This is a genomic window from Roseibium sp. (assembly GCF_965232425.1).
In the GTDB taxonomy this organism is placed as follows: Bacteria; Pseudomonadota; Alphaproteobacteria; order Rhizobiales; family Stappiaceae; genus Roseibium.
Window position 1 is genome coordinate 4,834,729 of the sequence record NZ_OZ246971.1, and the last position, 111,365, is coordinate 4,946,093.

Here is a 111,365-nt window from a genome sequence, read left to right on the forward strand (position 1 = left end):
CCGGGGTGGCGAAAGAGGGGGGGATTGCTTCAGGCCTCGGATTTTCACCTTTTCGTTCGTCGTCATCCCGGCCAAGCGCAGCGCAGAGCCGGGATCGGGGAGGCACTGACCCGTCTGGGTTTCGGTTGCCCATCGGCAAGCCGAGGCTCACCGGCCCCGGGTCTCACGGTGTTCGCCCGGGGTGACGAAGGAGGGGGTGATGTGTCCTCAATTCCCTTGAGACGGTCACTCACTCAGCGTGACAGATATCGGCGCGCAGCTGTCGCTGCGCTGGTCCGGAATGACGGGTTCTCCCTGCCAGTCGTCATCCCGGCCAAGCGCAGCGCAGAGCCGGGATCGGGGAGGCACAGGCGCCGGGCCTGCCGAATGCTTTCAAGGTACACTTCGGCTCACCGGCCCCGGGTCTCACGTCGTTCGCCCGGGGCGACGAAGGAGGGGGTGATTGTTGCGGGCTTCGGGTTTCGTCTTTTTTGTTCAGCGTCATCCCGGTCAAGCGGAGCGCAGAGCCGGGATCGGGGAGGCACAGGCGCCGGGGCTGCCGATTGCTTTTTAGGTACACTTCGGCTCGCCAGCCCCGGATCTCTCGGTGTTCGTCCGGGGTGACGAAGGGACGTTGTCGGGCAGGTGTTCAAACGCAAAAAGGGGCGGAAAAACCGCCCCTTGACGTCGTCAGTTCAGAGATTGAATCCGGATCAGGCAGGCTGCTGCGTCGTTTCGATGCCCTTGTCGGAGAGCATGCCCTGCAGTTCCTGGTTCTGGAACATTTCACGGATGATGTCGCAGCCGCCGATGAATTCGCCCTTGATGTAGAGCTGCGGGATCGTCGGCCAGTTGGTGAATTCCTTGATCCCGTGACGCAGTTCATCGTCTTCCAGAACGTTGATGCCCTTGTAGGGCGCGCCGACATAATCGAGGATCTGAACGACCTGGCCGGAGAACCCGCATTGCGGGAAGTTCGGCGTGCCCTTCATGAACAGCACCACGTCGTTGGTGTCGACTTCGTTCTTGATCCAGTCCTGGATGCTCATGGATGTCAGTCCTTTTGATTGGCGGGCGTGAGGCGGTCACGGCCGGTCCGATAGATCAGTTTTGCCACCGCTCTCCAGATGCGCAGTTCCATCAGAACCATGACGAGCAACACCGCGAGAAGAAGCCAAACCATTCGAGTTCCCTTACTTTGTCCGCATATGTGTTTCGAAATGCCGGAAATTCAAGGGGAAGGGCAGGAAATGCCCCGAATTGACGAATCCCTCTCAGTTCAATCGGGTGCCTTGGTCTGCAGCGCAAGCGCATGCAGCGCGCCGCCCATATTGCCCTTCAGGGCCTCGTAAACCATCTGATGCTGCTGAACGCGGCTCTTGCCGCGAAAATGCTCCGACACGACATTTGCCGCGTAGTGATCTCCGTCGCCGGCCAAATCCCGGATCTCCACCTGAGCGTCGGGCAGCGCCTCCTTGATCAGGGTTTCGATCTCGTTCGCGTTCATCGGCATCGTGCATCAGTCCTCATGTCAAGCTCCTGAAAGGCAAACGGCTTAAGCGCCTGCCATATAGTTCGGGAACCAATCTTCGTGTGCTTTTTTCAAGTTTGCAACGGATATGGTGAGAATGCCCTCAACAGTCAAATCCCGACCACCCGTTTTGCCGATCTGCTGCGCGTCGATTCCGGCGTCCAGCAGGTCTTCGAGAACCGCATCGACCCGGTCCCGGGAAACCGTCAGCACATAACGTCCCTGGTCTTCTCCGAAAAGCGCCGCATGCGCGGGACCGTCGACCTTGACCGTCGCCCCGATGCCGCCTGCAATCGCCATTTCCGCAAGCGCAACGGCGAGCCCGCCGGAGGAAACATCGTGAACGCCCGTCAGCCGTGCCGCCCCGATGAGCTGGCGCACGATCGTTCCGCGGCGCTTTTCGGCGGCAAGATCCACGGGTGGCGGCGCGCCTTCTTCGCGGCCCAGCACCTCGGCAAGATACTGCGTGGCTCCAAGATGCGTGCCGAAACCGCCGACAAGCAGCACGGCGTCACCTTCATTTGCGAAGGATGCTCCGGCCCGGACAGTCACGTCCGGAAGAAGCCCCACGCCGCCGATCGCCGGCGTCGGCAGGATCGCTTCGCCGTGGGTTTCGTTGTAGAGAGAGACATTTCCGGAGACGATCGGGAAATCCAGAGCGCGGCAGGCTTCTCCAATACCTTTGATACAGCCGACAAACTGGCCCATGATCTCCGGCTTTTCCGGGTTGCCGAAATTCAGGTTGTCCGTTGCTGCCAGCGGCTCCGAGCCGACGGCGGTCAGATTGCGCCAGACCTCGGCAACTGCCTGCTTGCCGCCTTCGAACGGGTCCGCCTCGCAATAGCGGGGTGTGACGTCAACGGAAAAAGCGAGACCCTTGCGAGTTCCCTCGACACGGATCACGCCGGCATCGCCGCCAGGGGACGCTGCCGTGTTGCCCTGGATCAGCGTGTCATACTGCTCATAGACCCAGCGCCGCGAGGACCCGTTGGCGCCGCCCAACAAAGTGGTCAGCGCTTCGGCGTAGTCGCCCGGTTCTTCAACATCGGCGGCCGATAGCAGCGGCAGTTTCACCGGTTCGGCCCAGGGACGGTCGTATTCGGGAGCTTCGTCACCCAGATCCTTGATCGGCAGGTCGGCAACGACGTCGCCCTGATGCTTGACGACAAAGCGCAGCGTGTCCGTGGTGACGCCGACAATCGCGAAATCGAGGCCCCATTTGCGGAAGATCGCTTCGGCTTCCTGCTCCATGGCCGGCCGCAGGACCATCAGCATGCGCTCCTGGCTTTCCGAAAGCATCATTTCGTAGGCGCTCATGCGTTCTTCGCGAACAGGCACCTTGTCGAGGTCAAGCTCAATGCCCAGATCACCCTTTGCGCCCATCTCGACCGCGGAGCAGGTGAGGCCGGCAGCGCCCATGTCCTGAATGGCGATGACGGCGCCGGTATCCATGAGTTCAAGGCAGGCCTCGAGCAGGCATTTTTCGGTGAAAGGGTCGCCGACCTGAACCGTCGGGCGCTTCTCCTCGATCGTGTCGTCGAATTCGGCAGACGCCATCGTTGCGCCGCCGACACCGTCCCGGCCGGTTTTCGCCCCGAGATAGACGACGGGAAGACCCACGCCTTCCGCCTTGGACAGGAAGATCGCATCCGAATTTGCAAGACCGGCCGCGAAGGCATTGACGAGGCAGTTGCCATTGTAACGGGCGTGGAACTCAACCTCTCCGCCGACGGTCGGAACGCCGAAGGAGTTTCCGTAGCCGCCGACACCGGAAACGACACCGGATACGAGATGGCGCGTGCGCGGATGGTCAGGGGCGCCGAATCGCAGCGCATTCATGGCGGCAACGGGACGCGCGCCCATCGTGAACACGTCGCGCAGGATGCCGCCAACACCCGTCGCAGCTCCCTGGTAGGGTTCGATGTAGGAGGGGTGATTGTGGCTTTCCATCTTGAAGACGACGGTCTGGCCGTCACCGATGTCGACGACACCGGCGTTTTCACCGGGTCCCTGCAGGACGCGGGGGCCTTCGGTCGGCAAGGTTTTCAGCCATTTCTTGGAAGACTTGTAGGAGCAGTGCTCGTTCCACATGGCCGAAAAGATACCGAGTTCGGTAAAGGTCGGCTCGCGCCCGATCAGTTCAAGGATACGCTCGTATTCATCCGGCTTCAGCCCGTGAGAGGCAATCAGGTCGGGCGTGATCTTAATGTCGTTCGGGATCATGTCGTTCCAGTTTCTTTGGGCCGCCCTGGTTGGACCGGGCAGCCGCGGTCGCGCAATGTTGCCGCCGTGTAGCAGATTGCGTCCGGAAAGGGGAGGGGAACGACGAACTTTGTTTGCGGGAAACGCGCCACATCCAGGTGCCGGGAAAGACAGGCACCGCCGGGGAGAAAAAGACCGGCGACCGGATAAGGTATCAGACGCGCTTGGCGACCCTGGACTGAAGCTTCAGGGTGACTTGCTGCCAGTCACGCATCTGGCCTTCGAGTCGCTTGATTTCCTTGTCCTTGAAGGTGTTTTCTTGCCTGAGCTCCTGGACCGTGTGCTCAAGTTTCATGATGCGCAGAAGTAAACGTTCAGCCGTCAACTCTTTACTCGTATCAATGTGGCTTTCGGTCTGCATAATATATTCGTGCTTTCTGGTATTAATTCCTTGAGATTCAAGAATTTTTTTAAAAACAACAATCACTTCATCGTTTAGTTCCATCGGAATCACGCATTTTTACTGAGATTTGTCGGCATAAAAGGAAATCAGAAACAACTTCGCGTAGAGTAATGGGTTGTGATTGGGTTGTAAAGATAAACAGTGACAATATAACTAAAAGTTTAACTGAAACCGGACGTAAATGCGCTCACGGTTAATTCCGCTCGATGCAGGGCCGCTTTTTTGACCGTGTTCAGCCGCGTTTCGTGCCGATGAACACGATGTGTTCGCTTCCGTAAAGTGCGGCGGGTGTTTCGGCCACGGATACCGCGAAATCGAGCCATTGCCGACGCTCCGCAACCGGCAGATCGGCGAGCCGCCACTCGCTTTGCGCCATCATGCTCTCGGCGCCGAAGAGTGCACGTTGTTCCAGCCCCGTGCCGTGGAAGACCGACGGGACTTCCGAAGGATCGACGAAATGCGCGTCGACGAAAAAATCGGTTTCGGACGCCAGCCTGTGCCGGCGCTCGTTGAGAAACTCGTCGATCACGGCGCGGCGCTGGCCGATGGCCGCGGGATCGGTCTTCAGCTGGTAGTGGGCGGCGGCGAACCGAGAAATGAAGGCGAAGGCGGCGATACCCCCGGGTTTCAGGACCCTGACCGTCTCGGAGATGACTCGGTTGCGGTCGTCCTCCGAGGTGAGATGGTAGAGGGGGCCGAGCACCAGAACGGCGTCATAGTCGGCATCGGGCAAGTCCGACAGGTCGCGGGCATCGCCGGCTTGTGCCGCGTTGAACGTCAGGCCCCGCTTGTGGGCCTCCTCCCGGGCGCGGGCAATGTTTTCCGGTGAAAGATCGCGTAGATCGACACTGTGGCCGGCGGCTGTCAGGTCGAGCGCATACCGGCCCGGACCGCACCCGCAGTCGAGAATGCGCGCCGTCGCCGGCAGAAAGCGATTCAGAAAGGCGCTGGTGACGCCGTATTCGAGCCAGTTCTTTTCGAGCCGAAGCCATTCGTCTTCGACGGTGCGATCGTAAAAGTCACGGACTCGGTCGACCTCGCTCATGCGCGGGGCGTCTCGATCAGAGGGCAGGGGACTGAAGGGAGGAGATGGGCGTTCCGCATTTCTGTCTCCATGCACCGGGAACGAGGACGCAGGGAGTATAATCGCGTACGGCCGTCAGCCGCAAAGGGGATCGCCCCAGGCCGGGAGTGGGATCCCGGCCCGGAAGCACGACCCTCAGACCGCGCCGGTATATTCGCCGCGGGCCGGGTAGTCGTTCTTCTGCACGAAATCGAGCGCACCGATCATTTCCTGGAAATGCGGGCGCACGAACGGCATCGTCTGGACGGAAGCAAAATAGAGGCTGCCATCACCTTTCACGAGAAAGACGCCGGGTTCGGAGAACAGGGCCGGCTCTTCGATCCCGATGGAGGTGGTGCCGCGGCTGGTGGAGACGTAAAGGCCCCATTCCTTCGCCACAGTGAGCGGCAGGCCATAACCGAAACGAAGGGCTTCGTGTCCGACCTTGTCGGCCATCTGCTGTGCCCTGTCCTTGTCGTCGGACGAAATCGCGATGGTTTTGACGCCCTTTTCCGCGAAGTCCGGAGTCAGGCGGCCCAGTTCTTTCAGGTATGTTGCGCAGATCGGGCAGTGGAGACCGCGGTAAAACACGACGAGAGTCGCAAAATCGGCTCCGTCGGCTGCAAGGTCGAAGGTGCCCGAGCCAAGCGTGTCTACCGTCAGGGCGGGTACCTGTTGACGTGGAATTAGCATTTTTTCCTCATGACTTTGGTGGCAAGGCTTCACTTTTGCCTTTTGATGAGCTTAAAATAGCGAACGCAACGAGAATAAACATCCCAAAAAGATGATCAGGAGTACGAATTTGCCGGTTGCCTATCGAACTTCGTTCAGCGGAAAGCTCGACCGGCTGTCCTCGCTGATAGATCGTCTGAGGGTTCATGTGGAAAATGCGCTGGCGGATCAACCCGCCAACGGGTTCGCCAATCTCGTGATCTACGCCGATCCCAGCGGTGCCAACCGGCTGATCTTCTGTCCGTCGATGTCCGAAGAAGACCAGGCTTACCCGGAGATCGCACCTTTGAGCGGTGAAACGCCGCTTGTCGCAGCCCATATCTCCATCTCGGGGATCGGCAAACAGCTGATCAATGCCTTGCCTGCCTGCATTTCCGTGCCGCTTTCGGAAGAACCGTACCTCACCGCGGTGGTGACCCCGCTGATCGAAGAGGCAACCACGCCCAGATGCGGAGGTCAGGCGGCCTTCCAGCGCCTGTGCGAGGTCGTTGTGATCCGTTTGTTGCGTCACGCCATGGAGGAGGGCAAAGCGGATACCGGGCTCCTGAACGGTCTTGCGCATCCGCGTATCGCGGCCGCTCTGGTCGCGATCCACGAGGCACCGGAAGAAAGCTGGACGCTCGAACGGCTTGCCGAAACGGCCGGCATGTCCCGAACGCAGTTTGCCGTGACGTTCAAGGAACTCGTCGGTGCAACACCGATGGGCTACCTCTCCAACTGGCGTCTCGACATCGCACGGGCGGAGCTTGAATCCGGCCGGCAGGTCAAGTCGGTTGCGACGCTGTGCGGGTTTTCCAGTCCAGCCGCGTTCTCCAGGGCGTTTTCACGGCGTTTCGGCTATCCTCCGAAACAGAAGCGCAACCAGGCGGCATGACATGCTCAAAGATGCGACAGCCGGGGGGCAATAGACGCGCATCTTCGTTGACAGTTTTCAATTGACATTTATCTTTGCGGACATGTCAAAGGAATCATCGAAAAACTCGACGCTTGAACAAATCAGCCAGCGCCGGTCCAAAACCCTCAGCACCATTGTTTGTGAAGCGATCGAGGAGATGATCATCTCCGGTGAGTTGGAAGCAGGTGACAGGATCAACGAGAGCGCGCTTGCCGGCAGGCTCGGCGTCAGCCGGGGCCCGATCCGCGAGGCCTGCAGAAGTCTTGAACAGGCGGGGCTTCTGGTAAGCGCCACCAATCATGGCATGTATGTGCGGGAGATGACCCTTGATGAAGCACGCGATCTCTATGAGGTGCGCGGTGCACTCGCCGGTCTGACCGGCCGGCTTATTGTCGAACGGGCAAGCGACGCCACGCTGGAAAAACTCCAGAAACTCGTTGAGAAAATGGATGCCGCCGCTCATGATGGCGACCTGTCCCGCTATTATTCGCTCAACCTCGAATTCCACGATCTCCTTGTCGGGGCTTCGAAAAACCCCGCGCTTGGACAGAGCTACCGCTGGATCGTGAACCAGCTTCATCTCTTCCGGCGCCGCGGCCTTGTCCAGAAAGGCAATCTGCTCGTTTCGAACCAGGAGCACCGCGCCATCATAGATGCTCTTCTGGCCCGCGACGCGGCCGCGGCCGATGGTGCCATGCGCCGGCACGTGGCCGGCGGCTGGGCCCGCATGTCTGCTCCTTCCTGACCTGAGCCTTTGACCAATCTGATCTGAAGCCGCCCCACAGCGGTCACGTTGTTCGTATATTGAAAACTGTTGACAGTTTACAGTTTGCAATTTAGGTTGGCGCATCCTTGGCGCTCGACCCAGTTGTCGCGCCGGAACTTACGGGAGGACGCAATGACATTTCTGAAAACGGCGGCCCTTGCAGCCGCGACACTCGCCTTGACCGTCGGCAGTGCCACGGCGAACGAGTTTCCCTCGCAGCCGGTTGAGGTTGTGACGCATGCGTCTGCGGGCGGTGGCACTGACACCACGGCGCGCACCATGCTGATTCGTGCGCGACGCGAACTGGGAACCGACGCCTTCGTCCAGATCAAGAAGGGCGGGGGCGGAACCGTGGCCATGTCCTATGTGTCCGGCAAACCTGCCGACGGCCATACGCTGATGGCGATCACACCTACGCACCTGATCACGATGGCGCGTGGCCGTGCTCCGATCAAGCTTGAGGACATCAAGGGCGTTGTCCGGTCGACGGACGACCCGATCATTCTCGTCGTCAACAAGAGCTCGGGCATCACCTCCTTCGACGATCTGAAAGAAGTCTCCAAGCAAGCGCCCATCAAGTGGGGCGGTACGCAAGCAGGTGGGATCGACCACATCGCCGCGATCACGTTTTCAAACAAATCGGGCGTGAAAATCGCTTATGTGCCGTTTGATGGCGGCGGCGCCATGATCACCAACCTGATGGGCGGCAATATCCAGGCTGCCGGTCTGAACTACGGTGAAGCCGTGGACGGCATTGAATCGGGAGACTTCATTCCGCTTGGCGTGATGGCCACGAAGCGCCTGTCTGCCCTGCCGGACACGCCGACGCTTGCCGAACTGGGGGTGGAGGATGTCAATTTCTCGACCGTGCGCGGCATCGTCGTGATGGCGGAAACGCCGGAGGAGCGGGTTGCCGCGCTTGAGGAAAAACTCCTCAAGGCGATGAACCACGGCACCTATCAGGCCTATCTGGAAGGTATCGGCCTCGACCCAAGCTCAATCGGTGGGTCAGACGAGTGGGACGCCCAGATCCGCTCGATGTACGACAACATCTACCAGACGCTCGGCGATCTCGGTCTCAGAAAATAATCACCCGGAAATCCGTGGCGCGTGCCTGTCAGGTTCGCGCCACCCCGGCAGGGAGGAAATGACATGAGTCTGCCGAAAGACCTGGTGCCCGGATGCCTGATCCTGCTTCTGTGCGCCGCCCTCTACTACGTGACGACGACATTTGACAGTGACCCGCTCGGCGCAGCCCAGGGCATGCCGGCAACCCATATGCCGCGCCTTGTGCTCGGCGTTATCTCCGCTCTGGCGGTGCTGATGATCCTGCAGGGTCTGCGCAGCGGAGAGAAGGGCACGATCACAGTGCCTCCCTGGCAGATGTGGGCAACCGTCGGGCTTCTCGGCCTTGCCGCGATCGCAGCCCCGTTCCTGGGTGTGCCGATTGCCTTCTTTTTCGTCTGCGCCGTGCTGCCGCTTCTGTGGGGTGCGCGCGATGTCAGGATAATCGCCGCGTTTGCGGTTGCGGTTCCGGCCGCGATCTACGTCGTTTTCCAAATCCTGCTCGGTCTGCGCCTGCCGCTCGGACCACTGACATTCCTCAGCTAAGGGAGGCCATCATGGAAATGCTTCTCGGCGGTTTGACGGAAATCCTTCAGCCGCAAACACTTCTCTTGATCTGCGCCGGCACCCTTGTCGGGGTTCTGGTCGGCGCCTTGCCCGGGTTGTCGAGCTCCATGGCGGTGGCACTGCTTTTGCCGTTCACGATCTATCTCGAGCCTATTCCGGCGATCGCGATGCTGGCGGCGCTCTACTGTGCCGGAACCTTCGGCGGATCGATCACCGCGATACTGATCAACGCGCCCGGGGCACCGCCGGCTGCCGCGACCGCATTCGACGGCTACCCGCTGGCCAAGAACGGTCAGACGGGCAGGGCGCTCGGCATGGCCGCAGCCTCAAGTGTTGCCGGCGGGATCTTCTCTCTTTTCGTGCTGATCTTTGCCGCGCCCTTTCTGGCAACGATCGCCTACAGGTTCGGGCCTCCGGAATATTTTGCCCTGACTGTCTTCGGGCTCTCCATGCTCGCCTCCATCAGCGGCAAATCCGCCGTCAAGAACCTGATTGGCGGAGCTTTTGGCGTGCTGATCGCCACCGTGGGTGTTGACCTGACGACCGGTGTCGAGCGTTTCACATTCGGCGTCCCGGAACTTTATGAAGGCATCAGCTTCATTCCGGTCCTGATCGGCCTGTTTGCCATGGCGGAACTTCTTGACCAGGCAACACAGAAGGACCGTCCGCTGGAACGGTTCGCCATGTCGGCGCTCAAACTGCCGACGGTGGATGACTTCAAGCGGGTCTGGAAGACGATCCTGCGATCTTCCGGGATCGGGACCTTTGTCGGTATTCTGCCCGCCGAGGGCAGCACGGTCGCCGCGATGATCGGTTACAACGAGGCGAAACGCTGGTCTCCCAACAAGGACAATTTCGGCAAGGGCGAGATCGAAGGCGTCGCGGGTCCGGAAGCGGCCAACAATGCGGCAACGGGCGGGGCCATGGTGCCGACGCTTGCGCTCGGCATCCCGGGATCGGCAACCGCTGCGGTGATTCTGGGCGGGCTCCAGATCCACGGCCTGCGCCCGGGGCCCTACCTCTTCGAAAACCAGCCGAACCTGCTCTACGCGATCTTCTTCGCGATGCTGCTGGCGAATTTCGTCTTTCTTGCATTCGGCCTTGTCGGGGCGCGTTACTTCTCGCGCATCTCGCTGATCCCGCGTCAGTTCCTGTGGCCGGCCGTTTTCTGCCTGTGTGTCGTCGGTGCCTTCGGTGTCGGACAATCACTCAATGATGTCTACATCATGCTGATTGCAGGCTTCCTTGGGTACTTCCTGAACCGGGCCGGCTTCTCGCCTGCACCGATCATCATGGGACTGGTGCTCGGTCACCTGGTCGAAAACTCGCTGGCGCAGTCAATGATCCTCTTCGACCAGGACGCCTGGAAATTCCTGACGCGCCCGATCGCCGTCTTCTTCTTCGTGCTTGCCATCGTCAGTGTGTTTTCAACGCCGATCGGCCGTTTGATCAAGACGCGCAAACGCGAGGACGCGGACAGGCTCGCTCACGGAAACGAATGATCAGGGTCGTCGCAAGACCTGAAACACTTCGAAATTATTGAACAGAAGGAATTAATCCATGTCCGTTGCAAGGAACATTTATGCGGATATACCGGAGGACACGGCCGTCACGGCGGCAGCGGCGGAATTTGTCGAAAGCGTCCGTTTCGAGGATCTGCCGGAAGAAGCCCTGAGGATCGGTACGCGGTGCGTTCTCGACGGGCTGGGTCTGTTTGTGGCCGGATCCGATCACGAGATGGTCGAGATCCTGCGCGCCGAGGCTGCCGAGACAGGTGGACGGCCGGATGCGCAACTGCTTGGGCACACGGACCTCGTGCCGGCCGCCATGGCGGCGCGGGTCCTTGGCACCTCGGGACATGCGCATGACTGGGACGACAGCCAGGTCAGCACCGATCCGGCACATATCTATGGCCTGCTGACGCATCCGACGATCCCGCCGCTGACCGCGTCACTGGTCATGGCCCAGAAGCTCGGCAACATCGACGGCAAGGCGTTCATGCTCGCCTTTCTCACCGGCTTCGAGGTCGAGTGCAAGATTTCCGAATGGATGCTGCCGCAACACTATATGCGCGGCATGCATTCAAGCGGTACAGTCGGCACCTTCGGCGCTTATGCCGCTGCAGCGAAGCTCCTTGGCCTGACCGGAGACCGGCTGAGGTCCGGTTTCGGAATTGCGGCGTCTCTCGCCGCCGGCATTCGCTGCAATTTCGGAACGATGACCAAGCCGTTGCATGTCGGGCGGGCCTGCGAGAACGGCATCACGGCCGCTCTTCTGGCACAGCGCGGCTACACCGCCGACCCGCAGGCGCTGGATGGTCCCTGGGGCTTCTTCGCCGTGCAGGGCGGCGGTGTGAGCGCGGAAAAGGTCGGTCAGGGGTTCGGGAGGACCTGGACAATCGTCGAGCCGGGGGTTTCCATCAAGCCCTATCCCTGCGGGGTCCTGACCCATCCGACCATCGACCTGATGCTTCGGCTGGTCACGGATGCGGACATCAAGCCGGATGCAATCGGTAGCGTCACGGTTCATGCAGGCACAAACATCCTGAAACCCATCCGGTATCCGATCGCCGTCAATCACCTTCAGGCGAAGTTCTCCCTGCCTGCCGCGCTTGCCATGATTGCGCTCGCCCGCCAGGCCGGCAAGCACGAATTCTCCGACGCGTTCGTCCGCAGCGAACCAATGCAGGCAATGCAGCGGCGCATCCGCACGGAGCTCGACAGTGATATCGAGGCCCAGGGCTTTGACGTGATGCGCTCGCGGATCACGATCCAGTTGACCGATGGCAGCGAAGTCGCTGGCTGGGCGGATGAAAAATACCGGGGCGGCCCGGAAAACCCGTTGAGCGATCGGGAGCTCGAAGCGAAAGTCCGGTCCTGCTGCGCCGGTCTGCTGGATGCTGCCCAGCAGGACCGCCTGATCGCGACGGCCTGGAAAGCCGGGGACCTTGCCGATGCCGTCGACCTGGCACGGGTTCTTAACCCGGAGCGCTGAGGACAGCTTCGCTCTTGAAAAAAACACCCCGGCGCAGCGCCGGGGTGTTTTCACTTGCAGAATTTCTTCTGCGACGTCATGCAATCAATTCGTCGGGCGTTGCGGTTAGCTTCGGTCCTCGACCTTGCGCTCCATCGCGTAGATCTCGTCGGTGACATCATCGGCCTTGCGCGCAAAGAGCGCCTGGGCGTCCTTCAGTCCGAGATTGTAGAAATGGGCGCCGAGCGAGCCGCTCAGGAAATCGATCAGGAATTCCGCATCCATGTTGCCGATTTCAAGGTCCAGTTCGTCATCGAGATATCGCTGGATCTGCGCCGTCAGGCGCGCCCTGACGTCCTTGTCGAGCTTGAGTTCCTTCACGGCGTCCTCCCCGGAGTTGCAAGCGCCCGAAGTGCCTCAAGCAGCCCGGTCGAGCAGGCTCTCGAACAGAAGCCGGCCGTCGAGACCGCCGTTCAGCGGCTCCACGAGGTTTTCCGGGTGCGGCATCATTCCAAGCACGTTGCCCTTGTCGTTGGTGATGCCGGCAATGTCGTTGATGGAACCATTGGGGTTGGTGCCGTCGGCATAGCGGAACACGACTTGGCCATTGTCCTCGACCGCGGCGAGCGTGCTTTCATCCGCAAAATAGTTGCCGTCGTGATGGGCGACCGGGCAGCGCCAGACCTGGCCTTCGGTGAATTTCGATGAAAACCTTGTGGCATTGTTGACCGTCGCCATCTTCACTTCCTTGCAGACGAAGGTCAGACCGGCATTGCGCATGAGCGCACCGGGCAGGAGGCCCGCCTCGGTCAGGATCTGAAAGCCGTTGCATACACCCAGAACGGAGACGCCGCTGTCGGCCTTCGCGACAAGATCCTTCAGGATCGGCGAACGGGCGGCAATCGCGCCGGAACGAAGATAGTCGCCATAGGAGAAGCCGCCCGGAACGACGACGAGATCCACGTCGGGCAGGGTGCTCTCCGTGTGCCACACGCTCTGCGGCCGCGAACCCGTGATCAGCTCGAGCGCGTGGAACATGTCGCGGTCGCGATTGGAGCCGGGGAAGACGATGACGGCGGTTCTCATTTGGCAATCCCGTGGTTCTAGAGCAGGACAACAGCGGCAACGAGCGCCGCTATTGCTGGCAGCAGGATGAACACCGCCGCCTTGAGCGCCATGAACGTCACGGCTTTGCGGGTGTCTTCATCCATGGTCTGTGACCGGCCTCAGGCGATCTCGATCGCGTAGTTTTCAATGACCGTGTTGGCGAGCAGCTTTTCACACATCTGCTCCAATTCCGCCCTGGCGGCGTCCTTGTCGGCACCTGTCAGTTCGACATCGAACACCTTGCCCTGGCGGACCGATCCGACATCGCCGAAACCAAGACCACCCAGCGCGCCCTCAATGGCTTTCCCCTGAGGATCGAGAACGCCGTTTTTCAGGGTGACGATCACGCGTGCTTTCATGTGTCCTGGTCTCCGTAAAGTCTGGCAGCCTGCCTGCGAGGCTCCTTACACCAGCTTGTCCGGTTCTGGAAGAGAAGAAGGGAGGGGAAACGAAAAACCCCCGCGAATCTTGCGGATTGCGGGGGGCTTAACGGTTATTGCACCAGCGTCGGACCGGAGTTGGCGGGCCGCTCCACTGCGATCATGATGCCGAGGCGCTTGGCGACTTCCTGGTAGGCCTCCAGCATGCCGCCGAGGTCACGGCGGAAACGGTCCTTGTCCATCTTGTCGTTGGTCTCGATGTCCCACAGACGGCAACTGTCAGGCGAAATCTCGTCGGCAACGACGATGCGCATCATGTCGCCTTCGAACAGGCGGCCGCATTCGATCTTGAAGTCAACAAGGCGAATGCCGACACCCAGGAACAGGCCGGACAGGAAGTCGTTGACGCGGATGGCGAGCGCCATCATGTCGTCCAGTTCCTGAGGGGTTGCCCAGCCGAAAGCCGTGATGTGTTCCTCGGCGACCATCGGATCGTCGAGTTCGTCGTTCTTGTAGTAGAACTCGATGATGGAGCGCGGCAGCTGCGTGCCTTCTTCCAGGCCGAGGCGCTTGGCGATTGACCCGGCGGCGACATTGCGCACGACCACTTCCAGCGGAATGATCTCGACTTCGCGGATCAGCTGTTCGCGCATGTTCATGCGCCGGATGAAGTGAGTCGGAATGCCGATGGCGTTCAGATGATTAAAGATGAACTCGGAAATGCGGTTGTTGAGAACACCCTTGCCGTCAACAATCTCGTGTTTCTTGTTATTGAAGGCGGTCGCATCGTCCTTGAAGTGCTGGACCAGTGTTCCCGGTTCCGGACCTTCGTAGAGAATCTTGCCTTTACCTTCGTATATGCGCCGACGGCGGTTCATGGGCTATACCGTTTTTTGTGAAGCCTGAGGATGGGTCTTGCTCACCTGGCGACGGGTCCTGCAGGACCTGTTCCGGTCGACCGGCGTCTGCCAACAAGGCGGCAATCCCTCATTTGCGGCGCGGAACTTACCCGAAGCGCGACGAAAGTACAATCTTATGTTTTTCCGGCGAGCCGATGCACAGGGGAAATCGCGGCTTTATTCCGCTTTTGGCGCATGTGCGTATCTATCGCGTTGATTTGATGGCCCCGCGGGGATATGCAAGAGGCCAGTCAAACCCCATATGGGGTGCAGTGCATGAACGCAGTTCAGGAGACGAAGAGTATGAGCACTTTCGACAAGCGCGAACAGGGATTTGAAAACAAATTCGCGCATGACGAGGAGCTGCGGTTCAAAGCAACCGCGCGCCGCAACAAGCTTTTGGGCATCTGGGCCGCCGGACTGCTGGGCTATGAAGGCGAAAAGGCCGAGGAATATGCCAAGGAAGTCGTTCGCGCGGACTTCGAGGAGCCGGGCGACGAGGACGTGTTCCGCAAAATCCGCGCGGACTTCGATGCCAACAACATCGACCAGTCCGACCATCAGATCCGCCGCAACATGGACGAGCTGATGTCCACGGCCATCGAACAGCTGCAAAACGAAGGCTGATCCGGGACTGAGTATCCCGTATACGATTGCGAAGTGCCCGCCGGAAACGGCGGGCGTTTTTGTTTCAGTGCTTGTTGCAGCAACCGTTCGTCCCGCAGCGATGCCAAAATAAATGCGCGGCGTCTCAGACGGATGCGCGGGCACATCATTCCCATGCGGTGCCACCCTCGTCGGGTGCTCCGATAAAAAAGGCTTCGGGCGTATCTGGTCGCGGAACCGAAAATCAGGTCCAGGCGATGGCCGTTCCCACGAGGACAAGTCCCATGCCGGTCAGTTCACGAACCGAGTAGTTTTCACCGAAGTACAAATGGGTCATCGCACCGATGAAAATCACTTCGGCCCCGAGAATACCGACATAGATCAGGCCCAGTCGTTCCTGCCTCAGGGCAAACACTTCAAAAGCGCCTGCCGTCAGGAGTGCGGCTCCAATGATCAGCACCAGACCGATGCTTGGAAATTCCGCCAGGGACTTCATTGCGACCATTGCCACGCTGTAAAAAAACGCCGAAATCAGCGCGAGCATTGCAACAGAATTGAACATTTTTTCTAAACAAATAATTTTTGAAATTACGTTAGGTAAGGTAGGGAGCCTGCCGGGTTCGGTCAAGGGATAAAGGCGCACGGATCCGTTTTTCATGGCCCGGCCCGTGGACAACAAGCCCTTCCGGAAGCCACGACATTTTCCGCATTTCGATATGAGCGCAGGGCAAGGACGGTGTGAAGGGCAGGCCTTAGAGACGATTTTGTTCCGGACTGGGCTTGCGGCCCGGGTCCGTGCGCGTTTTGATCGCGGCAAAGAATGGGAGTTGAGCCGTGACTGAAAAAACGTTTCTTGCCGACAAACTGCGTTCCGGAAAACCGGTCGTGACCAGCTGGTGTTTCCTGCGTTCCGCGATGATCCCGGAAATTCTGGCGCGGGCAGGCTACGACGCCGTGACGATCGACATGCAGCACGGCATGTACGACTTCGATGCCACCGTGGACGCCTTCACGCATATCGCACTGGGCGGCGCCCACCGGATCGCGCGCATTCCTGTCGGCGATAACGCGCTTGCCGGACGGCTGATCGACATGGGCGCGGAATGCATCATCGCACCGATGATCAATTCCAGGGCGGATGCGGAGAACTTCGCGCGTTCGCTGAAATACCCGCCGCTCGGTGACCGAAGCTGGTCGCCGCGGCGTGCGGTCATGCTCTCGGGCCAGTCGAACGATGAGTATCTGAAGGCGTCCAATTCCCAGACGATCGGACTTGCGATGGTCGAGACGCAGGAGGCCATCGATGCCCTGGACGACATCCTGTCGGTGCCGGAGCTGGACGGCATCTTTGTCGGTCCCAGCGATCTTTCCCTGTCGCTTTCGAACGGGGCCGCGCTTGATCCCAACGGGGCGGCGACGGCGGAGGCGTGCGCGAAAATCGCCGAAAAAGCACTGGCGGCGGGCAAGCTTGCCGGGATCTTCTGCCTGAGCGGTGAAAAGGTGGAAGAGGCCGTATCCATGGGCTACCAGCTGATCTCCCACGGCATCGACACGCTCTTCGTCGACGGCGCGGCACGCGGAGCCCTGGGTGAGGTCAGCTGGCTGAAAGACAGGGTGGCCGGGAAACCGGGGGCCGGCTACTGACCGGACCGCGTCTGTTTCGCTCCGGCCGGAATGGCCCGGTTCAGCCGAGCCGCTTCATGAAGTGGGCGAAGGACATCATGCCTTCCGGCCAGGGGCCGTGGCCGCTTTCCACGTTGATGTGTCCGGCTTCGCCGGCATCCTGGAACGTCGCGCCCCAGGCCCCGGCGAGGTCCTCGGCGCGCTGATAGTCGCAATAAGGATCGTTCCGGCTCGCGACGAGATGCGCGGGAAAGGGCAGGGGATCGCGGGGGATCGGCGTGAAGTCGCCGCCGTCGAACTCCTCGACAAGGCCGTCCCTGTCCCAGTCGGACGGGGCGACGAGATAGGCACCCCTGACCTTGTCCTTCAGGACATGGGCGCCGTGAGCGACCAGAATGCAGCCCAGCGAATGGGCGACCAGAACAACCGGCCGTTCGGCGGCGTCGACCTCACGCACCAGCGTGTCGAGCCAGTCCTTCTTCGTCGGGGCGTGAAGTTCGGCCTGTTTGACGACTCGGGCCGTCGCCATCTTGTCGCGCCAGCGCAGGATCCAGTGACCGGGCAGGGTCTTGCCGTAACCCGGTATGAGCAGGATGTCCGTCTCTGATATTTTCATCGCCAAGTTCCGGTGTTCGTTCCTGTCAGGAAAGCGGGCCGTAAAAGCCGTGTTTCAGCGCGCGAGCCCAGCCCGGCCGGCCGTTCCGGTCCGCCTCCAGGCTGGCCGCGTCCCAGTCATAGCTGAGGATTCGTTCCTGAAAATTCCAGTCCTTGCCCGACCTTGTCATCACGGCGTAGCGCGCATGCGGACTGCCGACCTCCATCTTGTGCCGGTGTGGATGATCATCCTCATAGGAGGGAAGACCGACGCTGCCGGGGTTCAGGATCGTCTGGCCCGTCGCGCTCAGATGAATCACGCGGGGGATGTGGGTATGACCGCAGCAGATGACGGGCGCCGATTCGGACCTGATGTCCGCAAGCAGCGTTTCTTCGTCCGGGAGATGGCCCTTGGGACCGTCAACTTTCTCGGTCAGGTACCTGTTGTCATCGTCCGGTGTGCCGTGACACAGGAACACATCGTCGCTCACGCGGATCGTCGCCCTGGTGGTTCTCAGCCAGTCCATGCTCTCATCGCTCAGGCGTTCGGCAGAAAATGCGTCCGTCGGTCCCATTTTCTCGATCGGGTCTTCGATCAGAAACCGGTCGTGATTGCCGCGCACCGTGGGCCAGTCCGTCTCGCGCAGGATCGCCGCCGTTTCTTCGGGCCACAGCGGTCCGGAGACGCAGTCACCGAGGTTGACGATCAGGTCCGGGCTTGCGTTCTTCAGGTCTTCAAGGACAGCTTCCAGGGCAAGGAGATTGCCGTGAATGTCGGAAATTACCGCGATCTTCATGAACAGCTCCGGCGCAGGGACATCAGTATTCAGGCCATTTTCACAATGCCGCCCCGGTCCTGAGCCGGGGTCTCCTTTCAAGCACCGTTAGAGGTCCCGGATCAAGTCCGGGAGGGCAACAGTAACGCAGCCGGTCAAAATGGCGGCTCAGTCTTCCCCGAAAACACGCTTGAAGATCACGTCGACATTCTTGGTGTGGTAGCCGAGGTCGAAGCGGTCGCGAATTTCGTCTTCGGACAGGTAGTTGCGCACGTCGGCATCGTTCAGCAACTCGGTCAGAAAATCGACTGATGCCGCGCCCGCGACCTGGTAGCTATCCCACACCTTCATCGCATTGCGCTGAACAAGGCGGTAGGCGTCCTCGCGCGAGGAGCCGGCCTGCGTCAGGGCCAGCAGGATGCGCTGGGAATGCACCAGTCCGCCCAGGCGGTCCATGTTGCCGATCATGCGCTCCGGATAGACCATCAGCTTGTCGATGACGCCGGTCAGCCGGGCGAGGGCGAAGTCGAGCGTTACCGTCGCGTCGGGGCCGATCATGCGTTCCACGGACGAATGCGAGATATCGCGTTCGTGCCAGAGCGCGACGTTTTCCATGGCCGGAATGGCATAACCGCGCACCAGCCGGGCAAGACCGGTCAGGTTTTCCGTCAGCACCGGATTGCGCTTGTGCGGCATGGCCGAGGAGCCTTTCTGTCCCTTGGAGAAAAACTCTTCCGCCTCGAGCACTTCCGTGCGCTGAAGGTGTCTGACTTCCGTCGCGACGCGCTCGATGGAAGAGGCGATGACGCCGAGCGTCGCAAAGTACATGGCATGCCGGTCGCGCGGGATCACCTGGGTCGAGACCGGCTCGGCCGTGAGGCCCATCGCCTTAGCGACGTGTTCCTCGACACGCGGGTCGATGTTGGCGAAAGTGCCGACGGCGCCGGAAATCGCGCAGGTCGCCACTTCCTCGCGGGCTGCGAGCAGCCGGGTCTTGCAACGGTCGAATTCCGCGTAGGCCTCGGCCATTTTCAGGCCGAATGTGACCGGCTCGGCGTGAATTCCGTGGGAGCGGCCGATACAGACCGTGTCCTTGTGCTCCATTGCCCGGCGCTTGAGCGCGTCGAGCAGGGCGTCGAGGTCGGCAAGCAAAAGGTCGGTGGCCTTGACCAGCTGGACGTTGAAACAGGTGTCCAGAACATCGGAAGACGTCATGCCCTGGTGAACGAAGCGGGCGTCCGGACCGACGATTTCCGCCAGATGCGTCAGAAACGCGATGACATCGTGCTTGGTTTCGCGTTCGATCTCGTCGATGCGATCGATGTCGAACGTCGCCTTGCCGCCTTTTTCCCAAATTGTCGCTGCGGCTTCCTTCGGGATGACACCGAGTTCGGCCAGCGCATCGCAGGCATGGGCTTCAATCTCGAACCAGATGCGAAATTTCGATTCCGGAGACCAGATGGACACCATGTCGGGACGGGAGTAGCGCGGGATCATCGCGGACAGAACCTCTTCATGCGGGGAAAACCTGGCTGCGGCATAGCAGAGGGCGGCGCGCCCTTCAATGCGCTGATACGGATTTTGCTTGCGGGCGGCATCAAGGCGGTGAACTTTACGGGCGTCGCCTCGCGATTCGTCTTAGCCGAAGGACCAAGGAGAACCGCATGCCGATCTGGCGTCCCGCAAACACAATCACGGTCAAGGCGCTTGCCCTGATCTGGCAGGATGACGCGCTGCTCCTGTCCGACGTCTACGATGACAGCGGCCGCGCAACGGGAATGCGGCCGCTCGGGGGAACCGTTGAATTCGGCGAGCCCTGGCGCGATGCCCTGCAACGGGGGTTCCTGGAAGAGCTGGGCGCACAGATCACGCTGCTCGACTCCCATTTCGTGATCGAGAACCTGTTCGAGCATCATGGTGTGCCCGGACACGAGATCGTTTTTCTGTGCCATGCCCATTTCACTGACAGCCGGTTCTACCGGCAGGACAGCCTGGTCTTTGAAGAGAGCGACGAAACCGACGGCATGGCGAAGTGGGTTTCTCTCGCCGAAATGGACGCCAAGGGGCTTGAGCTTTACCCGACGGGTCTCCGGGAACGGATTTCGGGTTCGGACATGAAAACCGGGCGAATGTCCCGGCTAAGCTGAAACACGGTCTGCCGCCGCGGCCGGTCAGCTCCGTTCGATGGTTCGCAGCGCGACGGGAACTGCGAGCAGCATCGTCACGCCGATGACGGCAAACAGCACGGCATAGCTTTGTGTTTCCGCGTGAAGCGCGCTCATGGCGGCGAGCCCCATGCTTCCGCCCAGCATCTGCAGGGTCAGATTGATGCCGCTTGCCTGCCCGTGCTTTTCCTGGGGAACGGAGTTCATCTGCACGCGGCGAACCGGAATGGCGATGCTCGGCATCGATGCGCCCCACAGTAGCAGGGGGATGAGCGTCAGCAGATAGTTTTCCCGGATCGATGCAAGTGCCAGGAGGAGGATGGCCATGCCGTGCACGACGGCACCCATGAGGAAGACGCGGCGCGATCCCAGCTTGTCCGTCAGTTTTCCGATCACGATAGACGTGCCGAGCGTGGGCAGAATAGCCAGGGAAACGGCGGCGCCCGACAGGATCGGTGATGTGCCGACCGTCGACTGCAGGAACTGTGCGACAAACACGAAGAGGGCGATTTTCTCGAACTGAAAGATCGCGAAAATGATGACGCCGCCCCTGAATTCGGGGATCTTGAGCAGGTCCAGATCCAGGATCGGCGCCGGATGCGTGCCCTCCCAGTAGCGGAACACGGTCACCAGAGCGCATCCGAACAGAAACAGGCTGATCGTCAACGGGGAGAACCAGCCCCAGTCGGGTCCCTGCATGACGCTTATGACCAGCGCAAGCAGCGCCAGGATCAGGAAGACGGGTCCGGATCTGTCGACGCCGGCGGCAGTGAGGGTCGGGCCGGTCTTTTTTGCCTCGTAGTCCGCAGACCAGACGAGCCACAGCAGTACCCCGATTGCAAAGACAAACGGAATGCCGATCCAGAAGATCATGCGCCAGGAAACGACCTCCGTCAGAAAGCCGCCGATCAGGGGACCGGACGCCATGAAAATGGCACCGACCGTTGTCTGATAGCCGAACGCGACACCGCGCTCTTCCGGCTTGAACGCAGTGGTGAGAATTGCGATCGAGGTGGGGAAGATGATTGCGGCCGCAATGCCCTGCAATGCACGCGCGGCAATGAGCATCGTGCCGTCGACCGCCACCGCTGCCAAAAGGGACGCGAGCGAAAACAGGGCGGCCCCCACGGTGAAGTAGCTGCGCCTGCTGAAATGGTCTCCGAGACGGCCTGCCAGGGCCACGGCGCAGGTGAAGCTCAACAGGTAGGCATTGACCACCCAATGGGTGGCGGAGACCGACAGGCCGAGTTCATCGGCTATGGAGGGCAGGGAGACAGTGACAACGGTTTCGTCCAGAACGATCAGTCCGAGCACGCCGCTCATCGCCGCGAGCAACCACCACTTTCTGTGTTCTGCAAACATGCTGCTCAAGGCCGGATCCTAGAACCTGAAGTCGGGTTTTTCCGCCGGAGCGTCTTCCGGCACATCATATTCTTCGATTTCATCCAGGAATTCCTCCGCCAGGTATCGCTTGAATTTCGTCCTGTCGAGGCTGAGGCGGATGGCGAAGACATAGACGAACGCGGCCAGCAGAGCGATGGCGAGCATGTCCGGACCGAGCGGGATCACATTCGCGCCGTTGCCGAACGAGCCGAGATAGGAAAGCAGCATGATGCCGGCGAGATAGGGTGCCAGCCACGACGCCTCGCGCCAGTCGAGACTGTCAAATCCCCCTTGCGAATTGCGCACCAGCAGGAGCACAAATCCGATTGCCAGACAGATGCCGAGGTGGCTCAGCGTGTCCCAGCCGCTCCAGTAGATGATCAGGCTGGCAACGATAAAGGCAAGGCAGCCGGTAAAAGGGGCCGCGGGCAGTTGAAAGGCTCTCGGCGTGTCGGGGAGAAGCCGGCGGAATGCCAGAACGGCGATCGGGCCGACGACGAAGGACAGCACGATCGAAGATGTGTTGAGCGCAATCACTTCCTTGAAGGGGAGCAGAAAGAAGAAAATCGCCGAAACCAGGAAATTCACCAGCAAGGCGAACAACGGCACGCCGCGACGCGACAATTGCTCCATGAATTTCGGAAACAGGCCGTTTTGGGCCATAGCTAGGCCCAGGCGCGCGTTCGATCCGACCGAGACCAGACCGGACGCAAAGCTGGAAATGCGCGCGCTGGTGTCCAGAAGACTGACGATCCACAGCGCACCGACCGCCGTTGCAAGTGCGGCCATCGGTCCGAGCTGGCCGGAAAAGTGAAGCGCGTGCCAGCCGTTTTCCAGGTCCTTGCCGCTCAGCGCGCCCAGGAAGGCAATCTGCAGAGCGCCGAGGATAAACAGGCAGATCACCAGGCTCAGCACGAGTGCGAGTGGGACATTGACCTTCGGGTTGCGCGCTTCCCCCGCCATTTCGATGACATGCCGGAAGCCGAGGAGAGCGAAGATCACGCCGCCGCTCGAGATGGCCGAGAGGATCCCCTTCAGGCCTTCGGGCGCGAACCCACCATAGCTGCTGAAGTTCTCCAGGCGAAATGCCGACGCGATGACGACGGCGGCAAGAAGCGACGGGACAATGATCTTGATCCACGTGAGAGCCGTGTTGATGCGCGCGAAGAACTTGACGCCAAAGGCATTCAGCACCGTGAAGACCATCAGCAGCACGCAGGCGACGCCGAGACCGGCCGGCGTGAGCTGCCCGTCCGGCGCATAGAGCCAGGGTGCGTTGCTTGCCGAGTAGCGCAGCACCGCTTCGACTTCGATTGTCGCTGCGGTGTTGTATCCGACCCAGGCCGTCCAGCCCATCGCCATGGATACGACGGACCCGTGCGAAAAATGCGGAACGCGGCCGATGCCACCGGGAACGGGCAGGATCGCCGAAATTTCGGCAAAGGTCGCGGCCAGCAACAGCATGGCAACGCCGCCGATCAGCCAGGCAAGCAGCGCCGAGGGACCGGCCGCCTGTGCGGCGAGGAGCGGCGCGAACAGCCAGCCGGAGCCGAGAATGCCGCTGATTGCGACAAAGGTCAGGCCCAAGAGCCCGATGCTGCGTTGCATGTGCGCCAAGATGTTCCCCCGCAAACGTCGGCATGTGCCGGGAGCTTAGCCGAGGGAAGGTCAAAACGGGAAGCCGGGATTTGGTTTTCCCGTGTTGGAAGATCGCCGAAACGGATGCGACTGCGGCGTGAACCGGCAGGCAGTCTTCAAGGTGCCGGGGGCGGGCCTGCTTCAGGTCGCAAGAACGAGCGCCGCTTTTCCGGTGCTGGACAGATCCACCTGTTCGCGCCGGACCGTCGTGGAGAAGACATTTCTGATATCGCGCCTGAAAACCTCGAAACGCGTGTAACCGAGCTCCTGCAGATAAGACAGCAGGTCAGTGCCGTTGCGGTCGCTCAGCACCTCGCACAAGAGCGGCGGCCTGTGTTCGCTGAGCGTTTTTTCACCGCCCCTGATGACGCTGGTCTCGTGACCTTCGACGTCGATCTTGATGAGCCGGATCTTGCCGGCGTCGATGCCGTTGGACGCAACGAATGCGTCCATCGTCGTGCATGCGATATCGGTCCGGTCCACGGGGATCTCGTGATGTGTCTCGTCAAGGGTCGCCCATCCGAGGTTGCCGTTCCGGGGCACGAAAATCGGAACCTCTCCCTCCGTGTCCGATAGCGCCTCGTTGATCGCCGTGGCATTGCCGGCACCGGCAAGCGCCAGATTGGCCTTGAGCACCTCGAAAGTCACCGGATTGGGTTCGAAGGCAAAGACCTTGCCGAAATAGTCGCGCAGCAGAATCGAATAGACGCCAATGTTGCCGCCGACATCGAGAAAGACGCCGTCTTCGTCAATGGGCGTCTCGTCAAGATAATCCTGGACACCATCAAGCTGGGTCTGTTCGAAACTTCCGGTGCTGAACAGGCGCATGCCGATGACATCGTTCATGGGGACGCAAATATGGGTGAACCCCTTCCGGCGGTTCGCCCTGTTGCGCATCGCCTCTGCCACTGCGTAAAGACCACGGTCAATCAGAAGGCTGGATAAACTTCTAGTACGCAACATCTTGTCTTACACCCTGACGGAGCTTTAGTTCCTCTAGGGTAGCAAAGCTGTCGTATCGGCATTTCCAAACCCTTAAGGCGCTCTGCGTGACGGCAGGAGCGGTCATTCAGGGTGAAGAAAAGTCTAAGCGTTGCAGTCCGCGTCGGCGCAGCCTCAGGCTGCAGCAGCGGTGCGGATGGCAGCGATGTTCTGCGTGTAGGTGTCGATGGTCCCACCCTTGAAAACGGCGGAGCCGGCAACCAGCACGTTCGCACCCGCATCGGCAACAAGAGGGGCCGTCTCAGGGGTCACGCCGCCGTCGATTTCAAGATCGATCGGGCGGTCACCGATCATGGCCTTGATACGGCGGGTCTTTTCCACCTGGGAATGAATGAACTTCTGTCCACCGAAACCCGGGTTGACGGTCATGACCAGGATCAGGTCGAGACGGTCCAGCACATATTCCAGCACGCTTTCCGGTGTCGACGGATTGAGGGAAACGCCCGCCTTCTTGCCGAGATCGCGGATCGCCTGAAGCGTCCGATCCAGATGCCTGGTCGCCTCTGCGTGGACGGTGATGATGTCGGACCCGGCCTTTGCGAAGGCCTCAAGGTAAGGGTCGACCGGTTCGATCATCAGATGCGTGTCGAAGACCTTGTCCGAATGGGGGCGCAGTTTCGCGATGACATCGGGGCCGAAGGTGATATTCGGCACGAAATGCCCGTCCATGACATCCAGATGGATCCAGTCTGCGCCTGCCGTAACGACATCACGGACCTCCTGGCCGAGCCTGGAAAAATCGGAGGCAAGGATCGAAGGTGCAATTTTGATGTCACGTGGCATGGCAAGGCTCCCGCTGTGTCCGAAGGTCCGTCCCCTGGAGGCTGGACCGACAGATGTGAGTGGGCGGCTATCACGGCGGGTTGTCCGTTTCAATTTCTTTTTCGCCCGGACACGGCCGGCGGGGCGATAGCGGGCAGACGCGAGAGCCCCGGTAACACGTCACGTTTCTTCAACGTTTTCCGGTGCATCCCCTGAACGACCGCCAGATTGGCGCCGCGTTCAGAACCGTCCGGTTATCGCCAGATATCTTCGGTCAGGCCCTTCGAAGCCGAGGTTTTCCATCTGAACGAAGATTGCGAAAACCGCCGGTCCCTTTTCCGGGTAGAAGGTGAAAACTCGCTCGATTCGATAGGCAAAAGGGCAGCGGCGGCTCTTGGGCACACTGGTGTCGTTGTTCAGGGTCCGGGTCACGCCGTTTGCAACCATCGTCAACTGAAACCCCTTCGTTTCAACACCGTACCCGGCGCACTCCGCGTTCTGCAGAGGGTATTCGTTCAAGGTCAGGTCGATCGAGGTCTCTCCCGACAAAAGCGGCAGCCGCGGCGCAACGCGCATGTGATAGGGGTTCGAGTCGAGTTCCGTCACCGGGTTGAAGGCAACCGTCTTTCCCATCCCGAAGATGGATGTCTTGTCGAGAAGCGCATGCGCGGCTTTCTGGTTCAAGGTTCGGGTTTCGGCCAGCGCGTCTTCCGGTTCATAGCCGTTTTCCTCGTCGACCTCATCCACGCGGCGGAAGGGGGAGGGCTTCACCCAGCTGTCGGTCCGAACATCGAGAACGAAGATTTCCGAATAGGGAAAGCCGGAGCCATCCTGCCAGCCGTATTGTTCGAAGGCGAAAAAATCACCATGGCTGGAAAAGCCGTAGATCTCCAGTTCTGCCGTGTCGCCGGCACTGGCGGATGACGTCGCCGGCCCGATGAGTGCGAGCACCGGCAGCAGGCAGAGGGCCGCCCGATAGAGAGGCCTCGGGAGGCGGAATCCGTTTGGCATGGGTGTGTCCTTCGAAATGCGCATGTCTCGGACCATCCTAACCATGTCCGAGAGCCGATTCAGGTCCGCTGCGTCACAGAATCCACGTTTAGCCGGCAGAAAACCCGGACGAAGGGCTTGAGGAACATCGGCAGCAGATAGATCGGGAACTGGCCGACCGCGAACCAGAGCCAGGTGAATTCCGGCAGGGTTCCGCCGAAAGCGGCGACCATCAGCCCCATGTTGCGGGTCCCGCAGGTATGCGCGATGGCATAGGCATCTTCCCGCGTCGCAGGCGCGAACAGGACAAGCGACAGGCAGATCTGCGTGAGCGCCAGGCCGAAGGTGAAGGCGGTGATGGCAAGCGTGAAGAGCGGACGCGACAGGAAACTTGCGGCCACCCCGTCCATGGCCGCGATCGCGAAGATGAGCAGCACGATCACGTTCAGTCCGCTGATGTGATCGCCGCTGCGGGCAAGGCGTTCCTTGCCAAGAACCCGCCGCAGGATCATGGCGATCACAAATGCCCCGGCAAGCAGGATCGACAGCTTCATTGCCAGGCCGCCGACGCTGAGGGGCAGGGCATCGCCAAGCATGAGGCCACCGACGAAGGGAACCGTCAGCGGCGTGACGATCATGGCGGCGACCGAAAGGGCAAGGCTGAGCGTCCCGTCGAGACCGAGCAGGTAGATGAACGCGGGTGCCGCCAGGACCGGCGGGGCTGCCGTGGAAATGAACAGTGCGAGCGCGACGTCCGGACCCAATTGTGAAAGTCCTGTGTGGGTCAGCAGCAGATAGGTGAGGAGCGGAGCCCCCAGCATCATCCAGACGAGGGCGGCAATCAGGAGAGCGGGCCGCTTCAGGCGCGTCCTGATGGCGGTCTGGTCAACCCGCAGGAATGCCAGCGTCAGCAGACCGAAAACTGCAAACTCGAGATAGGGCCGCAGATACGCCGACAAGGCAGGCAGGGCCAGTCCGATGAAGATGCTCACCGCAAGTGCGGTCGTTCCATGACGGCCGGTAAAGGCCAATCCTGCCCCGAGCATTCGAATCATCTAAAGTCGTCTCCTGAAACCGCGAGGTGAGGCGGTCACCTTGCGCTACTTAACCGAACGGGGGCGCCGACACCAGTCGGAACGGCGTGCCTGTCATGCTTCAGGTAGGTGTATGACAAACAGGGCAGGTCAGCCACATGTCTGTGATGTCGTGGTGCTCGGCGCGGGTATTGTCGGCGTCTGCACCGCCATCCACTTGAGGCGTCAGGGACTGGACGTCGCTCTGGTCGACCGGGCGCATCCGGGCGAGGAAGCGTCGTTCGGCAATGCGGGCATTGTTCAGTGCAACGGCTTTACGCCGCACGCCATTCCGACCAATCCCGTCCAGCTGCTGAAAATCGCCTTCGGCATGTCCAGCGCCGTCTCGCTCAATCTGAAAAAGACCGTCGAGCTGTTGCCCTGGCTGCGTCAGTATCATGCGTCCTGCAGCCCGCGCGGCATCGAAGCCTATTCCAGGGCGATCGCGCCCCTGAGAGCGCTTGCCGCGGAGGATCATCTCGATCTCGCCCGTTCAACCATCGCCGACCGGTTCTACAGAAAGGGCGGCTGGCTCTATCTTTATCGCAGCGATGCTTCGTACCGTCACGGCGAGGTTGAACGCCGGTACGCCAGAGTGTTCGGCGTTGCCTACGACGAACTGCAATCAGAAGAAACGCGTGTGCTCGAGCCCGGTCTGAAATCCACGCATGTCAGGGCCGTTCACTGGCTTGAAAGTTGCTCCGTGTCCAATCCGGGTGCGGTCGTCGATACATTCTGGCGTGCCTACATCCAGGAAGGCGGCGCCTATTTTCGCGGCAATGCCATGAAACTTGAGCGCCGGCATGGCGACTGGGTTCTTGAGAGCGAGCGGGGAACCATTCTTGCCGGCAACGCGGTGATTGCCCTGGGGGCCTGGTCCAATGATCTCCTGACGAAATTCGGTGAACCGTTTCCGCTGGTTGCCAAACGCGGATACCACATGCATTTCCAGCCGCAGACCGGTGCGTCGCTGTCGCGGCCCGTGGTGGACGTGGACAATGGCTTCGCGCTCACACCGACGGACAAGGGCATCCGTCTGACAACGGGCGTGGAACTTACCGACCGGGATGCGCCTCCCAACCCGAACATCATCAAGCTGGCGAAACGGCGTGCCTCGGAGCTTCTGCCGCTCGGGCGCGCGCTCCAGGAGGAGCCCTGGCTGGGGTCAAGGCCTTGCCTGCCGGATTCCCTGCCCGTGTGTGGCCCGTCGCGCCGGACACCCGGGCTCTGGCTGAATTTCGGTCATGGCCATGACGGCTTCACGCTGGGGCCGGTCACCGGCCGGCTCTTGGCCGAGCAGATTGCGGGACGGCAGACGGGCTTCGACCTCAGCGCCTTTTCGGCGGCAAGATTCGCTGACAAAGCCGGATGAGGATCACTGCTGTCCGGTTTAATTCGGTCATGATCTGTTGAGGCGATCCCCGGTCAATGGACTTGTCATTCCGGCTGAAGCGTAGCGGAATGCCGGAACCCAGTAACCACCTGTTTCTCCATCTTTTTTCAACCTTTGACCACATGGAGTGCTGGTTCCCGGTCTTGCCGCACGTGCGGCAATCCGGGACGACAAATCGAAGAGACAATTCCGTATCGCGATTTGGCGGCGCATGGAATTAGTTCTCTTTCTCAGAGACATAAGTTCGAATGTATCTTTAGACCGGAGAGCAGTGGATCAGGATGCGGCTTCAAACGTGGTGATGCTGTCCCAAGTGTCCGGCCTTCATGGACTATCTTTAATTAGGCTGTGCGCGGGAGGCCCCCATCTTGAGGCTGTAGGCCGGCACGGTGCCGGTCCCAGTGAGGAGATCAGCCATGATCCATCTGAAAACACCCGGCGCGGCGAAAACCGGGCTGCTCGCCGCTGCGATGGCCATTGGGGCCTGCTTGCCCGCCTTCGCCCAGTTCGAGGTGGGTGACACTCTTGGGCACTCCGTTTCCGAGATTGCCGGTTCCCTGGAAGCAGGCGGCTACGAAATCTCGGAAATCGACGTTGAGCGGAACCGGATCGAGGTCGAGGCGACCCTTAAAGGAACCAAGTACGAGATCAAGGTGGACCCGCAATCCGGTCAGGTGATCAAGGTCGAACTGGACTGAAGCCGCCCTGACGGCAGCCGTTGCCTTGACGGCGGGACTCCGGTCGATGAGCCTTCAAAAGCGTCAGTTTTCCCTGAGCGGCAGCGCGACCGTGTCCTTGACCGTGTTCACCACAATGCGCGACTGCACGTCCGAAACCAGCGTGTTGTCGAGCAGTTTCAGGCGCAGGAAATTGTCATAGGTCTTGATGTCGTCCGTGACCACCTTGATGAGGTAGTCGACAGCGCCGGTGATGCGCTCGCAGGTCACGACTTCGGGCCAGTGATGCACGAGCTTGTCGAACGTGTCCATGTTGTCTCTGCTGGGCACTGCGAGCTTGACGAACGAATACGCCACGAATCCCAGCCCGACCGATTCCCGGTCCACGATCGCGGTGATCTGCCGGATGATTCCCTGTTCCTTGAGGCGCTTGATCCGCCGCCAGCAGGGCGTCTGGCTCATGCCTGCTTCCTTGGCAACCTCGGCTATCGAAAGGGATGCATCCCGTTGCAGGACTCGCAGGACGCGGATGTCGGAAGGGTCGAGAAGATTTTTATCGGTCATTGCTGTTTAGAGGAAATTTTGTGCGCTTTGAAGGATTGGAAGCGTAACGATAGCACAGAAATCACCCGAGAAAAGGATGATATTTATCTATAGATGGCGCGCGGACAGGCGCTGCCGCCCGAATTGACGTTTCAGGAGGACGCTGGATGAACGTTCATATGCCCACCGTGTCGCTGGAGGACAAGTATGTCGCAACGGATGGACAGGTCTACCTGACCGGCATTCAGGCGCTCGTGCGGCTTGCACTCGAACGCGCCGAACTGGATCGTCAGGCCGGTCTGAAGTCGGGTGGGTTCATCTCGGGCTACCGCGGTTCTCCCCTTGCCGGATACGACACGGAACTGATGCGCGCGCGCCGTCATCTCGACAGGTGCAACGTGGTGTTCAAACCCGGCGTCAACGAGGAACTCGGTGCGACGGCCGTCTGGGGCAGCCAGAAACTGCGCGGTGAGGGCGGTGTCGGCCGCCCGACCGACTATGACGGTGTGTTCGGCATCTGGTATGGAAAGGCGCCGGGCGTCGACCGCGCCGGGGACGCATTGCGCCAGGCAAATGCTTCCGGTACCGACCGCAATGGCGGCGTTCTTGCGCTTGCCGGTGACGACCATCTTGCCAAGTCGTCCATTCTTCCCGCACAAAGCGAGTTTTTCTTCGAGCACGCGGAGATCCCGGTGCTTAACCCGTCGGACATTCAGGATGTCCTGGATTATGGTCTTCACGGGATAGAAATGTCCCGTTTCACCAGCCTCTGGACCGCACTGATCTGCGTTGCGGATACAATGGACGCATCCGCCACCATCAATGTCGCACCCGACAGGCTGAGGCTTGTCCGTCCGCTGGAAGGCGATCCGCGCAAGGACTACCGCCAGAACCGGGACCTGCTTCTCGGCAACCGGCTGGAGACCGAGCGCCTGGTGCGCGACTTGAGGATTCCCGCGGCGCAGAATTATGTGCGCACCAATGGCCTCGATCGGGTGACATTCGGCACAAGGGGACAGGCAAAACTGGGTATCGTCGCTTCCGGCAAGGCCTACAGGGATCTGCTGCAGGCGCTCAATCTCATGGGCGTCAGCGAAGAGTTTGCAAAATCGATCGGGCTTGCAGTCTACAAGGTCGCGATGACCTGGCCGCTGGAGCCGCTGGGGTTGCGCGACTTCGCGCGCGGCACGGAGCGTCTCCTTGTCGTCGAGCACAAGCGTGCCTTCATGGAAACCCAGATCAAGGCAATCTCGTATCACTGGCCGGAAATGAGCCGCCCCGAAATCTGGGGCAAGCGCCGCCCGGACGGCGCGCCGTTCCTCTCCGACGTTCTGGAGCTGTCCGTCGCCGAACTGATCAAGGGGCTGATGGCCTGGCTGCCGCAGGAGGTCGTTTCCGAGGAAATGGGAGCGGTCGCCAACCGCATGACCAAACAGGTCATGTGGGCGCAGGGCCACGCGGAGCGCGCCGCGCGCATCCCGTATTTCTGCTCGGGCTGCCCCCACTCCACTTCGACAATGACACCCGAAGGGTCCCGCTCGATGCCGGGGATCGGCTGTCATGCCATGACCGAAATGGCCGGGCGTACCACCGAAGGCCAGATCGCCATGGGCGGCGAGGGCGTTCTGTGGGTCGGACAGCAGCCATTTTCCGGTGACAGCCACGTCTTTGCCAATGTCGGCGACGGAACCTATTTCCACTCCGGCATCCTGGCGATCCGCCAGGCGCTCGCCTCGAACGTGCCGATCACCTACAAGATCCTCTACAACGACGCGGTCGCCATGACCGGCGGCCAGCAGGTCGACGGTCAGCTCACCGTTCCGCAGATCACGCGGCAGCTCGAGGCGGAAGGCGTTGAGCGGATCGCCGTCGTCTCCGAGAATCCGGAGGCCTACGGCTCATGGACACCGGTTGCCGCCGGGACAAAAATTCACCATCGCGACGAACTCATGGACGTGCAGAAGGATCTTCAGTCCTTCAAGGGTGTTTCCGTCATCGTCTATGACCAGACCTGTGCCGCGGAAAAGCGGCGTCGGCGCAAGCGCGGCCTTTACCCGGACCCGGACAAGCGCCTTTTCATCAACGACCGCGTTTGCGAAGGCTGCGGCGACTGCTCGGTTCAGTCGAACTGCCTGTCCGTCGAACCGCTGCAGACACCTTTCGGCGAAAAGCGCGTAATCAACCAGTCGAGCTGCAACAAGGACTTTTCCTGCATCAAGGGTTTCTGTCCGTCTTTCGTGGAGATCGACGGTGCGGCGCTTCGCAAGCCGAAAAAGGCGGACGTGGACATCGAGGCAATGGTCGACGCCTTGCCCGAACCGGCCTTGCCGACGCTTGAGCGGACCCGGAATGCGCTGGTCGCCGGCATCGGCGGCATGGGTGTCACAACGATCAGCGCCGTCCTTGCCATGGCGGCCCATGTGGATGGCAAGCAGGCATCGACGCTCGACATGACCGGGCTTGCCCAGAAGGGCGGGCCCGTGACCTCGCATGTGCGCTTTGCCGCAAGCGACCGGTCGATCGAAGGTCCGCGCGTTCCAACCGCGAGCCTCGATCTTCTGATCGCGAGCGATCTGGTGGTCGCAACCAACGCGGACCAGCTCTCACTGGCTCAGCGAGGACACACGCTGACGGTCGCCAACACCAAGGTAGCGCCCACGGCGGAATTCGTGCTCAAGCAGACGCTGTCCTTCGATGAGCAACGCATGGACAAGGCGCTCCGGGAGGCTTCCGGCACGTATTTGGCAATGAATGCCGCGGAGATTGCCGAGAAGCTTCTTGGCGATGCGATCTTCGCCAACATGCTTTTGGTCGGCATGGCCTATCAGAGCGGTGCATTGCCGATATCGGGATATGCGATCGAAACCGCGCTCGAGCTGAACGGGGCCGCGGTTGCCAACAACGTTAAGGCCTTCCGCGCGGGGCGGGTGCTGGCGGCGGATCCGGAAAAGCTGCTGGGCGCGCTGCCGTCGCAGGAAATCCCCAGGACACTCAGCCTTGACGAAAAGATCGCGCTTCACGAGAACGAACTCACGCTTTACCAGGATGCGGCCTATGCCGCGACCTATCGGGACCTCGTTCAGGCTGTCAGGAACGCCGACGAGCAGAATGGTCCGGGCACCATGCGGCTGACACAGACGGTCGCCGACATGCTGTACAAGGTCATGGCCTACAAGGACGAATATGAGGTCGCGCGCCTTTATTCGGATGCGGATTTCCGGAAGAAGGTTCTCCAGCGCTTCGAAGATCCGAAGGCGATCAAGGTCCACCTGGCACCGCCGCTTCTGGCGAACCGGATCGACCCGAAAACGGGACGCCCTGAGAAGATTGCGTTCGGCCCGTGGATCTTCAAGGCGTTCAGGCTCCTGGCCAGGTTCAAGGGCCTGCGGGGCAGGTGGTACGATCCGTTCGGCAGAACGGCAGAAAGGCGCGCGGAGCGGGCGCTGATCGCGCAGTACCGGTCCGACATTGCTGAAATCCTGAACCGGCTGCCGTTCGTGAACTACGGATTGCTGGTGGAGCTTGCGCGTGTCCCGGAACTTGTCAAAGGGTTCGGTCCGGTCAAGGAAGCCAACCTGAACAAGGCGATGGACAAGCGGCGCGTCCTCATGGAGCAGTTGAACAAGACCGGCGACGGTGACGATCATCGCGACACGGCAGGCGAATTCCTGGAAGCTGCGGAGTAAGCGCGAATTTCACTCCGTTTCCCGGCGGGGGCGTTCCGCACCCGCTGGAGCGGCCCCGAAGACCGGGGTGCGCTGGGGGCGACAAGCCCGCCCTGGGTGCAGCGCAGGCCCGTCAGTACCACAGACCGGTATCGACGCGTTTCCGTTCGCGGCGCAATTGCTCGCGGGTGCTCGTTTCTCCGTCAGGGAGCACATCCTTCAGGAGTTCCGTCGGAATTTTCTTGAGAGACCGCCGCTGCCGCCGCCTTTCCAGCCAGTTCCTTAAAAGCCGCAGGATCAGAGGAAGGTTCGCGCTTATCGCGGCGTTTCGGGCCCTTTGCGGTTCCGGAACGGGGTTCACCTTGGGCATCGAGTCCTCCTATATTAAGAAAGAAATTTCTTTTTTAATCTAGGAGAGCGTCTTGATCCGATCAATAAAAAAAGATAAATTTTTTAAATTCATTTTGTGCCGAAATCACCTGATTGCTTAAGGCCTGACGGTGGCGGGTCGATCGACTGCTTCGCCGGTAAATGGCAGCCATTGCCAAAACTGCGGAGATGACCGGCTTTCGTTAATTTTCCGCGCGTTGGGCCTTTCTCAAACGGTCTCATATTCGCAGGTGCAGCATCTTTTTTTCGATCGAATTTACAATTTTTTTCCTCTTTCATATGAGGTGAAATTTGATCGAAAAGAATCCGATGATCTATACCTTTCAATAATTTATGGGGGGTTTGGGCAATGAAAATCGAATTTTCGGTAAATTTGTCAAAAAGACAGTTACATTCTGTTCAAACCTGTTGGTTTCTTCTTTAATTCTCCAAATCATCTTCGATATCAGAGCCCTGACAGGCGTTTGTGCAAGAATTGGTATCGAAGCATGAGTGAAGCGTTGAAAACAGAACTGGTGAACTTTTCGGAGCTTACTGGCGAAGCAGGAAACGCCCGCAAGGCGGAACTGGCCAAACATGTCGCCGCGCTGTTCGCGTTGACATCGGAACGCTGCTCCGACGAACAGGTCGGAATATATGACAGCGTGCTGCTGCGTCTGGTGGATATGGTGGAAGGTGAGGTCCGCCGCTATGTAGCCGAGCAGATGTCGGGCCTGAAACGGGGACCGCGCGACACGATCCGCCGCCTGGCGGACGACGAGATCTCGATCGCCGAACCGATCCTTGTCCGCTCAACCGTTCTCGACGACGAAGACCTGATCAAGATTGCGGAGAAGCGCGGCAACTCGCATTGTCTCGCGATCGCGCAACGCGAGGTGCTTTCGGTCGGCGTCACCGACATACTGGTTCAGCAGGGCGATCTGAAGGTGAAGCGCAAGGTTGCCGGCAACGATGGCGCCAGCCTGTCGGATGCGTCCATGAAGTCTCTCATCAATGATGCCGCATCGGACGCAACCCTTCAGAATTTCCTCAGTGAACGCGGCGATCTAGCCGAAGCGCATATCGCCGATCTGGTTGCGATAGCAAGCGAAGAGGTCCGTAAAAAGCTTCACGACGCCGGACGTAGCGCCGAGGCCGAACGGGTGGGCGAGGCCGCCGACATTGCCGCACAGCACATGTCGAACCAGTATTGGCTCGGAAAATACGACTTCAAGACAGCCAGGGCGCGGGTGTTGCTGCTTGCGAAGCGCGGGATGGTGAACGAAGCGGCGTTGCGCCGGTTCTGCTCCGAGGACCGGTTCGCGGAAGCGGTGGCGACGCTTGCGTTCATGATGCGTGTCGAAGTCGAGGAACTCAGCCACTGCATGGTGAGCCCCAATCCGGAACCGTTCATCGTCCTGGCGAAGAGCTTCGGGTTTTCGTCCATTTCCGTCAGCGGGCTGTTATCCATCGGTCCGTGGCGGCACCGGCTCACGCCGGAAGTGCGTGTGGCCGCGATGTCGCTGTTCAGCCGCATGACGGTTTCCGAAGCCAAGCGGAAAATGGCGCATTGGGACAAGAAGGTCGTCGCCTGAGACCAGCTCCCGACCGCATCACGAAAAGCCCGGCAGAACGGCCGGGCTTTTTTTGCGCGAATTCCCCTGCGCGTTTTGACGATTCTTTAAAATCAGCCGGAACCGTGCTTAACAGGGGCGGGGGACTAAACGCGACTCGCATGGGGCTCAAATGCAAAAGAACAAAATCCCACTTCATCAGAGTGTTTTTCGGCTGATCATGATGCGCGCGGCGATTTGCCTTGCAGCGGCTTTGATGGTCCTTTCCACCGGCTTGCACCAAGGTGCGACATCAGCGCAGGCTCAGGGAATAACCGGTGTTGTCACGGGTATTGCATCGGGCAGCGACGACACCAAAGACGGGACGGATACGGCAGACACCGCCGAAGCCGGCGCACAGAAGACCTCCGAGGAGCCGCCGGTCGAGGCACAGGAGGCCGGCCTGGTGGAGAACGTCGACGAGTTCGTCGATCACGCGGTGTCCGCGCGGGACGTGTTCCGGACAATCCTGGGAGAGATACCCGACATTCACGAGACGATGCTCTCCACCTTGCGCGCCGAAGGCGAAGGTCTGGGGTTGAGCTGGATACCGACGGCCCTTGTCGATATCGCCGCCGGCGTCATTTTCGGCGTGCTTGCCATGACGCTTCTGGCCCGCTGGGGCCGGCGCCAGTTCATGGGCATGTACCGGGAGGATGTCTACAGCCGGTCGGACAAGATCATTTATCTGTACTTGCGTGCCTTGCTGATGCTCGTCGGTGTCGCGTTGTTCTTCGGTGTGGCAGTCGTTGTCTACCTGATGGTCGGATCGGGGCTTCAGGCGGCCAACCAGACGGCGCTGGTGGTGTTCAGCGTCATCTCGGCCTTCGCGGTTCTGCGCATCATCTTCCTCAACGTGCTTGTGCCGGACGCCGACAGCCACCGGCTTTTGCACCTGACGAGCGCGGAGGCCGGCAGTCTCTACAGGTCCCTGGTCGTCGGTGGTGCCGTCTCCCTGTTCGCGGTCGGCTTCTGCCTCTGGATGGAGCGACTCGGGCTTTCGCGGGACGCCCACAAAATCGCGCTGATCGCAGCGTCGGCGCTTTCGATGATTATCCTGATCGGTATTTCCGTCGCCTATCGGAAGGTGATTGCCCGGCTGATCCGGGGCGAGGCGGAAAACGAGGCCCCGATGTGGCGGAAAGTGCTGGCGAATGTCTGGCATTTCGTCGCCGTGATCTATTTCCTCATCGCGTGGGGCATTTCCGCGGTCCGCATCCTTCTCGACCTTCCCGACGCGACCGGCCTGGTCGGCGCACCGCTGCAGGTGATGCTCCTGGCGGCAATCGTCTACGGTCTCCTGGTTCTGGTCATCGACAAGCTGCTGCTGCCGCGCCTCGACACCGCCGATGCACAGGCGAAAATCGCCGAGGACATTCAGCGGGCGGACGAAAGCGAAGGCCATCAGGAAGACGCGGAAAGCGCTTTGGCGCAGGCACGGGCCGAAGCCGCGGAGCGTGAGGCGCAGCGGTCTCCTTTCCGCGATCTCTTCGACAAGGGCGCGGTGATCATCGTTCTCTTCGGATCCGTCGATCTGCTTGCATCCTGGTGGGGCCTTCCGCTTGCGGGAAGCAGTTCGCTGATCGGGTCCTTCGTGGAAGTGCTGCTGGTCACCTTCCTCGGTTACATGGCCTACGAGTCGGTCAAGATCGTCATCGACCGCCAGATCGCCAAGGAAGCGCCGGCGGAAGAAGACGAGGAGGTCGAAGTCGGCGGAGCGGGCGAAAGCCGGATCGCAACGCTGCTGCCGATCTTCCGGAACTTCCTGCTCATCACAATCGTCGTCATCGGCGCGATGGTGGTGCTGTCGGAACTCGGGGTGAACATTGCGCCCCTGTTCGCCGGTGCAGGTGTGGTCGGTCTTGCGATCGGCTTCGGTGCGCAAACCCTGATCAGGGATATTTTCTCCGGTGCCTTCTACCTGCTCGACGATGCGTTCCGGAAAGGGGAGTACATCGATATCGGCAGTGCGAAGGGCGTGGTCGAGAAGATCTCCATCCGCTCGATGCAGTTGCGGCATCACCGCGGTGCCCTGACAACGATACCCTTTGGCGAGATCCAGCAGGTGGAGAACTTCTCGAGAGACTGGGCGGTGATGAAACTAGCCTTCCGGGTCACCTACGACACCGATGTCGAAAAGATGCGCAAGCTGATCAAGAATTTCGGCAAGGAGCTGTTGCAGGACGAATACTACGGACCGATGTTCCTGGCGCCGCTGAAGTCCCAGGGCATCATGTCGATGGAAGACAGCGCGATGATCGCGCGCGTGAAGTTCACGACAAAACCAGGCAAGCAGTTCGAGTTGCGCAAGATCGTTTACGCCGGCCTACGTGACATGTTCGAGCAGAACGGCATCAAGTTCGCGCATCGCCAGGTCACCGTGAGGGTTGCGGGCGAGAAAGGCGCGGATGGAGAAGAGGGCGCAGTGACGCCGGACGGAGCGAAGGCCGCCGTGCAGGCCGCCATCCAGGCGGCGGCGGCCGGCGGCGCTGCGGGTATCTTCGACCCGGACGAGGGCGGCAGCGACGGCAGCGCGGATCAGCTCTAGCCGGCACTGATCCGGCCGATATCAGGGGGCTGGGCAGAATGTTCGGCAAATTCATGGACCTTGCCTGTTAAATCCGATATCGGTCCCGCAACTTGAGAAGCGGGACCGGAATGCGGATTGGATTTCATGCGGGCGCCATAAACGAGCGCGGGATGAGCGTGGCGCTCTATGACTATGCCCGAGGCTGTCAGGACATTCTGGGCCATGAAGCCTTGGTGTATTTCAGCGAACCGCACAGCGATGCAGCGGTCGTCGACAAATACCGGGAAACGCTGCAGCTGATCCCGCTTCCGCGCGGCCGGGACCAGCGCCGGTTCAGCGAGCCGCACAAACTCGACTTCTGCTATTTCATCCGTGACGGGCGCAAACAGCTGTTGGGCTTGAGTGCGGAGCGGACCGGCGTGCATTCGGTCTTCAGGCATTTCGAGCCGCACGGGGATGTCTATGCGTATGTTTCCGACTGGCTTTCCGACTGGATGACAGGCGGGCAGGCGCCGGCCGTGCCACACCTTGTCAGCCTGCCGGAGGTCCAGGGAAATCTACGCCCGGACCTTGGCATCCCAAGGGACGCGTTCGTTGTCGGACGCTACGGCGGGTTCGACCAGTTCAACATTCCCTTTGCGCTGACTGCCGTTGCCGAGGCGCTCGAACGGCGTTCGAACCTGCACTTTCTGTTCGTCAACACGGAAAAGTTCCTGGACCATCCCAGGGCACATTTCCTGCCGCCCGTCATAAGCCCTGCCGAGAAAGCACGCTTCATCAACAGTTGTGACGCCGGCCTCAACGCCAAGAAGATCGGCGAAAGCTTCGGGCTCGCCATCGTCGAGTTCCTGCATTTCGGAAAGCCCGTATTCAGCTGGGCCGGAGGCATGGACCAGAACCATGTTCACCTGACGCCGGAGCGGACCTGGAACTACCGCACGAAGCGGGATCTGCTGCGGCTTCTCACCGAGTATGTTCCCGATCCGGCTGACAGTGACCTCGCCAGAAACTCGGTCGAGTGCTACAGGCCGGAACCCGTGATGAAGCGCTTTGAAAACGCATTTCTGTCGGGAACGTATTCAGCGCGGGACCTGCACCTGTCGGAGGCCTTCAAGGCAAAGCGGCTGGTGCAGGAAAAGCTCTTGAGGGCGAAATTCAGGCTCTGGAAAAGCCTCTAGGTAAAGACCGGACGACTTGGTGATGATGCTCTACGACTGTTTTGTCTTTCACAATGAATTCGATCTCCTGGAGATCCGGCTGCGGGAAATGGGCGATCGGGTCGACCGGTTCGTTCTGGTTGAAGCGGACCAGACCCAGCGCGGATCTCCCAAGCCCTTTTACTTTGACGAAAACAGGGACCGGTTTTCCGCATGGAAAGACAAGATCATTGATCTTCAGGTCCGCTTTCCGGATGAATTGCCGCCTGCACTCGGGGTCTACAAGAACAGACGCAAGAAGGACTGGGAGCGCGAAAACTATCAGCGCAACTGCATCGCCGAGGCGCTGGAAAGCTGCAGCCCGGAGGATCTGATCCTGCTGTCGGATGTCGACGAGATCATTCGCGCATCGGTGCTTGAAAGGGTCCTGTCGCAGCGTCTTTACCGGGGCCGGCTACTGGTGTTCGAACAGGGTCTTTACAAGCACCATCTGAACCGGATCATGCCGGGCAGGACATGGTTGCTCGGTTCGCGCATGATCGAAAGGAAATACCTGACAACGCCGCAGCAGCTTCGCCGGACCAAGGCGCGCATGACCAAGAAGTCCTACGTTCCGGATTTCCTGGCGCAGCCTCTCCTGAGGGTACGTAACAACAATCTCAGCGGCATCAGCCGGCCGGTGAAGATCATACCGGACGCGGGGTGGCACTTCTCATCGATGGGCGGCCTTGAGGCTTTTCGTACCAAGCTGGAGTCCGTCGTTCACGGCCAGACGGTCGACACGAGCGACATCCAGAAGCTCTATGACCGCGAACTTGTCGGCACGGAGCTCATTCCGCCGGAAGATCTTCCCATTTGTGTGCGCGACGGCAGGTTCGATCACATGCTAGCGCAGACCTGACCTGAATGTTGCCCGTCCTCGACCGGGCGGATCACGTCAGCTGCCTCAGGCCGGATGGTGTTGCGATTTCGGCTCTTACCTTCAACCCGGGTTCTTGGACGACATACAGCAGGCGATCGATCGATAGCCGTTCTCGGAGCGCGGTCGCCTTCTCCGGTTCAGGATACTCAAGCGTGATGGACAAGAGGTCCGCGCTGAGAACGGGGATGTGGTCAAGCTTGAACGTGCGCGAATATCTTCGTTGAGAGCCGGGCACGCAGAGCGGATGGAGGTCTTGCCGCAATCGTCCGACGTTGACGGACGGGAGCGGCCGGGCGCGACGTTTGCCGAAACTGACCGGGCATGCAATCCGCATTGCGCTTCTCAGAGCCGGTCCAAAAACAAGGAAAACGGCGCATCTCGTCGAAAACCGACAAAACCATGTCGCATTTGGTTCTCTGACTTGCATCCCGGTTCAGAATGATATAAAGATATCTTTATATCGACATTGATGCCTGCAAGGTACGAAGCAACCGAATGACAGACGATGCAACCCTTTCCGTGGAAGACACACTCGCAGCCGTGCGTGCTGTGGGGGAGGCGACCCGGCTGCGCCTGATCGCGTTGCTCGCGGAGAGCGAGCTGACCGTGAAAGACGCAACGGCGATCCTCGGTCAGAGCCAGCCGCGTATTTCCAGGCACCTGAAACTTCTTGCCGAAGCCGATCTCATTCAAAGGTTCCCGGAAGGGGCGTGGGTCTATTACCGCCTCGCGGACGGTCCGGAGGGGCAACTTGCCCGGGGCCTGGTCGAACGCATTTCGAAGGAAGATCCGGTGCTGGCCGCTGATCAGGAGCGCTTCAAGGCAATCCGCAAGGCGAAGGCCGAAGAAGCCGCGTCCTACTTTGCCGCACGCGCGCTCACCTGGGACCGGGAACGGTCGCTCCACGTGTCCGAGGATGATGTCGAGGCGGCGATGCGCTCGGCGCTCGGCGACACACCGTTTCAATCCTTTCTCGACCTTGGAACCGGCACGGGCCGCCTGCTGGAGGTTTTTTCGGACCAGTACAGCTCGGCGCTGGGGATCGATGCCTCCCATGACATGCTTGCCGTGGCACGCGCCAATCTCGCGCGGGCAAATCTGACAAACGCGCAAGTGCGCCATGGCGATGTCTACGCGCTGAACGTTCCGCCCCGATCCTTTGACGTTGTCGCGATCCACCAGGTCCTTCATTTCCTTGATGAGCCCGCGCGCGCGCTCACCGAAGCGACCCGGGCGCTGCGTCCTGGGGGGCGCCTGCTGATCGTGGACTTTGCACCCCATGCGCTTGAATTCCTGCGCGAAAACCACGCACATCGCCGGCTGGGCTTCGCCCACGACCAGATGGAGCGCTGGCTGGAAGAACTTGAACTTGATCTGGAGCAGGTCACCGACCTCGTTCCGGGAGACGATACCGAAAACAACCTTACCGTTACGCTTTGGCTTGCCCGTGATCGCCGCGTCGTCACCGATTGGCCCGCGCGCGATACGTCCCGAGAGGTCGCCTGACATGACTGATTTTTCCGCCCGACGTTCCCACCAGGCTGCCCCGACGCCGATCACGGCGTCTTTCGAGTTCTTTCCGCCCAAGTCCGACAAGATGGCCGAAACGCTATGGAGCACGGTCAAGCGCCTGGAAACGCTCAACCCGTCCTTTGTCTCGGTGACCTATGGTGCCGGTGGTTCCACGCGTGAGCGGACACACAAGACGGTTGAGCGGATCCTGACCGAAACCGACCTGCTGCCGGCGGCGCACCTGACCTGTGTCGGGGCCTCCCGGACGGAAGTCGACGAGATTGTCCGGGACTACTGGAACCTCGGCGTACGTCACCTGGTTGCGTTGCGCGGCGACCCGCTGGAGGGGATCGGAACGCGCTATTCGCCGCACAACAACGGCTACGCTTATGCGTCGGACCTGGTTGCCGGCATCAAGAAAATCGCCGATTTCGACATTTCGGTCTCCGGCTATCCGGAAAAGCACCCGGAAAGCGGCAGCTGGCAGAGCGAGATCGACAATCTGAAACGCAAGGTGGATGCCGGTGCGGACCGGATCATCACGCAGTATTTCTTCGACAACGACCTGTTCGACGATTACCTCGACCGGATCGCGGCCGCCGGGATCAACATTCCGGTCGTGCCGGGCATTCTGCCGATCCACAATTTCGAACAGACCATGGTCTTCTCCGCCAAGTGCGGCACCAGCATTCCGCAATGGCTCGCGCGCCGCTTCGCCGGACTGCACAACGACCCGGAAACGCGCAAACTGGTCGGGGTGTCCATCGCCTGCGAACAGGTCATGGACCTTGTCGACCGCGGCATCAACGACTTCCATTTCTACACCATGAACCGGGCCGACTTGACTTACGCGATCTGCCACATGCTCGGCATGGGACAGGACGCGCCGGAAAACATGGCAGCCTGATTGGTGACAGCCCTTCGATCCCGGCCCGGTTTCCGGGAAGGGACGAGGGCCGGGAACCCCCGTGCAACCCCGGCCGCATCCGGGCGCTGGTCCTGACAAGCACCGGCTGACCGCTGCAAACAACGTGAATTTTGAAGCGCTTTTGAAGAAAAGCCGCTGACCGGTCCAATCCGGACCTTTTGGAAGGAAGAACCCGTGATCAAGTCCGACGCCTTCGAGCGCCTTCGTGACCTCGCCAAGACCCGTATTCTCGTGCTTGACGGCGCAATGGGGACCGAAATCCAGGACCTGAAACTCGACGAGGCAGGCTATCGCGGAGAGCGGTTCGCTGATTGGCCGAGCGACGTGAAGGGCAACAACGATCTTCTGAGCCTGACCCAGCCGGACGCGATCCGCAAAATTCATGTCGACTATCTGAGTGCCGGGGCGGACATCATCGAGACCAACACGTTTTCCTCGACGACGATCGCGCAGGCCGACTACGGCATGGAAGAGCTTGCCTACGAGCTCAACCTCGAAAGTGCGCGGCTTGCGCGGGAAGCCTGCGATCAGGTCATGAAGTCCGATACGGATCGCCAGTGTTTCGTCGCCGGTGCGCTTGGCCCGACCAACCGGACGGCGTCGATTTCCCCGGATGTCAACAATCCCGGCTACCGCGCGGTGTCGTTCGACGACCTCAGGATCTCTTATGCAGACGCGGTGCGCGGTCTTATCAAAGGCGGCGCGGACATCCTTCTGGTGGAGACCATCTTCGATACGCTCAACGCGAAGGCGGCGCTGTTTGCCATTGACGAAGTGTTCGAGGAAACCGGCACGATCCTGCCGGTGATGATTTCCGGAACGATTACCGACCTATCGGGCCGAACGCTCTCGGGACAGACGCCTGAGGCCTTCTGGAATTCGGTTCGTCACACCGCACCGCTTACCGTCGGTCTCAACTGTGCGCTGGGCGCGAAGGAGATGCGGGCGCATGTGGACGAGCTCGGCCGTGTTGCCGATACGCTCGTGTGCGCCTATCCGAATGCGGGCCTTCCCAACGAATTCGGTGAATATGACGAGAGCCCGGAGCACATGGCAGGCCTGATCGAGGAGTTTGCCGCCGCCGGTCTCGTCAATGTGGTTGGCGGCTGCTGCGGCACCACACCCGCCCATATCAAGGCCATTGCGGATGCGGTTGCGGACAAGAAACCCCGTCTGATCCCGGAGATCGACCGGCACATGCGGCTGTCTGGCCTGGAGCCGTTCGTGCTCACCAAGGAAACCAATTTCGTCAACATCGGCGAGCGGACCAATGTCACCGGTTCCGCCCGGTTCCGCCGCCTGATCAAGGAAGGCGACTACGCAACCGCGCTGGATGTTGCGCGGCAACAGGTCGAAAACGGCGCCCAGATCATCGATGTGAACATGGATGAGGGCCTGCTCGACTCCGAGGAGGCCATGGTGACCTTCCTCAACCTGGTTGCCGCCGAGCCGGACATCGCCCGCGTTCCCGTCATGATCGACAGCTCCAAATGGAGCGTCATCGAGGCTGGCCTCAAGTGCATCCAGGGCAAGGGCGTGGTCAACTCCATTTCGCTGAAAGAGGGGGAGGACGCCTTCATCGAGCAGGCGCGCCTGATCCGCCGCTATGGCGCAGCCGTCGTGGTGATGGCGTTCGACGAGACGGGGCAGGCGGACACGCAGGCGCGCAAGACGGAAATCTGCGCCCGGTCCTACAAGGTGCTGACAGAACAGGTCGGCTTTCCGCCGGAAGACATCATCTTCGATCCGAACATTTTTGCGGTGGCAACCGGCATCGAAGAGCACAACAACTATGGCGTCGACTTCATCGAGGCGACGGGATGGATCCGCGAGAACCTGCCGCATGCGCATGTATCGGGCGGTGTCTCGAACCTCTCCTTCTCGTTCCGCGGCAACGAGGCGGTGCGCGAGGCGATGCACTCCGTGTTCCTCTACCATGCCATTCAGCGCGGCATGGACATGGCCATCGTCAATGCCGGTCAGCTCGCGGTCTACAACGACCTTGACGCCGATCTGCGCGAGCATTGCGAAGACGTGGTGCTGAACCGGCGCGACGACGCGACCGACAGGATGCTGGATGCCGCCGAGCGCTGGAAAGGCGAGGGTGGCAAGAGGAAGGAAGCCGACCTGACCTGGCGCGGCTGGGGCGTTGTCAAGCGTCTCGAGCATGCACTTGTCCACGGGATCGACGATTTCGTCGTTGAAGACACGGAAGAGGCCCGTCAGGCGTTCGACCGGCCGCTCCACGTGATCGAAGGGCCGCTGATGGATGGCATGAACGTGGTGGGAGACCTGTTCGGGTCCGGCCAGATGTTCCTGCCGCAGGTGGTCAAGTCGGCGCGTGTCATGAAGAAGGCGGTCGCCTATCTGATGCCCTTCATGGAAAAGGAAAAGCAGGAGCTCGGGCTGACAGGCCAGTCGTCGGCCGGCAAGATCCTGATGGCGACAGTCAAAGGCGATGTGCATGACATCGGCAAGAACATTGTCGGCGTCGTGCTCCAGTGCAACAACTTCGAGGTGATCGATCTCGGAGTTATGGTTCCGGCCGCGAAAATCCTGGAAACCGCGAAGGCGGAAAAGGTCGACATGATCGGACTGAGCGGGCTGATCACGCCGTCTCTCGACGAGATGTGTCATGTTGCGGCGGAACTTGAGCGGGAGAACCTGGACCTGCCGCTGCTTATCGGCGGGGCGACGACCTCCAAGATCCACACGGCGGTGAAGATCCACCCGAATTATGAGCGCGGTCAGGCCATCTATGTCACCGATGCAGGCCGCGCCGTCGGTGTTGCCACCAAGCTGATGAGCGAGGGCGGACGGGAACCCTATTTTGCCGATGTGCGCGCCGAATATGTCGACATCGCGGAAAAGCACGCCGCAAGCCGTGGAAACCAGCAACGGACCTCAATCGTGAAAGCGCGTGAAAACGCGTTCCAATGTGATTTTGCCGGCAAGCCGCCTGTTGCCCCGAAAAAGCCCGGTCAGACGGTCTTTGATGATTTTCCGCTCGAGGACCTGGTGCCGGTGATCGACTGGACACCGTTCTTCGCGACATGGGAAATCAAGGGACGGTTCCCGGGTGTTCTGACGGACAACAGATACGGTCCGGCCGCGAAGGCACTCTATGACGATGCCCGCCGCATGCTGGATGAGATTGTCGAGAAGAAGCTGCTGACCGCGCGCGGTGTTGCCGCTCTCTGGCCGGCCAACGCGGTGGGGGACGACATTCGTCTTTTCGCCGACGAGAGCCGCACCGGGGAACTTGCCACGTTCCATACGCTGCGCCAGCAGATGGCGCGCAGTGCCGGCGGGCGCGCGAACGTTGCGCTCAGCGATTTCGTCGCGCCGCTGGACAGCGGTGTTCAGGACTGGGTCGGCGGGTTTGCAGTCACCTCGGGCCATGGCGAAGATGAACTCGCAGCCCGTTACGCACGGGAAAGCGACGACTACAACAAGATCCTGTCCCAGGCGCTTGCAGACCGGCTCGCCGAAGCGTTTGCCGAGAAGCTGCACGAGATCGTTCGCAAGGACCTTTGGGGGTACGCCGCCGATGAAACCCTCAGCACCGATGACATCATCGCGGAGAAGTATCACGGCATCCGTCCCGCCCCCGGGTATCCGGCGCAGCCGGACCATACGGAAAAGGACACCCTGTTCCGTCTTCTCGATGCCGAGCGCCTCACCGGCATCCAGCTGACCGAAAGCAGGGCGATGCTGCCGGGCTCGTCCGTATCCGGTCTTTATTTCGCGCATGCCGACAGTCACTATTTCGGTGTCGGCAAGATCGAGAGGGACCAGGTCGAAGACTACGCGGCCCGCAAGGGTTGGGACGTTGCGCTTGCTGAACGCTGGCTCGCGCCGATTCTCAACTACGAACCGGCGCGCATGGTCGCCGCAGAGTAGAAGACCGCCGAAAACGGCCAGGAACTTTGCAACCTCCTGTGGTTCATCCACAGGAGGTGAACTTTTTTGTCGAACGAATTGAGCGTTTTAGGAACCTTATTTGCAGTTTCTTGAATAATGCACACAGTGCGCTCTTGCTATGTGCACGCAGTGCGCTACCATTGAGTGTATCCACGGGTTTCGAACATGGAAGAATCCTGAAAACGAGAACAAATGACTGTGCACGTAGCCAGGGCGATCCTGGTCAGGCACCGCCGGGACGACAACCGGAACCGCCTTGCTTGTTCTGCAAGAGGCCGTTCCGGATCCGACGGAAAGCGTAACCCAAGTTTCAGGAGCCGGTGCGCGTCTCCTGAAGCCGGGCCAATCCCGAAATGGCCCCAATAAAGAAGACAAAATCGGAACCCGGGCGCTGCTTTGCCCCTGGCGCCCGCCCACCTTATAAAAAACCCGGCGAATGCCGGGTTTTTTGTCATCCGGCCAGAAGGTTCAGGTGCGGCTGAAGATCAGTTTCGCTCCGGCGAAGGCAAAGAAGCAGCCGAGTCCCGTCTGGATGGATCGCCTGGCCTTTGAGTAGGTCCTGATCGCGGCGGGACTGGAAAAGAGGATGGCATACAAGACGTGGATGAGCAGCGACAATGCGAAGGTTCCAGCGATGATGACGGCGCCGACCCAAAGGGGTGCCTGCTGTTGCATGCCGAGCGAGACAATCGCGATCCAGGCAAGGGCCGCCTTCGGATTGGTCATCTGTATGACGTATCCCCGCAGAGCATAGCCTGACCGGCTGATCCGCTCTCCTTCCATTTGATCCGCGGCAATGACGCCGTCGGTGCCTGCGGCCTTGAACGACTTGTAGGCAAGCCAGAGCAGATAGCATCCGCCGGCGATCTTGATGGCGGTGAGCGCCGACGCGTAAGTGGCGAGCACTGCCGACAGTCCGAGAACCGTGAGCGTTGCCCAGGTCAACGATCCGAATGCGACACCGGAGGCGAGGGCAACGCCTTCCCTGCGTCCGGCACTCAAGGATGTGCCCATGACCGCAAGAATGTTCGGCCCCGGACTGATGATCCCGAGAAGGAACGCCGAATAGGCGAGCAAAATTCCCGGCAAATATGTTGAAACCTGTTCCATTCAGAGCCCCCTTGGTGTTGCGACAGCGCAGCATAAAGGGAACTTCGGGGCCTATGCTTCGGCCGTGGTCGAACAATGGCCGATGCCGGCAGACTGATGCTGTTCCTAACTCTGCAGGGGGCCTTCAACGGGAAACAGGTGGCGCAACTCCGCGTCGCCCTTCGGGGAGATGTGGACGGTGCGTCCTGATTTCGCCCGGCGCACCCAGCCATTCTGCTGAAAGCGATCCAGCAACGCGGCACCGAGTGATCCGGCCAGGTGGTTCCGCCTTTCGCTCCAGTCAAGACACGCCCGGCAAAGCGGCCGGCGCGCGGATTTCAACGCGGTCAGGTCGATCCCGGCGTCGCAGATGAATGTCTCACCGCTCTCTGTCAGGCCAAGTCCACCCTTGTCGGCGGTGACCTCCAGAAAACCGCGGGCCTGCATGCTGTCGAATATGCGCACGGCCATGTCCCCGGCAAGGTGATCGTAGCAGACGCGCGCCGCGCGCATTTCAGGGTCCCTAGGCCCCGTGCGTACGCGCAGGTGTCCCTTGCGGGCCGCCAGACCCATGACCGCTTCCAGGACCGAGGCCACCTCGGGTCCCGCGAGCTTGTAGTACCGGTGCCGGCCCTGCTTCGCCTGTGCCAGAAGGCCGCCTTCGACCAGCTTCTTCAAATGAGAACTTGCGGTCTGCCCGGTTATTCCGGCCTCGCCCGCCAGTTCGGTGGCGGTGAGTGCCTTGCCGCTCAGGAGTGCGCCAAGGATGTTGGCCCGCGCCGGGTCTCCGATGAGGGAGCCTATGCGGGCGATGTCCGGTCCGTCTTTCATGGTTCGATCTCCGTCGAAGCATTGATGTCACGAAAGATGGCACAAAGTGCCTGACAGGCCAACCGGAAAGGACAATAGAATGATCACATGCTTCATCCGCTATCACATCGACCCGACGAAGAGATCGGCGTTCGAGGAATATGCGCGCAACTGGGGGCAGGCGATTCCCCGCTGCGGTGCCAATCTCGTCGGATATTTTGCGCCTCACGAAGGATCGACGACCCTGGCTTACGGCGTTTATTCGATTGACAGTCTTGCGGCCTACGAGGCCTACCGGGAACGGCTTGCGGCAGACCCTCTCGGACAAATGAACTATGCGTTTGCGCAAAAGGAAAAATTCATCTTGCGGGAAGACCGCACCTTTCTGAAACTGGCGTCCGCCCCGCATGGAACAGGAGTGAGGTCCGAATGATTGCCGTCATTTTCGAAGTGATTCCGCATGCCGACAATAAACAGAACTATCTGGACATGGCCGCCAAGATGCGGCCTCTCGTGGAACAGATCGACGGTTTTCTGTCGGTGGAACGCTTCCAGAGCCTGACCGATCCGGACAAACTTCTTTCCATCTCCTTTTTCCGCGACGAGGAGGCGCTCAACGCGTGGCGCCGGCTGACAGGGCACAGGCAGGCCCAGCAGGCCGGCCGAACGAGCTACTTCCGCGATTATCGTCTGCGTGTCGCCCATGTTCTGCGGGACTACGGCATGGAGGATCGTGATGAAGCCCCGGAAGACAGCCGCGCGTTGCACGGCTGACGCTTTCTTCATGGCGAACCGCACTTTCGACTACGCGCTGCTCGGGCTTCTCGCGCTCTTGTGGGGATCCTCCTACATGTGGATCGGCCTGGCGCTGGACACGATCCCGCCGGCGACGCTGATGGCGCTGCGCGTCACGCTGGCCTCCGCGATCCTTTTGTTGGTCATGGCCCTTCGAGGCATTCGGCTGCCCGTTGACGGCAGAAGCTGGCGGCTGTTCTTCGTCCAGTCCCTGCTGAATGGCACCGGGCCATGGCTGCTGCTTGCCTGGGGTCAGCAATATGCCGGAACCGCCGTTTCCAGCGTGCTCAATTCCACGTCGCCGCTCTGGGTTTTCGCGATCTCCTTCTTCCTTCTGAAACGGTCCCAACCCGTCGGCGGGCGTCAGCTTGCCGGTGCGCTGCTCGGGTTTTGCGGCGTTGTCCTGATCATTGGCGTCGGTGCGCTACGGGATCTCGGACAGAACCTGTTACCCCAGCTTGCCGTTTTCCTGAGCGCTGCGCTCTACGGCGTCGCCGCGCTGCGCGGCCAGCTTTTCAAGGGGATACCGCCGATCGTTCCGGCCACGGGAATGCTGATCTGCTCCTCGATTGTCCTCGTGCCGCTGAGCCTTGTCACCGAGGCGCCATGGACGTTGCAGCCGGGCGTCACCGGCTGGACGTCCGCCATCACTCTCGGAACAGTCTGCACGGCCCTGGCGTTCCTGATCTATTTCCGCCTACTGGTGACGCTGGGCGCGATGGGGACGGCAAGCCAGGCCTATCTCCGCGCCGGGGTCGGCGTTCTTCTGGGCGTGGTGTTCCTGTCGGAAAGACTGGATGCGGAAACGCTGGCCGGGATATGCCTTGCCATCTCAGGTGTTGTTCTGATCAACTGGCCCGGAAGCGGGCGGGCTTCAAAACCCTTGAAGAAGACGACCTAACGGGCGAGGTGGATTGATGAGTTTTCTGACCGTCTACAAGGCCGGTTCCCGGCCGAGCAAGCGCGCGAGTTCCGATTATTTCACCGGCACGGTCTGGCAGGAGCCGGTCATCGAAGCGCCTGCTCCGGCGCGGGTGAGGGCGCTGAAGGTCACATTCGAACCGGGCGCGCGCACCAACTGGCACACGCACCCGCTCGGGCAGACGCTTCAGGTTCTGGACGGGGCCGGCTTCGTCCAGCTGTGGGGCCAGGACAAGCTGCCGATCCTTCCGGGCGACGTTGTCTGGATCCCGCCGGATGTGAAGCACTGGCACGGCGCGGGCCCGCAAACCGCGCTGGTCCATCTGGCCATCCAGGAAGGCCTTGATGGCGCGGTGGCGGACTGGCTCGAGCCGGTGGACGAGGCGACGTATGCCAAGTCCTAGCGCCACGACGTTCAAACAGCCGGGAGAGCGGCAGGTTCGCCTTTGCGCTCTTCAATCGGAGATCCGCTGCGGAGAGCCGATCCAAAGATGAGGGTCAGCTTGCGCAGTGCGGCGCGCAGCAATTCACCGAGCAAGCCGCACACGCTGAACGCATCCGCACTGCGGATCTGTCTGGCGCGCCTGTCGTAATAGGCAAGGTCTATCGCTCCGTTTTCCAAGGTCCGGTACTGGCTTGTCTGTTCGCTCATGGTCTTGCTCCTTGATCAGATGAAGAGAGCATGCGTGAGCGGGACGATGGCTGCTTGAAGAGAACCTTTAGAACACCTTGTGTTTTCCTTGATTTTCGACCCGGCAAATTGCACCGGATATGCACTTCCAGTACTGTTCCATGGCTTGAACACCGCCGCTGGGGGGACTGCGTGCGCTACGAATTTGCAGATTGCGTCCTGGACACGGAAAGCTATCAGCTTCAGAGACTTGGAACGGAAGTTCCGGTCGAGCCGCAGGTGTTCGAACTCTTGTGTCTGCTTGCCGAAAATGCCGGAAAACTTGTTTCGAAAGACGCGCTCATTGAGCGCGTGTGGAACGGCAGGATCGTTTCGGAGGCCACGATCAGCGCCCGGATCAACGCGGCGAGAACCGCCGTCGGAGACAACGGCAAGACACAGGCGGTCATTCGCACCGTGCAGCGCCGGGGGCTGGAACTGGTTGCCCCGGTCAGCACAAATACGTCAATCCAGACGCCCTCCGGCAACCCGACTGCAAAACGCGTGCAGACCATTCATTTCGCGCAGTCGGAGGACGGCACCTCGATTGCCTATGCGCGATCGGGTGCAGGACCTGCCGTCGTCAGGGCCGGGCACTTTCTGACCCATCTGGAGAAGGACTGGTGCAGCCCGGTCTGGGGCCCCTATCTCCAGGAACTCAGCGCCCGCTATCGCCTCGTGCGCTACGATCAAAGGGGCACCGGACTGTCGGATGCCGTGCTGAAGGGAACGGAGATCCATAACTATGTGGCCGATCTCAAGGCGGTCGTTGACGCTGCGGGCCTGGAAACTTTCCCTCTCATCGCTGCGTCGCAGGGTGTGCCCATTTCAATCGTCTTTGCTGCCACTTATCCCGAGCGGGTCAGCCGGCTCATTCTGTATGGTGGTTTCGTACAGGGGCGTTCGCGGCGCGATCATCAATATGCAAGCGAGGAAGCCAATGCGCTGATGGCGCTGATCCGTTCCGGGTGGGGAAAACCCGACAGCCCCTTCATGGTTGCCTTCACATCCGTCTTTTGTCCGGGGGCCTCCAAGGAGGAGATGGACAACATGGTCGAGATCCAGCTTGCTTCCACGTCAGCAGAAAATGCAGCCGCAATCAGGACCGCCTTCGACCAGTTCGACGTTTCCGATTACCTGCCGCAGGTAAAGGTGCCGACCCTGATCATTCACGCAAGTGCCGATGCCGTTCATCCGGTCTCTCAGGGCCGGTTGCTTGCCTCCGGGATCGCCGGGGCGGAATTTCTTCAGGTCGAGAGCAACAATCATGTTTATCTGCCCTCGGATCCGGCCTGGCGGCAGATCGTCGATGCGCAGGTGGAATTTCTGGAACGGGACAAACCCAAGACATAGATCGCTACCGTGTCGGCAGCCTTACCTCGGCGACGAGACCCGCGTCCCGGCCGTTCTGCAGGGTGACCGTGCCGCCGTGCGCATGAATGATGGAGCGTGATATGGCGAGGCCGAGGCCGATGCCGCCGGTTTCCTCGCTCCGGGATTCCTCCAGCCGTACAAACGGTTCGAACACGTCCTTCAGCCGGTCCTCGGGGATGCCGGGGCCGCTATCGGAAACCCGGATGATGACTTCGCCGTCCCGTATCCGTGCAGCGATGGAGACCCCGCCGCCGTAGCGGATGCCGTTCTCGATCAGGTTGCGCAGGGCCCGCTTGAGGGCGACAGGCCGGCAACTGAGCTTGATCGGCTGATCGAGCGTCACGCTGCAAACATGGCCGAGATCCTGCTGGTCGCCGGCAAGGCTCTCCAGCATCGCGCCGAGATCCGTTTCCTCCGCGCCTTCGGCATGGGCTTCATCCCTTGCAAAGCGAAGCGTCGCCTCGGTCATCGCAGCCATTTCGTCGAGGGTCTCGATCATCTTCTCACGGTTTTCGTCGTCGTCGATGAACTCGGCCCTGATCCGGAGCGAGGTGATCGGCGTCCTGAGGTCATGGCTGATCGCGGCCAGCATGCGCGTGCGGTCCTTGACGAACCGGGTCAGCCTGTCCTGCATGTCATTGAAGGAAGACGTCAGCGCCCGGACTTCACGCGGGCCGCTTGGATCGAGCGGTTCCAGTTCCTCGCCACGGCCGAATTTCTCGGCGGATGCGGACAGGGTCTTGAGCGGCTTCGTGACCCTGCGCACCGCGAAGCCGATGATCAGCACGGTCAGGACGGAAGTGATCCCGAGCTGGACCAGCAGGGGGATGTAGGCGCCCGGGGGCGGGCGGTAACTCGTTGCGACATTCAGCCAGCGCCCATCGGTCATCTGGATGGACAGCGACAGGTCTTCCGGCTTGTTCATGATCTTGCGGAGGTTGTGGGGACGCTCCCGCTTGGGAACGGACCGCCAGCTTGCCGCGTCCTGATCGCCGTCCCGGTCCCGCCGGGCCTTGGGGCCCCGCTTTTCGTCGGCGAGAATGTTGAGATGAACCGTCTGACCATGATGCAGGCGGCTGGACAGGTATCCCTGCAGGCGCTTTTCGAAACCGGAGGTGCCGGGGGCAGGTGCAAGCGGGGTATCGCCGAGCCAGAAGACCGCAAAGCGGCTGCTGCTGGCTTCCAGAATGCGATCCTGCAGGCCGGGCGGGGTATCTTCCAGCAATTCGGCGACCGATACGGACCGGGCCAGCAGGTTGTCTCTCGCAGCCGCGACCAGGGCAATGCGGCGCTCGTCATGGAAGATCAGGATGCTCAGCGCCTGCGCCGCAAAGATTGCGGCGAGGAGCAGCAGAATCAGCTGCGAGGCCAGGGACTTCGGCCACATCGCTTGCATTATCCTGGTGACGGAGGCTGGCAAGTTCATTCCACCTGGTCTCTGACCTCGGCGGTAAACATGTAGCCGCCGCCCCAGACGGTCTTGATCATCCTGGGGTCTTTCGGGTCCGCCTCGATCTTGCGCCGCAGCCGCGACACCTGATTGTCGATGGACCGGTCGAACACACCGGGTGTCCTGCCGGTCGTCAGATCAAGCAGCTGGTCGCGATTGAGAACCATCTTGGGACGCTTCAGAAACGCGCATAGCAGCTGGAACTCACCGCTGGAAAGCGGCACTGCATTTCCCTCCGGGTCCGCGAGTTCGCGCCGCGAGATGTTCAGAGCCCAGCCGTCGAAATGAAGCATCTCCTGTTCGATCGGATCACGCTCCTTGGGAACGAGGGACGTGCGTCTGAGGACGGCCCGGATCCTGGCCAGCAGTTCGCGCGGATTGAAGGGCTTGGTCACGTAGTCGTCTGCGCCGATTTCCAGGCCGATGACACGGTCGGTGTCGTCGGCCATTGCCGTCAGCAGAATGACCGGCATCGAACCGGTTTCGACCAGGTGCCGGCAGAGCGACAGGCCGTCCTCGCCCGGCATCATGATGTCGAGCACGACAAGGTCGATCGACGCGGCCTTGAGGGCCTTGCGGGCGTGGGCGGCGCTTTCGGCGGCTGTCGCCCGCAGCCCGTTCTTGACCAGATAGCGGGCCAGCGTCTCTCTGATGTCGCGGTGATCGTCCACCACGAGGATATGCGGACTGGGATCGCTCACGCGTCTCTCCTGTCTTGCGATTGCCATGTGCACTGCGCCGGAATTGCGAAAACAGCTGCGTTCCGGCCGGCAAGGTGTCTGTTTCTACTGCAAAAATAATAACAGGCAGCGCAACTTTCGAGCGGAACTTGTAACAAAGTGTGTCGCCGGGCCGAATGGGGACAGATGGCGACACTTAAGCGCCTTGCGGCGGGTATTTCTGCGACAAACGCCTCCTACCTTGTGTTCATCGACGAACCAAGGAGTTGTTTAATGAAACCGTTCAAGAAAATTGCAATCACCGCTTTGGCTGCGAGTGTCGCGGGAACCGCGCTGACGGCCGGCCTGCCTGCATTCGCACAAAGCGGCGATGCGGCTGGGAACGGGGGGCAACAGATCAAGCAGGTGCAGAGCGAGCAGGTCGCGCACAAGGGTGAACGCGGCAAATGGGGACGCGGCCACGGCCGTAGCGGCCACAAGCAGCGCGCCGAACGCATGTTCGAACGTTTTGACGTGAACAAGGACGGTGTGATCACCGAAGCCGAAATCGCGGAAGTCAGAACGACAGATTTCACCACGGCGGATGCCGACGGAAACGGCGAAATCAGTCTTGAGGAATTCAAGGCCCAGTTCCTGGATCGCTCCGGTGACCGGATGGTCCGCGCATTCCAGTTCCTTGACACTGACGGTGACGGCACCGTGACCCAGAAAGAGGTCGACGTGGTCGCAAACCGCATGTTCAACCGGCTCGACCGCGATGGCAACGGAACCGTTGAGCGTGTTCGCGGCCAGCGCAATCAGGCAGCTGCAGAAAACGGCGAACGCCAGCAGCGTGCCGAACGCGGCGAGCGCCGTGAGCGCGGTGAACGGCGCGGCCGTGGCGGCCATGGCCGCATGTTCATGGCGCTGTTCGACACCGATGGCAGCGGTTCCGTGACCCGGGAAGACTTCGACGCGCGGCGGGCCGAACTGTTCGCTCTGGCCGACACGAATTCCAGCGGTTCCTTCACGCTTGAGGATTTCGGTCCGCTGTGGCTGGCCGTCAACGAGAACCGGATTGTCGACATGTTCCAGCGTGCCGATGCAGACGGCAGCCTCGGCATCACCCAGGAAGAGGCCGGAAAACGCCTCGACAACCTGATGAAGCGTGCGGACCGGAACAAGGACGGCGTGATCACCAAGGCCGATTTCAAGGGTGGCAAGAAAGGCGGCAAGGGCAAGAAGCACCGCGGCTGATTTGCCCCTAACGTGAAACCGATCAGTCTTCCCGCGTTTCAATGCCCCCAAGTGCGGGAAGACGATAAGGGAGCCACTTTGGTGGCTCCCTTTTTTGTTACCGGAATATCAAGGTTTTCGGGCGAAAGTCCCTGTCAAAGTCTCCAAGGGGGAAACCATGGCCAAGCCCGATTTGAATGAATTTGTCACCCTAAAGATCGCCTCCGGGCACGTGGATGCCGATGATGTCATCACGCTCCGGCGTTTCATCTACGGCGACATGGCCGTCTCCCTTGAAGAAGGTGCCGCGCTGTTCCGGCTGAATGATGCCGAGCTGACCTATGCGGATACCTGGTACGAACTCTTTCCCGAGGCCATCGCCGACATTCTGGTCAATCAGGCGCGGCCGGAAGGCTATGTTTCGGATGAAAACGCGGCCTGGCTGATCGGCCAGATCGAGGCAGACGGCCACATCTGCAGCCGCACGGAACTCGACGCGGTGCTGCATGTGCTGGAGAAGGCCCGCGAGGCCCCGGAGAGCCTGGAGCAGTTCGCCTTGAAGACAGTGAGCCAATCCGTCATCTCCGGAAACGGTGCGACGCGGGCAGGCAATGATCTGAAACCGGGTGTCATTTCGGACGCAGAAGTGGAGATCCTGCGGCGGGTTCTCTATGCCGGAGCGGGCTGCGGCGGCGTCGCGATCTCGAAGGCCGAGGCGGAGATCCTGTTCGATCTGAACGATGCCACGGTCGAAGCCGAAAACGCGCCTTCATGGTCGGAGCTGTTCTCGAAGGCGGTGGCCAATCACCTGATGGCCATGTCCGGGTTCACGCCGCCGTCGCGCGATGTCGCGCTTGCCCGCGAGGACTGGTTGAACCAGCCCGGTGGCTATGAGCGCGGACTTGGCGGTTTCTTCCGCAAGATGATCAGCGGCGGTGTCAGCGGCATTCGCGATTCCTATGCTGTCAACGATCCGTTCGCGGCACGGGGCGCATCCATGGAGGCCGAAATCGCCGCGAATGAAACCGTGAGCGAGGACGAGGCGTCCTGGCTGGTCGAGCGCATCGGACGCGACGGCGTTCTTCATGAAAACGAGAAGGCGCTGCTGCGGTTCATTCGCGAGGAAAGCCCAAACATTCATCCGGCCCTGCAGCCGCTCATGGTCAAGGCCGTCTGACGCCGGCTATCCGTCGACGCGCATGGCTTCCGTCTCGATGATCAGCTGAACGTCGTCACCCACAAATCCGTTGTCGACGGCATAGGTCATGCCGTAGGCGCTGCGCTGGACCGTGCCCTTTGCGCTGATCCCGAGCGTGAAGCGCTTGTGGCCGAAGGGGTAATCGGCAGCCTTTTTCAGCGTGACATCGAGCGTCAGGGGCTGCGTCTTGCCCAGAAGCGTCAGGTTGCCCGTCACGGTGCCGGTCGTGTCGCTCGCAGGCGTTCCGCTGTCGGCGGTGAACGTCATTACGGGGAACTGTTCAACGTCCAGAAAATCCTTGTTGCGGACGTGATTGTCCCTGGCTTCGTTGAAGGACTGGACGCTGGCGGTCTTTACCGTGATCTCGACGTCGGTAAGTTCCTGCGTGTCCATGTCATAGGTGAAGCCGCCCTCGAAATCGAGGAACACACCGAGCGTGTCCGCATAGCCTATGTGATCGACCATGAACGCAATCGTCGTGTGGGTCGGGTCGAGTTCATACCGGTGCGGCTCGGCCAGTGCGGGTGTGGCGGCAAGGGCAATGGCAGCAGTGCCTGCAAGGGTTCGGATCATGTCTGAGCTCCGTCCAACTGGTTCAAACGACCGGGTGTTAGCTAGAGCGGACTTTGCAGGAAGCAACCGTTTCCCGGCGCTGATCAGGCGCCGGTGCGAAAATCAACGTGAATGTGATTGCCGTCCGGATCCCAGACATTGATCGCAACAAGCTTGAGTTCCGCCAGTTCGGACTTGCGGTAGGTCTCGCCGCGTTGGCGCAGCCGTTCTTCGAATTCCTCCGCTCCGGTCGCGGAAAAGGCGAAGTGTTCCAGTTTCAGCTCCACTTCCGATCCGGTCCCGGCGTCTCCGTCAATCCCGACGAGATGCACAAAAGCCGTGTCTCCGGCATAGAGCCAGGCCCCCGGAAAGGGAAAGTCCGGCCTTGGGCCGGATGTGAGGCCAAGGACGTCCTGATACCAGGAAATCATGGTGTCCAATTGCGTCGTGCGCAGGTTGACGTGATTGAGTTGGTGGATCTGCATGTTTCCGCCCGGGGTTACTTCCATTTGATTGAGCAGCCGATCGAGGGGATCTGGTCTTCAGGACCCCGACCGGTTTCAGCTATCTGTTTCATGGCCTCAAAGAGGTCGCGGCGCAAGTCCGCGGGCGAAGCTCCCATGCGTGTGGCGTCAAGCCTGCCGCGATACTGCAGGCCGAGATCCTTGTTGAAACCGAAGAAGTCGGGGGTGCAGACCGCATCGTAGGTTTTTGCGACGGTCTGGTCCGCATCGTGCAGGTAGCGGAACGGAAAGTCGTGTCTTTCGGCCATCAGCTGCATGTTCTCGTAGCTGTCCGCCGGGTAGGAGACAGGATCGTTCGAGCAGATGGCGGCAATGCCGATGCCGTGTTCCTTCAGTTCGTGCGCGTCACGGACGATCTTGTCGAGTATCGCCAGCACGAAGGGACAATGATTGCAGATGAACATGACCAGCGTGCCGTTTTCACCGGCCACATCGCTCAGGCCGTGATGCCTGCCATCGGTGCCCAGGAGCATGAAATCGGGAGCTTGCCAGTCGAAGTCGCAGACGGGCGGTTGCAGTGCGGCCATCTGATTGCCTTTCGTTTCGTGGACGACCCAAACGGGCCGGCGCAGCCGGTCACCCGGCTGCGCCGGCCTGCTGTCAGTAACCTTCAAGCACTATTTTGCCCTTTGCAGTGCCCGTTTCAACAAGCGCATGTGCCTTGCGCATGTTTTCCGCATTGATCGGGGAGAGAACCGTGTCCAGCGTCGTGCGGATCCGGCCCGCGTCGATCTCGCCGGCGACATAGGTCAGCAACTTGTGCTGTTCGATCATGTCGGCTGTCTGGAACATGGCACGCGCGAACATGAATTCCCAATGCAGGCTGGCGGCCTTCATTTTCATCTTGTCCATCGGCATCGGCAGGTTGGTGTCGTCGATGGTGACGATGCCGCCTTGCGGCCGGATCAGTTCCACGGCCGTTTCCCAATGACGCATGTCGTTGAAGATGGCGATGTGGTCAACGGTCTCGAAGCCGAGGGCTCGGACCTGTGCGACCATGTCCTGTCTGTGATTGACGACGTGGTCCGCGCCCAGTTCCGTCACCCAGGCGGAGGTTTCGGGGCGTGATGCGGTAGCGATGATCTTCAGCCCGGCAGCCTTGGCGAGCTGAATACCGATCGATCCGACACCGCCGCCCGCGCCAATGATCAGCAGGCTTTCACCTGAGTTGCCACCATCGCGGTCGATCCCGAGCCGGTCGAAAAAGGATTCGTAGGCCGTCAGGGTGGTCAGCGGCAGAGCGGCCGCTTCGGCAAAGCCGAGCGTCTTGGGTTTCGCGCCGACGATCCGCTCGTCGATCAGCTGGTACTCCGAGTTGGAGCCCGCCCGGGTGATGTCTCCCGCGTAGTAGACTTCATCGCCGGGCTTGAACAGCGTCACGTCCGGGCCGACCGCCTCGACAATCCCGGCTGCGTCCCACCCAAGAACGCGTGGTGTTTCTTCTACCGTGTCCTTGGGGGCACGCACTTTCGTGTCGACCGGGTTGACGGAAACGGCCTTCACCGCCACCAGCAGGTCGCGCCCGTCCGGCACCGGTTTCGGGAGATCGACATCCAGGAAACTTTCCGGGTCGTCGATCGGCAAATAGCGAGTCAGTGCAACGGCTTTCATTGTCTTGTTCTCAAAGTGATTCAAGGGAGGTTTCGAAGGTCCGCTGGCCGGATTTCACGGGAGACCGCATTCAGCCAATCACGGTCATCTCGTTCAGCGTGAACTCTGCCACGGCGCCTTCGGTGGCGGCCATGTAGGCGGCCAGATGCGGTGCGTTCATGTGGATCTGCCAGAGTTCCCGGCTTTCCCAGTTTTCATAGAACATGAAGTGGGCCGGGTTCTCGTTGTCCTGGTGAAGGTCATAGTTGATGCAGCCGTTTTCGCTGCGGGTTGTCTCGATCAGCTTGAGCAGTTCGGTTTTCACGAGGTCGATCTTGTCCGGGTTGGCCTTGATGTTGGCGACGATGGTGAGTTGGGTCATGTCGGTGTCTCCATTTCGGTGTGTGGTTAGGTATTTAATTCCTTGACGCTCTCGGATAAACGGTCAGTATACGCAGAGACAATCCGGAATTTCCGTATAATGCTTATCGACAACATTTCCCTGTTCGTGCTGATCGTCGAGAAGGGCAGCCTCGCCGCGGCAGCTCGCGAGGCAGGGCTGTCGCCGACGACCGTGTCGGAAAGGCTGGCGGCGCTTGAAGCGCATTACGGCGTCGTGCTGCTCAACCGGACGACACGCTCCATCAGCCTGACGGAAGAGGGGCGGGCGCTCTTTGAAGGTGCGCGCACCGTGCTCAGCGAAGTCGACGAACTCGATACCCGGATCCGGACGGGTGCGACCACGCTGTCCGGGCTCATCCGGGTGAGTGCTCCGGAAGATCTGGGACGCCATGTCATTTCAAGGGCGATTGCGGGATTTCAGGCCGAACACCCCCTGATCTCGATCGATCTCCATCTGTCCGACGGCTATGTCGATATCGTCGGCCTGGGCATTGATCTTGCGGTTCGCTTCGGGGCGATCAGCGACAGCTCCTTGCGGGTCAAACACGTGGCATCGCGCAAGCGCCTCCTGTGTGCGTCTCCCGGCTATCTCGAAAAGCATGCGGCGCCAAGGGGGCCCGCCGATCTGAAAGACCACGATTGCCTGTTGATGCGGTTCGGACAGAATATCGACAACACATGGGAGTTCGTTCAAGGCGGCGTGACGCACATGGTGACCGTTTCCGGCAAGCTGATTGCCAATGACGGGGCTCTGGTCCGTGAATGGGCGCTGGAAGGACGCGGCATTGCGCTGAAGTCGGAATTCGATTGCGCCGATGACATCCGGGCAGGGCGTCTGGTCGCCCTGTTGCCGGAGTTCGAACCGCCGAATTCACCCCTGCATGTCCTGTTCCCGCCAAGCCGGGCGCAGCCCCGCCGGGTCCGCGCTTTCGCCGATCATCTCATCAGGACGATCAGGGCCGTCTATTGAGCGCGTGCGCTGCGCGCCGTGGCAGTGGGGCATCGCCTGTCGTCCTTTTCCAAAGCAATCTCAAAAAAATCGGCATTCCCCTCAGATTTCACTTGCGCCAGACGCCAAAGAAGCGCATACACCGCTCGCCCAAATTCGCACGTGCCCGTGGTCGTTCATGGGATGGTTGAAACATCTCTTAAGGGGCTGCTGCCACAAAAACCGCCAAGGGGCGGGCAGCAGATCCGTACGGCTTAAAGCAACGACGTAAGAGGGCTTTTTTGGTCTCTGCCGGGGTTTCCAACCTCCGGCGTCACTGAAGAGGCACTTGTTACATCCTTGCCCGACGTGCGGTTCGGTATCTCCGATCCAATCAACGGCATTCCCGACGCGGGAAAGCGCTTGCGTGCATTCATGATGCCGCTTTCGCCCGACCGTCGCTGCAGTCAACCCGGCCTCCGGTTCCATCCCGGGGGAGGCCCGGTGCGTATTGCGGCACCCTGCGACGAGAACTGCAGCGCGCCAACCGGATTTCGCGCGCCTGCGGCCAGATTTGAAAGGGGTGATCCCCATGAGCGAGCGCATCCGCGACTTCCTGCGACGACGCAACGACGACGGACCCTGCGTTGTTGTCGATCTCGACATCGTCCGCGACAATTTTCACGCTTTCGCCAGATCCCTGCCGGACACGTCCGTCTACTACGCCGTGAAGGCCAACCCCGCGCCGGAAATCCTCTCGCTGCTGGAGAGCCTCGGCTCGTGCTTCGACTGCGCCTCGGTCGGTGAAATCGAAATGGTGCTGGCAACGGGCGCTGCGCCTGAGCGGATTTCCTACGGCAACACCATCAAGAAGGAGAAGGACATTGCGCGTGCCTTTGACCTCGGCGTCCGGCTGTTTGCCGTCGACTGCATCGAAGAAGTCGAAAAGATCGCTCGCGTTGCCTCGGGATCAAAGGTCTTCTGCCGCGTCCTGTGCGACGGTGTCGGCGCCGAATGGCCGCTTTCACGCAAGTTCGGCTGCGATCCGGACATGGCACCCGACGTGCTGGAACACGCCCACCGGCTCGGTCTCGAGGCCTATGGCGTCTCCTTCCATGTCGGCTCCCAGCAAGCCAATCTCGAAGCCTGGGATTTCGCTCTCGCCATGGCGGCAGGCGTCTTCCGGGAAATGGCGCTGCGCGGCATCGAGCTGAAGATGGTCAACATGGGCGGCGGGTTCCCGACCCGCTACCTGAAGGACGTGCCCGGCGTGCCGCGCTACGGCGAGGCGATTTTCCAGGCACTGTCGAAGCATTTCGGCAACCGGCTGCCGTCCACGATCATCGAACCGGGCCGGGGCATGGTCGGAAATGCCGGCATGATCGAGGCCGAAGTCGTTCTGATTTCCAGGAAATCCGCGCAGGAAGACATTCGCTGGGTCTATCTCGACATCGGCAAGTTTCACGGTCTCGCCGAAACCATGGACGAGGCGATCCGTTACCCGATCCGCACGCCGCGTGACGGGGACCGGACAACACCCTGTGTCCTTGCCGGGCCGACCTGTGACAGTGTCGACGTCCTCTATGAGAAAACGCCTTACGAGCTGCCGGTCAGCCTGTCCATTGGCGACAAGGTTCTGATTGAAGCCTGCGGAGCCTATACGACGACCTATTCGTCCGTGGGTTTCAACGGTTTCGCGCCGCTGGCGTCCCACGTCATCTAGGAGCGGCAGCCATGATCGCGATCGTGAGCGAGGCGCTGGAGCATTTCAGCGCCCGCGAGGCGCTGCTTGACCAAAGCTTCGGCGAAGACCGTCACCTCAAGACCTGCGAGCGGCTGCGCGCAGGCAGGTTGCCGGTGTTTGCTTACGTGGCGCTTGATGAGCGGGACAATCTTGTGGGCACCGTTCGGCTCTGGCTGGTCGGGGACGAGGTGGGGAGAGCGAGCTTGCTGCTCGGTCCCCTGGCCGTCTCCGCGAACGTGCGGGGCCTGAAAATCGGTGACCGGCTCATGCGCCACGCGCTGAACCAGGCGGCCGCGCTCGGCCATGGCTCCGTGGTGCTTGTCGGTGACCTGGCCTACTACGCCCGGTTCGGTTTCTCGTCCGGCAAGCTCGATCGTGCCGCCTTGCCGGGGCCTTTTGAGCGGCACCGGTTCCTGGGACTTGATCTCCTATCCGGACGCATTTCAGCGCTCCGGGGAGAACTGAAGGCCGTGGAAGATACGGTCGCCACGATGCCAGCTGATGCCGATATGGGCGCACGTGATTTCGCGTTGACCGGGTGATTGCCATTGTCATCTTCCGAAAATGCACTGTCCGCTCTTGAAATCAGGCCCAAAAACCGTCAGAGGTTAGTCAAAGCGCAATAAGTGCGCTTCCACTTTGAGGGATGGAGACGGTTGACCCCTCCGAAGGATGAGGCACCGTAAAATTGGAGTTCAGAACTTGACCGATGAATCCAGCGGCGGCACGCCGAAAAAGGCCGCACCCAAAACGCGGGCAGCACGCAAGCCAGCGGCAGCAAGATCTGCAGGATCAAAGGCTTCCACTTCCAAAACACCTGCCTCCAAGAGCACGACGGCAAAACCCGCTGCGGCCAAGGCTGCGACAAAGCGCACTCCATCAAAACCTGCTGCAGCGAAGGCCGCATCTAAGGGCGCTGCAGCTGCGAAGCCTGCTGCTGCCAAGGCGGCTCCGAAGAGCGCCGAGGCGAAAACAACAAGCAAACCCGCAGCGAAGTCTGCCGCAAGCAAGGCCGCATCGAAGAGCGCGGCGGCGAAACCTGCTGCAGCCAAGGCGGCGGCCAAGCCTGCAGCGACGAAGGCGGCTCCGAAGAATGCAGCTGCGAAACCTTCTGCAGCCAAGGCGGCACCGAAGAGCGCGGCTGCCAAACCTGCGGCAGCCAAGGCGGCACCGAAGAATGCGGCTGCCAAACCCGCTGCAGCCAAGGCGGCAACGAAGAATGCGGCTGCCAAACCCGCTGCAGCAAAGGCGGCACCGAAGAGTGCAGCAGCCAAACCTGCTGCAGCCAAACCCGTAGCGGCGAAGCCGGCAGCGCGCAAACCAGGCGCAAAGCCAGCAGCGACGAAGGCGGCACCGAAGAATGCGGCTGCCAAACCTGCTGCAGCCAAACCCGTAGCGGCGAAACCGGCAGCGCGCAAACCAGCCGCAAAGCCAGCAGCGACGAAGGCGGCTCCGAAGAGCGCAGCAGTAAAACCTGCAGCGGCAAAGCCAGCCACCGCCAAAGCGGCCCCGAAGACCGCAGCGAGGAAACCGGCAGCGACCAAGGCAGCTCCGAAGAGCGCAACCGCCAAACCCGCTACAGCCAAGGCGGCTCCGAAGACTGCAACCGCAAAGCCGGCAGCAGCCAAGTCTGCGGCCCGGAAGGCGGCACCAAAGCCCGCGGCTGCGAAACCCGCTGCGCCCCGCAAGGCGCCGGCAAAAAAGGCAGCACCCAAAACGTCAGCGGCCTCCAGCGCGTATCCGGTTCACGGCACCATCACCGGACCGCTGGTCATGATCGGTCTCGGATCGATCGGCAAGGGCACGCTGCCGCTGATCGAGCGCCATTTCAAGTTCGACAAGTCCCGCTTCACGGTGATCGATCCGGTCGACACCGACGCGAAACTCGTGACCGGCAAGGGCTACAAGTTTCAGAAAGTGGCGCTCACGCCGGACAACTACAAAGACATCCTGACGCCGCTACTGACAGAGGGCGAGGGGCAGGGCTTCGTGGTCAACCTATCGGTCGACACGTCCTCTCTCGATCTCATGAAGCTCTGCCGGAAACTCGGTGTCCTCTACATCGACACCGTCGTCGAACCCTGGCTCGGATTCTACTTCGATGAAAATGCACCGGCTGCCGATCGCACCAACTACGCGCTGCGCGAAACCGTGCGCAAGGAAAAGAAGAAGAAACCGGGTGGCACCACGGCAGTCTCCTGCTGCGGAGCCAACCCGGGCATGGTGTCCTGGTTCGTGAAGAAAGCCCTTGTCGACATTGCCACGGAGACCGGCGTCAAGTTCAAGGAGCCGACGGACCGCAAGGGCTGGGCGAAGCTGATGAAGAAGACCGGCGTCAAGGGAATCCACATCGCCGAGCGGGACACGCAGCGTGCCAAGGAGGCGAAGCCGCCGAACACGTTCTGGAACACATGGTCCGTCGAAGGGTTCCTGTCCGAGGGCTTCCAGCCCTCCGAGCTTGGCTGGGGAACGCATGAAAAGTGGAAGCCCGCCAACGCCAAGAGCCACAAGAAGGGCTGCAACGCGGCGATCTATCTGGAACAGCCGGGTGCGAACACCCGGGTGCGGACCTGGTGTCCGACGCCCGGGGCGCAATTCGGTTTCTTGGTCACGCACAACGAGTCCATCTCCATCGCCGACTATTTCACTTTGGAAGACGGCAAGAAGGTCACCTACCGACCGACCTGCCACTATGCCTACCATCCGGCAAACGATGCCGTCCTGTCTCTTCACGAACTCTTCGGGGCTGCCGGAAAGGTGCAGGACAAGTTGCATGTTCTGGAGGAAAACGAGATCCAGGACGGGATCGACGAACTCGGCGTGCTGCTCTACGGCCACAAGAAGAACGCCTACTGGTACGGGTCCCAGCTCTCGATCGAGGAGACCCGCAAGCTGGCGCCTTACCAGAACGCCACCGGCCTGCAGGTGACTTCGGCCGTGATTGCCGGAATGGTCTGGGCCCTTGAAAACCCGGAGGCGGGCATCGTTGAAACGGACGAGATGGACTACAAGCGCTGCCTTGAAATCCAGATGCCGTATCTCGGCCCCGTGAAGGGCTACTACACTGACTGGACACCGCTTGACGGACGTCCGGGCTTTTTCCCGGAGGATCTCGACAAGAAGGACCCCTGGCAGTTCAGGAACATCCTGGTCCGGTGATCAGCCAATCCACCTGAGCGGTCCCGGACTCGATCCGGGACCTCGGCAAATCATTGGCCCCGGCTCAGGGCCGGGGCTGCGCAATATGCTGAAGGCATCAGTTGCCGAGCTTGGCGACGCCGAGCGGGACGTTGAATTTGCGGCACCAGATATAGACCTCGTTGTAGTCGGAGGCCTTGATGCCCTTGCCGATCCGGTAGCTCTGTTTGCCGGTGAGCTTTTTCAAGGCACCGAGATCCGCCTTCGGGTCGTACTTCCCGTTCTTGCCGAGGCCGACACGCGGGTCGGGCGCGCCATCGAGACTGAAATTGCTCTGAAGCACGACGTTGTTGCTGCTGAGTTCCGTTTTGCCGGTCGTGACATGGTTGCTTCGGCCGGAGAAACTGCCCGAGCGGCTGCTGCCTGCAAAGCCGGGCACTGCTGTCGCCGCCAGCGTGGTCGCGGCCAGGCCTGTGGTGAGGGCGAGGAATTGTCTGCGGTTCTTCATCTTGTTGTCCTGACCTGTCGGAATGTTCGGAACGGTTTGTCTGTAACCGGCCATGCGGCCGCAGGACTTAAGATTGTTCCGCGCACTCCTCTTTGAAACGCACATTCCCCTCCAGAAATCTCACAAGACGGGGAGATGCGAGTTACCGGTACGCCCCTGCATCAAGATCAGAACCGCCGGCTCCACGGCGCACGTGTCCTCCGGCGAAGATTAAATCTCCTTCATGCTGCTGGTTTGCGCTGCCACGCGCACCTACCTAAGCGGGCGCGGCACTGGCAGCTTCCGCAACATGACACGCCCGGCAACGTTACCGGAGTGTCTTTGCGGGATGCCGCACGAAATTGCTTTCATCGAAACGAGGCGGGATTGGTATCATGACCTTCTTTATGGATCTGGGGTTGCTCCTTGCGGCCCTGACTGCTTTCTTCCTGAGCGTTCTCGGCTACTACCTGGTTTCCCGGTTGTTCCAGTCGAAACGGCGCCGCGGCCTTCTGGCCGGTGATGGCGCCGCGTTCCTGGCGGCCGGTGGACTGTTCGTGGCGTTCACGGCAAGTTTCATCGAAATCTTCGAATTCGCGTTCCGGCTTCCCTATCCGGCAATGATCGATCTGGGGATCGGGCTCGCGGCCGTGTTTCTCGCCTCTGCAGCCGCCCACCTTCTGGCAGCGAGGCTGTCGAAAGCGCAGGCGGGAAAAGGTGCGGCTGTAACCTGATAACGTCCATCGCCAAGATTTTACCGGCCCGGAGATTGCCCCTCTGCAACCTCGATGCTATTTTTGCGTGTCTCTTTTTATGTACGCACAAAAATATTCATTAGGGTCTAAATGTCGGAAATTTCTGAGAAAGTTAAGGCGGTAATCGCGCGGGATCTCAAACTCGCCGATTGGGTTATCACGCCGGATATCACATTGAGCAAGCTGGGTGCAGACAGCCTGGACGCCATCGGACTGATCATGGCGATCGAGCGCGAAATCGGCTGCTGTCTGCCCCGGGACACCTTTGCCGCAATCGAGAACCAGGACGGCGAGTGGACCTTCGGAGCGTTTGCGGGTGCAATCGAAAAATCGATCGGCTACGGGCAAGCGCGATCCTATTCCGGATAGGGGTTAGGGTGCGGACCCACAAATGCGACTGAAATGGCATGGGAATGGCGAGATCCCGTCAGGAAGGGTGTGCGGAGCGGGCTTCCTGCCCGGTCAAGCACGCTGACGCCACGGGGTGAAGCCATTTCCATGTCCTTCGGATTTGACCGGATTTCGCCTCCCCGGCGTCGCGAAAGGCTTGAAAATGAACCACATTTCCTGCGCTTCCGCTTCTTGAGGAGACGGAATCCGCCTCAAACCATTTCCGCCTCATTTATGGGTCCGTACCCTAGAGTATCCCGCAGCGCCGGCCATGTTCAATCCGGCAGAAGCCGGACGACGTCGATCGGCGCGCTCTTGCCCTTCACCATTTGCGGTCCGATGGGCTGCTGACGGATCCCGGTGCCGAGGCCGCGGGCGATCTCACCTGACGCGAGAATGATGACGTCTGCCTCCGGATCGATCTCCTTGCCGAGATTTTCAAGGCGCGCCGCGGCGTTCACCGTGTCGCCGATAACCGTGTAGTTGACGCGTCCGGGAGCGCCGATGTCGCCAACGATGAGCGGTCCCATGTGCAGGCCTATGCGGATACGCACCGGCGGTTCGTTGCGCCTGTTCCGCTCCACGTTGTCCGCGCGGATGGCTTCCGCCATGGCCAGCGCTGCACGGGCTGCGGGCTCTGCCGGATTATCCAGGTGATCAGGGGCCCCCCAGAACGCCATGACGCTGTCGCCGACATATTTGTCGATGGTTCCGTCCAGCCTGGTGATTTCCGCTCCGAGCAGGGACAGGTGGTGGTTGACGAAGGCCGCGGTTTCGCTTGCCGACAGGCCCTCCGAGACCGACGTGAACCCGGCGATGTCGGTAAAGAGAACGGCGACCTCGCGTTCTTCGGGAAGGACGTCCGCGCGCCCTTCGCTGAGGAGTTTCTGCACAAGGGTGCGCGGGACGTAGCGATTGAACGCCTTCAATCCAGCGACCATGGAGTTGAAACCACTGGATAGGTCGTCAAGCTCCCTGATGATGGAGGAGGGGAGCGGCTCCACACGGTCGAGGTTCAGATCGGCAACGTCCGTTGCCGCGGCGGCTGCCCTTCGAATGGGCTTGGCAATCCTGCGGGCGAGCATGATCGCGCCCAGAAGCGAGATCACGAGTAGTGCAAGGCCGACGGTGATGGCGACCAGAAGCTGCTGGAGCGGCTGGTCGAGATATTCGGCGGGGAAGTGAATGCCGATGCGCGCCGGCAATCCCTTGAGGTTGTCATTTTCGTGCTCGATGATGATGAAACGCTTGTCGCCGTCATTATCCAGGCCCGCGCGCAACTCCATGCCGTCCGGAATGTTGTAGTCCTTGTTGTCAACGATCTGCAGGCTGGAGAAATCCGACAGGAAAAAATCCGAGATCTGGCTGACATGCAGGAGCGGGGCTTCTTCGTTCAGTTCCTCGAAATGGTCTTCCAGCATGGGATGCGCGACGACCTCTTCCGATTTTTCCTTCATGAGGAACACGGTGATGTCGTCCGTCGAGATCGACCAGGTGATGTCCGAGATCCGTTCCAGCGACATGCCGATCAGGAAGCTGCCCCGATAGGTGTCTTCGGAATAAAAGGGATGTGTGTAGATGAAGTAGGTGTGTTTCCGGGTCGGCATGTAGAGCGGTTCGCTCCAGAACGGCTCCCGTCTGCCTGCCGCTTCCTTCAGGATCGGCGTGAGGCTGGGAATGTCGGCGGCCAGGTCCACGTCGCCGCCGAGAATTTCACCGTCGGCGTCGCCGCGATCAACGTCGACGCCCATCCCGCCGCTGTCGACCATGATCATGAACGAGACGCGGTCCTGCGGGGCCAGCGCGCCGTAGATGTATCCAACCAGATGCTCCGGATCATCGAACGAGAGCTCGCCGCTTTCCCAGCTGGCACGGGTATAATTCGCCGTCTCGGTCACGGCATGCAGCTGCTCGATGAAGGCGGCTTCCGAGGTGTCCATGCCCAGATCCACCAGGCTGCCACCCAGCTGCCGGATGACGCGCTCGGATGTCATGGCCTGAATGATCAGGATCGCGGCCGCGGTGATGACCACGAATGTCCCGATGACGGTTGCCAGGGTCGGCGTAATGAAGAGCTTGTTGCGCAACAGCACGGTGATTTCCCGATACACATTCAAGTGTTTCGTCAAATTAATAGCGCAAAATCGCCGCCGTGTTTGCCCGGAGGCGCGTTATCCGGGGGTATTGTTAAGAGGAAACACAGAAAAAGGCTCCGAAAGCATCGTCTTCCGGAGCCTTTCGATTTGGTTTGGCGGAAGATTTCCGTCAGGCAGACTTCGCCGGTTCCTCGAACGTCTGGCCGTAGTCGACCGCAATCTCGTAGTCCGGGTCTTCCAGAACCGAGACTTCGACCAGATTGCCCGCCTTGGCGAGGAGCTTCTTGCAGTCGGGTGACAGGTGACGCAGGTGCAGGCGCTTGCCGGCGGCTTCGTACTTGGACGCCAGCGCGTCGATTGCCTCAAGCCCGGAGTGATCGACGACGCGGCTGTCCATGAAGTCGACGACGACATCGTCCGGGTCGTTCTGCGGGCTGAACAGGTCCACGAAACCCGTGGTCGACCCGAAGAAGAGGGGGCCTGACAGGCGATAGACCTTCCAGCCTTCCTTGCTCGTGCCGATGCGTGCGCTGATGCGGCTTGCCGCGTTCCAGGCGTAGGCCAGCGCGGAAATGATCACGCCGACGACGACCGCGACCGCAAGGTCGGCATAGACGGTGACAGCGGTCACGATCACCATGACCAGCGCATCGGTCAGCGGGATCTTGTGAACGATCTTCAGACTTGCCCAGGCGAAGGTGCCGATAACGACCATGAACATGACGCCGACAAGGGCCGCGACCGGGATCTGCTCGATGAGCGGGGAGGCAATGACGATGAAGGACAACAGGAACAGGGCGGCGGCAATACCGGAAATGCGGGTTCTTGCGCCGGATTTCACGTTGATCATCGATTGCCCGATCATCGCGCAGCCGCCCATGCCGCCGAAAAAGCCGGTGACGATATTGGCAGACCCCTGTGCGACACACTCCTTGGACGCGCCGCCCTTGGTGTTGGTGAGGTCGGCGACAAGGTTGAGCGTCAGCAGCGACTCGATCAGGCCGATGGCGGCCAGGATCACCGCGTAGGGGAGAATGATCTGCAGGGTTTCAAGTGTCAGCGGGACCATCGGAATGTGGAATTCGGGCAGTCCGCCGGCAATCGAGGCAAGATCACCGACCGAGCGCGTGTCGAGGTTGAAGCCGAGCACGAGGCCCGAGACAACCAGAATGCCGGCAAGCGGCGCCGGGAATGCCGTCGTGATCTTGGGCAGCAGCCAGATCACCGCCATGGTCAGTGCCACAAGGCCGAGCATGAGAACGAGCTGGGAGCCGCCCATCCATGTCAGGCCGCCAGCGCCGTCGGGAACCTTGAACTGCCCGAGCTGGGCCAGGAAGATCACGATTGCAAGGCCGTTGACGAAGCCGAGCATGACCGGGTGCGGGACCATGCGGATGAACTTGCCCCACTTGAGAACGCCGACGCCGATCTGCAGAATCCCCATCAGGACAACGGTCGCGAACAGGTATTCGACACCGTGCTGGGCAACGAGCGACACCATGACGACGGCGAGTGCGCCGGTCGCGCCTGAGATCATGCCCGGACGTCCGCCGATACAGGCGGTGATCAGTCCGACGAAGAAGGCCGCGTAAAGGCCGACGAGTGGATTGACGCCCGCCACGAAGGCAAAGGCAACGGCTTCCGGCACGAGCGCCAGTGCAACCGTCAGACCCGCAAGCAATTCGGTTTTGATGCGCGAGGCATCCAGTTTGGTCGATTGTACAGGCACAGCGGCCCCGGCACGTGCTGTCAAGACGGGCTCCAGTCGGTTTTGTTCGGTGAGACGGTCGCCCAGCCGGACTGGGACACAATTACTGACCTAAATCAATTCAGGTCTTTCTAATCGATTTGTTGCAATGCAGCAAGAGCGGCGATGAATGGCTGCCATGCAGGAAACGGCGGCTGCGGCGAATTTCTGCGCCAAAGTGAGTCAAATGACACGCGGTTCAAGGTGGAAGGAAAGTGCTCGACTGTCGTTCGATGGAAGACTAGAACCATGCGAAACAAGGTCTGGAGACGTCATGAAATCGACCAATCCGGTTTTCACCGGTATCGAAACAACCATTTTCGAAACCATGTCCCGGCTTGCGATGGCTCATAATGCCGTCAACCTGGGGCAGGGGTTTCCAGATGTCGACGGACCGCAGGATATCCGCGAAGAGGCGGCCCGGTCGCTTGTCGAGGGGCCGAACCAGTATCCGCCGATGCTGGGATTGCCGGAGCTGCGGGAAGCGGTTGCCGAAGCCAACAGCCGCTTTTACGGACTGGACATAGATCCGAAGAGCGAGGTGATCGTGACGTCCGGCGCGACCGAAGCGCTTGCGGACTGCATCATGGCGCTGGTGTCGCCGGGTGACGAGGTGGTTCTGATCGAACCGCTATATGACTGTTACCTGCCGATGGTCCGGCGCGCGGGCGGCGTGCCGGTGCGGGTTCGCGTCAGTCCGCCTTCCTGGACGCTGGACGAACAGGCGCTCCGTGCCGCGTTTTCGGACAAGACCAAAGCCATCCTCATCAACAATCCGATGAACCCGACGGCAAAGGTGTTTTCAGAGGCGGAACTGCAGCTCATCTGTGATCTGTGCCGGGAACATGATGCCTACGCGATCTGTGACGAGGTCTATGAACACCTTGTCTTCGATGGTGCCGTGCATCGTCCGCTGATGACGTTCGAGGGTATGCGCGAGCGAACGGTGCGGATCGGATCGGCCGGCAAGACGTTTTCGCTGACCGGCTGGAAGGTCGGATACATTACCGGACCGGCCGCGCTGCTCGACCCGATCGGCAAGGCGCACCAGTGGGTCACTTTCACGACACCGCCGAACCTGCAGCGCGCTGTCGCCTACGGCTTACGCAAGGATGACAGCTATTACCAGGGCCTGGCCCTCGACCTGGCACAGAAACGGGACCGGATGGCCAAGGGTCTTGAGGCGATCGGCTTCACGGTGCTGCCTTGCGCAGCCACCTATTTTCTGACCTGCGGTTTCGAAAGGCTCGGGCTCGGCGCCACGGATGTGGAGGCTTGCCAGAGACTTGTGACGGAGGCCGGGGTCGCCGCAGTTCCGGTGTCGGCGTTTTACGGAGGCAACGCGCCGACGGGATTTGTCCGGTTCTGCTTCTGCAAGCAGGACTGGGTCATCGACGAAGCGCTGGCGCGGCTTTCAGCTTTTTTGACTGCAGCCCGCAGCGAATCCGCTTAAGTCTTGGAGTATCAATAGGTCAGCATGAGAAACTCCATGGAAAATCCGGCGCTTGTGGACGTGACGCGCGGCAGCCTCACGGAGAGCGTTCATCGCGGCTCCGTTGCGATTGCCGACGCGCAGGGCAAACTCGTTTGCGGGATCGGCGATATCGAGGCGCGGGTCTACCCGCGCTCGGCCATCAAGGCGCTGCAGGCGTTGCCACTCGTGGAGTCCGGGGCGGCCGAAGCGCTGGACCTGACGGATGCGGAACTGTCACTGGCGTGCGCCTCGCATAACGGCGAAGAAGTCCACGCCAATGCCGCCCGCGTCATGCTCCTAAAGGCCGGGCTGACCGAAGATGACCTGGAATGCGGTCCGCAGTGGCCGCAACGCATGGAAGATGCGGCAAAACTGATCCTGTCGGATGAAACACCGTGCGGGCTCCACAACAACTGTTCCGGCAAGCATGCCGGTTTTCTCGGGCTTGCCAGGATCATGGGCGTCGAGACACAGGGCTATATCGATCCGTCCCATCCCGTGCAGCGCGAAGTCCGTCGTGCCATGGAGCAGATGACCGGAGAAACGCTCACGGAAGATGTGTGCGGCGTCGACGGCTGTTCCATCCCCACCTACGCGTCACCGTTGAAGAGCTTCGCCGGGGCTTTTGCCTCGTTCGGGACCGGTGAAGGGCTGGAACCCTTGCGCGCGGACGCAGCGCGGCAGATTTACGATGCCTGTATCAACGAACCCTACATGGTCGCCGGTGCAGGGCGCTTCTGCACCAGGGTCATGGAGGGCTTCAGGGGACGGGTCTTCGTCAAGACCGGCGCGGAGGGCGTCTTTTGCGCGGCCATTCCCGAACTCGGCTTCGGAGTGGCGCTGAAGTGCGACGATGGGGCGACACGGGCAGCCGAAGTCATGATGGCCACCGTCCTGGAAGCGCTGCTGGATCTCAACGAGGACGAAGCCGTTCTGCTGGATGGTCTCGTCAATCCGCCGGTCCTGACACGGCGCGGTGCACAGGCTGGGCACATCAAGCCCAGACCGGATTTCCTTGATGAACTGAAGGCTGCGCTCCCTTGAAAAGAGCTCGGATCAAAGACTAAAGGTCCTTGTTCATGAGTATCTTGTTTCCGTTTCTTGATGTTACACTCCAGCCCAGGTGCCGGTAGAGATCAACATTTTCCGGGATGCCGGCATGCGTTGCCAGGGCAATGCCGGTTGCCCCGCCCCGGAGGGCGCGGTCTTCAACGGCTTCCAGCAGGATCCTGCCGATGCCCTTGCCCTTGAAATCCGGGTCGACGGCTATGTTGACGAGATGTGCGCTTGCGCCGTCGATGCTCACAACAGCGCAGCCGGCAACGTCGTCTTCTATCGCGACAACGAGCACGATCCGTTCCGTGATCTCCTGCTCCAGTCCGCCGGAGACATCGGGGAGATCCGGCAAACGCGCTTTCAGGGGGGCATAGGCGCGATCCAGGCACTGTTTTAGCTGCAGCACGTCCGCTAAGTTCGCCTCTCTGATGACTGTTTCAGGCCCACTCATTTTTCACCGGAGTAGTTTCATGGCGCATCGGCCAGGGTTGTCCCATCGCTTCACGCACGCGATTGCGCGCACACCGTCCAACAGTGTTTCAAAAGGAATCCGGGCGGTCGACAGCGGCGATCCGGATGCCGAAACGTTCCGCCGGGAGCATGGCCTTTATGTCAAGGCGCTGCAAGGGGCCGGGCTGACGGTCGATGTGCTGCCGCCGCTGGAGGCGTTTCCCGACAGTTGTTTTGTCGAAGACCCCGCGTTCTGTCTGCCGGAGGGGGCAATCCGGCTGCGTCCGGGCACTCAAAGCCGTGAGGCGGAAGGTGCAGCGATCAGGTCGGCACTTGAAAACCGGTTCGACACGGTCGTCGATCTGCCCGGGCAGGGTTGCGTCGACGGCGGCGATATCCTGATGCTGGATGATGTCATACTGATCGGTCTGTCTGCCCGCACCAACCGCGCGGGAGCAGAGGCCTTTGCAGGTGTTCTTGCGAATTGGGGATACATGGCGGAGGTCTGCGAAACGCCGGACGGGGTGCTGCATTTCAAGACCGCCTGCTCGACGCTCGGCGACGACGTCATTCTGGCGACCCGGGTCATGGCCGAAAGCGGGTTCTTCGGTGACCGGAAAACGGTGGTCGTTGCGGATGGCGAGGACTACGCCGCCAACGTGATCCGCGTGAACGATGCCGTGCTGGTGCCGGAAGGCTATCCGCAGACGCACGCCGCCATTCAGGCTGCAGGTTTCAAGACGGTGCTGTTGCCGACCCACGAAGCGCGCAAGATCGACGGCGGGCTGTCCTGCCTGTCACTCCGCTTTGCCTTGCCCGGAGGATGATCGTCAGGCGCTGACCTGGTTGCCCGTCACCGTGAGATTGGCGTAGCGGGAAGTGTCATTGAGTTCGCCGGTTGCCGGTTCAAGCCAGCGATAGCCCTTGATGGCACCGCTTTTCGAGCCCTGCACGATGTTGTTGGTGATGGCGGCGGCACCGGCGCCATCGACCACGGTGACCGCAATACCGGTGCCGCAGTCGCGCAGAATGTTCTGGGATGCCGCAATGTTGCGCATGTAGGGTCCCCAGCCGAGCAGCATCCCGAAACGCGGGGCACCTTCGATGACGTTGCCGGTCAGGGTGGTGTCGGCTTCGGCAGCGATGCCGATGCCAAAACCGGAAACCTCGGGCGGGTAGGGTCCGACTTCGGAAATGTTGCGGATGAGATTGCCGGAGCAGACCGAAAGACGGCCGCCATCCATGAAATTGGCAATCGAGATGCCTGTCGTCCCGCCATCAACGATATTGTTGGCGATGATCGCGCCCTGGAAGTTGAATTCCGAATAGATCGCGCACTCGCCGGACCTGAGGCACGAATTGCCCTGAATCTGAACGTTCGACCCGGTGTTCGAGCGGATCGCGGAGAAGGCACAATCCGTGATGCGGTTGTTTGAAATCAGCACGCCGCTGGCGCGGAACACGTTGATGCCGTTGCCGAACTGGCCCGTGCCGCCATAGCGCGCGCCGATGCGTTCGATCCGGTTCCCCGAAACAATTGTTCCGTCTTCGCCTTCGCGCCAGCGATGGATCCAGATGCCGCCATTGGCGCAGTCGGTGACCGTGTTGCCGGTGATTGCAAGACCGTCGGCTTCGTTTGAGCGGATGCCGGCTTCAGCGGCCCCGTAAACCCGCGAGTTCTCGACCCGTCCCGAACATCTGTCGAGAACAAGGCCCATTTTCGACGATCCGGCAATGTCGCAATTGTCGATCGCTAGGTTGCGGACGCCGACGAAATGCAGCAGGCCCTCGGTAAAATCGCCGATCGAGCGGTTCGCGCCGTCGAATGTCAGGCCCTGAAGGCCGATATTGCTGACACCCTCGGCCCGTATCAGCTGTCCTCCGCCGCCCTGGTAGACGAGGCGGGTTCTTCCGGGAACACCGACGATCAGCGTTCCGGACGGTAATCTGAGATTGGCGACCGGATAGGTGCCTGCCGGCAGAAACAGGGCTCTGCCGCGTTCGACGGCCCGATTCACGGCATTCTGGAACTGGACCGTCTGATCGTCCGATGCATTGGGAACGAGACCGAGGTCAGCCGAATCGATCGATCCGCGCAGATCAGCGATGTTCATCTGTGCCGCAGCGGCTGTCCCGGAAAGGCACAGGGCTGTCCCGGCAAGAAACATCCTGCGGCTCGGATTTGAAAGTTCGCGTGTCATTTGCAATGCCACCTGCTGAAAGCGTCCCGGGATGGGATGCGGATCGGGGTTTCACCCGATAATCAGCAAGGGCCGTGCCGGATCGCCCGAAATGCGCTGGAATCCCGCGTTCGCGCTTGCGACAGGAATGCCGGGGCGACCAAAAAAACCGGCCGGGAAAAATCCCGGCCGGTCTGGATCGATCCGTGAGGGGCAGAGGACCGATCAGAGTTCGCTCGGGTCGGTGTTTTCGATCTGGGTCCAGTTGTCGTCAGCGGACTTCACGAAACCCGGGATGTCCTTGTTCCAGCGCTCCTGGATGCTCTGGGACAGGTTCAGGTAGAGCTTGCCGTCGACGATCTTCCAGAGATCGGGATCGCCATCGACCTTGACGCCCATCGCGGTGCCGAATGCGCAGAAGCCGCCATAGGCCGGGAGGTACTTTTCCGGGTTCTGCTTGAACAGGTCGCGGTTTTCCTCCGATACGAAGCGGTAGGTCGCACCGTTGTGGACTTCGGTGATGGAGAAGTCGCCATCCTGCGGAGCGCCATTGGTGAAGTAGGAGACGGGATCGACGCCGCGCAGCGCCAGGCCGGTGACGGTTGCGTTGACATCGAAGCCGGCGGCAAAGGCGCTGGAGACGAGACCGGAGACGACAACAAGCGCAGCGACGGAGCCGCGGATCAGGTTCTTAAACATATCAAAACTCCCAGAAGTCTGCCTGAATTCAGGCATTGAATGCGGACCGGCAAGGCGCGTTTGCTCTGAAGGGACTTTTTCGGTACCATTCGGTTCCTAATAAGGCAGAGGTGCCCAACGCCGTGCCGGTGACTTGAAGATAGAGTTAGGAACCAATCGGTACAAAACACAAGCGTGTGAGGTTCCGGTGAAGTGTTCGTGAGTGCCGTTCGAGGATGACAAATGGCAAGACCGCGTGAATTCGATGCCGACGAGGCCATGGACAAGGCGATGGTCCTTTTCTGGGATGTCGGCTATGAAGAAGCTTCGCTCACGGAACTGCTCGCGGCCATGGAGATCACCAAGGGGTCTTTCTACAAGGCCTTTCAGGACAAGCAGTCGATCTACCTGGCCACGCTGGACCGCTACAACGACAAGGTCATCAGCGGCACGGTGGGCTACCTTACCAATCCAGCGGAGGGCTCAGGGCGGGCGCGCATTCTCGGTCTCTTCGCAAAAGTGGCACAGGCGGTGGAGCAGGATGGCGATCGACTCGGCTGTTTCCTCTGTAATGCACTGATCGACAAGGCAGCGGAAGGGGGAGAAGCGGAAGACAAGCTGCAAGCCATGGTTCACCGCCTGGAAAACGCCTTCTACAGGGCGCTGCAAGACGATGCTCAGCTTCAGGAAGGGGATGCCCGCGAGACGGCGAGGGGGATCCTCTCCGCCTATTTCGGCCTCAGGGTGCTGGGCCGCGCCGGTCTTTCCAGGGAGATGGCGGCCGACTGCATCCGGCAGGTCGAATGGTTGCTTGAGCGGGGGAGCCAAAGGGGCGAAACGCTGTAGGCGGCAACGGTGCCCGCGGCCCATCCTTCGAGACAGCGCTGCCGCGCTTCCTCAGGATGAGGTGCCCAAGGTGGATGACTTCTCCCGCGGTTGTTCTTTCAAATACCCTCATCCTGAGGAGGGCCAAAAGGTCCGTTTTTCCGTTCGTCATTCCGGCCAAGCGCAAGCGCGAGCCGGGATCGGGGGAGCAGCGACCCGTCGGTGTTTCGGTTGCCCATCGCCAATCAAGGGCTCTCCGGCCCCGCATCTCACGGTGTTCGTCCGGGGTGACGAAGAAGGGGTTTGTTGGTCTCCACCATCTTCGTCATCCCGGACTTGATCCGGGATCCAATCCACTTCGGCGCAAACCGGCATGTGATGGTAAATCGCAGTGAGAGGTACGCGTCTACTTCAATCGCCGCGCCGTTTCCTGCAGCAATCTCACGGCGGCTTCCTCGATGACAGGGTAGGAGGGCCTGCGATCGAACCTGCCTTTGGGCAGGGCGGGGACGTGGATGAAGATGCTCGGAATGCCGGAGCCGATGGAATCCCACAATGTCGCGTTACAAAGGTAGGTGCCCGCATCCGTCGACAGGTTTGCAGGCGCGCCTGCGGTCCTGGCCGCGTCGCGGAGGGCGCGGGCCGGGAGGCCTGACGCTCTTGCCCGTTCACTGGCTCCGCCAAGCTCCGGCTTCGCCAATGACACGCCGGCAGCATCCGGACGGACGCGTGTGGCGCGATTGACGGCGCGGGTCTCGATATTCATCGTCCGCCTTGTGCCGTCGACACCGAAATGGACAATGGCGTCGGGGCGGATCTCCCGGCGCAATCCGGATGTCACTTCCTGGCGGCCGGCCCAAGTGGTCGGCAGCACCTTGAAGACAAATTCGATGCCGAACTGATGCTTGCCCAGCCGCCTTGGCAGGCGCGCCATGAGTTGCCGGGTCGGGTTCACCGGGGCACCCGGAAAAGGGGAAAAGCCCGTGACCAAGATGGTCTTCCTGGTGTTCTTCATTCCTTCAAACCCATAAGTGCGGACAATTCGTCGACTGCGAGAGACACAGCGGTTGTCCCGTTCCGCACGCTGTCCTCCAGTGTTTTCAGGCGATCGGCGGTCTTCCTGTTGGTTCGAAGCGCGTCCATCATGCGCTGCTGCAGCATATCCCACATCCAGGCAACCTGTTGGCGGCTGCGTTTTTCCTGCCATTCGCCGCTTGCCCGCATGCGTTCGCCATAGAGTTCAACCTGCTGCCAGAGCTTGTCGAGGCCTTCGTTGGCGAGCCCGGAAACCGTGATGACCGGCGGCGTCCAGTTGGGGGATTTCGGCGCCAGAATATGCAGCGCAGCACGGTAGTCCGAGGCAGCGGAGCGCGCCCGCAAGGCGCCGTCACCGTCAGCCTTGTTGACGGCGATCATGTCGGCGATTTCCAGAACACCTTTCTTGATGCCCTGCAATTCATCGCCCGCGCCCGGAAGCATGAGCACGAGAAAGAAGTCCACCATGTCGGCGACCGTCGTTTCCGACTGGCCTATGCCGACGGTCTCGACCAGGATCACGTCGAAGCCAGCTGCTTCGCACAACAGCATTGTCTCGCGTGTCTTTGCGGCGACACCGCCCAGGGTCCCGGCCGACGGTGAGGGGCGGATATAGGCATTCCGGTCGACGGCAAGCCGCGCCATGCGCGTCTTGTCGCCCAGGATCGACCCGCCCGTGCGGGTGGAGGAGGGATCGACGGCAAGCACCGCAACCTTATGACCCGCGCCTGTGAGGTTGGAGCCGAGCGTATCGATGGTCGTCGATTTGCCGACGCCGGGCACACCCGTGATCCCCACCCGCAAGGCCCCGCCCGTCGATGGCAGCACGGCCTGGATCAGCTGGTGGGCCATGTGGCGGTGCTCCGCCTTCTTCGATTCCACGAGGGTGATCGCGCGCGCCAGTGCCGCGCGTTTGCCCGCTTGCAAATCCGCTGCCAGGGCTTCGGGATCGATCAGTTTTGCCTTTGCTGTCATGCCCAAGCCTTAAACCAGCTCAGTTGAAAGGTCACGGTCCCTTTTTGGCGAATTCCGGTGGGTGATAACCGGATAAGCTCATGGCAGCAGGGCGGCATTCGAGACCCGTTGAATTGTTGCCGCAACCGTTTCCTCGAGCGCCCCGGGAATGTAGGCCGCATCGCACCGCTGCGAAAACAGCGTCGTGAAGAACACGCAGGCAGCGAGGTAGGTTCCGGCGACGCTGGGATGCCGTTCATCCACATAAAGCTCGATGCCCGGATGTTCGGCGCGCATCCGCGCCCAGACTTCGCCAACCGGGGAGACCATGGCATTGTTGTGCCTTGCCATCTTGCGATAGGCGGCGTTGGTTCTGTCCTGCATGCCCTTGTAGCTGCCGACCGCGGGAATGGTTTTCTTGTGGAACTGGTCCCCCTCCCGGTGTGCCATGCCCATGTAGAAGACGACTTGCGTTTCAGCCGAAACCTTTCTGGCGCGGGTTGCGAGTTCCGCGGCGAAGGGAAGGGAGTCCCGTGCGACATCGGTGTCGTTGAGCGCGGGAAGCTGGGTATGCTCCTGCAGGACCACGAAGTCCCAGGCTGTCTCGTCCATAAGCTGCAGAAGACCGGCGTCGCCGGAATGATGGGCCAGCCTGGCACTGCCCCGGGCGGAGGTGCTTGTTTCGACCGGGATGCCCTTTGCCGCGGCAATCTCTGTCAGCATACCGGGCAGGTTGTTGCGAAGCGTCAGGCTGTTGCCGACAAACAGGACCTTCGTGGCGGTGTCGGAGCCCGGTGACGCTTCTGCTGCAGGCAAGAGCACGGGAAGGGTGCAAAGCGCGAAAACGCCAAGGAAAACGGACTTGAGCACTGTCGGGCACCTGGATCGTTGTTTTTCTGCGGCGATCAGACGATCTCGTTGCGCGAAAGACAAATAGAATCTTCGTGCCTGACTCTAGGGTACGGACCCTAGCTCTTCGGTGTCCAGAGGATGCGTTGAAGTTCGGCGTCGAAGAGTTCCTTGGACGGCGGCAGGCGGTCGAACGGTCCCTGGTATCCGGGAATGGCGTAGACGAGTTCCACATTCGGATGGCCGGTCGATTCGCATATCGCCATGCCGCGCCAGAGATTCTTGCCCGCGCGGCAATCCGATCTTGCCGTGCCGATATCGGAGAATGTCTGGCCGATCCGCTCGCCGTTCGGGCCCTGAAGGTGATGCGTGACGCCATGCACCGAGCGGACCTTGCCGTTCGAACCCTTGAACACCTGCAGAACCTGGAAGCCGTCCGTGTTGAAGGCCGCAAGGGCCCATTCGGTCTTGTTTTCGACCGCGGTCTGGATGCCTTCCGTGGTGAAGCCGGGCAGTGCGCTTTCGATGGATTTGGATCCGTACCTGGTGTCCGGCGTAATGCCGCCGACATTGTCTTCGGTGATCTGGACCAGCGTCACGTTGGACGTCTGAACCAGCCGGCCGGAGGTCCCGGCATAATCGCCGGTCGGAGAACATGCACTTGCGGCGAGACAAGACAGAATCGCGAAAACGGTCGGTGTTTTGAAGCCCATCATCCAAGCACGTAACTGTTTTTGTGTGCTGCACGTTGCGCGCAGTTCTGACAAGGGTTTAACAACTCAGGATAATTTTGCAATTGCAGAGAGCCTGCCTGTGGAAAGTTCAGGCACAGCCCGCCATCCATGCACACGATCTCAGGTTTCGTCCTTGCCGATCCACTTCGGGGTGTCCGGTGCCTCGTAGCTCTTGAAGAGATCAATCAGGGCCTGCGGAGTGTCCGCGATCTGGACCATGTCCCGCATCGCCTTTTTCGTGAACGCTTCCTGTGTCTGATGGTCCAGAAAGGCGATCAGCTGATCGTAGTAGCCGTCGACGTTGAGGAAACCGCAGGGCTTCTGGTGGTAGCCCAACTGCCCCCAGGTCCAGACCTCGAAGATCTCCTCCAGCGTGCCGGCCCCGCCCGGCAGGGCGATGAAAGCATCCGAGAGTTCGGCCATCAGGGCCTTACGCTCGTGCATGGAGCCGACGAGATGAAGTTCGTCCAACCCTTCGTGTGCGAGTTCCTTTTCCTCGAGAGCACGGGGCAGGACACCGATGACCTTGCCGCCGGCCTTCAGAGCGGCATCGGCAACCGTGCCCATCAGGCCGACCTTGGCACCGCCATAGACCAGGCGGAAACCCTGCTCGGCAATCTGGCGCCCCGTCTCGACCGCGGTTTCGGCATAGCTGTCGCGCGTGCCGAAACTCGATCCGCAAAAGACACAAATGGATTTCATCTTTTTCCTGTCCGCCCTTTCAGCAAGCCCGTCAGAGCCGCAGATGAGGGTCCTTTTCAGCTTTTCGACAGTTCGTCCAGGACCCGCGCCCAGGACCTGGTTCCCTTGTGAAAGCTGGTGAGATTGTATTTCTCGTTCGGAGAATGAATCTGATCGTCTTCAAGGCCGTAGCCGATCAGCAACGTGTCCATACCGAGAAAGCGCTTGAAATCGCCGACGATCGGGATGGAACCGCCCATGCCGACGAGCGCGGCTTCCTTGCCCCATTCCTTCTTCAGTGCGATTTCGCCCTTCTCCAGCGCAGGCATATGCAGGTCGAGGCGCAGGGCCGGGCTGCCTTCCTTCGCGGTAAACTCAACGCTGCAATCGGCAGGAACCTTGGAGCGGACATAGGCCCGGAAGGCTTGCTGAATCTTGTCCGGGTCCTGATCGCCGACCAGCCGGAACGTGAACTTGGCATGCGCCTTTGCCGGGATCACGGTCTTTGACCCTGCGCCCTGATAGCCGCCCCACATGCCGTTCACCTCGACGGTCGGACGGGACCAGAGATGCTCCAGTGGTTTGCGGTCCTTCTCCCCGCGCGGATACTTCAATCCGACATCGCCCAGAAAGTCTTCCACGGAAAACCCGAGATTGTCCCACATGGTGCTGACGTCTTCGGGCAGTTCGATGACACCGTCATAAAACCCGGGCAGCGTGACCTTGCCGTTCTCGTCATGCAAACCGGCAATGATGCCGGCGACGATATGGTTCGGGTTCTGTGCCGAACCGCCATAAAGTCCGGAATGCAGGTCGCGGCTTGCCGCCTTGACCACGATTTCGTCACCCACCATGCCGCGCAGCATGACGCCGATGGCCGGTGTTTCCGCATCCCACATGCCTGTATCGCAGACCAGTGCCATGTCGCAGGAGAGTTCGTCCTTGTTGGCCTCCAGAAACGGCTGCAGCGACGGTGAGCCGGATTCTTCCTCGCCTTCGAACAGAATGGTCACGTCGACCGGCAGGTCGCCCGTTTCCTCGATATAGGCGCGGGCCGCCTCGACGAAGGTCATCAGCTGGCCTTTGTCGTCCGAAGATCCGCGCGCCATGATGACCTTGCTGCCGTCTTCGCGGGTCTTGATGCTCGGTTCGAACGGGTCGTTTTCCCAGAGTTCCAGAGGGTCGACCGGCTGTACGTCATAGTGACCGTAGAACAGGACATGCGGACCGGGCTTTCCCGACTTGCGATGGCCGACAACCATCGGATGGCCCGTCGTTTCCCGCACCGACGCCTCAATGCCGATTGCATTGAGTTCGGCCGCCAGCCAGGCGGCCGCATCTTTGCACGGGCCGGCGAAGGCGGGATCGGTGGAAATGCTCTTGATCTTGAGAAGCTCGAAAAGGCGGCCGAGGCTGGCATCGAAGTTGGTATCGATACGCGACAAGACCTTGTCGATGGAACTCATGACGGATCCTCGAATTTGAAACTGATTGGAATGGCCGGCACAACATGCCTGTCAGAAGCCCCTAACAGGCCACAAGCTTGCCGGAAGCGCAAATGGATTCATTCCTTCTGTGGAAGGAGCGGGGGAGAAGCAGGCAAACCACCGCGTGCGGTCACGATGATCTCTATGCGCGTGGGACCGAGCGATTGCTCCAGCCGTTCCGAAAGCTCGCTCTGAAAGCCATCTATTTCTTCCGCAGCGACAGGTTTTGCGGGATCCAGATAGATCGCGGCGTAGTGCATGCGGCCGGCCTGCAGGACCGCCACGCGATGGAGCGTGTAGCCCTTGTCGCGGCACAGGTCGCGGGCGGCACGCAGAACTTTTGCGTGGGTGCTTCCGGGCGCACTGACACCGGCGAGATCGGCAAGCGTGGCGCGGAACGACGACAGCGGCTGCCAGATGATCGCCAGGATCAGGACCAGGACTATGACCGCGTCGCCGATGGGCACATAGGGGGCGAGGGGCGTATCTTCCAGGAAGGGAAGGGAGAGAAGGGCCGCCCCGGCACCGACGCTCAGCGCGCCGTCGATCAGGGCAGCGCGCGCCTCGGTCTTCAGGAGTGCACTGCGTTTCCCGGTTTTCCGGAAGGCCCGGTGGTAGTTGATGGCGAGCGCAAGGCAGATCAGAACGATCGTGACGGAATAGAAGACGATCGGTCCAAAGACCAGCTCCGGAACCTCGCCACCGGTGAAAAATGTCCAGATCTTGTTTCCGGACACGATGGCGGCAAAGACAAGAATGCCGATCAGGATCAGGCTGCGAAACGTGACGTAGAGAACCTCGTCGAAATCATGGCCCCAGGGACGGCTTTTCGTTGGCGGCAATCCGACGCGTGCACCGATCCGTGCGGCCGCGATGGCGGACACAAAATTGACTGCAGAATAAAGGCCGTCCACCATCATGGCGTCCGACCGCGACAGCCAGGCGGTCAGAATGCCGGCAAACGCCATGAAGAGATTGGACCACTTGCCGACGGCCAAGGCGCGGCGCTCTATCTCCCGGCTGTCCTTCATGGGTGATCAGTTTCCGCGTTTGAGCGACCCCATCAGCCCGCGCACGAGCGCGCGCCCAAGGGACGTGCCGAGGCTTCTGGCCGCAGATTTCAGACCGGCTTCAAGCACGGTGTCCCGCTGGCTTTTGCGTTTCGACCGCCGTTCCATGCTTGTCTTTTTCGGACGATCGTCCCGTCCGAAGTCGGGGAGCTGGAACCCGGAGCGCGAGCGCCGCGGTTCGCCGTGCTTGCGGGCGTGCTTTTCCTCCCGGTCGCGGATGCGCTGTTCCTGCCGGTGTTCCTCCTCGGCTCGGTTCATCAGGATCTCGTAAGCCGATTTGCGGTCCTTGGCGCGCTCATAGAGGCCGAAAACGGCGCTCGACTGGATCAAGGCCCGCCGCTCAGCCTGTTTGAGCGGCCCGAGGCGTGAACAGGGCGGCCTGATCAGTGTCCGTTGGACCACCGAGGGTATGCCCTTGCCTTCGAGTGTCGAGACGAGGGCCTCGCCGACACCGAGTTCGGTGATGACCCGCTCGGTGTTCAGGTCCGGATTGGGCCTGAAGGTTTCGGCTGCCGCGCGGACGGCTTTCTGGTCGCGCGGGGTGAAGGCCCTCAGGGCATGCTGAATGCGGTTGCCAAGCTGCGCCAGGACGGTTTCGGGGATATCGAGCGGGTTCTGGGTGACGAAATAGACGCCGACGCCCTTCGAACGGATCAGGCGGACCACCTGCTCGACCTTTTCAACCAGTGCCTTGGGCGCGCCGCTGAACAGAAGGTGTGCCTCGTCAAAGAAGAACACCAGCTTGGGTTTCTTCGGATCACCGATCTCGGGCAGCTCTTCAAAGAGTTCCGACAGGAGCCACAGCAGAAAAACCGCATAGAGCCGGGGTGACGTCATCAGCTTGTCCGCAGCGAGAATATTAACGACGCCCCGGCCGTCCGGCGCGGTCCGGATGAAGTCGCGAATATCGAGAGCCGGTTCACCGAAAAAGTTCTCGCCGCCCTGGCGCTCCAGAACAAGGAGCCTGCGCTGGATCGCGCCGATGGACGCCTTGGACACGTTCCCGTAGAGCGTGGAAAGTTCCGATGCGCGTTCCGCGACATGGGCGAGCATGGCCCGCAGGTCCTTGAGATCGAGCAGCAGCAGCCCCTCGTCGTCCGCAAGCTCGAACAGGACGTTGAGAACGCCTTCCTGGGTGTCATTCAGTTCCAGCAGGCGCGACAGGAGCAGCGGGCCGATTTCCGACACCGTGGTGCGGATTGGATGTCCCTGCTTGCCGAGCAGATCCCAGAAGACGGTTGGAAAGGCCTGGTATTCGTAGCTTCCGGCGATGCCGACGTCGCTTGCGCGCTTTTCAAGGAAATCCTTGCTAACGCCCTCGGCGGCAAGCCCGGACAGGTCTCCCTTGATGTCGGCACAGAAGACCGGAACCCCGGCCTTCGAGAACCCTTCCGCCAGGATCTGGAGCGACACGGTCTTGCCGGTGCCGGTGGCCCCGGCGATCAATCCGTGGCGGTTGGCGAGCTTCAAGGCCAGCGTCTCGTCCTTCGTACTCGCTCCAATGAAAATGCTGTCTGTACTCTTCACGACGCCCCCCGAATCTCGCTGGCTTTCGTCGAACCTAACAAAGCCCTGTCGAAAAAGCGCGCCTGTCTTTCGTGTTTCGGTCGACGGGCCGGACCCAAAGCGTTTAGATAGTCGGCGAATCGGGCGGGTGACATTCAGCCTGCAGCCAATTTTTTTCCGGAGACACGCATGGAAGAACTCATCAACCGCATCATGGCGGCAGCCGGCATCGATCAGGAACTGGCGACGAATGCCGTCGGAATCATCCTGAGCTTCCTTAAAAAGGAGGGGCCGGAAGACAAGATGCAACTGATTTTCGACGCGCTTCCAGGCGCAGCCGATCTTGTCAGCGCGAGAGAAAGCGCCGGGTCCGGAGGTGGCCTTCTGAGCGGTCTTGGCAGCATGATGGGCGGCAGCATGGGCGCCATGGGAGCGCTGAGCGAACTGAACAGCGCGGGCCTGGACATGGGCGGCGTTCAAAGTGTTGTCAAAGAACTGGTTTCCTATGCTAAGGAAAAAGCAGGGGACGACGTTGTGGATGAAGTAATTTCACAAATTCCGGGGTTGAACCAAGTCGTCTAGCTGCCCCAGGGTTCAGCTGCGGTCTTAAAGGGAGTTCATTGCGCATGTCTTATTCGATCGACGAAATCGAGGGCATTGGCCCGACTTACGCTGCAAAACTGGGTGAAGCGGGGATCAAGACGACTGAGGCCTACCTCGAACGTGCGAAGGATCCTAAGGGGCGCAAGGCGCTCGAGGAAGAAACCGGCATTGAGGGCAAACGCATTCTTAAGTGGGCCAACATGGCCGATCTGATGCGCATCAGCGGCGTTGGCGAGGAATATTCGGAACTGCTCGAGGCTGCCGGCGTCGACACGGTGAAGGAACTGAAGCATCGCAATGCTGCAAACCTGGCCGCCAAGATGAAGGAAGTGAACGACGAGAAAAGCCTTGTTCGCCAGGTGCCGAGCGAAACCCAGGTGACGAAGTGGGTGGAGCAGGCGAAAGAGCTTCCGCCGATGATGACCTACTGACCGGCGTTTCAGTACGCTTAGACAAATGCAAAAGGCGCGCCATTGGCGCGCCTTTTCTTGTGACCTCGGCCGGATGTGCTCGCCTTGCGCAGTGAGCGCAAGGGAAGGCCGTTCACACGCTGATCTGTCCGTAGCGCAGGGCTTCGACGACTGTGTGGGTCTTGTTCGATGCGTTGAGCTTGACGCTGGCGTTCTGAAGATGTGCGTGGACCGTTCTCTGGGAAATGTCCAGAACGTCGGCGATCTCGCCAGCGGTCTTGCCGTAGGCTGTCAGTTCAAGCACCCTGCGCTCGCGGCTGGAGAGAGCGCCCGGACGCTGCCCGGAGACGACCCCGAGTTCACGCAGGCGGGAAAAGGCGGCTGCCGAGATGGCTTCAAGATTTGCCAGATCATATTTGTTGACCTGCAAGGAAGGACCACTGGCGAACACGAATGCCTGGAACGGGTAGAGTTCGGTGACAGGCACGATCACGATCTGGCTGCCTTCGCCGGCAGATGCCAGGAGATCGGAGTGCTCCATGTCGCCCGCGGTGATGGTCCACACGCGCGCGCGGTTCGAGCCAAGTCCGAGCATCAGCGCGCTGTCGTTCGCCGACAAGGACGTGCTTTCGATGCCGTCGTTGCGCTGGTCCGGCCAGCGGAACCTTTGCACGAGATTGTCGATTGGCCGGTTCGGCATCGGCAGGCCGGTAATGAGAATGTTCGTGGCGCCCATGCGCCGAAGATTCGATTCCAGGATATCAAGAACGTGATGAGCGGCGTTTGCTTCCGAGATTGCCCTCAGTTTGCTCTTCAATTCAGCTTGATCAAGCATTGTGCACATCCTTCGCGGCCTAACACACCGCTGCTTTCCGGCCTTTCCGGACATGCCGGATCGAACCGTAGATGGGTTAAAGTCAGATCTCGTCCGATCCTTTCGAATAGAACGACACCTAGCGCTGCGCGTTTTGTGAGGCGGTATTAATTCCCATGCGTCAGCGTCTTCACGCTACAATACAATTGATGATCGTACCAATAGGGAAAATTCGGAGAATTGACTAAATACGCCAGAAATTTGTCATTTTGTCTAAGATATGTGCCCAATGTATGCGCAAATGCCCAATTTAATGCCCTTGCGTAAGTTGCAAGTCGATTGTTTTCGGGCTTTGTGATGCGCTCAACATAATTCGGCCACAGTCGCTCAATCATCCGCATTCAGATGGCTTTTGCCGCGTAATCCGGCCCGTAAAGGCTCTGGCTTACCCTTTGTGCTGAGTTGCCAAGTTTCCCGGGCGGGGACTAAAACGTTGCCCGAGGGAGACCCTGACAATGCCGCTCAGTTTTACCGGACCCGAAAACTTCACGCCGTCCAGCGAGGAAAGCTGGTGGGACTTGGTCGACAAGGCGCTGAAGGGCGTTCCAAGGGAAAAGCTCTTCGGAGCAACGGAAGACGGTCTGCCGATCGCACCGATCTATCCGCGCCGCACCGACAGTCCGGCCCGCAACCTGCGTGCGCGCCGAGACGGCTGGACCGTCATGCAGCGGATCGACATTCCTGATCCGGCTGCGGCGAATGCCCAGATACTTGAAGACCTGGAGGGCGGCGCGGACGGCCTGGAGCTCGTCTTTTCCGCTGGGGAGACAGCTGGTGGTGCCGGCATTGCTGCTGCGGACCTGAAACAGCTGGAAACCCTTCTTCGGAATGTCCTGCCCGATCTCGTCAGAATTCGCCTGGATGCGGGCGAGGGGACGCCCCAGGCGATGGCGCTGCTGCTTGCGTATCTGGACGGCCAGGGTACGGATCTTGCGGCCATCGACGTATCCTCCGGGCACGATCCACTGGCGTGGAGCGCGGCGAGAGACGCCGGTTCAAGCTCCCGGGAAGCCGTCTTGAGGCAATGCGCCGATCTTGCCGTGTCGGTCATCGGGACGGGCGCGGCAAACGGCTCGGTCCGGACGATGCAAGCGGACGGGCTGGTCTGGCACAATGCCGGTGCAACTCAAGCACAGGAGCTTGGACTTGTGCTGGCGTCCGCAACAGCTCAGCTCAGAGCCTTGAGCGAAACCGGTGTGCCTGTCGAAAGCTGGGCAGAGTTCATCTCCTTGACGCTGGCTGCCGAGGCGGACCAGTTCGGAACAATCGCCAAGGCACGCGCGATCAGGGCACTTTGGTCCAGCGTACTGGACGGGGCGGCTCTTCCGCAGACTGCCGCCAATCTTGATATGTGCACATCCTACCGGATGCTGACGCGCAACGATCCGTGGGTCAATCTTCTGCGCAATACGGTTGCGGCCTTTGCTGCAGGGATCGGTGGCGCGGACAGTGTTTGCGTCCTGCCGCACACGCTGGCTGTCGGCCTGCCCGATGCAGCTGCCCGCAGGCTCGCGCGCAATACGCAGGCCATCCTTCAGGAAGAAAGCAGCCTCGCGAAGGTTCTCGATCCGGCCGCCGGGGCGGGCGCGATAGAGGACCGCACCGAACGGCTGTCTGAGACCGCCTGGGGCTTCTTCCAGAAGATAGAAGCAGTCGGCGGCCTGGCCGAAGCTCTCGACAAGGGCTTTGTTCAGGACACGATCGCCAAGGCGCGGGCGGAAAGATCAAAGGATGTGGCGCGCAGAAAACGCCCCGTCACCGGTGTCAGCGAGTTTCCCAATCTCGCGGAAAAACCCGTCTCCGTCCTGACGGCCGGTGCGCCGGCCCGGTCCGGGGGCACCGCCGTGGATATGACGACGCTCCCGGAGACCGGATCCGGGCTCTGGTCCCGGGCGCTGAAACAGGCATTTCTGGAGGGAAAGTGCGCGCCGGACCTGAGCGGACCGGCATCGGCAACGGGTCTGAGCGTTGCGCGCTTGTCCGAACCCTTCGAGGCGCTCCGCGACATGTCGGTCAGGTTCGAAAAACAGACCGGAAAACAGCCTGCCGTGTTTCTGGCGACGCTCGGATCGCCCGCGCAATTTGCCGCCCGCGCGACCTGGAGCACCAACGCGTTTGCTGCGGGTGGGTTCAAGGCGATCGAGGCAGGCGAAGTCGCCTCGCTCGCCGATCTTGCTGCCGCTTACACAAAAAGCGGCGCTTCGCTGGCCTGTCTGGTATCATCGGACGGTGTCTACGAGACAATGGCAGTCGAGGCCGCGGCGGCGCTCAAGGCAGCCGGTGCAAGGCATCTGTTCCTGGCGGGGCGTCCGGGTGAGCTTGAAACCGGCCTGAAGAACGCTGGTGTCGACAGTTTCCTCTTTGCAGGTGCCGATCTGCTGGCCTTGCTCACGGAGGCGCATCGCAAACTTGCCGAGGCCGACGGCTTCGGGGCAACAGGGCAGGAGGTCCTTTGATGAGCAGGATCCCCAATTTTTCTGAAAAGCCGTTCCGCAATTGCCTGACGGAAGCCAAACGTGGAACGTCTCCGGACTGGCGGACACCGGAGGACATCGTGGTCCCGGGGGTGTTCGGCGCAAAGGATCTTGAAGATCTCACGCATCTGGAAACCTGGCCCGGCCTGCCGCCGTTCCTGCGCGGGCCCTATCCGACCATGTATGTCCAGCGCCCCTGGACCGTCCGGCAATATGCCGGCTTCTCGACCGCCGAGGATTCGAACGCCTTCTACCGCCGCAACCTGGCCGCCGGCCAGAAGGGGCTCTCCGTCGCGTTCGACCTTGCGACACACCGGGGCTACGACAGCGATCATCCGCGGGTGGCGGGCGATGTCGGCATGGCAGGTGTCGCGATCGATTCCATCTACGACATGCGCACGCTGTTTTCGGGCATTCCGCTCGACCAGATGAGTGTCTCCATGACAATGAACGGCGCGGTTCTGCCCGTTCTGGCGCTATATATCGTTGCCGCCGAAGAACAGGGTGTCGCGCAGAAGGACCTGTCCGGAACCATCCAGAATGACATCCTCAAGGAGTTCATGGTCCGCAACACCTATATCTACCCGCCGCAGCACTCGATGCGGATCATTTCCGACATCTTCAAGTTCACGTCGCAGAACATGCCGCGGTTCAACTCCATCTCGATTTCCGGCTATCACATGCAGGAGGCCGGGGCGACGGCCGACCTGGAACTCGCCTACACGATCGCCGACGGCATCGAATACGCGCGTGCCGGTGTCGCGGCCGGCATGGATATCGACCAGTTTGCGCCGCGCCTGTCGTTCTTCTGGGCCATCGGCATGAACTTCTTCATGGAAGTGGCCAAGCTGAGGGCGGCCCGCCTGATCTGGGCGACGCTCATGCAGGAGAACTTCCAGCCGAAAAATCCGAAATCCCTGTCGCTGCGCACCCATTCCCAGACGTCCGGGTGGTCCCTGACGGCCCAGGACGTCTTCAACAACGTCATTCGCACATGTGTGGAGGCGATGGCCGCGACGCAGGGGCACACCCAGTCTCTTCACACCAATGCTCTGGATGAAGCGCTCGCCCTGCCGACCGACTTTTCGGCGCGCATCGCTCGGAACACGCAGCTGTTCCTGCAGCAGGAAAGCGGCACGACTCAGGTGATCGATCCGTGGGGCGGGTCCTATTACGTGGAAAAGCTGACCGCCGATCTCGCCGAGAAGGCTATGTCCCATATTCGCGAGGTGGAAGACCTCGGCGGCATGGCCAAGGCCATCGAAAAGGGCATTCCGAAGCTTCGGATCGAGGAAGCGGCGGCCAAGACACAGGCGCGAATAGACAGCGGCACACAGACCGTCGTCGGCGTGAACAAGTACAAGCCGGACAGCGAAGAGGCGATCGACGTTCTCAAGGTCGACAACGCGCAGGTGCGCGCCGCGCAGATCGACAAGCTGAAACGCCTGCGCGCGGAGCGCAACGAGACAGACACGCAGGCGGCGCTCGACGCACTCACGGCGTGTGCGCGCACCGGCGAAGGCAACCTTCTGGATCTCTCCGTCAAGGCGGCCAGGGCAAAAGCGACGGTTGGGGAGATTTCTCTCGCGATGGAAAAAGTATTCGACCGGCACAAGGCCGAAATCAAGTCGATCGCCGGGGTCTACAAACGTGAGGCGGGAGCCATGTCCGGAACGATGGAAAAGGTCCAGAAACTTGTCGAGACATTCGAGGAGAATGATGGCCGCCGCCCGCGCATCCTGGTTGCCAAGATGGGCCAGGACGGCCACGACCGCGGACAGAAGGTGATTGCCTCCGCGTTCGCGGATCTCGGCTTCGATGTCGATATCGGCCCGCTTTTCCAGACACCCGAGGAAGCCGCCCGTCAGGCTGTCGAAAACGATGTTCATGTTGTCGGCGTTTCGTCGTTGGCCGCAGGCCATCTCACGCTTGTGCCCGCGCTCAAGGCGGCGCTGGCGGAAGAGGGGCGCGAAGACATCATGATCGTCGTTGGCGGCGTGGTTCCGCCTCAGGACTATGACGCGCTCTACCAGTCTGGAGCGTCGGCGATCTTCCCGCCGGGAACGGTGATCGCGGAGGCGGCGGTCGGTTTGATCGAAAAGCTCAACGAACAGCTCGGATACGGTCCGGCGCAAGCTGCCGAGTAACAATTAACAGCCGAACGGGACATGTCCGGCGTGCTGACGGTCTGCTGCCGGGGCGCCGGCACATTGTGCTTCAGTCCTCTTGCCTTTCGAAAACCAGGATGTCCCCCGGCTGGCAGTCCAGGGCTTCACAGATCTTTTCAAGGGTGTCGAACCGGACACCCTTGACCTTGCCGGACTTCAGCAAGGACACATTCTGTTCCGTGATGCCGATCCGCTCGGCCAGCTCCTTGGAGCGCATCTTGCGGCGCGCGAGCATGACATCGAGTTCAATGATGATCGGCATTCAAGTCCCATTCTGCAAAGCGTTGGTGCCCTTCACACGAACTGGCGGTTTTCTTCATCAATAGTTGCCGCCTCGCGCATGATCCAGCCGAAGACGAGCATCAGGGCGCCAAATATGAGGAAAAAGGCCTCGCCGCCGTCGAGCGCCACCTCGATCTCTCCCTCGCCCGCGGGAAAGTCCCAGGTCAGCAGTGCCGACAGGATCGGGTCGCTCAGAATGTCGAAGACACCGTAGGCCAGTAGCCAGCTGCCGATCTTGATCATGCGTGAGAGGGTTTCGGGCGCGAAAAACGCGGCCTTGCGGAACTGGTCGAACAGCTGACGGATGTTCCAGCAGATGCCCATGAGCAGGCAGAAGGCGCAGCCGATCACGACACCCATTCCCAGGCGCTGGCCGAACGGGATCTCTCCGAGCGGTCGCTCAAGATCCGTCAACTCGAGCGTTTCCGCCGCCGCTTCGAGCGCAACGGGCAGCATAAGCAGGGCAACCAGGAGCACACCGAACACCGCAACAAGTATCAAGATCACGGTGACGAACCATTTCATCGCCGTCGACAACCGACGAATGCGCGACAGACGCTTTGCGCGCTCAACCTCTTCCAGCTCGGTCATTGCAAACTCCAACTGCCAACCCGTCAGCGTGTCTACGGCAATCGATCCCATTTGGCAATTTGAAATATTGCTATTGACAAAAAAATTATTGAATGCATTTTTTAAATTATTGTTTTACGATAATAAATGCATGAGTCGCGGTCGACTTTTCCCCAAGCCCTGAAGCGAGTATACGAATGCCAAGTTCCTTTGCCGATTGCGGATTTTCTTCATCCCGTGCAGGCCAGCGCGCCTGCGCGCTCACCTCACCAGGCCGATCCGGAGGCCGGGTCTTCCTGCGTTGGCTCTGGAAGCCCCTGTTGCTGTGTGCGGTGAGCGCCGTGCTCGTGACGGGCGCACGTGCGGCGGATCTGGGAACCGGCCACGCGCCACTGTTCGTGACGGCCAAACCGGTTCAAGACCTTTGGTCCGGGCCATATCTCGGGCTGGAAGGCGGTGTCTCGAACACCTTGAGCGAGGTCAAGGCAGATGGCCGGACCAAGGAACTGTCGCGGGTGGACGCGGCCTTCGGCCTGTTCGCGGGACATAACTGGAAGGTCTCCCGGGTCGTGCTCGGCGTGGAAGGGGCGGCCGCCTATATCGGTGGAAGCGAAAAGGGCAGGCATCCGACGCTGGGACCGGTGTCGGCGGACGCCAAGTGGACGGTTTCGGCAAAGGCACGCGCTGGTGTGCCGATCGGCAGTTTCCTGCCCTACATGAGCGCAGGGGTAGCGGTCAGCGAGCATGGTCTCGAAGTCGGCAGCGACAGGCAGACATCGGTGCAGGTCGGACCTGTTCTCGGCGCGGGTGTCGAAGTCGCGCTCAAGGACAGGTGGCGCATGCGCGCGGACTATACGCTCACGGGCATCGTCAACCAGACATCGCGTTTCAACGGCACGAGCGTCAGGCGGCAGTCCGGCAATCAGCGGCTCATGCTGGGCTTGTCCCGCGCGTTCTGAGTGGGCGCTTTAAAGCTATCCCAGGGCGGCCAGGCCGGTCAGGTCGGCAAGAACCGCCTTGGGGGCAAGGTCCGGGTATTCGTCGGGCATGCCGGTCCGGTTCATCCAGACGGTTCTGAAACCGAACGCGGTCGCGCCGGCGATATCCCACCTGTTCGAGGACTGGAACGAAACCTCTTCGGGATAAATCCGGAAATGGGTCGTGACCATCTCGTAGACAGCAGGGTCCGTCTTGAAGGTTCTCAGGTCGTCAACGGAGAAGATCTCGTCGAAGAGTTCGGTCAGGCCGGCCGCTTTCGCGGCCGCCTCGAGCATTGCGGGCGAACCGTTCGACAGGATCGCGACCTTCGCTCCGGTCGCACGCAGATTGGTGAGGACCTGGGGAACCTCGGGATAGCAATCCAGCTCCCAATAGGCGTTCAGAAGGTCGTCCCGCATCGACCTGTCCGCTGTCGGCACAAGCGCAAAGGCGGTGTCGAGACCCTGCTGCGTCAATTCCCAGAAGTCCTTGTACTGGCCCATGAGCGCGCGCACCCACGAGTATTCCAACTGTTTTTCACGCCAGATCGACGACAGCCGCTGCGCGTCCGGACCCAGCTTTTCCGCATGCTTGCGCACGGCTGCATGGACATCGAACAAGGTACCATATGCATCGAAGACGAAAGCGGCATGCGCCATAGGACGGGTTCCTTTTAAGGGAATTCAGGACGGCGGAAGAAAACCTTGCAGCAACGGGCGCGTCAAGCGCCTGTTTGTGCGACATAAGTTCAATTCCGCTTACTTCACTGCGGCGGCGGCAGCGTGATCGCCCCGTCATCCTCGATCTTCCAGAACGGATTATAGGCGATTTCCAGAAGGTGACCGCCCGGCAATTCGACATAAGAGGAATAGCCGCCCCAAAAGGCTTTCTCGGGTTGTTTGACAGGGGGCGCACCGGCCTCGACCGCTTTCCGGAATTCCGCGTCGACTTCCTTTTCCGACCGGGCATTCCAGGCAAGCGTGATCGCGCCCGTTGTCTCGCGGGTGACTTCCTGTCCGATCTCCCTGGCCAGCGCATTGCGGCTGTAGAGCGCGAAGACGCCGCCGACGATCTGGAAGAACACGACATCAGGCGAGGGGGCAGCGTTGACTTCCCACCCCAATCCGTCCTCGAAAAATGCCCTGGCAGCCGCGACGTCCGGCACGGCAAGCGTTGTCATCGAAATACGCTGTTCCATTGAAAGATCCCCACTTTGAAAAGAACATATAGAGAACAAAATTCGAGATTGAGTCAAGACCCTTGCTCTCGTCCGTGTGCGCAAGGGTCGTTTGCCGGACAGACGGACCGTTTTTCGGACTTTGTTCTGGCGCCTGGCTCACGAAAAATTTTTCCGTATGCTTTCAGATGGCTGAACAGTTTGATCCAAAAATTGGCCCTTCGCCGAAAGAAAGAAAGCAACATTCCGGTTCATTCGGGTAGGCTATTGACCTAGGAGGGAGACCGGTGTTGTGTCGTCGACCAAGACGTTCGGTCCAAAACAAGACAAGGGAAGAACCATGAGCGGAATTAGTGATACCTGGACCTGGATCGACGGAACCTGGCACGAGGGCAATCCACCGATCATGGGTCCGCGTACGCATGCTTCCTGGCTCGGTTCGAGCGTCTTTGACGGGGCCCGGTTCTTCGAAGGCGTGATGCCGGATATCGACCTTCACTGCAAGCGTGTGAACGATTCCGCGGTTGCTCTCGGCATGAAACCGACCATGAAGGTCGGCGAAATGGTGGAGCTGACGAAGGAAGGCTGCGCCAAGTTCGACAGCAGCCAGCATATCTATGTCAAGCCGATGTACTGGGCGGAGGGTGACGGACCCGGTGTGATCACCGGGGACCCCGACAGCACCCGTTTCTGCCTCTGCCTGTTCGATGCCCCGATGGCGCCAAGGGATGCCGCGATGAGCATCACCCTGTCTCCCTATCGGCGGCCCACGATGGAATGCATGCCCGTCGATGCCAAGGCCGGCTGTCTTTATCCGAACAATGCGCGGGCCATGCTGGAAGCCAAGTCGCGGGGCTTCGACAACGCCGTCGTGCGCGACATGGTCGGCAATGTGGCGGAACTGACCTCCGCCAATATCTTCATGGCCAAGGACGGCAAGGTGCATACGCCTGCGCCGAACGGAACATTCCTGAACGGCATAACCCGGCAACGCATCATCCAGCTGCTGCGTGCCGACGGCCACGATGTGTTCGAGCGCACGATGCATTATGACGAGTTTCTCGATGCCGACGAGATCTTCTCCACCGGCAATTACAGCAAGGTGACGCCGGTCAAGCGGATCGAGTCACGGGACCTGCAGCCCGGTCCCATCGGTGCGCGGGCGCGCGAACTGTACTGGGATTTCTCCCACCAATAAGCCCGAATACTATTCCCGGACGACCAGAGCGGCGGCGATCAGCAAGGCGGCTGCCGCCGCCAGTGAGGCCGCATTGAACGATCCGGTCATTGCATGAAGTTGCCCGGCGAACCAGGGACCAGCAACCTGACCGGCACCGAAGCTTGCCGTCAGGATCGCGAGCATGCGGCGGACCGCGGTTTGCCCGTGCCGCTCCGCTTGTCTGCGTCCCTCCATCAGACCGAGCGCCGTGATGCCCATGAAGGTGCCGCCGAGCAGCAGGGCTCCGAGCAGAAATAGGGCGGGTTGCTGGCTGATCACGGTCAGCGCAACGCCGACCGATTCCAGGACGCAGGCAAGGGCAAACGCCTTGCGCGCGCCTGTCCGGGCGGCAACCTTGTTCCAGACATAGATGGACGGTGCCGCGCTCAGGCCGACAATGAGCCAGACCAGCTTTTCGCTCGACTGAAGTGCGGGCTCCGAGCGTGCAATCACCGAGACGAATGTCGCCGTGATCACGTAACCGAACCCGAACAGGCCGTAGGCTCCAACGAGCCGGATCAGCCCGGCCGTCAGCAGCGATTTGGGCCCGTCTTTCGTCAGCTCTTCTTGAGGCCGTTCGGCGGGCTGCGCCGATGGCGCCGGTACCAGACGCACGGCAGCGGCAAGAAAGGCAAAGGTCGCAATTCCGCTTGCGATCCAGAGCAGCCGCCAATCCGGGGCGTAGCGGGCCAGCGCGGCGATGAGAAGTGCCGAAAAGGCAATGCCGCAGCCGACGCCGGCAAAGTGAAGCGCGGACAGGTCGGACCGGCCGGCGGCGTTCAATCGCTCAAGTATGAGCGTCGTTGAGAAAACCAGCACGAATGCGCTGGCAATACCACTCAAGAACCTGATCAGAAGGAATGCGGTCAGGTCCGTGGTCAGCGCCATCGCGATGCTTGTGAGCGCGCTCGCGGTGAGACCGCCGAGGAACCAGTGCCGCGGCTTGCCTGGCAGAGACCTTGCCGCGCCCGCTAGCGCGCCCGCCAGGTAACCGATGAAGTTCGCCGATGCGATCAGGCCCGCCTGGCTTGCAGGCAGGTTCAGCCCGTCCGTCATGTAGGGAAGGATGGGCGTGTAGACGAAGCGGCCGATACCCATGGCGGCTGCCAGCGAGAGCAAGCCACCAAGGGCCAGCATGAGATGGGAACGTGCGTCCTTCGACATTCGGTCTTCTGCGGCGGGCATTGCGTTTTTTAGGGAAGGCGGCGAGGGGCCTGGTCTGGAGTGATGCGACGAGCGCGATGCTACAGCCATCGGCGCGCCGTTACAAACATGCTGATCGGCTGGTCCGCCGCCCACGCTGAGCAGAGGCAATTGCCGCCGGCCGCAGCAGAACCAGCGTGCCGTTCGCAGGCGTTCCTTGTCCGGGAAAAATCCGAAGTTGGGGTTCTGGCGAAAAAAAAAGAAAAAATTATTTTATTTTTGTCTTCCGAGCTTGCCGGACCGTGCCGAGAATCCTATTTTGCGGCTCGAGACGGTCGCGCGGACCCGGCGTCCCTTCAACCGTTCCCCGACTTATCTGAGGAGTTTGTCATGTCTTTCGAATTGCCTGACCTGCCATATGCTTACGACGCGCTGGCACCCTACATGTCCGCTGAAACGCTCGAGTTTCACCACGACAAGCATCATCAGGCCTATGTCACCAAGGGCAATGAATTGCTCGCCGGCAGCGGTCTTGAAGGCAAGTCTCTGGAAGACATCGTGAAGGGCAGCTACGGCAGCAACGCGCCGCTGTTCAACAATGCCGGCCAGCACTACAACCACATCCATTTCTGGAAGTGGATGAAGAAGGACGGCGGTGGCACCTCCCTCCCGGGTGCGCTCGCATCTGCAATCGACAGCGACCTCGGCGGCTACGACAAGTTCCGTGCGGACTTCATCGCGGCAGGCATCGGCCAGTTCGGTTCCGGCTGGGCATGGCTTGCGGTGAAGGACGGCAAACTTGAGATCATGAAGACGCCGAACGGGGAAAACCCGCTGGTTCACGGCGCGACGCCGATCCTGGGGTGCGACGTGTGGGAGCATTCCTACTACATCGACTACCGCAATGCGCGTCCGAAGTACCTGGAAGCCTTTGTCGACAACATGGTCAACTGGGACTACGTCCTGGAACTCTTTGAAGCGACGAAGTAATCTCTGCGTTAGAGTTTTGAAGAACCCCGGTCCGCAAGGGCCGGGGTTTTTTGTTTTTGTCAGCGTCGACCACACTTTGTTACACTTTTCAGGCGTCATCACGGGAGCGTGATTTCATGCTTGGCCCTGTCTTGGGCTGTACTTGTGGCGGGCACTTCGGGTGCCGGTGTCTGATCGAGAGGGAGATGATCATGCGCGTTGTTGGGAAAGTTGCGGCTGTTGCGATTGTGGCCGGTTTGGGAATTGCAGGTTCGGTTCAGGCAGCAGACGATCCGATAACAGTGCGGCAGGACATCATGTCCTCTGTCGGCGCGGCTGCCGGTCTCGGCGGCGGCATGATGAAAGGGCAGTTGGACTATTCTCCTGCCGCTGGCAAGGCCGCGATCGCAGCGATGAATGCCGCCGCCGTTTCGTTCGGAAGCTTCTTCCCGGCCGGGTCGGACCAGGGCGACACAGGAGCTCTTCCGGCGATCTGGGAAAACGCGGACGGCTTTGCGGCAGAACTTGCGAAATTCTCCGCTGCTACGGGCAAGGCGATGGAAGCCTCCGGCAAGGACGGTCCCGCTGATCTCGATGCCTTCAAGGCAGCGATGGGGCCGGTTTTCGGTACTTGCAAATCGTGCCACGAGACGTACCGTAAGAAGAACTGACCGGCGCCTTCCGACATTGCCGGTCAGATCGGCCTCGGAGAGATCCATGAAAAAGGGAATAGTCGTCCTGTTCGTCCTGGCTGTGATTGCAGCCGGGGCCGCATGGGTCATGTCCGCGCCAACGCGGATGAGCGAACAGGAGGCGAGCGCGCTCAAAGCGGGTGATCCGGCGAGCGGCGAACTCGTGTTCTGGGCCGGTGGCTGTGCGTCCTGTCACGCAGCTCCGGATGCCAAGGGCGACGATCTTCTCATGCTGGGCGGCGGGTTGCGGCTTGAAACACCGTTCGGCGTGTTCGTGTCTCCGAACATTTCGTCAAGCGAGGCCGACGGGATCGGAGCATGGTCGCTGGCCGACTTTGGGAATGCCATGACCCATGGAACCTCGCCTGACGGACGCAACTACTATCCGGCTTTCCCCTTTACGTCCTACGCCCGGATGTCGGATTCCGACATCGGCGACCTATACGCGTTTATGAAAACGCTTCCGGCGGTCGACGGTGCGGCGGCTTCGCACGAGCTTGGTTTCCCGTTCAACATCCGCCGGGGCCTCGGTTTGTGGAAAAGACTGTTCCTCGATCCATCGCCGGTGATCGCGGCTCCCGTTCCGGCAGACAGTGTCGACATGGCCTTGTGGGAGAGGGGACGGTATCTGGTGGAAGGTCCCGGGCATTGCGGCGAGTGCCACACCCCGCGTGATTTCGCCGGCGGTCTGGTACTGCCCGAGTGGCTGGGAGGCGCTCCGGCGCCGACCGGTGAGGGACGTATTCCCGATATCACGCCGGTGGAGGGAAAATTCGGCAGCTGGAGCGCCGCCGACATTGCCTATTACCTGGAAAGCGGGTTCACGCCGGAATACGATTCCGTGGGCGGGGAGATGGTCAAGGTTCAGGAGAACATGGCCCGCCTGCCGGCAAGTGACCGCGAGGCAATCGCCGCCTACCTGAAAGCCATTCCACCCGTCATCCCAGATGCAAATTGACAGGCCTGGTTGATCGGACTAACGAAGCCGGATGGAACCAGAGAGCCACATTTTCGTTGCCCCGGTCGAGACCCCTGCAGAGCTCGAAACGGTCAAGACCCTGTTCCGGGCCTATGTCGACTGGCTCGGCATTGATCTCTCCTACCAGGGCTTCGAAGAAGAGCTGGCAGCGATGCCTGGGAAATACGCCCCGCCACGCGGTGCGCTTTTTGTTGCCAAGGAGCCGGATGGAACAATTCTCGGCTGCGTCGGGCTGAGAGCCTTCGACGATCAGGGCCGCTGCGAAATGAAGCGCCTTTACGTGTTGCCCGAAGGCCGGGGCAAAAAGGCCGGGGCCACACTTGTCGGACGCGTCATCGAGGCGGCTGTCACAGCTGGTTATGCCGAAATGCTGCTCGACACGCTTCCCACAATGACCGGTGCCATAAAGCTCTACCGGGCCGCGGGGTTCGAGGAAGTGCCCGCCTATTACGAAACGCCGATCCCGGAGACGGTCTTCTTCCGGAAAGTGCTCTAGCGATCCGTGCCCTAGCCGGTATCCTCATTGCGCCGCCTATCGCGGCGGACGGGTGCTGTGTCCGCCGCGGAGACCTGGCTCTCAAAGACCGAAAACGGCTTCGATCTCGACACGCAGTTCGGGCGCGAACAGGCCCGAAACCATGATCAGAGAACTGGCCGGGATCGTGCTGCCGTATCCGGCTTCAAGCACGTCGCGGATTGCAGGAATGTCGGCGGCATCGGTGATGAACACCGTCACCTTGACCAGGTCGGCAAGGCTTCCGCCATATTGCCTTGCGATATGCTCCAGTTGGTCGAGAACCGCGCGTGTCTGTTCACCGGCACTGGACCTTTGCGCTCCGGTTCCAAAGGCCGTGAAGCCGGACGTATAGACGGTGTCCGCGTGCCGGACGGCGTGGGTATAAGGGCCGACCGGAAGGCCGAGTGCTTCAAAGTTCTGTCTGGCAATGGTCATGCGTACTCCAGAGTGGTCAGGGCAGTTTCCGGATGATCGTGCTGGTGATCCTATCCACAGCAGGGCCGAGGCACAGCGCGATGACGGCTGCGGCCGGCCATGCCAGGCGGAAGGCGTCCATCCATCTGGCCAGAAAGACGTCGCTCCATCCCAGATTGATGAACGTCACCCAGCAGGACATCAGGAAAGACAGCCCGAAGGACATGAAAAACGTGGCGATCAGTCTGCGTTTCATGGCCCGATCAGGCTGCGGATTTCGAGGTTAGCTGGCCGATTTCTCCCAGTTCCTCGATGTAGGCCACCTCGGTGAGGTCACGCGCAAGGTAGGCCCGGGTGTGGTCGGCCTCGAAATGGTCCGCCAGCGCCTGCCGGTCCGTCCAGCACTCCCACAAGGTGAATTTTCCCGGCTCTTTCAGGTTCTGCCGGATTTCGAACAGCAGGCAGCCGGGTTCGCTTTGCGTCTGTTCCGCAAGCAGGCGCAATCCGCTTTCGGCCTCCTGCAGGGACGCTCCGTCCTTCAGTTCGATCCCGGCACTGATGAAGTATTTCGACATGGGTGTCTCCGTGTTGTCTCGTGACACCCTTGATCTATTGATTTCAAAAAACATAATCTATAATCAGTGTTGATATCTTAAATTCCGAAAATGAAATCATGCTTGACGATATAGCACTCTTTGTCCACATCGCACAGTGCCGGAGCCTGTCGGCGGCGGCACAGAGGCTGAACCTGCCGCCCGCCAGCGTCACGCGCCGCCTGCAGCGACTTGAGGAAACGCTGGGCGTGCAGCTGGTGCACAGGTCCGCCCGGAAGTTCGCGCTGACGTCGGAAGGGGAAGCCTATTATGCCGGCCTTGCCGACGTGATGCAGCAGGCCGAAAGCACCCTGCAGACCCTCAATTCGGACCTTCATCAACTGCGCGGACCGCTCACAGCTGCCGCACCGACAAATGCCTCCATCGGTGTTCTTGCGCCCATGTGGTCCGGTTTTCTCAAATCCTATCCGCAAATCCGTCTGACACTGAGCCTCAGCAACGACAACAAGGATCTGGTCGAAAACCGTGTCGACATCGCCTTGCGGTTCGGGGCGCAGTCGGAAACAGGCCTCTATCAGAAACGGGTGGGGCGGGTCGCGACAAGGCTGGTGGCATCGCCTGACTATCTGGCGGCGCATGGAACACCGGAGAGCCTTGACGACCTTTCCAGGCACAAGCTCATCTGGGTGTCATCGCTTCCGCACTGGTCCCTGACGTATATCGAGACGGGCCGGGAAGAAACGGTCTATCTCAGTCCGCACGTTGGCGTTGATGACATCACGCTTGCGCGGCAGCTTGTTGCCGACGGGCACGGTATCGCGCTGCTTCCGGTGACAGAGACATCCGCCGACCTTTTGTCCGGACGGCTCGGTTTTGTCCTGCCGTCCTGGACCGGGCAGGACCGCAACGCCTATCTGGTCTGGCCGACGGGACGCCTGTTGAGCGCGCGCGCAAGGTGCCTGCGTGACCATATTGCGGATTTCATGAGGGCAGACCCGGTGCTGCAGGGCGGCCTTCCGTCCTGAATGGCGGTCAGGCCGTGTAGGGATTGCACCTGATGAAACGGGGAACGTCGATGAAGGATCGCATCGCGGACAGCCAGGCGAGGCACTGGTCCTGCGTCTTGAAACAGCCGGCCTGCGATGTCTGATACCGGTCGCTGAAGTCATAGACGGTTCCGCTCGCGATCCCTTTCCAGCCTGAACCGGTAAAAGTGCGGCAGTCATACGGCGTGTTGCGGGTATAGGGCAGGTTCTGACGGGTCTTGCTGAATGTCGGGGCAAACAGGAGATCGGACGGCGTCTGGAACTGGGACTGGGACTGACAGGCAACCAGGCCGAATGTCGCCAAGGCGACAAAGGACACTTTGCACAATGATCCGAAATTGCGGGCAACATGTGCTCGTGTGCTGATCTGGCGAACCATCAAACGCTCCCGTGAAAAGTGTTCTTTGTCTCGTAGTGCCCCAAGAGACTGATTTGCAATACAAATCAATTGAGCGGAAGAGCGCGGCAAAATCAAGACACGAATGAAGGAGCCCCCACCGGTCGGTCGACCGGAGAGGGCTGGTAAGGGTTTCGATTTCTGTGACCGGTAAACGCAGTCCGGATATCCTTCTCAGGCGAAAGGGTCCGTGCTGGGAAGGTTGAAGTCGAACGGGTCGTTCAAACCCTGGTCCGCATCATCCCAGGCCTGGTAGTACCCCTCTTCCTGGAGCTGCAGGAGAACGGCTTCGAGCTGGTCGCTGACGGATCCGAACGCATCCCAGGCATCGCCCATCTGCGCCGCGAAACGGGCAATTTCGTCATAGAAGCCCTGGGGCATCTGGTCGAAATTGACCTGATCGAGATCGGAGAACAGGAACATCATTTCGTCTTCGAACAGGAACTCACGCTCGGTGCCGTCCAAGTTGACGATTTCGCCTTCGAACGTGACCGAGAAGGTCATCTCGTACATGCCGAAATCGTTTCTCTCGAGCTCGATCACGAATTCGAACTCCATGGAGAATTCCTCGATCCCGTAGTCGGCGGCTTCGCCCGTTACCTCGAGAACCTGCTCGTATCCGAAGGAGGTCAGGATCGGATTTCCGTCTGCATCGAACGCTTCCGTTTGGATGGTCGTGCCGACCTCAGCGGTCATTTCGATATACATTTCCCGGAACTGATCGTCGTAGAAGTTGCCTTCGAACTCGTAGGCAAGTCCGCTCTGGTATTCGATCGCGACCTCTTGACCGTTGAAATTCATGGTCTTGATCTCGGTCGTCCGTTCCTCCGTCAGCGCCATGATGTCGAGCCGGCCCGCCTCCGAGCGGAACGTGTAATCCTCCATCTCCAGTTCGAAGTTCACCTGCTGTTCGCCGGAACCGCTGGATGACTCGACGCCGGAAGTGATGTTGCCCTGCGGTCCTTCGGAAAGCTGTCCGTCCGGAAGGTCGTCCTTGCCCTCAAGGTTGTACGGATCAAGGTTCAGGAAGGGCATGTCGAAAGCGGACGGTGCAGTTTCAGAATTGGCCGACGGCACTGCGTCGCTCACCGGCTCAATGTGAAACTGACCAGGCGGACCGCTCTGCGTTACTTCAGCGGATTTGGTATTCAGATCGATGATCTTCTGATCCAGCAGTTCATCGAGATTAGCGAAATTCGTGTTCGAAAATCTGATATGCGTATTCATGAATATTCCTCTCCGAAAGTCTTTCGTGTCATGCAGTTTCTATTTTATGAAGCCTGCAATACGAGAATTGGTGAGGAAAAAATCTTGTTCAACTAAATTATGTTTCATTAATATTCAGAAATAATTCGGTTTTCACATTAATTATACGGGGTTGATTTTTGATAACATTTGAGAAGATTTGTAAGAAATCTTATGATTACTGGCGCTCCGTAACATATTCTTTGAACGTGTAGTCAAAATGAGAAAAACCGGCGCCAATGGCACCGGCCTTCCGGGTTCGCTGTTTCTGGTGCGTCAGGCGACGTTGATCCGGGGCAGCATGAGGAAATTGGCCGCCTGCCGGGTGAGGTCGACAATGGATCTCGGTCTCCACAGGAGCGGCTGGACATGCAGCGGGACACAGAAGAGGTCGTCAAACATGATCTTGCCAGTCTCGTCCGGCATCGCCTGGTGTTTATCCGCATCGATCCCTTTCCGGATCAGCGGCAGCAACGCGTCGACCTGTGCATTCGAGTAACTGACCTCCGGGACAAATCGACTGGGCGAAAAAGTGCGGCAAACTCAAGTTACAAACGAAAACCCCTCCGGTCGGCTGAACGGAGGGGCGATTAAGGGTTCTGTTTGCTGCAGTTACCTACAGCAGTGCGGACTTGGTTCTCAGGCGAAGGGATCCATGTTGGGAAGGTCGAAGTCGAACGGGTCGTTCAGACCCTGATCGGCATCATCCCAACCCTGGTAGTGCCCGTCTTCACGGAGCTTCAGGAGAATGGCTTCGATCTGCTCGTTGACAGACCCGAACGCATCCCAGGCCTCACCCATATTGGCGGCAAAACGGGCGATCTCGTCGTAGAAACCCTGCGGAAGCTGGTCGAAAGAGACTTCGTCGAGACTGGAGAAATTGAATACCGACATGTCTTCGAATAGAAACTCGCGGGCATTTCCATTCAGGTCGACGATCTCGCCTTCAAACATGACGGAAACGGTCATCTGGTAGTGGTTTTCGCCGATCTTCTCCAGTTCGACCATGAACTCGAAGCCCATGAAGAACTCTTTGATTCCGTAATCGAATGCATGGCCCTCAACCTCGAGCATCTGCTCGTGTCCGAATGACTTCAGGACGGGATTGCCGTTCTCGTCATATACTTCCGTCTGGATGGTGGTTGCCGCTTCGGCGTTGACCACGACATAAAGTTCCCTGAACTGGTTGTCGTAGAAACTTCCCTCGAAGCCGTAGGCGAGACCGCTCTGGTATTCGGCCGGAACTTCCTGGCCGTTGAACATCATGGTCTTGATCTCGGTGGTGCGCTCTTCCGTCAGCGCCATGATATCGAGCCTGCCGGCGTCCGAACGGAACGTATACCCCTCCATATCAAGCGTGAAATTGACCTGCTGCTCTCCGGCTCCGCCTGAAATGTCGACCGCGGATCCGATCATGCCCTGCGAGCCTTCGATCAGGTCTCCTTCCGGAAGATTGTCCTTTCCATCGAGGTTGTAGGGGTCGAGGTTCAGGAATGGCAGATCCTGCCCGGACTGTCCGTTGTCCGAAATCGACGACGGTGCGCTCTGTGTTCCCGGCTCAATCACCGGATTACCCGGCGGACCGCTCTTCGTGACATCGACGGCATTTGCGGCCAGGTCGATGAGTTTCTGGTCCAGCAGTTCGTCGAGATTGGTGAAGTTCGTATTCGTGAATCTGGTATGCGTATTCATAATGGTTCCTCTCCGAAAATCTATGTCGTCCTGCGGGTTCTATTTGAACGAAACCTGCACTACGAGAATTGGTGGGAGGAAAACTGCATTCAACTAAAATTTGTTTCATTAAAAATCAGAAATAATTTGGTTTTCGCATTAAATATGAGTGTGGTGTGTTTTGAAATATTTGAGAAGAATTCAGGCAGGAATTTTGGTTACTGGAAATTTTTAGCGTATTTTGACAAGTCTTTTCACAACAAAGAAAAACCGGCGCCGATGGCGCCGGTCCTCGGTTTTCAGCGTGATCCGGTCCGTCAGTTGACGTTGATCCAGCGGAGCATCAGGAAATTGTCTGCCCGCTGGGTCAGGTCGATATTGGACTTCGAGCCCCACAGAAGCGGCTGGATGTGAAGCGGCACATAGACGACATCGTCGCGGATGATCTTTGCCGTTTCGTCCAGCATGGCCTGACGCTTTTCTGCATCGATTTCCTTCTGGATCTGCGGAAGGAGTTCATCGACACGTGCGTTCGAATAGCCGCCGAAATTCCAGCTTCCGAGCTTTTTCTCGTCGTTCTTGGTCGTGACAAGGAAGCGGATCGGATGCTCGGCATCGAACGTTCCCGGTGACCAACCGAGCAGGTACATGTCGAAGTTGCCCGCGCGCAGTTCCGGCCAGTAGCTTCGGACCGGCATTGCGTTCAGTTCCGCCTTCATGCCGGCCTGCGTGAGCATGGCGGCCATCGCCTTGCAAAGCGCTTCGTCGTTGATGTAGCGGTCATTCGGGCACATCAGGCCGAAGGAAAATCCGTCCGGGTAGCCAGCGTCGGAAAGCAGGGACTTTGCGCCGTCGGGATCATATCCGATCCGGTCGGTCGCCGCATCGCTGTGTCCCTTCATCTGCGGGCTCACAAGCTGGGTCGCGACCTCGGCATTGCCGCGCATGATCTTGTCGACTAGGGCCTCGGCATTGATCGCCTTCTGCACCGCCTCGCGAACCTTGACGTCCTGGAACGGGTTCTTGTCCGTCGTTTCCTTGGAATATTTGAGAGCATCGTGACCATGGGCGAAGCCGAGCATGATGACACGGGCCTCAATGCCCTGGTGCAGGCTCAGCCCGTCCTGGTTCTCGATCCGGGAAACGTCCTGCACGGGAACGGGATTGATCAGGTCAACCTGGCCGCTGAGCAGTCCGGAAACCGCGGTTGCCGGATTTGCGATCGGCAGGAACGTCGCCTTCGTGAGGTTGTGTTCCTTATCGTCCCACCAGCCGTCAAAGGGTTCAAGCACAGTCTGGACGCCGGGCTCGCGGGAGGTGAGCTTGAACGGGCCGGTCCCGTTGGCGTTCAGGGTCGCATAGGTTTCCGCTTCCTTGGCCGGGCGAACGGCATCATTGGCTTCCGCCCATCCCTTGTCGAGAATCATGAAGTTCGCGATGGAATCGGGAAAGATCGGGTTTGGCGCATGGGTCAGGAAATCAATGGTGTAGTCGTCGACGATCTTGACTTCCTTTACCGGCGCGAACCAGGAGCTCGTATCGGCTTCCTCGGAAGACGCACGCTCATAGGAAAAAAGCACGTCTTCTGCCGTGAGATCCGCTCCATCGTGGAACTTCACACCTTCACGCAGCTTGAAACGCCATCCCTCGCCACCGAGCGGCTCCCAGCTTTCGGCCAGGGAGCCTTCGATCTGCATGTTCTTGTCCCTGCGGACGAGACCCTCGTAGACATTGTTCAGGAACCCGAGCACCGGGGCTGAGTTGACGGCATGGGGGTCCATGGTCTGCGGGTCGGTCGGCGAGGACCAGCGGAGTTCGGCAGCGCTTGAAATTGAAACCGAAGAGAGCAGGGCGGCGGCAAGCGTAAGTCCGGCTGTAAAGGCTCCGGTGCGGCGTAACGACCTCATCATGACATCCCCTTTAGGTGTTGTTGTAATGGTGTTGTGAAAATAGCCTAAGCTTTTTCGGTACAAAAGAAATACCGGACCCGCATGCGTGTCCGGTATCGATCTCAATTAAATGTGAAATTGGGAGCGCGGCTAGGGTCCGTACCCTAGGTTAATTTGCCCGGCAACGTCGTTGCAAATCTTTGGAAACCGGACGGTTTCCTGCAGCTTTGCGCCTCGTATCCGAACAAATTCATCCCTACCAATTCATCCAAATGAATGGGTCCAGACCCTAAGCCTTGCCGGCAACCTTCAGCGCAAATGCCTGCACAAGGGCGACTTCCTTCAGCCTGTCGAAACGGCCGGACGCGCCACCGTGGCCGGCTTCCATGTTTGTCTTCAGCATCAGGAGGCCGTCGCCGGTCTTTTCCGCACGCAGACGGGCGACCCACTTGGCAGGTTCCCAGTAGGTGACCCGCGGATCCGTCAACCCCGCCACCGCGAGGATCGCCGGGTAGTCCTTGGCTTCGACATTGTCGTAAGGCGAATAGGAAGCGATGTAGTCGTAAGCGACCTTGTCGGTGATCGGGTTGCCCCATTCCGGCCATTCGGGAGGCGTCAGCGGCAAGGTATCATCCAGCATGGTCGCCAGGACATCCACGAAGGGCACTTCCGCGATGATGCCGCCGAACTTCTCGGGCGCGAGATTCGAGATTGCCCCCATCAGCATGCCGCCGGCGGAACCGCCCTGTGCGACGATCCGGGCATGAGAGGTGAATTTCTCCGCGACAAGGTGGTCCGCTGCGGCGATGAAATCCGTGAATGTGTTCTTCTTGGTTTCGCGGCGGCCGGTCTTGTACCAGCGGAAGCCCTTGTCCTTGCCGCCGCGCACATGGGCGACGGCGTAGACGAAGCCGCGGTCCACAAGCGAAAAGGCGTTGGTGTTGAAGCTTGCCGGGATCGTGATGCCGTAGGACCCGTAGCCGTAAAGCAAGAGGGGGGCGGAGCCGTCGAGTTCCGTATCCTTGTGGTAGAGGATCGACACAGGCACGGTTTCGCCATCGGCCGCGGGGGCCATCATCCTCCGGGTGACGTAGTCGGCGGCGTCATGTCCGGAAGGAACTTCCTGCTCCTTCTTCAGAACCCGGTCGCGGGTCTCGATGTCGTAGTCGAACGTCTGGGACGGTGTCGTCATCGATGAATAGGTGAAGCGGATCGCGGTGGTGTCGAATTCGTAGCCACCGCCGAGACCCAGGGAATAGGCCTCTTCATTGAATTCCACGGAATGTTCGAGACTGTCCGCGAGGCGGTGGATGACAATGCGCGGCAGTCCGTCTTCGCGCTCCAGCCGGGTCATGAACGTCTTGTAGACGCAATGCGACAGGATCAGGCAGCCGGGCTTGTGGGGGACGAGGTCGGTCCAGAATTCCCGTCCCGGCGTTGCCTTGGGGGCGGTGACGATCTTGAAATCCTCCGCATCGCCGAGATTGGTCAGGATGTAGAGCGTGTCGCCGTGATCATCGATCGAGTATTCGACACCGGTGTCGCGGGGCGCGATCAGGACGGGGGGCATTTCCGGCTGGTCGGCCGGGATCATCCAGACTTCCGACGTCTCGTGATCGTGGATGTCGATGATGATGGTCTCGCCCGACTGGGTCTTGCCGACGCCCATGAAGAAACCGGCATCCGTCTCTTCGTGAACAAGCACGTCCTGCGCAGGGTCCGTGCCGACCTTGTGCCTGAAAAGCTTCGAGGGGCGGTGGTTGTCGTCAAGGCGAACGTAGAAGACGAATGTGCTGTCCGAAGAGAAGACGCCTCCGCCTGCGGTGTCCGCAATGCTGTAGTCCAGGTCCTTGCCCGTCTCCGTATCTCTCAGCTGCAGCGAATAGTATTCCGAGCCCTTGTCGTCATAGGCCCATGCAAGCAGCTTGTGATCCGGCGACTGGCTGGCACCGCCGATCCGGAAATAGGCCTTGCCCTCGGCTTCGCTGTCGCCGTGAAGCAGGACGGTTTCAGCGCCGCCTTCGCGCGGCGTGCGGAAGAAGATCGGCTGCTGGCCGCCGGTTTCGAACTTCATGCCGTAGGCATAGGGACCGTCGGGCGAAGGGACCGAGCTGTCATCTTCCTTGATGCGGCCGCGCATTTCGCCGAAGAGCGTTTCCTGAAGACCGGCCGTCGGCGCCATCACCGCTTCCTGGTAGGCATTTTCGGCTTCCAGGTAGGCACGGATGTCCGCATCAAGAACAGAGGGATCGCGCATCACCTCCTGCCAGTTGTCCGCACGCAGCCAACCGTAGTTGTCCTGTCTGGAGATGCCGTGGATTTCGTGGGTTTGGGGGCGTGCTTCGGCACGCGGGGGAAGAGCAACCTGTTTCATGCGCAAGGAGGTAGGATTTTTGTGATTTGTTGGCAAGTGACATTGTTTTCAGAATTCGTTCCGCAACGACATTCCCGCTTTCACATGACAGACCGGCCCGCCGCCTGATAACATGAAATTACGTAAGGTAATTTTCTTGGCCGGAGGAGGATGCCATGTCCCGGATGATCCTGAGTTGCGCAGCTGCCGTGGTGGCCTGCTTCACTGTCGCGCACGCGGAAACGATGCCGTTGCCGGACAGCCTCATCGGCCTGACGAGCCCGGAGGGGCAGTCGCTGCTCATGGGATCGGAGGCGAGCAACGACTACTTTCCGCTGAGCATCCACTTCACGACCCAGGTGAACCCGGCCTATTGCGGTCCGGCGACGATCGCCATGGTCCTCAACGCACTGAACGTTCCGCGTCCGGCTTCAAAAATGACGCTTGGTCTCGGCATGTTCGATCAGGAAAACATCTTCACGCCAGCCGCAGCGAAAGTGAAGGCGGCGGAAGCGATCGTGAGCCCGCCATACGGCATGACGCTCAACGAACTTGGCGGTGTTCTTGCCGCACATGACCTGAAGGTGGACGTGGTTCACGCATCCGATTCCGATCTCGATACGTTTCGCGCGGTAGCCGTCGCCCATCTGCGGGACGATGACACGTTCGTTCTCGTCAACTATCTGCGCAAGTCGATCGGACAGGAAAAGGGCGGGCACATCTCGCCGCTCGGTGCCTAT

Annotated in this window: 112 protein-coding genes (1 of these 112 running past the window's edge); 48 read left to right on the plus strand and 64 right to left on the minus strand. The window is 60.4% G+C overall.

Features of this window, described 5'->3' with window-relative positions; translation table 11 throughout:
* Positions 1-692 precede the first annotated feature (692 nt).
* The 7 genes from grxD to ACO08A_RS21975 all read right to left on the minus strand — a co-directional run bounded on the left by grxD (position 693) and on the right by ACO08A_RS21975 (position 5,931).
* Complete coding sequence (grxD, locus tag ACO08A_RS21945; RefSeq protein WP_421983695.1) at positions 693-1,028, minus strand: Grx4 family monothiol glutaredoxin; 336 nt, start codon at positions 1,026-1,028, stop codon at positions 693-695.
* A gap of 5 nt (positions 1,029-1,033) precedes the next feature.
* A complete protein-coding gene (locus ACO08A_RS21950) occupies positions 1,034-1,162 on the minus strand; it encodes a hypothetical protein (RefSeq protein ID WP_421983694.1) in 129 nt (42 codons plus the stop codon).
* Positions 1,163-1,258: 96 nt separating this feature from the next.
* Positions 1,259-1,492, minus strand: coding sequence for a BolA family protein (locus tag ACO08A_RS21955; protein ID WP_306145981.1), 234 nt, complete (start codon positions 1,490-1,492; stop codon positions 1,259-1,261).
* A 42-nt stretch (positions 1,493-1,534) separates the two neighbouring features.
* Positions 1,535-3,733 carry a phosphoribosylformylglycinamidine synthase subunit PurL gene (gene purL, locus ACO08A_RS21960; protein WP_422038045.1) on the minus strand — a complete coding sequence of 733 codons (2,199 nt, stop codon included), beginning with the start codon at positions 3,731-3,733 and terminating at the stop codon, positions 1,535-1,537.
* A gap of 193 nt (positions 3,734-3,926) precedes the next feature.
* Positions 3,927-4,217 (minus strand): hypothetical protein, encoded by a 291-nt coding sequence (locus ACO08A_RS21965; RefSeq protein WP_422038046.1) that lies wholly within the window; start codon positions 4,215-4,217, stop codon positions 3,927-3,929.
* Positions 4,218-4,407: 190 nt separating this feature from the next.
* Complete coding sequence (locus ACO08A_RS21970; protein ID WP_422038048.1) at positions 4,408-5,220, minus strand: class I SAM-dependent methyltransferase; 813 nt, start codon at positions 5,218-5,220, stop codon at positions 4,408-4,410.
* Between the two features lie 174 nt (positions 5,221-5,394).
* On the minus strand, positions 5,395-5,931 hold the full coding sequence (locus ACO08A_RS21975; RefSeq protein ID WP_422038050.1) for a peroxiredoxin-like family protein: 537 nt from the start codon (positions 5,929-5,931) through the stop codon (positions 5,395-5,397).
* Between the two features lie 91 nt (positions 5,932-6,022).
* Between ACO08A_RS21975 and ACO08A_RS21980 the strand changes: the two genes are divergently transcribed.
* From ACO08A_RS21980 to ACO08A_RS22005, 6 genes are all read left to right on the plus strand, one after another.
* On the plus strand, positions 6,023-6,844 hold the full coding sequence (locus ACO08A_RS21980; RefSeq protein ID WP_422038051.1) for a helix-turn-helix domain-containing protein: 822 nt from the start codon (positions 6,023-6,025) through the stop codon (positions 6,842-6,844).
* A gap of 82 nt (positions 6,845-6,926) precedes the next feature.
* Positions 6,927-7,610 (plus strand): GntR family transcriptional regulator, encoded by a 684-nt coding sequence (locus ACO08A_RS21985; RefSeq protein WP_422038053.1) that lies wholly within the window; start codon positions 6,927-6,929, stop codon positions 7,608-7,610.
* 153 nt (positions 7,611-7,763) lie between these two features.
* The gene (locus ACO08A_RS21990; protein WP_422038054.1) at positions 7,764-8,720 is read left to right on the plus strand and encodes a Bug family tripartite tricarboxylate transporter substrate binding protein; all 957 of its coding nucleotides are present in this window, start codon (positions 7,764-7,766) and stop codon (positions 8,718-8,720) included.
* A gap of 63 nt (positions 8,721-8,783) precedes the next feature.
* Positions 8,784-9,242 (plus strand): tripartite tricarboxylate transporter TctB family protein, encoded by a 459-nt coding sequence (locus ACO08A_RS21995; RefSeq protein ID WP_422038055.1) that lies wholly within the window; start codon positions 8,784-8,786, stop codon positions 9,240-9,242.
* Positions 9,243-9,253: 11 nt separating this feature from the next.
* Entirely contained in the window at positions 9,254-10,765 is a 1,512-nt protein-coding gene (locus ACO08A_RS22000) for a tripartite tricarboxylate transporter permease (protein WP_422038057.1), read from the plus strand.
* 58 nt (positions 10,766-10,823) lie between these two features.
* Entirely contained in the window at positions 10,824-12,257 is a 1,434-nt protein-coding gene (locus ACO08A_RS22005) for an MmgE/PrpD family protein (RefSeq protein WP_422038059.1), read from the plus strand.
* A gap of 105 nt (positions 12,258-12,362) precedes the next feature.
* Here the strand turns inward: ACO08A_RS22005 and ACO08A_RS22010 are convergent, their stop codons facing one another.
* The 5 genes from ACO08A_RS22010 to purC all read right to left on the minus strand — a co-directional run bounded on the left by ACO08A_RS22010 (position 12,363) and on the right by purC (position 14,601).
* Positions 12,363-12,617 (minus strand): DUF2164 domain-containing protein, encoded by a 255-nt coding sequence (locus ACO08A_RS22010; RefSeq protein ID WP_422038060.1) that lies wholly within the window; start codon positions 12,615-12,617, stop codon positions 12,363-12,365.
* Between the two features lie 36 nt (positions 12,618-12,653).
* The gene (purQ, locus tag ACO08A_RS22015) at positions 12,654-13,322 is read right to left on the minus strand and encodes a phosphoribosylformylglycinamidine synthase subunit PurQ (RefSeq protein ID WP_422038062.1); all 669 of its coding nucleotides are present in this window, start codon (positions 13,320-13,322) and stop codon (positions 12,654-12,656) included.
* A gap of 17 nt (positions 13,323-13,339) precedes the next feature.
* A complete protein-coding gene (locus ACO08A_RS22020; protein ID WP_422038063.1) occupies positions 13,340-13,447 on the minus strand; it encodes a phosphoribosylformylglycinamidine synthase-associated small membrane protein in 108 nt (35 codons plus the stop codon).
* A gap of 15 nt (positions 13,448-13,462) precedes the next feature.
* A complete protein-coding gene (gene purS, locus ACO08A_RS22025; RefSeq protein WP_422038064.1) occupies positions 13,463-13,702 on the minus strand; it encodes a phosphoribosylformylglycinamidine synthase subunit PurS in 240 nt (79 codons plus the stop codon).
* Between the two features lie 134 nt (positions 13,703-13,836).
* The gene (purC, locus tag ACO08A_RS22030; protein ID WP_306145997.1) at positions 13,837-14,601 is read right to left on the minus strand and encodes a phosphoribosylaminoimidazolesuccinocarboxamide synthase; all 765 of its coding nucleotides are present in this window, start codon (positions 14,599-14,601) and stop codon (positions 13,837-13,839) included.
* A gap of 324 nt (positions 14,602-14,925) precedes the next feature.
* On the opposite strand from purC, the gene ACO08A_RS22035 reads away from it, so the two are divergent.
* The gene (locus tag ACO08A_RS22035; RefSeq protein WP_306145998.1) at positions 14,926-15,249 is read left to right on the plus strand and encodes a DUF1476 domain-containing protein; all 324 of its coding nucleotides are present in this window, start codon (positions 14,926-14,928) and stop codon (positions 15,247-15,249) included.
* A 223-nt stretch (positions 15,250-15,472) separates the two neighbouring features.
* Here the strand turns inward: ACO08A_RS22035 and ACO08A_RS22040 are convergent, their stop codons facing one another.
* Positions 15,473-15,886, minus strand: a complete 414-nt coding sequence (locus ACO08A_RS22040; RefSeq protein ID WP_422038066.1) for a hypothetical protein — start codon at positions 15,884-15,886, stop codon at positions 15,473-15,475.
* Positions 15,887-16,062: 176 nt separating this feature from the next.
* On the opposite strand from ACO08A_RS22040, the gene ACO08A_RS22045 reads away from it, so the two are divergent.
* Positions 16,063-16,872 carry an HpcH/HpaI aldolase family protein gene (locus ACO08A_RS22045; protein WP_422038067.1) on the plus strand — a complete coding sequence of 270 codons (810 nt, stop codon included), beginning with the start codon at positions 16,063-16,065 and terminating at the stop codon, positions 16,870-16,872.
* A gap of 40 nt (positions 16,873-16,912) precedes the next feature.
* Here the strand turns inward: ACO08A_RS22045 and ACO08A_RS22050 are convergent, their stop codons facing one another.
* From ACO08A_RS22050 to purB, 3 genes are all read right to left on the minus strand, one after another.
* On the minus strand, positions 16,913-17,467 hold the full coding sequence (locus ACO08A_RS22050; RefSeq protein WP_422038068.1) for an RBBP9/YdeN family alpha/beta hydrolase: 555 nt from the start codon (positions 17,465-17,467) through the stop codon (positions 16,913-16,915).
* Between the two features lie 25 nt (positions 17,468-17,492).
* Positions 17,493-18,242, minus strand: a complete 750-nt coding sequence (locus ACO08A_RS22055) for a metallophosphoesterase family protein (protein WP_422038069.1) — start codon at positions 18,240-18,242, stop codon at positions 17,493-17,495.
* 147 nt (positions 18,243-18,389) lie between these two features.
* Positions 18,390-19,718 carry an adenylosuccinate lyase gene (purB, locus tag ACO08A_RS22060; protein ID WP_422038070.1) on the minus strand — a complete coding sequence of 443 codons (1,329 nt, stop codon included), beginning with the start codon at positions 19,716-19,718 and terminating at the stop codon, positions 18,390-18,392.
* Positions 19,719-19,885: 167 nt separating this feature from the next.
* Here purB and ACO08A_RS22065 point away from each other — a divergent pair, with 167 nt between their 5' ends.
* Positions 19,886-20,368, plus strand: coding sequence for an NUDIX hydrolase (locus tag ACO08A_RS22065; RefSeq protein ID WP_422038071.1), 483 nt, complete (start codon positions 19,886-19,888; stop codon positions 20,366-20,368).
* A gap of 24 nt (positions 20,369-20,392) precedes the next feature.
* Here ACO08A_RS22065 and ACO08A_RS22070 read toward each other — a convergent pair whose 3' ends face one another.
* The 6 genes from ACO08A_RS22070 to ACO08A_RS22095 form a co-directional block, all read right to left on the minus strand.
* Positions 20,393-21,748, minus strand: a complete 1,356-nt coding sequence (locus ACO08A_RS22070; protein ID WP_422041794.1) for an MFS transporter — start codon at positions 21,746-21,748, stop codon at positions 20,393-20,395.
* A gap of 18 nt (positions 21,749-21,766) precedes the next feature.
* Positions 21,767-23,377 (minus strand): APC family permease, encoded by a 1,611-nt coding sequence (locus ACO08A_RS22075; RefSeq protein WP_422038072.1) that lies wholly within the window; start codon positions 23,375-23,377, stop codon positions 21,767-21,769.
* Positions 23,378-23,548: 171 nt separating this feature from the next.
* The gene (locus ACO08A_RS22080; protein ID WP_422038073.1) at positions 23,549-24,304 is read right to left on the minus strand and encodes an FkbM family methyltransferase; all 756 of its coding nucleotides are present in this window, start codon (positions 24,302-24,304) and stop codon (positions 23,549-23,551) included.
* 219 nt (positions 24,305-24,523) lie between these two features.
* A complete protein-coding gene (gene rpe / locus ACO08A_RS22085; RefSeq protein WP_422038075.1) occupies positions 24,524-25,192 on the minus strand; it encodes a ribulose-phosphate 3-epimerase in 669 nt (222 codons plus the stop codon).
* 219 nt (positions 25,193-25,411) lie between these two features.
* The gene (locus ACO08A_RS22090; protein WP_422038077.1) at positions 25,412-26,182 is read right to left on the minus strand and encodes a DUF2259 domain-containing protein; all 771 of its coding nucleotides are present in this window, start codon (positions 26,180-26,182) and stop codon (positions 25,412-25,414) included.
* Between the two features lie 59 nt (positions 26,183-26,241).
* Positions 26,242-27,216: a sodium:proton symporter gene (locus ACO08A_RS22095; RefSeq protein ID WP_422038078.1), complete on the minus strand. Its 975-nt coding sequence runs from the start codon at positions 27,214-27,216 to the stop codon at positions 26,242-26,244.
* Positions 27,217-27,328: 112 nt separating this feature from the next.
* On the opposite strand from ACO08A_RS22095, the gene ACO08A_RS22100 reads away from it, so the two are divergent.
* Together ACO08A_RS22100 and ACO08A_RS22105 are read left to right on the plus strand one after the other, a co-directional pair.
* Positions 27,329-28,606: an NAD(P)/FAD-dependent oxidoreductase gene (locus ACO08A_RS22100; RefSeq protein WP_422038080.1), complete on the plus strand. Its 1,278-nt coding sequence runs from the start codon at positions 27,329-27,331 to the stop codon at positions 28,604-28,606.
* A gap of 437 nt (positions 28,607-29,043) precedes the next feature.
* A complete protein-coding gene (locus ACO08A_RS22105; RefSeq protein WP_422038082.1) occupies positions 29,044-29,325 on the plus strand; it encodes a PepSY domain-containing protein in 282 nt (93 codons plus the stop codon).
* 63 nt (positions 29,326-29,388) lie between these two features.
* On the opposite strand, the gene ACO08A_RS22110 is transcribed toward ACO08A_RS22105, so the two are convergent.
* A complete protein-coding gene (locus ACO08A_RS22110) occupies positions 29,389-29,868 on the minus strand; it encodes an Lrp/AsnC family transcriptional regulator (protein ID WP_306146014.1) in 480 nt (159 codons plus the stop codon).
* 146 nt (positions 29,869-30,014) lie between these two features.
* Here ACO08A_RS22110 and ACO08A_RS22115 point away from each other — a divergent pair, with 146 nt between their 5' ends.
* Positions 30,015-33,533: an indolepyruvate ferredoxin oxidoreductase family protein gene (locus ACO08A_RS22115; protein ID WP_422038083.1), complete on the plus strand. Its 3,519-nt coding sequence runs from the start codon at positions 30,015-30,017 to the stop codon at positions 33,531-33,533.
* A 112-nt stretch (positions 33,534-33,645) separates the two neighbouring features.
* Here the strand turns inward: ACO08A_RS22115 and ACO08A_RS22120 are convergent, their stop codons facing one another.
* Positions 33,646-33,882 carry a hypothetical protein gene (locus tag ACO08A_RS22120; protein WP_422038084.1) on the minus strand — a complete coding sequence of 79 codons (237 nt, stop codon included), beginning with the start codon at positions 33,880-33,882 and terminating at the stop codon, positions 33,646-33,648.
* A gap of 508 nt (positions 33,883-34,390) precedes the next feature.
* Here ACO08A_RS22120 and ACO08A_RS22125 point away from each other — a divergent pair.
* The 7 genes from ACO08A_RS22125 to metH all read left to right on the plus strand — a co-directional run bounded on the left by ACO08A_RS22125 (position 34,391) and on the right by metH (position 46,446).
* Positions 34,391-35,476: a DUF2336 domain-containing protein gene (locus ACO08A_RS22125; protein WP_422038086.1), complete on the plus strand. Its 1,086-nt coding sequence runs from the start codon at positions 34,391-34,393 to the stop codon at positions 35,474-35,476.
* 235 nt (positions 35,477-35,711) lie between these two features.
* Positions 35,712-38,042, plus strand: coding sequence for a mechanosensitive ion channel family protein (locus tag ACO08A_RS22130; protein WP_422038087.1), 2,331 nt, complete (start codon positions 35,712-35,714; stop codon positions 38,040-38,042).
* A gap of 110 nt (positions 38,043-38,152) precedes the next feature.
* Positions 38,153-39,202 carry a hypothetical protein gene (locus ACO08A_RS22135; protein ID WP_422038088.1) on the plus strand — a complete coding sequence of 350 codons (1,050 nt, stop codon included), beginning with the start codon at positions 38,153-38,155 and terminating at the stop codon, positions 39,200-39,202.
* Between the two features lie 22 nt (positions 39,203-39,224).
* Positions 39,225-40,082, plus strand: a complete 858-nt coding sequence (locus ACO08A_RS22140) for a hypothetical protein (RefSeq protein ID WP_422038089.1) — start codon at positions 39,225-39,227, stop codon at positions 40,080-40,082.
* 516 nt (positions 40,083-40,598) lie between these two features.
* Entirely contained in the window at positions 40,599-41,609 is a 1,011-nt protein-coding gene (locus ACO08A_RS22145; protein ID WP_422038091.1) for an ArsR/SmtB family transcription factor, read from the plus strand.
* 1 nt (position 41,610) lies between these two features.
* Positions 41,611-42,522, plus strand: coding sequence for a methylenetetrahydrofolate reductase [NAD(P)H] (gene metF, locus ACO08A_RS22150; RefSeq protein ID WP_422038092.1), 912 nt, complete (start codon positions 41,611-41,613; stop codon positions 42,520-42,522).
* Positions 42,523-42,717: 195 nt separating this feature from the next.
* Positions 42,718-46,446, plus strand: coding sequence for a methionine synthase (gene metH, locus ACO08A_RS22155; RefSeq protein WP_422038094.1), 3,729 nt, complete (start codon positions 42,718-42,720; stop codon positions 46,444-46,446).
* A gap of 489 nt (positions 46,447-46,935) precedes the next feature.
* On the opposite strand, the gene ACO08A_RS22160 is transcribed toward metH, so the two are convergent.
* Both ACO08A_RS22160 and ACO08A_RS22165 read right to left on the minus strand, forming a co-directional pair.
* Positions 46,936-47,577, minus strand: a complete 642-nt coding sequence (locus ACO08A_RS22160) for a LysE family translocator (protein ID WP_422038096.1) — start codon at positions 47,575-47,577, stop codon at positions 46,936-46,938.
* Between the two features lie 105 nt (positions 47,578-47,682).
* Positions 47,683-48,387 (minus strand): ArsR/SmtB family transcription factor, encoded by a 705-nt coding sequence (locus tag ACO08A_RS22165; protein ID WP_422038097.1) that lies wholly within the window; start codon positions 48,385-48,387, stop codon positions 47,683-47,685.
* Positions 48,388-48,466: 79 nt separating this feature from the next.
* Between ACO08A_RS22165 and ACO08A_RS22170 the strand changes: the two genes are divergently transcribed.
* The 4 genes from ACO08A_RS22170 to ACO08A_RS22185 are packed head-to-tail and all read left to right on the plus strand — an operon-like array spanning position 48,467 to position 50,486.
* Complete coding sequence (locus tag ACO08A_RS22170; RefSeq protein WP_422038098.1) at positions 48,467-48,799, plus strand: NIPSNAP family protein; 333 nt, start codon at positions 48,467-48,469, stop codon at positions 48,797-48,799.
* Positions 48,796-49,140, plus strand: a complete 345-nt coding sequence (locus ACO08A_RS22175; RefSeq protein ID WP_422038099.1) for an antibiotic biosynthesis monooxygenase family protein — start codon at positions 48,796-48,798, stop codon at positions 49,138-49,140. The genes ACO08A_RS22170 and ACO08A_RS22175 overlap by 4 nt, the downstream gene beginning before the upstream one ends.
* A gap of 10 nt (positions 49,141-49,150) precedes the next feature.
* The gene (locus ACO08A_RS22180; RefSeq protein ID WP_422038100.1) at positions 49,151-50,062 is read left to right on the plus strand and encodes a DMT family transporter; all 912 of its coding nucleotides are present in this window, start codon (positions 49,151-49,153) and stop codon (positions 50,060-50,062) included.
* A gap of 16 nt (positions 50,063-50,078) precedes the next feature.
* A complete protein-coding gene (locus tag ACO08A_RS22185; RefSeq protein ID WP_422038102.1) occupies positions 50,079-50,486 on the plus strand; it encodes a (R)-mandelonitrile lyase in 408 nt (135 codons plus the stop codon).
* Positions 50,487-50,497: 11 nt separating this feature from the next.
* On the opposite strand, the gene ACO08A_RS22190 is transcribed toward ACO08A_RS22185, so the two are convergent.
* A complete protein-coding gene (locus ACO08A_RS22190; protein WP_422038103.1) occupies positions 50,498-50,734 on the minus strand; it encodes a hypothetical protein in 237 nt (78 codons plus the stop codon).
* Positions 50,735-50,905: 171 nt separating this feature from the next.
* Between ACO08A_RS22190 and ACO08A_RS22195 the strand changes: the two genes are divergently transcribed.
* Positions 50,906-52,105, plus strand: a complete 1,200-nt coding sequence (locus tag ACO08A_RS22195; RefSeq protein ID WP_422038104.1) for an alpha/beta fold hydrolase — start codon at positions 50,906-50,908, stop codon at positions 52,103-52,105.
* Positions 52,106-52,109: 4 nt separating this feature from the next.
* Here ACO08A_RS22195 and ACO08A_RS22200 read toward each other — a convergent pair whose 3' ends face one another.
* Both ACO08A_RS22200 and ACO08A_RS22205 read right to left on the minus strand, forming a co-directional pair.
* Positions 52,110-53,513: an ATP-binding protein gene (locus ACO08A_RS22200; RefSeq protein WP_422038105.1), complete on the minus strand. Its 1,404-nt coding sequence runs from the start codon at positions 53,511-53,513 to the stop codon at positions 52,110-52,112.
* A 35-nt stretch (positions 53,514-53,548) separates the two neighbouring features.
* Positions 53,549-54,304 carry a response regulator gene (locus ACO08A_RS22205; RefSeq protein WP_421983651.1) on the minus strand — a complete coding sequence of 252 codons (756 nt, stop codon included), beginning with the start codon at positions 54,302-54,304 and terminating at the stop codon, positions 53,549-53,551.
* A gap of 225 nt (positions 54,305-54,529) precedes the next feature.
* On the opposite strand from ACO08A_RS22205, the gene ACO08A_RS22210 reads away from it, so the two are divergent.
* Both ACO08A_RS22210 and ACO08A_RS22215 read left to right on the plus strand, forming a co-directional pair.
* A complete protein-coding gene (locus ACO08A_RS22210; RefSeq protein ID WP_422038106.1) occupies positions 54,530-55,492 on the plus strand; it encodes an EF-hand domain-containing protein in 963 nt (320 codons plus the stop codon).
* Positions 55,493-55,649: 157 nt separating this feature from the next.
* Entirely contained in the window at positions 55,650-56,648 is a 999-nt protein-coding gene (locus tag ACO08A_RS22215; protein ID WP_422038107.1) for a hypothetical protein, read from the plus strand.
* Positions 56,649-56,654: 6 nt separating this feature from the next.
* Here the strand turns inward: ACO08A_RS22215 and ACO08A_RS22220 are convergent, their stop codons facing one another.
* The 5 genes from ACO08A_RS22220 to ACO08A_RS22240 form a co-directional block, all read right to left on the minus strand.
* Positions 56,655-57,242, minus strand: a complete 588-nt coding sequence (locus ACO08A_RS22220; RefSeq protein WP_422038109.1) for a YceI family protein — start codon at positions 57,240-57,242, stop codon at positions 56,655-56,657.
* Positions 57,243-57,325: 83 nt separating this feature from the next.
* Positions 57,326-57,706, minus strand: coding sequence for a VOC family protein (locus ACO08A_RS22225; RefSeq protein WP_422038111.1), 381 nt, complete (start codon positions 57,704-57,706; stop codon positions 57,326-57,328).
* 14 nt (positions 57,707-57,720) lie between these two features.
* Positions 57,721-58,272 carry a thioredoxin family protein gene (locus ACO08A_RS22230; protein ID WP_319387683.1) on the minus strand — a complete coding sequence of 184 codons (552 nt, stop codon included), beginning with the start codon at positions 58,270-58,272 and terminating at the stop codon, positions 57,721-57,723.
* Between the two features lie 73 nt (positions 58,273-58,345).
* Complete coding sequence (locus ACO08A_RS22235; RefSeq protein ID WP_422038112.1) at positions 58,346-59,356, minus strand: zinc-binding alcohol dehydrogenase family protein; 1,011 nt, start codon at positions 59,354-59,356, stop codon at positions 58,346-58,348.
* Positions 59,357-59,426: 70 nt separating this feature from the next.
* Positions 59,427-59,717, minus strand: coding sequence for a putative quinol monooxygenase (locus tag ACO08A_RS22240; RefSeq protein WP_422038114.1), 291 nt, complete (start codon positions 59,715-59,717; stop codon positions 59,427-59,429).
* A gap of 99 nt (positions 59,718-59,816) precedes the next feature.
* Here ACO08A_RS22240 and ACO08A_RS22245 point away from each other — a divergent pair, with 99 nt between their 5' ends.
* The 3 genes from ACO08A_RS22245 to ACO08A_RS22255 all read left to right on the plus strand — a co-directional run bounded on the left by ACO08A_RS22245 (position 59,817) and on the right by ACO08A_RS22255 (position 62,951).
* Positions 59,817-60,707, plus strand: coding sequence for a LysR family transcriptional regulator (locus ACO08A_RS22245; protein ID WP_422038115.1), 891 nt, complete (start codon positions 59,817-59,819; stop codon positions 60,705-60,707).
* A 550-nt stretch (positions 60,708-61,257) separates the two neighbouring features.
* Entirely contained in the window at positions 61,258-62,388 is a 1,131-nt protein-coding gene (locus ACO08A_RS22250; protein WP_422038116.1) for a type III PLP-dependent enzyme, read from the plus strand.
* Between the two features lie 11 nt (positions 62,389-62,399).
* Positions 62,400-62,951, plus strand: a complete 552-nt coding sequence (locus tag ACO08A_RS22255) for a GNAT family N-acetyltransferase (protein ID WP_422038118.1) — start codon at positions 62,400-62,402, stop codon at positions 62,949-62,951.
* Positions 62,952-63,104: 153 nt separating this feature from the next.
* Here the strand turns inward: ACO08A_RS22255 and ACO08A_RS22260 are convergent, their stop codons facing one another.
* A complete protein-coding gene (locus tag ACO08A_RS22260) occupies positions 63,105-63,995 on the minus strand; it encodes a hypothetical protein (protein WP_422038119.1) in 891 nt (296 codons plus the stop codon).
* A gap of 187 nt (positions 63,996-64,182) precedes the next feature.
* Between ACO08A_RS22260 and ACO08A_RS22265 the strand changes: the two genes are divergently transcribed.
* Positions 64,183-65,568: a homospermidine synthase gene (locus tag ACO08A_RS22265; protein WP_422038120.1), complete on the plus strand. Its 1,386-nt coding sequence runs from the start codon at positions 64,183-64,185 to the stop codon at positions 65,566-65,568.
* Between the two features lie 97 nt (positions 65,569-65,665).
* Here ACO08A_RS22265 and ACO08A_RS22270 read toward each other — a convergent pair whose 3' ends face one another.
* Positions 65,666-66,055 (minus strand): DM13 domain-containing protein, encoded by a 390-nt coding sequence (locus tag ACO08A_RS22270; RefSeq protein ID WP_422038121.1) that lies wholly within the window; start codon positions 66,053-66,055, stop codon positions 65,666-65,668.
* Between the two features lie 374 nt (positions 66,056-66,429).
* Here ACO08A_RS22270 and ACO08A_RS22275 point away from each other — a divergent pair, with 374 nt between their 5' ends.
* The gene (locus ACO08A_RS22275; RefSeq protein WP_422038122.1) at positions 66,430-66,768 is read left to right on the plus strand and encodes a hypothetical protein; all 339 of its coding nucleotides are present in this window, start codon (positions 66,430-66,432) and stop codon (positions 66,766-66,768) included.
* A gap of 111 nt (positions 66,769-66,879) precedes the next feature.
* Positions 66,880-67,158: a phosphopantetheine-binding protein gene (locus tag ACO08A_RS22280; RefSeq protein WP_422038123.1), complete on the plus strand. Its 279-nt coding sequence runs from the start codon at positions 66,880-66,882 to the stop codon at positions 67,156-67,158.
* Positions 67,159-67,454: 296 nt separating this feature from the next.
* On the opposite strand, the gene ACO08A_RS22285 is transcribed toward ACO08A_RS22280, so the two are convergent.
* A complete protein-coding gene (locus ACO08A_RS22285) occupies positions 67,455-69,272 on the minus strand; it encodes an adenylate/guanylate cyclase domain-containing protein (protein WP_422038124.1) in 1,818 nt (605 codons plus the stop codon).
* Between the two features lie 172 nt (positions 69,273-69,444).
* A complete protein-coding gene (locus tag ACO08A_RS22290) occupies positions 69,445-71,028 on the minus strand; it encodes a SulP family inorganic anion transporter (protein ID WP_422038125.1) in 1,584 nt (527 codons plus the stop codon).
* A gap of 268 nt (positions 71,029-71,296) precedes the next feature.
* On the opposite strand from ACO08A_RS22290, the gene ACO08A_RS22295 reads away from it, so the two are divergent.
* Entirely contained in the window at positions 71,297-72,475 is a 1,179-nt protein-coding gene (locus ACO08A_RS22295; RefSeq protein WP_422038126.1) for an aminotransferase, read from the plus strand.
* A gap of 36 nt (positions 72,476-72,511) precedes the next feature.
* Positions 72,512-73,540 (plus strand): asparaginase, encoded by a 1,029-nt coding sequence (locus tag ACO08A_RS22300; RefSeq protein ID WP_422038127.1) that lies wholly within the window; start codon positions 72,512-72,514, stop codon positions 73,538-73,540.
* A gap of 19 nt (positions 73,541-73,559) precedes the next feature.
* On the opposite strand, the gene ACO08A_RS22305 is transcribed toward ACO08A_RS22300, so the two are convergent.
* Positions 73,560-73,958 carry a GNAT family N-acetyltransferase gene (locus tag ACO08A_RS22305; RefSeq protein ID WP_422038128.1) on the minus strand — a complete coding sequence of 133 codons (399 nt, stop codon included), beginning with the start codon at positions 73,956-73,958 and terminating at the stop codon, positions 73,560-73,562.
* A 64-nt stretch (positions 73,959-74,022) separates the two neighbouring features.
* Between ACO08A_RS22305 and ACO08A_RS22310 the strand changes: the two genes are divergently transcribed.
* A complete protein-coding gene (locus tag ACO08A_RS22310) occupies positions 74,023-74,829 on the plus strand; it encodes a dimethylarginine dimethylaminohydrolase family protein (RefSeq protein ID WP_422038129.1) in 807 nt (268 codons plus the stop codon).
* Between the two features lie 3 nt (positions 74,830-74,832).
* Here the strand turns inward: ACO08A_RS22310 and ACO08A_RS22315 are convergent, their stop codons facing one another.
* Both ACO08A_RS22315 and ACO08A_RS22320 read right to left on the minus strand, forming a co-directional pair.
* Positions 74,833-76,203, minus strand: a complete 1,371-nt coding sequence (locus ACO08A_RS22315) for a TIGR03808 family TAT-translocated repetitive protein (RefSeq protein WP_422038130.1) — start codon at positions 76,201-76,203, stop codon at positions 74,833-74,835.
* Between the two features lie 204 nt (positions 76,204-76,407).
* A complete protein-coding gene (locus ACO08A_RS22320) occupies positions 76,408-76,881 on the minus strand; it encodes a YHS domain-containing (seleno)protein (RefSeq protein WP_421983629.1) in 474 nt (157 codons plus the stop codon).
* Between the two features lie 222 nt (positions 76,882-77,103).
* On the opposite strand from ACO08A_RS22320, the gene ACO08A_RS22325 reads away from it, so the two are divergent.
* Entirely contained in the window at positions 77,104-77,706 is a 603-nt protein-coding gene (locus ACO08A_RS22325; protein WP_422038132.1) for a TetR/AcrR family transcriptional regulator, read from the plus strand.
* Positions 77,707-78,091: 385 nt separating this feature from the next.
* Here ACO08A_RS22325 and ACO08A_RS22330 read toward each other — a convergent pair whose 3' ends face one another.
* From ACO08A_RS22330 to ACO08A_RS22365, 8 genes are all read right to left on the minus strand, one after another.
* On the minus strand, positions 78,092-78,700 hold the full coding sequence (locus tag ACO08A_RS22330) for a peptidase C15 (RefSeq protein WP_422038133.1): 609 nt from the start codon (positions 78,698-78,700) through the stop codon (positions 78,092-78,094).
* A complete protein-coding gene (gene meaB, locus ACO08A_RS22335; RefSeq protein ID WP_422038134.1) occupies positions 78,697-79,695 on the minus strand; it encodes a methylmalonyl Co-A mutase-associated GTPase MeaB in 999 nt (332 codons plus the stop codon). The genes ACO08A_RS22330 and meaB overlap by 4 nt, the downstream gene beginning before the upstream one ends.
* Before the next feature lie 78 nt (positions 79,696-79,773).
* The gene (locus tag ACO08A_RS22340) at positions 79,774-80,544 is read right to left on the minus strand and encodes a DUF4886 domain-containing protein (RefSeq protein ID WP_422038135.1); all 771 of its coding nucleotides are present in this window, start codon (positions 80,542-80,544) and stop codon (positions 79,774-79,776) included.
* A 98-nt stretch (positions 80,545-80,642) separates the two neighbouring features.
* The gene (locus ACO08A_RS22345) at positions 80,643-81,239 is read right to left on the minus strand and encodes a DUF1131 family protein (protein ID WP_422038136.1); all 597 of its coding nucleotides are present in this window, start codon (positions 81,237-81,239) and stop codon (positions 80,643-80,645) included.
* A gap of 138 nt (positions 81,240-81,377) precedes the next feature.
* The gene (locus tag ACO08A_RS22350; protein WP_422038137.1) at positions 81,378-81,959 is read right to left on the minus strand and encodes a TIGR00730 family Rossman fold protein; all 582 of its coding nucleotides are present in this window, start codon (positions 81,957-81,959) and stop codon (positions 81,378-81,380) included.
* A 56-nt stretch (positions 81,960-82,015) separates the two neighbouring features.
* Positions 82,016-83,404 (minus strand): dipeptidase, encoded by a 1,389-nt coding sequence (locus ACO08A_RS22355; RefSeq protein WP_422038138.1) that lies wholly within the window; start codon positions 83,402-83,404, stop codon positions 82,016-82,018.
* A 98-nt stretch (positions 83,405-83,502) separates the two neighbouring features.
* Positions 83,503-84,456: a cation transporter gene (locus tag ACO08A_RS22360; protein ID WP_422038139.1), complete on the minus strand. Its 954-nt coding sequence runs from the start codon at positions 84,454-84,456 to the stop codon at positions 83,503-83,505.
* Positions 84,457-84,462: 6 nt separating this feature from the next.
* A complete protein-coding gene (locus tag ACO08A_RS22365; RefSeq protein WP_422038140.1) occupies positions 84,463-86,022 on the minus strand; it encodes a helicase HerA-like domain-containing protein in 1,560 nt (519 codons plus the stop codon).
* Positions 86,023-86,190: 168 nt separating this feature from the next.
* On the opposite strand from ACO08A_RS22365, the gene ACO08A_RS22370 reads away from it, so the two are divergent.
* Positions 86,191-86,583, plus strand: a complete 393-nt coding sequence (locus tag ACO08A_RS22370; protein ID WP_422038141.1) for a DUF2780 domain-containing protein — start codon at positions 86,191-86,193, stop codon at positions 86,581-86,583.
* Between the two features lie 44 nt (positions 86,584-86,627).
* A complete protein-coding gene (locus ACO08A_RS22375; RefSeq protein WP_421983617.1) occupies positions 86,628-87,035 on the plus strand; it encodes a DUF4332 domain-containing protein in 408 nt (135 codons plus the stop codon).
* Between the two features lie 112 nt (positions 87,036-87,147).
* Here the strand turns inward: ACO08A_RS22375 and ACO08A_RS22380 are convergent, their stop codons facing one another.
* Positions 87,148-87,849 carry a helix-turn-helix domain-containing protein gene (locus ACO08A_RS22380; RefSeq protein ID WP_306145247.1) on the minus strand — a complete coding sequence of 234 codons (702 nt, stop codon included), beginning with the start codon at positions 87,847-87,849 and terminating at the stop codon, positions 87,148-87,150.
* A gap of 494 nt (positions 87,850-88,343) precedes the next feature.
* Between ACO08A_RS22380 and ACO08A_RS22385 the strand changes: the two genes are divergently transcribed.
* Entirely contained in the window at positions 88,344-90,344 is a 2,001-nt protein-coding gene (locus ACO08A_RS22385) for a methylmalonyl-CoA mutase family protein (protein ID WP_422038142.1), read from the plus strand.
* On the plus strand, positions 90,344-92,509 hold the full coding sequence (gene scpA, locus ACO08A_RS22390) for a methylmalonyl-CoA mutase (RefSeq protein ID WP_422038143.1): 2,166 nt from the start codon (positions 90,344-90,346) through the stop codon (positions 92,507-92,509). The genes ACO08A_RS22385 and scpA overlap by 1 nt, the downstream gene beginning before the upstream one ends.
* A 70-nt stretch (positions 92,510-92,579) precedes the next feature.
* On the opposite strand, the gene ACO08A_RS22395 is transcribed toward scpA, so the two are convergent.
* Positions 92,580-92,792 carry a helix-turn-helix domain-containing protein gene (locus ACO08A_RS22395; RefSeq protein ID WP_422038144.1) on the minus strand — a complete coding sequence of 71 codons (213 nt, stop codon included), beginning with the start codon at positions 92,790-92,792 and terminating at the stop codon, positions 92,580-92,582.
* Positions 92,793-92,824: 32 nt separating this feature from the next.
* Positions 92,825-93,403: a DUF2975 domain-containing protein gene (locus ACO08A_RS22400; RefSeq protein ID WP_422038145.1), complete on the minus strand. Its 579-nt coding sequence runs from the start codon at positions 93,401-93,403 to the stop codon at positions 92,825-92,827.
* Between the two features lie 176 nt (positions 93,404-93,579).
* On the opposite strand from ACO08A_RS22400, the gene ACO08A_RS22405 reads away from it, so the two are divergent.
* Entirely contained in the window at positions 93,580-94,341 is a 762-nt protein-coding gene (locus ACO08A_RS22405; protein ID WP_422038146.1) for an outer membrane protein, read from the plus strand.
* A 15-nt stretch (positions 94,342-94,356) separates the two neighbouring features.
* Here the strand turns inward: ACO08A_RS22405 and ACO08A_RS22410 are convergent, their stop codons facing one another.
* Complete coding sequence (locus ACO08A_RS22410) at positions 94,357-95,019, minus strand: haloacid dehalogenase type II (RefSeq protein ID WP_422038147.1); 663 nt, start codon at positions 95,017-95,019, stop codon at positions 94,357-94,359.
* A gap of 104 nt (positions 95,020-95,123) precedes the next feature.
* Entirely contained in the window at positions 95,124-95,558 is a 435-nt protein-coding gene (locus ACO08A_RS22415; protein WP_422038148.1) for a VOC family protein, read from the minus strand.
* 319 nt (positions 95,559-95,877) lie between these two features.
* Between ACO08A_RS22415 and ACO08A_RS22420 the strand changes: the two genes are divergently transcribed.
* Positions 95,878-96,735 carry a branched-chain amino acid aminotransferase gene (locus ACO08A_RS22420; protein ID WP_422038149.1) on the plus strand — a complete coding sequence of 286 codons (858 nt, stop codon included), beginning with the start codon at positions 95,878-95,880 and terminating at the stop codon, positions 96,733-96,735.
* Between the two features lie 9 nt (positions 96,736-96,744).
* Here ACO08A_RS22420 and ACO08A_RS22425 read toward each other — a convergent pair whose 3' ends face one another.
* The gene (locus tag ACO08A_RS22425; protein WP_422038150.1) at positions 96,745-97,920 is read right to left on the minus strand and encodes a YbfB/YjiJ family MFS transporter; all 1,176 of its coding nucleotides are present in this window, start codon (positions 97,918-97,920) and stop codon (positions 96,745-96,747) included.
* A 369-nt stretch (positions 97,921-98,289) separates the two neighbouring features.
* Between ACO08A_RS22425 and ACO08A_RS22430 the strand changes: the two genes are divergently transcribed.
* From ACO08A_RS22430 to ACO08A_RS22445, 4 genes are all read left to right on the plus strand, one after another.
* Entirely contained in the window at positions 98,290-98,889 is a 600-nt protein-coding gene (locus ACO08A_RS22430; RefSeq protein WP_319382668.1) for a superoxide dismutase, read from the plus strand.
* Between the two features lie 191 nt (positions 98,890-99,080).
* Positions 99,081-99,539, plus strand: coding sequence for a c-type cytochrome (locus ACO08A_RS22435; RefSeq protein ID WP_422038152.1), 459 nt, complete (start codon positions 99,081-99,083; stop codon positions 99,537-99,539).
* Positions 99,540-99,585: 46 nt separating this feature from the next.
* On the plus strand, positions 99,586-100,518 hold the full coding sequence (locus tag ACO08A_RS22440; RefSeq protein WP_422038153.1) for a c-type cytochrome: 933 nt from the start codon (positions 99,586-99,588) through the stop codon (positions 100,516-100,518).
* A 31-nt stretch (positions 100,519-100,549) separates the two neighbouring features.
* Entirely contained in the window at positions 100,550-101,035 is a 486-nt protein-coding gene (locus ACO08A_RS22445) for a GNAT family N-acetyltransferase (RefSeq protein WP_422038154.1), read from the plus strand.
* 81 nt (positions 101,036-101,116) lie between these two features.
* Here ACO08A_RS22445 and ACO08A_RS22450 read toward each other — a convergent pair whose 3' ends face one another.
* Genes ACO08A_RS22450 through ACO08A_RS22460 form a run of 3 tightly spaced genes read right to left on the minus strand, consistent with a single transcriptional unit; the run spans position 101,117 to position 102,045 of the window.
* A complete protein-coding gene (locus tag ACO08A_RS22450) occupies positions 101,117-101,491 on the minus strand; it encodes a RidA family protein (RefSeq protein WP_422038155.1) in 375 nt (124 codons plus the stop codon).
* A gap of 16 nt (positions 101,492-101,507) precedes the next feature.
* The gene (locus ACO08A_RS22455; protein WP_422038156.1) at positions 101,508-101,726 is read right to left on the minus strand and encodes a DUF2798 domain-containing protein; all 219 of its coding nucleotides are present in this window, start codon (positions 101,724-101,726) and stop codon (positions 101,508-101,510) included.
* Between the two features lie 7 nt (positions 101,727-101,733).
* Complete coding sequence (locus tag ACO08A_RS22460; RefSeq protein ID WP_422038157.1) at positions 101,734-102,045, minus strand: putative quinol monooxygenase; 312 nt, start codon at positions 102,043-102,045, stop codon at positions 101,734-101,736.
* A gap of 98 nt (positions 102,046-102,143) precedes the next feature.
* Here ACO08A_RS22460 and ACO08A_RS22465 point away from each other — a divergent pair, with 98 nt between their 5' ends.
* Entirely contained in the window at positions 102,144-103,049 is a 906-nt protein-coding gene (locus ACO08A_RS22465) for a LysR family transcriptional regulator (RefSeq protein ID WP_422038158.1), read from the plus strand.
* Between the two features lie 7 nt (positions 103,050-103,056).
* Here ACO08A_RS22465 and ACO08A_RS22470 read toward each other — a convergent pair whose 3' ends face one another.
* The 6 genes from ACO08A_RS22470 to ACO08A_RS22495 all read right to left on the minus strand — a co-directional run bounded on the left by ACO08A_RS22470 (position 103,057) and on the right by ACO08A_RS22495 (position 110,646).
* The gene (locus ACO08A_RS22470; RefSeq protein WP_422038159.1) at positions 103,057-103,449 is read right to left on the minus strand and encodes a hypothetical protein; all 393 of its coding nucleotides are present in this window, start codon (positions 103,447-103,449) and stop codon (positions 103,057-103,059) included.
* 192 nt (positions 103,450-103,641) lie between these two features.
* On the minus strand, positions 103,642-104,694 hold the full coding sequence (locus tag ACO08A_RS22475; RefSeq protein WP_422038160.1) for a hypothetical protein: 1,053 nt from the start codon (positions 104,692-104,694) through the stop codon (positions 103,642-103,644).
* A 294-nt stretch (positions 104,695-104,988) separates the two neighbouring features.
* Positions 104,989-105,138 (minus strand): hypothetical protein, encoded by a 150-nt coding sequence (locus ACO08A_RS22480; protein WP_422038161.1) that lies wholly within the window; start codon positions 105,136-105,138, stop codon positions 104,989-104,991.
* 213 nt (positions 105,139-105,351) lie between these two features.
* A complete protein-coding gene (locus ACO08A_RS22485; RefSeq protein WP_422038162.1) occupies positions 105,352-106,404 on the minus strand; it encodes a hypothetical protein in 1,053 nt (350 codons plus the stop codon).
* A 296-nt stretch (positions 106,405-106,700) separates the two neighbouring features.
* Positions 106,701-108,293, minus strand: coding sequence for an ABC transporter substrate-binding protein (locus ACO08A_RS22490; protein ID WP_422038163.1), 1,593 nt, complete (start codon positions 108,291-108,293; stop codon positions 106,701-106,703).
* Between the two features lie 268 nt (positions 108,294-108,561).
* The gene (locus tag ACO08A_RS22495; RefSeq protein ID WP_422038164.1) at positions 108,562-110,646 is read right to left on the minus strand and encodes a S9 family peptidase; all 2,085 of its coding nucleotides are present in this window, start codon (positions 110,644-110,646) and stop codon (positions 108,562-108,564) included.
* Between the two features lie 155 nt (positions 110,647-110,801).
* Here ACO08A_RS22495 and ACO08A_RS22500 point away from each other — a divergent pair, with 155 nt between their 5' ends.
* A protein-coding gene (locus ACO08A_RS22500; protein ID WP_421983595.1) for a phytochelatin synthase family protein crosses the window boundary here: on the plus strand, positions 110,802-111,365 show its 5' portion. Its footprint extends 153 nt past the window's final position; only the first 564 of its 717 coding nucleotides appear in the window; the start codon lies at positions 110,802-110,804; its stop codon lies beyond the right edge, outside the window.

What these genes read in the sequence shown, in the direction of transcription:
- grxD (WP_421983695.1), bottom strand. Translation starts at nt 1,028, where the DNA reads ATGAGCATCCAGGACTGGATCAAGAACGAAGTCGACACCAACGACGTG.
- ACO08A_RS21950 (WP_421983694.1), bottom strand. Translation starts at nt 1,162, where the DNA reads ATGGTTTGGCTTCTTCTCGCGGTGTTGCTCGTCATGGTTCTGATGGAA.
- ACO08A_RS21955 (WP_306145981.1), bottom strand. Translation starts at nt 1,492, where the DNA reads ATGCCGATGAACGCGAACGAGATCGAAACCCTGATCAAGGAGGCGCTG.
- purL (WP_422038045.1), bottom strand. Translation starts at nt 3,733, where the DNA reads ATGATCCCGAACGACATTAAGATCACGCCCGACCTGATTGCCTCTCAC.
- ACO08A_RS21965 (WP_422038046.1), bottom strand. Translation starts at nt 4,217, where the DNA reads ATGGAACTAAACGATGAAGTGATTGTTGTTTTTAAAAAAATTCTTGAA.
- ACO08A_RS21970 (WP_422038048.1), bottom strand. Translation starts at nt 5,220, where the DNA reads ATGAGCGAGGTCGACCGAGTCCGTGACTTTTACGATCGCACCGTCGAA.
- ACO08A_RS21975 (WP_422038050.1), bottom strand. Translation starts at nt 5,931, where the DNA reads ATGCTAATTCCACGTCAACAGGTACCCGCCCTGACGGTAGACACGCTT.
- ACO08A_RS21980 (WP_422038051.1), top strand. Translation starts at nt 6,023, where the DNA reads ATGATCAGGAGTACGAATTTGCCGGTTGCCTATCGAACTTCGTTCAGC.
- ACO08A_RS21985 (WP_422038053.1), top strand. Translation starts at nt 6,927, where the DNA reads ATGTCAAAGGAATCATCGAAAAACTCGACGCTTGAACAAATCAGCCAG.
- ACO08A_RS21990 (WP_422038054.1), top strand. Translation starts at nt 7,764, where the DNA reads ATGACATTTCTGAAAACGGCGGCCCTTGCAGCCGCGACACTCGCCTTG.
- ACO08A_RS21995 (WP_422038055.1), top strand. Translation starts at nt 8,784, where the DNA reads ATGAGTCTGCCGAAAGACCTGGTGCCCGGATGCCTGATCCTGCTTCTG.
- ACO08A_RS22000 (WP_422038057.1), top strand. Translation starts at nt 9,254, where the DNA reads ATGGAAATGCTTCTCGGCGGTTTGACGGAAATCCTTCAGCCGCAAACA.
- ACO08A_RS22005 (WP_422038059.1), top strand. Translation starts at nt 10,824, where the DNA reads ATGTCCGTTGCAAGGAACATTTATGCGGATATACCGGAGGACACGGCC.
- purQ (WP_422038062.1), bottom strand. Translation starts at nt 13,322, where the DNA reads ATGAGAACCGCCGTCATCGTCTTCCCCGGCTCCAATCGCGACCGCGAC.
- ACO08A_RS22020 (WP_422038063.1), bottom strand. Translation starts at nt 13,447, where the DNA reads ATGGATGAAGACACCCGCAAAGCCGTGACGTTCATGGCGCTCAAGGCG.
- purS (WP_422038064.1), bottom strand. Translation starts at nt 13,702, where the DNA reads ATGAAAGCACGCGTGATCGTCACCCTGAAAAACGGCGTTCTCGATCCT.
- purC (WP_306145997.1), bottom strand. Translation starts at nt 14,601, where the DNA reads ATGAACCGCCGTCGGCGCATATACGAAGGTAAAGGCAAGATTCTCTAC.
- ACO08A_RS22035 (WP_306145998.1), top strand. Translation starts at nt 14,926, where the DNA reads ATGAGCACTTTCGACAAGCGCGAACAGGGATTTGAAAACAAATTCGCG.
- ACO08A_RS22040 (WP_422038066.1), bottom strand. Translation starts at nt 15,886, where the DNA reads ATGAAAAACGGATCCGTGCGCCTTTATCCCTTGACCGAACCCGGCAGG.
- ACO08A_RS22050 (WP_422038068.1), bottom strand. Translation starts at nt 17,467, where the DNA reads ATGAAAATATCAGAGACGGACATCCTGCTCATACCGGGTTACGGCAAG.
- ACO08A_RS22055 (WP_422038069.1), bottom strand. Translation starts at nt 18,242, where the DNA reads ATGAAGATCGCGGTAATTTCCGACATTCACGGCAATCTCCTTGCCCTG.
- purB (WP_422038070.1), bottom strand. Translation starts at nt 19,718, where the DNA reads ATGATCCCGCGCTACTCCCGTCCCGACATGGTGTCCATCTGGTCTCCG.
- ACO08A_RS22065 (WP_422038071.1), top strand. Translation starts at nt 19,886, where the DNA reads ATGCCGATCTGGCGTCCCGCAAACACAATCACGGTCAAGGCGCTTGCC.
- ACO08A_RS22070 (WP_422041794.1), bottom strand. Translation starts at nt 21,748, where the DNA reads ATGTTTGCAGAACACAGAAAGTGGTGGTTGCTCGCGGCGATGAGCGGC.
- ACO08A_RS22075 (WP_422038072.1), bottom strand. Translation starts at nt 23,377, where the DNA reads ATGCAACGCAGCATCGGGCTCTTGGGCCTGACCTTTGTCGCAATCAGC.
- ACO08A_RS22080 (WP_422038073.1), bottom strand. Translation starts at nt 24,304, where the DNA reads ATGCGCAACAGGGCGAACCGCCGGAAGGGGTTCACCCATATTTGCGTC.
- rpe (WP_422038075.1), bottom strand. Translation starts at nt 25,192, where the DNA reads ATGCCACGTGACATCAAAATTGCACCTTCGATCCTTGCCTCCGATTTT.
- ACO08A_RS22090 (WP_422038077.1), bottom strand. Translation starts at nt 26,182, where the DNA reads ATGCCAAACGGATTCCGCCTCCCGAGGCCTCTCTATCGGGCGGCCCTC.
- ACO08A_RS22095 (WP_422038078.1), bottom strand. Translation starts at nt 27,216, where the DNA reads ATGATTCGAATGCTCGGGGCAGGATTGGCCTTTACCGGCCGTCATGGA.
- ACO08A_RS22100 (WP_422038080.1), top strand. Translation starts at nt 27,329, where the DNA reads ATGACAAACAGGGCAGGTCAGCCACATGTCTGTGATGTCGTGGTGCTC.
- ACO08A_RS22105 (WP_422038082.1), top strand. Translation starts at nt 29,044, where the DNA reads ATGATCCATCTGAAAACACCCGGCGCGGCGAAAACCGGGCTGCTCGCC.
- ACO08A_RS22110 (WP_306146014.1), bottom strand. Translation starts at nt 29,868, where the DNA reads ATGACCGATAAAAATCTTCTCGACCCTTCCGACATCCGCGTCCTGCGA.
- ACO08A_RS22115 (WP_422038083.1), top strand. Translation starts at nt 30,015, where the DNA reads ATGAACGTTCATATGCCCACCGTGTCGCTGGAGGACAAGTATGTCGCA.
- ACO08A_RS22120 (WP_422038084.1), bottom strand. Translation starts at nt 33,882, where the DNA reads ATGCCCAAGGTGAACCCCGTTCCGGAACCGCAAAGGGCCCGAAACGCC.
- ACO08A_RS22125 (WP_422038086.1), top strand. Translation starts at nt 34,391, where the DNA reads ATGAGTGAAGCGTTGAAAACAGAACTGGTGAACTTTTCGGAGCTTACT.
- ACO08A_RS22130 (WP_422038087.1), top strand. Translation starts at nt 35,712, where the DNA reads ATGGTCCTTTCCACCGGCTTGCACCAAGGTGCGACATCAGCGCAGGCT.
- ACO08A_RS22135 (WP_422038088.1), top strand. Translation starts at nt 38,153, where the DNA reads ATGCGGATTGGATTTCATGCGGGCGCCATAAACGAGCGCGGGATGAGC.
- ACO08A_RS22140 (WP_422038089.1), top strand. Translation starts at nt 39,225, where the DNA reads ATGATGCTCTACGACTGTTTTGTCTTTCACAATGAATTCGATCTCCTG.
- ACO08A_RS22145 (WP_422038091.1), top strand. Translation starts at nt 40,599, where the DNA reads ATGACAGACGATGCAACCCTTTCCGTGGAAGACACACTCGCAGCCGTG.
- metF (WP_422038092.1), top strand. Translation starts at nt 41,611, where the DNA reads ATGACTGATTTTTCCGCCCGACGTTCCCACCAGGCTGCCCCGACGCCG.
- ACO08A_RS22160 (WP_422038096.1), bottom strand. Translation starts at nt 47,577, where the DNA reads ATGGAACAGGTTTCAACATATTTGCCGGGAATTTTGCTCGCCTATTCG.
- ACO08A_RS22165 (WP_422038097.1), bottom strand. Translation starts at nt 48,387, where the DNA reads ATGAAAGACGGACCGGACATCGCCCGCATAGGCTCCCTCATCGGAGAC.
- ACO08A_RS22170 (WP_422038098.1), top strand. Translation starts at nt 48,467, where the DNA reads ATGATCACATGCTTCATCCGCTATCACATCGACCCGACGAAGAGATCG.
- ACO08A_RS22175 (WP_422038099.1), top strand. Translation starts at nt 48,796, where the DNA reads ATGATTGCCGTCATTTTCGAAGTGATTCCGCATGCCGACAATAAACAG.
- ACO08A_RS22180 (WP_422038100.1), top strand. Translation starts at nt 49,151, where the DNA reads ATGGCGAACCGCACTTTCGACTACGCGCTGCTCGGGCTTCTCGCGCTC.
- ACO08A_RS22185 (WP_422038102.1), top strand. Translation starts at nt 50,079, where the DNA reads ATGAGTTTTCTGACCGTCTACAAGGCCGGTTCCCGGCCGAGCAAGCGC.
- ACO08A_RS22190 (WP_422038103.1), bottom strand. Translation starts at nt 50,734, where the DNA reads ATGAGCGAACAGACAAGCCAGTACCGGACCTTGGAAAACGGAGCGATA.
- ACO08A_RS22200 (WP_422038105.1), bottom strand. Translation starts at nt 53,513, where the DNA reads ATGTGGCCGAAGTCCCTGGCCTCGCAGCTGATTCTGCTGCTCCTCGCC.
- ACO08A_RS22205 (WP_421983651.1), bottom strand. Translation starts at nt 54,304, where the DNA reads ATGGCAATCGCAAGACAGGAGAGACGCGTGAGCGATCCCAGTCCGCAT.
- ACO08A_RS22210 (WP_422038106.1), top strand. Translation starts at nt 54,530, where the DNA reads ATGAAACCGTTCAAGAAAATTGCAATCACCGCTTTGGCTGCGAGTGTC.
- ACO08A_RS22215 (WP_422038107.1), top strand. Translation starts at nt 55,650, where the DNA reads ATGGCCAAGCCCGATTTGAATGAATTTGTCACCCTAAAGATCGCCTCC.
- ACO08A_RS22220 (WP_422038109.1), bottom strand. Translation starts at nt 57,242, where the DNA reads ATGATCCGAACCCTTGCAGGCACTGCTGCCATTGCCCTTGCCGCCACA.
- ACO08A_RS22225 (WP_422038111.1), bottom strand. Translation starts at nt 57,706, where the DNA reads ATGCAGATCCACCAACTCAATCACGTCAACCTGCGCACGACGCAATTG.
- ACO08A_RS22230 (WP_319387683.1), bottom strand. Translation starts at nt 58,272, where the DNA reads ATGGCCGCACTGCAACCGCCCGTCTGCGACTTCGACTGGCAAGCTCCC.
- ACO08A_RS22235 (WP_422038112.1), bottom strand. Translation starts at nt 59,356, where the DNA reads ATGAAAGCCGTTGCACTGACTCGCTATTTGCCGATCGACGACCCGGAA.
- ACO08A_RS22240 (WP_422038114.1), bottom strand. Translation starts at nt 59,717, where the DNA reads ATGACCCAACTCACCATCGTCGCCAACATCAAGGCCAACCCGGACAAG.
- ACO08A_RS22245 (WP_422038115.1), top strand. Translation starts at nt 59,817, where the DNA reads ATGCTTATCGACAACATTTCCCTGTTCGTGCTGATCGTCGAGAAGGGC.
- ACO08A_RS22250 (WP_422038116.1), top strand. Translation starts at nt 61,258, where the DNA reads ATGAGCGAGCGCATCCGCGACTTCCTGCGACGACGCAACGACGACGGA.
- ACO08A_RS22255 (WP_422038118.1), top strand. Translation starts at nt 62,400, where the DNA reads ATGATCGCGATCGTGAGCGAGGCGCTGGAGCATTTCAGCGCCCGCGAG.
- ACO08A_RS22265 (WP_422038120.1), top strand. Translation starts at nt 64,183, where the DNA reads ATGATCGGTCTCGGATCGATCGGCAAGGGCACGCTGCCGCTGATCGAG.
- ACO08A_RS22270 (WP_422038121.1), bottom strand. Translation starts at nt 66,055, where the DNA reads ATGAAGAACCGCAGACAATTCCTCGCCCTCACCACAGGCCTGGCCGCG.
- ACO08A_RS22275 (WP_422038122.1), top strand. Translation starts at nt 66,430, where the DNA reads ATGACCTTCTTTATGGATCTGGGGTTGCTCCTTGCGGCCCTGACTGCT.
- ACO08A_RS22280 (WP_422038123.1), top strand. Translation starts at nt 66,880, where the DNA reads ATGTCGGAAATTTCTGAGAAAGTTAAGGCGGTAATCGCGCGGGATCTC.
- ACO08A_RS22295 (WP_422038126.1), top strand. Translation starts at nt 71,297, where the DNA reads ATGAAATCGACCAATCCGGTTTTCACCGGTATCGAAACAACCATTTTC.
- ACO08A_RS22300 (WP_422038127.1), top strand. Translation starts at nt 72,512, where the DNA reads ATGGAAAATCCGGCGCTTGTGGACGTGACGCGCGGCAGCCTCACGGAG.
- ACO08A_RS22310 (WP_422038129.1), top strand. Translation starts at nt 74,023, where the DNA reads ATGGCGCATCGGCCAGGGTTGTCCCATCGCTTCACGCACGCGATTGCG.
- ACO08A_RS22315 (WP_422038130.1), bottom strand. Translation starts at nt 76,203, where the DNA reads ATGACACGCGAACTTTCAAATCCGAGCCGCAGGATGTTTCTTGCCGGG.
- ACO08A_RS22320 (WP_421983629.1), bottom strand. Translation starts at nt 76,881, where the DNA reads ATGTTTAAGAACCTGATCCGCGGCTCCGTCGCTGCGCTTGTTGTCGTC.
- ACO08A_RS22325 (WP_422038132.1), top strand. Translation starts at nt 77,104, where the DNA reads ATGGCAAGACCGCGTGAATTCGATGCCGACGAGGCCATGGACAAGGCG.
- ACO08A_RS22330 (WP_422038133.1), bottom strand. Translation starts at nt 78,700, where the DNA reads ATGAAGAACACCAGGAAGACCATCTTGGTCACGGGCTTTTCCCCTTTT.
- meaB (WP_422038134.1), bottom strand. Translation starts at nt 79,695, where the DNA reads ATGACAGCAAAGGCAAAACTGATCGATCCCGAAGCCCTGGCAGCGGAT.
- ACO08A_RS22345 (WP_422038136.1), bottom strand. Translation starts at nt 81,239, where the DNA reads ATGATGGGCTTCAAAACACCGACCGTTTTCGCGATTCTGTCTTGTCTC.
- ACO08A_RS22350 (WP_422038137.1), bottom strand. Translation starts at nt 81,959, where the DNA reads ATGAAATCCATTTGTGTCTTTTGCGGATCGAGTTTCGGCACGCGCGAC.
- ACO08A_RS22355 (WP_422038138.1), bottom strand. Translation starts at nt 83,404, where the DNA reads ATGAGTTCCATCGACAAGGTCTTGTCGCGTATCGATACCAACTTCGAT.
- ACO08A_RS22360 (WP_422038139.1), bottom strand. Translation starts at nt 84,456, where the DNA reads ATGAAGGACAGCCGGGAGATAGAGCGCCGCGCCTTGGCCGTCGGCAAG.
- ACO08A_RS22370 (WP_422038141.1), top strand. Translation starts at nt 86,191, where the DNA reads ATGGAAGAACTCATCAACCGCATCATGGCGGCAGCCGGCATCGATCAG.
- ACO08A_RS22375 (WP_421983617.1), top strand. Translation starts at nt 86,628, where the DNA reads ATGTCTTATTCGATCGACGAAATCGAGGGCATTGGCCCGACTTACGCT.
- ACO08A_RS22380 (WP_306145247.1), bottom strand. Translation starts at nt 87,849, where the DNA reads ATGCTTGATCAAGCTGAATTGAAGAGCAAACTGAGGGCAATCTCGGAA.
- ACO08A_RS22385 (WP_422038142.1), top strand. Translation starts at nt 88,344, where the DNA reads ATGCCGCTCAGTTTTACCGGACCCGAAAACTTCACGCCGTCCAGCGAG.
- scpA (WP_422038143.1), top strand. Translation starts at nt 90,344, where the DNA reads ATGAGCAGGATCCCCAATTTTTCTGAAAAGCCGTTCCGCAATTGCCTG.
- ACO08A_RS22395 (WP_422038144.1), bottom strand. Translation starts at nt 92,792, where the DNA reads ATGCCGATCATCATTGAACTCGATGTCATGCTCGCGCGCCGCAAGATG.
- ACO08A_RS22400 (WP_422038145.1), bottom strand. Translation starts at nt 93,403, where the DNA reads ATGACCGAGCTGGAAGAGGTTGAGCGCGCAAAGCGTCTGTCGCGCATT.
- ACO08A_RS22405 (WP_422038146.1), top strand. Translation starts at nt 93,580, where the DNA reads ATGCCAAGTTCCTTTGCCGATTGCGGATTTTCTTCATCCCGTGCAGGC.
- ACO08A_RS22410 (WP_422038147.1), bottom strand. Translation starts at nt 95,019, where the DNA reads ATGGCGCATGCCGCTTTCGTCTTCGATGCATATGGTACCTTGTTCGAT.
- ACO08A_RS22415 (WP_422038148.1), bottom strand. Translation starts at nt 95,558, where the DNA reads ATGGAACAGCGTATTTCGATGACAACGCTTGCCGTGCCGGACGTCGCG.
- ACO08A_RS22420 (WP_422038149.1), top strand. Translation starts at nt 95,878, where the DNA reads ATGAGCGGAATTAGTGATACCTGGACCTGGATCGACGGAACCTGGCAC.
- ACO08A_RS22425 (WP_422038150.1), bottom strand. Translation starts at nt 97,920, where the DNA reads ATGTCGAAGGACGCACGTTCCCATCTCATGCTGGCCCTTGGTGGCTTG.
- ACO08A_RS22430 (WP_319382668.1), top strand. Translation starts at nt 98,290, where the DNA reads ATGTCTTTCGAATTGCCTGACCTGCCATATGCTTACGACGCGCTGGCA.
- ACO08A_RS22435 (WP_422038152.1), top strand. Translation starts at nt 99,081, where the DNA reads ATGCGCGTTGTTGGGAAAGTTGCGGCTGTTGCGATTGTGGCCGGTTTG.
- ACO08A_RS22440 (WP_422038153.1), top strand. Translation starts at nt 99,586, where the DNA reads ATGAAAAAGGGAATAGTCGTCCTGTTCGTCCTGGCTGTGATTGCAGCC.
- ACO08A_RS22445 (WP_422038154.1), top strand. Translation starts at nt 100,550, where the DNA reads ATGGAACCAGAGAGCCACATTTTCGTTGCCCCGGTCGAGACCCCTGCA.
- ACO08A_RS22450 (WP_422038155.1), bottom strand. Translation starts at nt 101,491, where the DNA reads ATGACCATTGCCAGACAGAACTTTGAAGCACTCGGCCTTCCGGTCGGC.
- ACO08A_RS22455 (WP_422038156.1), bottom strand. Translation starts at nt 101,726, where the DNA reads ATGAAACGCAGACTGATCGCCACGTTTTTCATGTCCTTCGGGCTGTCT.
- ACO08A_RS22460 (WP_422038157.1), bottom strand. Translation starts at nt 102,045, where the DNA reads ATGTCGAAATACTTCATCAGTGCCGGGATCGAACTGAAGGACGGAGCG.
- ACO08A_RS22465 (WP_422038158.1), top strand. Translation starts at nt 102,144, where the DNA reads ATGCTTGACGATATAGCACTCTTTGTCCACATCGCACAGTGCCGGAGC.
- ACO08A_RS22470 (WP_422038159.1), bottom strand. Translation starts at nt 103,449, where the DNA reads ATGGTTCGCCAGATCAGCACACGAGCACATGTTGCCCGCAATTTCGGA.
- ACO08A_RS22475 (WP_422038160.1), bottom strand. Translation starts at nt 104,694, where the DNA reads ATGAATACGCATATCAGATTTTCGAACACGAATTTCGCTAATCTCGAT.
- ACO08A_RS22480 (WP_422038161.1), bottom strand. Translation starts at nt 105,138, where the DNA reads ATGCCGGACGAGACTGGCAAGATCATGTTTGACGACCTCTTCTGTGTC.
- ACO08A_RS22485 (WP_422038162.1), bottom strand. Translation starts at nt 106,404, where the DNA reads ATGAATACGCATACCAGATTCACGAATACGAACTTCACCAATCTCGAC.
- ACO08A_RS22490 (WP_422038163.1), bottom strand. Translation starts at nt 108,293, where the DNA reads ATGATGAGGTCGTTACGCCGCACCGGAGCCTTTACAGCCGGACTTACG.
- ACO08A_RS22495 (WP_422038164.1), bottom strand. Translation starts at nt 110,646, where the DNA reads ATGAAACAGGTTGCTCTTCCCCCGCGTGCCGAAGCACGCCCCCAAACC.